Genomic DNA, 86,013 nt, shown 5'->3' on the forward strand with positions numbered 1-86,013 from the left:
ACTTGGGGAAGTTTAGGTTCACTTTGGGGAATCAATAAAGCTATGGCACAAATACAAGCGCTTCTTTTTATATCTACCAAACCATTATCAATGGAAGAGATTATGGAAGATCTTAAAATATCTAGAGGTAATACTAGCATGAATTTAAGACAACTAATGGATTGGGGAATTGTAACCAAAACATTAGTGGCTGGAGAACGTAAAGAGTTTTTTACAACTGAAAAAGATGTACAAGAATTAGCTAGAATTGTTGCTGTGGAACGTAGCAGAAGGGAAATTAAACCTGTAGTCAAAGTTTTAGATGAAGTTTCAAGTATTAAAGATGATGGTACAGCAAAAACAAAAGAACTAATCAAACAGACCAAAGCATTACACGAGTTAACAGAAACTATGGACGTGATGATAAATAAACTAGTAAATCAAAAACAAAACTGGATTACCAAATCTTTACTTAAACTTTTTAAATAAAAAAATTTAAAATTAACTTTCAATAATTATTGAAAGTTTAAAACACTTAATAATTATGAAAACAGTATTTAACATCAACAAATTTCTAGTCATTGCTACTACCATTTTATACTTAACTTTTTATCTAGGATTATACGCTCAAATATTACTTGGTGCTGTTCAATTACTAAGCGCTTTAGGCATCCTTTTTCTGTGGAAACAGTATAATAATAAACAACAAAAGCATATTATACTGTATTGGATTTTAACACTGTGTTATGGCTTAGGTTGGTTAATCGTTAAAGATTTAAATGGATTATTCCTAGTTGTTTTACTTATAATCATAATGCCAATGAGTCTTGCGTATTACTTTACCTGGATTTTAAACAATCTTAAAAATACTCAACTATGAAATATCAAATTCCAAATTGGTTAATAATACTTGGAGGATGTGGTCAAATATTTACTGCATTAATTTATCCTTATATAAGACATCAAGTATTTGATTGGTATAATGATGTTAAACAACTTAAACCATTAAATCAAGAAATAGCAAAAACTTATGGTCGTTATATACAGGGATTAAATTTTTGTTTTGGATTGATATCTATACTAATACCTACAGATTTAAAAAACGGAAGTCACTTAGCATTATCACTAACAGCTTTAATAGGCATGTATTGGGTAGGTAAAGTGGCCACTCAAATTGCATATTACCCTATGTATCAAATTCCTCAGAAAATAATTTTTAAAATAGGAAGTTATTTCATGAATACACTATTTGTAAGCTTTGCATTAATTTACACGTGGTTAGTTATCTTAAACCTACAGACAATTATAAACTAATTACAATGACAAATCTATATGCAATTAATAGTTGGGCGTTTATAATTTGTGTATTGATTAGCTTTACTATTTATGGAGCCATAATAGCATTACCCATATTAGGCATTATTCAAATTATTATAAGTGTAAAAGTTATATTTAATTTTAATCAACTACCTAAGTCAATTAAGACTTTAGGCGCTATCTATTTGTTTAGCGTTGTAATTGCATTAATTGTCGTCAAAATAATAGTATTAAATCAATTACTAATCTTTTTTATATGGTCATTAATGGCTATCATATTGGCTGGATTTCATTTAGCAATAACACGTTTAATTATAAATTACAATACAAAACTTAGCCAAATTATAGAGTAATAGTGAGTCATTATACAAATACAACCCTAAGTACTACTTAAAAAGTTTATTTAAATACTATATAAATGGTTAATTTTTATGATTAAGCTACACAAGAGTATGGGTTTTTGGATATTCCATACCTTTAAAACAAACTATTAAAAAGGCTATTTTTGAGCTTTTGTTATAGGTTTAGACATTTATAAGTTTTGGTTATAACATTATTTGTATGTAAAAAAACGTAATTACTTAATTGTATTTTTAGTATTTTTAGCCCGAAAAAGAAATCTTAAACATGTCAGATCACAAAATTAATCCTAACAAATGGATAGATTTATACAGCGACTACCTCTTTAATTACACCATTACACGTGTAAATGACAGAGCAATAGCACAAGACTTAGTGTCTGACACTTTTCTTGCTGGTTTAAAAAGTATGAAAAATTTTAAAGGTGAAGCTAGTGAGCGTACATGGCTGGTTTCCATCTTAAAAAGAAAAGTCATTGATCATTATCGTAAGATAAATTCTAATAAAGGTAAAGCAGAAGTTAGAATGTCTTATAATGCAGATAGCGAAACCGAAGGCGACTGGTTAGAAGAACGCGTTGCAGACCCTTTTGACAAAACTGCAGAAGACCAAATTGAAAACACCGAATTAGCTAACGCAATCGATGATTGTCTATCAAAATTACCAAAAAAGCAAGCTCAGATATTTGAAATGAAAACCATTTTAAATTATGAAACCGAAACAATCTGTAATGAATTAGAAATAACTGCGTCTAATCTGTGGGTAATCATCCATAGAGCAAGAACTGCTATGGCAGGTTGTTTAGAAAAAAATTGGTTTTAATTATGTTTATGAAAAAATTTATGATTTCTTGTGAGGAATCAGGTCACATCTGCGATAAAGCTCAATATAAAGAGGCTTCTATTATTGAGAAAGTGAAATTTAAATTTCACACATTTATGTGTGCAGTGTGCAGACAACACTCTAAAAACAATACCAAGTTAACACAATTAATAGATTCCATAAAAGGAAACCAATTATCTATATCCGAAAAAAAAGAGCTTAAAACTTCTTTTGAGAAAGAATTACAGAAGCATCAATAGCATCCATATTACAGGCAATGCTTCAACCCAAAACGACGTATAATATGCATTTCTATCTTCATTAGCAAAATAGATAAATACACACAAAATTATACTTATCACACACTGAAACAACAATCCAGTTGCATCAATATTATCTTTAAAATATTCTACAAAATAAAACAGTAGTACTAATATATAACCTAACCGTTTAGTGTTTTTTACACCAATTTTTTGTGGTATAGTCGCTAATTTTAAGCTATCATAGTTTAAATCTCTAATCTCAAAAGGCAACATTAATGCAATAACTAGAATAAAATTTTGGATTATTGTAATAATAGCATCTTGACTAAACATACCATTATTATTAAAAACAGGTAAAATAACGGTCACTCCACACCAAACTAAAGCAATAACATACACCTTTAAACCACTAATATCCCTTAAGTTTTGTTGCGTGTCTAAATACCACTTTTTGGGTAAAAAAGGGATGGCGTATAAAAAGGTAACCATACCAAAACCAGTAATTAGCATTAAGCTGTTATTTTGTAATTGCAAAGCATAATAACACATCAAGCCAAAACAAACTAATGAAAACACTTGGATAACCTTTAACCAATTAGCTAAACTCCTGTGATGCCATTTGGCAATACCAAAATACTTCACAAAATTGTAACCTGTAATTGTTGCAAAAAAATTAAAATAAAGGATGGTCTCGTCACCATTTATGTTCAACTTTTTTAAAGTAATCCAACTTAAGGCATACACTGCTAAAGCAACATGTATGCTACTATTTATGTAAAAATCTAAAAGCTGTTTTAAAACCTTCATTAGACAAAAATAATTAATCTGTTAATAAAGCAGCCGATTAGTTGAAAACTTTCAATTTTTAACAAAATATTACTATTAGTTTTCGTTAATTTTGCAATCATTAAAAAACAACTATATTTTTTCTCAAACCTTGTAAAAAAGGTTAATAACAACACAACATAAATGAACACAAACGCTTTCGCATTACGTCACATTGGTCCAAGAGAAAATGATCAAAAACTAATGCTTCAAACAGTAAACGCAGATACTATTGAACAATTAATATCTGAGACTGTTCCTGCTAACATTCGTCTTAAAAAAGACTTAGATTTAGATGAAGCTATGACAGAATATGAGTATTCAAATCATATTAATAACCTGTCTAAACTTAACAAAACTTACAAAACTTATATTGGTTTAGGATACCATCCAACTATTTTACCAGCTGTTATACAACGTAACATTCTAGAAAATCCAGGTTGGTACACAGCTTATACACCTTATCAAGCCGAGATTGCTCAAGGTCGTTTAGAAGCTTTACTTAACTTCCAAACCATGATTACTGACCTAACAGGAATGGAGTTAGCAAATGCGTCTTTATTAGACGAAAGTACTGCTGCTGCAGAAGCAATGAGCTTACTATTTGCTGTTAGAGAACGTGATCAAAAAAAAGCTGGTGTTTCTAAATTTTTTGTAAGTGATGCCATATTACCTCAAACCCTATCTTTATTACAGACTCGTGCTACTCCAATTGGTGTAGAACTTGTCATTGGAAAAGAAACCGAGTTTGATTTTAGTACAGACTTTTTTGGAGCAATACTGCAGTATCCAGGTAAAGATGGTCAAATTACAGATATCAAAACCTTTATTGAAAAAGCTAACGCAAATAATATTAAAGTAGCTGTTGCTGCAGACATTTTAAGCTTAGTAAAATTAGAAGCTCCTGGTAAATTTGGTGCAGATGTTGTCGTTGGTACTACACAACGCTTTGGTATTCCAATGGGTTATGGTGGACCACATGCAGCTTATTTTGCAACTAAAGAGGCGTACAAACGTGATATTCCTGGACGTATAATTGGTGTAACCAAAGATGCAAATGGTAACAGAGCCTTACGTATGGCTTTACAAACTAGAGAGCAACATATAAAACGTGATAAAGCAACTTCTAACATTTGTACAGCACAAGTATTATTAGCGGTTATGGCTGGTATGTATGCAGTATATCATGGACCAAAAGGGTTAACTTTTATCGCAAATAAAGTACATAATGCAACCACTACTCTAGCTAATGCTTTAACTACAATGGGAATCGAACAGTTAAATACTGAGTTTTTTGATACCATTCAACTTAAAGCAAACGCTTCAAAAGTAAAAACAATTGCCGAAAATAACGAAGTCAACTTCTACTATCCTAATGACAACACAGTGACAATCTCTATCAACGAGACGACTTCTGTAAAGGATATAAACGAGATTATTTCAATTTTCGCTGAAGCGGAAGGAAAGCCTGCTATCACAATAGACAGTTTTACTGAAGCAAACAATATTCAAGACACATTACAACGTCAATCGGCATTTTTAACACTAGACGTATTTAACACGCATCATTCTGAAACCGAATTAATGCGTTACATCAAAGGATTAGAACGTAAAGATTTAGCCTTAAACCACTCCATGATATCTCTTGGATCTTGCACAATGAAGCTAAATGCAGCTTCAGAAATGCTACCATTAAGTTCTCCTAATTGGGGAAGCATTCACCCATTTGTCCCAGTAGATCAAGCTGAAGGTTACCAAAAAATGCTTAAAGCATTAGAAGATCAATTAACTGAAATCACTGGTTTTGCAGGAACCTCTTTACAACCTAACTCTGGAGCTCAAGGTGAGTATGCTGGATTAATGGTTATTAGAGCGTATCACGAATCTAGAAACGATCATCACAGAAATATCTGCTTAATACCAAGTTCTGCACACGGAACCAATCCTGCAAGTGCAGTAATGGCTGGAATGAAAGTTGTTGTTACTAAAGCTGACGAGGATGGTAATATTGATGTAGAGGACTTACGTGAAAAAGCCGAATTACACAAAGATAATTTAGCTGCCTTAATGGTAACCTACCCATCAACACATGGTGTTTATGAGTCTGGGATTAAAGTTATCACACAATTAATACATGATAATGGTGGTCAAGTCTACATGGATGGAGCCAATATGAATGCACAAGTTGGATTAACTAATCCTGGAAATATTGGTGCAGACGTTTGTCACTTAAACTTACACAAAACATTTGCCATACCTCATGGTGGTGGTGGACCAGGTGTTGGACCAATTTGTGTCGCTAAACAATTAGTACCATTTTTACCTGGTAATCCTGTGGTAAAAACTGGTGGAGACCAAGCTATAACTGCTATTTCTGCTGCACCTTTTGGATCTGCTTTAGCGTGTTTAATATCTTATGGTTACATAAAAATGTTAGGAGCTGAAGGATTGAAAAAATCAACCGAAATAGCTATACTTAATGCTAATTATATCAAACACAGACTACAAGGTGCTTTTGAAACTTTATATTCTGGAGAACAAGGTCGTGCTGCACATGAGATGATTATAGATTGTCGTCCATTTAAAGAGCATGGTATTGAAGTTGTTGATATTGCAAAACGTTTAATGGACTATGGTTTCCATGCTCCAACAGTATCTTTTCCGGTTGCAGGAACCATGATGATTGAGCCAACAGAAAGTGAAAGTAAAGCTGAAATGGATCGTTTTTGTGACGCTATGATTTCTATTAGAAAAGAAATTGATGCTGCAACTAAGGATGACGATAATAATCCGTTAAAAAATGCACCACATACATTAGCTATGTTAACAAGTGACGAATGGTTATTACCATACACTCGTGAGAAAGCAGCTTATCCTTTGGACTACGTGATAGACAACAAGTTCTGGCCATCAGTACGTCGTGTGGACGATGCTTATGGAGACCGTAATTTAATCTGTACTTGCGCTCCAATTGAAGCATATATGGAAGCTAACTAAGCGTTGGACATCGTAAATAATTAACCAATAAAATTGCCTTTAGTTTTTAACTGCTTATCTTAGCAGTTAAACAATTAAAGGCAATCCTTTTTTTATGAATATTAAAATTATTGGAACAGGAAGTTACATTCCAAGTACTATTGAAAAAAATGAAGATTTTTATAATCATGAGTTTTTAAATGCAGATGGATCAAAAATAAATAGCCCAAATGAGGTAATTGTTGATAAATTTAAAGCCATTACTGGTATTGAAGAAAGACGTTACATAAAACCAGAATTATTAAATTCTGATATTGCATTTTATGCAGCTGAAAAAGCAATTGCTGATGCTAAAATTGACAAAGAGACTTTAGATTATATTATCGTTGCACATAATTATGGTGACATTAAACATAATACAGAACAAAGTGATACTGTCCCAAGCATAGCTTCACGTGTTAAACATTTATTACAAATTAAAAACCCAAAATGTGTGGGTTACGACCTACTATTTGGATGTCCAGGTTGGATTGAAGGTGTCATACAAGCCAATGCTTTTATTAAATCAGGCCTAGCTAAACGCTGTCTAGTTATTGGTACAGAAACACTATCTAGAGTTGTTGACAAACATGATAGAGACTCCATGATTTATAGTGATGGTGCAGGTGCTGTAATTATTGAAGAGACTAATGATGATAGCGGAATTATTGCGCATGAGTCTGCTACTTATGCATTAGATGAAGCTCATTTTATCTTTTTTGGAGAAACCAACAATTTAGACTCCACTAGTCAACGTAGATACATTAAAATGTATGGTCGTAAAATTTACGAATTTGCATTAACCAATGTACCATTAGCGCTTAAATCATGTTTAGAAAAAAGTGGCTACAATATAAATGATGTCAAAAAAATATTGATCCATCAAGCTAACGAAAAAATGGACGAAGCTATTGTAAAACGTTTTTATAAGCTACACGATATGAAAATGCCAGAAGGCATTATGCCAATGAGTATAAATACGCTTGGTAATTCTAGCGTAGCAACTGTACCTACATTATATGATTTAATCCTAAAAGGCAAACTAAAAAACCAAGAGATTAATAAAGGTGATGTAATACTTTTTGCCAGTGTTGGTGCAGGTATGAATATTAATGCTATAGTATATAAACAATAAAGATTCAGTATTAATTTCTGAACAAAAAAAAACATTTTTGTGTACGAACAAACATTTCCGCATAAACGCTTTAAACTAACCTATCAATTTTTAGAAAAACACATTTCTAAATCTGAAACAATTTTAGACTTAGGAGTAGAAAACCCATTTACTAAAATTTTAAAAGACAATAATTTTATAGTTGAAAACACAACAGGTGAAGATCTAGATTTTGATACAGCTACTATTAAAAAGTCTAAAGCGACAGTAGTCACTGCTTTTGAGATTTTTGAACATTTATTAAACCCTTTTACTGTTTTACAAAGTATAAAGGCAGACAAATTAGTAATTAGCGTACCACTTAAATTATGGTTTTCTTCGGCTTACCGAAGCAAAACAGATTCTTGGGATAGGCATTATCACGAGTTTGAAGATTGGCAATTAGATTGGTTATTAGAAAAAACAGGTTGGAAAATTATTGATAAACAAAAATGGACTAATCCTACTAAAAAGATTGGAATCAGACCTATTTTAAGATGGTTTACACCGAGATATTATATTATTTATGCTGAAAGAGCTTAAATAAAGCTAACTTTAAATTCTAATATTTTCTATTGTGAATTTCAGTATAATCATTCCTGCGCATAACGAAGCTTCGTCCATTGGACTAACATTACAATCACTAGTCAATCAAACGTTGCCTCCTAAACAAATTGTGGTGGTTAATGACAACTCTACTGATAACACCAAAACTATTGTAGAAGACTTTCAAAAACAGTACAATTTTATTGATTTAGTCAATGTGACTTCATCTGACAAGCACTTACCAGGAACTAAAATAATTAACGCCTTTTATAAAGGCTATCAGGTTACAAACAAAAGTTATGATGTGATTTGCAAATTTGATGCCGATTTAATTTTTCCTTCAAATTATTTAGAAACCTTAGCCTTTCATTTTAATAAAAACGCATCCATTGGTATGGTTGCTGGCTATTGTTATATCGAAAAGAATAACGACTGGGTTTTAGAATCTATTACTGGTAAAGATCACATAAGAGGAGCGCTTAAAGCCTACCGAAAAGATTGTTTTGAAGCCATTGGACAATTAAAAAAATCTATGGGTTGGGATACCATTGACGAGCTTTTAGCAAAGTATAACAACTGGTCCATTGTCTTAGACGAAAGTTTACATGTTAAGCATTTAAAACCTACAGGAGCTAGCTACAATAAAGGTGCAAAACACCTGCAAGGCGAAGCCATGTATAAAATGCGTTATGGTTTTACACTGACGTTAATTACTGCTTTAAAAATGAGTGTAAAAAAGAAAAGCTTTAGATACTTTAAAGATTATATTGTTGGGTATTTGAAAGCCACAAGTAACAAACCTGAGCGCTTAATTACTAAGGCAGAAGGACGGTTTATTAGAGATCTAAGATGGAAAGGTGTAAAGCAAAAATTATTTTAAAAGCTCCATCCTTTATAACTACTTGAAGCTTCTAGCCGATCTTCAATAGTATCATCTAATTCTGAAAAGAAATCAATACCTGTTAATTGTTCTATATGATCAACAGACGTTACAAATTTATATAAAGGCTGATCAGACTCGATATGTGGCAACAAAAAAGCAATCACTTTGGTATTACCGTTATTATTATCTATTAATACTTTATAAAACTGATTAGGAATAGATACCTCTTCCTCTCCTATTGTTTTTAATCCATTCTCCAAAACACCTCCAGAAACGACAAAAACACCATCATACTTGCTAGCCCAATACCGTGTTTTTTGTTCTAACCTGTTCCAAACACCTGCGTTAAAATCGTGATTTTGAGGCGAGATGTTACTAGTTAAAAAAGTTTCGTCGTGCGCTTCTTTACTATATTTTCTATCTCCTGCTGGACAAAGATGCCCACGATCATAATCCGAATTTTTATAATTACGCCAATGTGCAGCACCAGTTTTTACAGCATTGTCAACTTCAAAATAAGGACGTTTATAATCTGCATTACTTAAATGAGATTTTTTAAGCTCATAAGCCACCCATTCTGCTTGCTCGTGTGGCTCGCTATAACTTAAACTATAACCACTATGATGTACAATTTGTCCTGTTGTACTTGTTGGTAAAAAGTATTGGTTTGTATTAGTTTTTACTGTTGCTCCATTTGTAACAGTTTCAACTTTTTCTTGAGTATCTAAATAGTTATTTACTCCATAGGAAGCAATAAGTACTAATGCGGTTAATATAGAATACTTAGTTTTATTGGACATTAACGTTTAATAAATTTAAGATTAACCAACTGTCCATTAGCCTTTGTGATTTTAGCAATATATACTCCTGAGTTTATGTTTGACAAATCAACTTCCTGAGATTCAAGAGTATTTATTGTTTTAACATTTTGACCTAATAGGTTAAATACATTTATATTTTTAATACTATTCAGGTTTTCATAATCTTTAAATACTAAAGCATTTTTAGAACTATCAAAATAAACAAAGGATTGTGTGGATACAAAATCTTCAGTAGATAGGGTTTCTGATGATTGATATACAATAGAAAATCTAGACACGTCAACTCCTGACGCTAAATTTAATGTTACAGGATTAGATTTAATATCGTATAACGTATTTGTTTGATTGTCCTTTAAATAAATAGTTTGGTTTTCAGGAAAATTTAAGGTCTCACTAATTTGGAAAGTAAAATTACCTGAGTTTGAAATATCAATTCCTAAAGGAATTTCGTCTGAAACATCAAAACTATTTAGACCTTGAATACTTAATCTTTGATCAGGAATTACCCAATAAAGATCATTAGGTAAATCATTAAACATTTCGCTATCGTAACCTCTATCAAATGCTGTACTTGCATTAGCATCATAACCTAAAGCAATAGTAGACTCGTTATCATTATTATCCTTAAACTTAAGCCAGAATTTAATACGATTATCAGTTAAAGCTTGTTGAGCAGATCTAAAAAAAGTAGTTTCACCTAAAGATTCTTTTGCAAATACACGTTGATTATTATTAAAAGTAATCGTTCCAGAATTATCAATTTTCACAAAAAAGCCTTGTGCTACTGCTACATTACTTGTTGGAGCCCCTTTAGTTGTTGTTCCTCCATTTGTTGGTGGTGCAGGAGAACCAATGGATGTTAATAAATTATAAGTTGCATAACCACCTTTATAATTAGCTAAAATATGCGAATTATTAGATTCAAAATGCTCATAGAAATAAAGCGTACCATCTATTACAGATAAATTATCATTAATAAACTGGTCAGCATCCATTGCAGATGGATATGGGTTTCCTATTAAAATTTGATTTCCTCCTATTGCTGGCACATTGTAATCGCCATCATTAGCTGTCCCTCTAAACACATAATTTTGATCAACAGATGGGAATGGAGAAGGTGACACATTACCAGAACCTTTCATGATATAACCTGTTGTTGGGCTAAGTGGTGTTGTAGTAGAAATTTGATTCCATCCATAATAATTATCAATTAAATTATTAAAAGTATGTAACCAATAACTGCTAATTTCTCCTGGAGAAGCTAATGGATTAGCATCATAACCTGATGTAAAACCTACTGGACCTGTTTCGGTTTCTAAAAAGCTTACTTGCCAACTACCACCTCTATTAACAGGAGCACTCCAATAATTGTAATTATACAAATTATAAGTACCTTGTTGTCTAATTTTTAATTCACCAGAACCAGAGTTTAAGCTTGTACCTGTATGATTTTGTATTAGCTGAGCATCACCAATCAACTCAATTGTTCCTTGATTAACAATACCGTTTTCAACTTCTAATAAAATACCATCTTCAACTTGTAATGTAGCTCCTGATTGCACCTCAACCTCTTTTACAAAAGCGTCTGCTGTCAAAAAGGCTGTGCTACCTGACTTTACAATTAACTTAAAACATGAATCTGTATTATTTGGTGCATTAGATGCTCCTGAACCATTATAGTAAGTTGAGCCATCCCATACAATTTCATCTACATATTTAATAGTAAAGTAATCTCCATCCGTAAAAGACACGCCTGTTGCTGTTGCAGCGTTACCGGAAACTGATAAATTATAAGTTGTAGGACTTCCAAAATTACTATCATTATCCACCACTAATTGTAATGTATTACATGTTATAGCACTTGCTATACTTGAAATATCAAATGACACTGAAACTGAACCTAAGTCACCTACCTTACTAACACGCCATTTAGAGTTTAATTGTTTTGTATAGGTAGTCGTTTCTGTTACTAGAGCGTAAGTTTGATCTTTAGTCTCTTCTCCCCAAAATAAATATTCGTTATTTGACAAAGCTGAAGGCGTATTAATTCTAACTATCCCTGTTCCTCTAGAATCCGCATGGTTACTACCATCGCCAGCCTGTCCTATTCCTGCTACATTAAAATCAAAGTTTCCATTTACAGCATTATCTTGAATATAAAAATCCACAGCACTATTTAAAGTTAAACCATATTTTGCTGTTAGGTAGTTTTGAATAATAATTCTTTCAGCAGAATTAATAACTTGATTAAAAATAATAACTTCTGTAAAATCACCTTGATGAGATTGATTTTCTGCATAATTAGCATCTACTGCATCTTGCTCACCAGCTAATGATAAACTACCACCAGGAGTTATACTTGTACCGTTTCTATGACTGGTCGTTCTTTTTAAAACCCCATCTAAATATGAAGTTAATCCTAAACCGGTATTAATCCAACTCATGTCCACCATATGCCAAGCACCATCGTTAGCATCAATGTTTAAACCTGTGTTATTTGCACGATAGTACTGTAAATCATTACTATTAAACAATAAATAATCATTATCACGTCCTGCTGAATTATAGGACAAAATCCCATCACTTGAATCTGTGGTTTTATTAATATAGAACGTAGTAATTTGTGTTGAGGGAAAGTCTGTGAAGTTAGTTTTTCTTAAACGTCTATTTCCTGTTTCGAATCTAACAACATCATAACCATTTACAACATTAGTTTTTACAATTGGTCTAAAAGCTGGATCAGGTTGTGACAATGAGTTTGCATTTCCTGAGGCGTCATCCCAAGTTTCTAAAACTGTTCCATCTGATACTGAAAAACTGTCAGGCTTTAACCATAAAACTTGTGTTGACGAATTACCAACACCTCCTGGACCTGTTTGAGAAAATAAATAAATAGGTAAGAATAATGCTAAAAGCATTACTACTTTTAAGGGACTTTGAAACATGCTATTAATATTTAGGGACTGCTAAAGTATAAAAACAAGAAAACCGTTAAAAGCATTTAAGACTATGTTTAACACACATTTCGATAAAGCGTCTATTACATCGATGACTGAGGTTTTAACCACACTTCCAATATGTTAAAAGAAAAAAGCCACGTTAAAACGTAGCTTTTTATTTACAAAAAAAATAGACTAAATTTATTTATCGTCAGCGACTTTATTTAGCTTTTTTATTTCTTCATTATACTCTTCTCTAGCATCATCTAAATCACCATCATCCATAATCTCTTCTTTATATTCTTCATTAGCTTTACGATTAATTTTGACATATTTATCAAAGGTTTCATTAATCTCTTCAACTAAATCATCATAAGCTTCATTTAACTCTTCTAAATTTCTGACATTACGTTTTTCCTTTCCGTTTTGTTCCTTAATATATTCGTTATATTCCTTTTGAACGTCTTCAATATCTTCGGTGATTTCTTCTGTTTTCATCCAATCTGGTCGTGTACTTTGAAGTGACGCAATTATTGGTCCCATATTAGGTATTTCAGCTGATTTAGTTTTAAAGTCTGCGCCTTCTATTTTTTTCATTTCAATGGAAAGCTTATTAAAGCCATCCCATCCACTAATTTGCATAGCGTTTACTTTAGTGTTTACAGATCTAGTGACAACATTACCTGTCTTGATTGTTGCTGTATTACCATCAGACCTATTTTTATTTTTAGCTACCAATTTATCTGAATTTGAATACATTGCATTTGAATTAGCTTCTAATTTTACTTCTTGATTAGTTTCTGAATCCGTAATATCTGATTGCTTATTTTTTTTATCATCCATACAAGACGTGATTAGAAGTCCTGTTATTATAGTTATTCCGATTGCATTTTTTAAATTTTTCATAATAATATTTTTGGTTTAATTCAAAGATATTAGACTTTCTATACACTAAATCACAAAAAATTATAAAATAAACATAAAAATGAAGATTAAATTAACATTAACTTAAATAAATTAACAAAACAAGACCTTTTAATAAAACAAAATGTTAAAATTTATGTTTTAATTGTGAATTATTCAAAAAATTAACAAACAATAATAAACAAAAAAGCCTTCCCAAACGGAAAGGCTTTTTACATATAAATATAATTTTAAACTACTACTTTAAACTAGCCAAGCTACTTTTTAATGTTTCTATTTTAGCTAAAGCATCTGCTTCTTTGTTACGCTCATTAGCAATTACTTGCTCTGGTGCACCAGCTACAAAACGCTCGTTAGACAGCTTTTTTTGTACAGACTTAAGGAAACCTTCTGTGTACTTTAATTCTTCGGTTAACTTAACAATCTCAGCTTCCACATCTATTGCTCCATCCATTGGAATAAAATACTCGTTAGATTTTACTCTAAAGGTTAAAGCCCCTTCTACAGGTTCATTTACATATTCAATAGTTTCTAAATTACCTAGCTTTACAATAACTGAATCAAAATCTGAATTAGAATTTTCATTGTTTATAACTGAAAAACCAATAGCATCTTTAAAAGCAATATTCTTTTCTTTTCTAACGGTTCTTATTCCCGAAATCACTTCCGAAGCAAATTCAAATTGAGAAATCAACTCCTGGTTTACTGGTTTTGCTTCTGGCCATTTTGCAACAATTAAAGCTTCCTCTGGAGAACGCTCTGCTATATATTGCCAGATTTCTTCAGTTAAAAAAGGCATAAATGGATGTAATATTTTTAAGTTATCCTCAAAAATAGTCATCACCTGTTTATACGTTGTCGCATCAATTGGTTGTTGATATGCTGGCTTTACTATTTCTAATAACCAACCACAAAAATCATCGTAAACTAATTTATAAATAGACATTAAAGCACCGCTTAAACGGTATTTACTAAAGTGATCTTCAATTTCTACTAATACTTCGCTAAATTTAGATTCGTACCACTCAAGAGCAATTTTACTTGATTCTGGTTGTGGTATAGTTTCGCTTACTTCCCATAAATTAGTCAAGTTAAAGGCGTTCCACACTTTGTTTCCAAACCCTTTCCCTTGTTGGCACAATGTTTCGTCAAACATTAAATCGTTTCCTGCTGCACTACTTAATAGTAATCCAACACGAACACCATCTGCACTATAATCTTCAATTAATTTTAAAGCGTCTGGTGAGTTCCCTAAAGATTTAGACATTTTACGACGTTGCTTATCACGTACCAAACCTGTTAAGTACACATTGTTAAATGGCTTTTGATCTTTATACTCATAACCTGCAATAATCATACGTGCTACCCAAAAGAATAAAATATCTGGTCCAGTTACTAAATCGTTTGTAGGATAATAGTATTTAATGTCTTCGTTTTCTGGATTACGTATACCATCAAAAACAGACATTGGCCATAACCAAGAACTAAACCAAGTGTCTAATGCATCAGTATCTTGTTTTAAATCTGTTGCTTTTAAATTTGCTTTTCCTGTGACTTTTTGTGCTTTTAAAACAGCATCTTCTATAGTTTCGGCAACTACAAAGTCTTCTTTTCCATCTCCATAGAAATACGCAGGAATTTGTTGTCCCCAAAGTAATTGACGTGAAATATTCCAATCACGAATATTCTCCATCCAATGACGATAGGTGTTTTCAAATTTCTTAGGAAATAATTTAATTTCAGCATCATCACCAAGTACAGCTTCAATTGCTGGCTTAACCAACTCTTCCATTTTTAAGAACCATTGGTCGCTTAATCGTGGTTCGATGACTGCTTTAGTACGCTCACTAGTTCCTACTTTATTCATGTGCGTTTCAGTCTTTACTAAAACACCTGTTTCTTCTAATACTTTTGCTACATTCTTTCTCGCAACAAAACGATCTTGACCTTCAAATTGCAATCCAAAACTATTTAATGTTGCGTCTTCATGAAAGATATCAATCACTTCTAATTTGTGTTTATCTCCAAGATTTTTATCGTTTTCATCGTGAGCAGGTGTTACTTTTAAACACCCTGTTCCAAACTCGATGTCAACATAGTCGTCTTCAATTATAGGAATCACACGATTACAAATTGGCACTATGGCTTTTTTTCCACGTAAGTGTGCAAAACGTTCATCTTCTGGATTAATACAAATTGCTGTATCTCCAAAAATAGTTTCAGGACGTGTTGTAGCGATAGTTAATGTATCGTCGCTTCCCTCAATTTTATAATTTATGTAGTAAAGGTTTCCTTGACGCTCTTCGTGGATAACCTCCTCATCAGACAAGGTTGTTTTTGCTTCAGGATCCCAGTTTACCATACGGTAACCTCTGTATATTAATCCTTTTTCATGTAAGTCCACAAACACTTTAATTACAGCTTCAGACATATCATCATCCATTGTAAATTTAGTGCGTTCCCAATCGCAAGAACATCCTAATTTTTTAAGTTGCTCAAGGATTACGCCTCCATATTCTTCTGTCCATTCCCAAGCGTGAGCCAAAAACTGGTCACGTGTCAGGTCATTTTTGTCAATACCTTGTTCTTTTAATTTAGCAACAACCTTTGCTTCTGTAGCAATTGACGCGTGATCTGTACCAGGAACCCAACATGCATTTTTACCTTGTAAACGTGCACGACGTATTAAAACATCTTGTATGGTATTATTAAGCATGTGTCCCATATGCAAGACTCCTGTTACGTTTGGAGGAGGAATTACAATTGTGTAAGGCTCTCTGTCGTCTGGTTCTGAATGAAAATAATTATTTTTCATCCAGTAGTCATACCACTTATTTTCTGCTTCAATAGCATTATATTTTGATGGAATTTGCATACTTTGGAATAGTTTTTGAAATATATCTTACAAAAGTACTTATATTTCTGTTTTTGTGAAATTATAACGATGAATAATGTATAGTTAAATATGTTATAAGTATTTGCAAGTATGCATTACATCTAATAACTTTGTAAAATGGATTAAAAGTAATTAGATTTACAAACCAATAAAAATCAAAATACAATGAAAAAATTATTTACAATATTATTTATCGGATTGATTAGTTTATCGATGAATGCTCAGGACAAAGTAGCAAAAATAGAGTTTAAAGACACTACTATTGACTATGGAACAATTAATAAAGGTGATAATGGTATTAGAACTTTTGAGTTTACAAACACAGGAGATGCACCTTTAATTATAACTAAAGTTAGCTCAAGTTGTGGTTGTACTGTGCCTAAAAAACCAGAAAACCCTATCATGCCAGGAGACTCTGGAGAAATTGAAGTAAAATACGATACACAAAGAGTGATGCCAATTAGAAAAACAATTACTGTTTTATCTAACGCTGAAACACCTACAGTATCTCTTAAAATTAAAGGGGAAGTAATTGACCCATCTAAAACTAGTGTTTTAGAGAAAAAAGGTAAAAGTGTAATGGAGCAATAAACCGTTATAAATTATATTATTCTAAGCCGAAACAATAGTTTCGGCTTTTTTATGCTTAATATTTATTCTACAGGAGATTTTAATCTAAATTCAAACGCTTTTTCATAACCATGTCTTACTAATAACAATTTAATTTTAGTACCTGATTTTTTATAAAAATGATTAACAATTTGATTTAACTTTAAATCAAAAGCGTTTTTACTATTAATAGATAAAATCACATCTCCTTTTTGAACACCAGCCCAATAGGCTGGAGAGTTTTTAACTACATTATGGATTACAAAAGTGGGTTTTAATGAAAAATCACGATTAGTCTTAACAATGCTATTAACAGACAATGTGTTTGATTTTTCGCTTCTAAAGTGCGCATTATTTTCTTCTACATTAATCTCCATTACTACCCTTACGCCATCATGTTCTACTTGTAAGCCACTTTTATTATAGCTAAAAGCATTATTAAAACTACTGTTTTTCTTGAAAGTAATTTTAGCGTTTGAATAATCAACTATTAAGTTGAAGCGTTTTAAAATTTCGCCACCAATAGTCCCATCTCTATCTTTAAATTTTTTAACAGCATTTACCATAACCGAGTCTGGAAAAGCAACCTTAGGTTTATTGATAATAAATTGATTTATATTAAGCGCTTCTATTTTAGTTCTTTTACCATAAACATCTCCACTAAGTCCAGAACCTAAAAAATCTTCAAAATACTTGTCATTAAGCACTAAACCTTTGGTTTTGTCTTCAAACAACCACAAGGCATCACTACCACCAGAATCCATCAATAATTTTACAGGTATTAACTTGTCTTGTATAGTAACATTTGCATTTAGATAAGGTCTATTGTCTTTAAACTCTAAGTCTAAAACCTCACACCTGTTACATTTTTTATATTTATATCTGGTTGGATTGTATAATTTAATATACCTACTAGCGTAATTTATTTCTACAATAAAATCTTTAAATATATCATAGCCAATTATACCATCAATAGGTGTTCCTAGCTTAGGTGCTAAGTTAATTCTAGAATCAAATACAGCAAAAAGTGTTTGATCTGTATTGATTGCTTCTCCAATTTTAAAGGTATTATGACTTGATCTTAAAGCGTCAATATAGTCTCCATCACCAAGACCTTTAATCTTTATTTTTTCTGAATTTAAAATTTTCAAAGAATCTGAACCTTTTATAAAATTAAAAATAATAGGTTTACTAACGCCTGTATCTAGCAAAAACTTTAAAGCAACACCATTAACCTCGATAGGAATAAGAATGACATTGTTAATAAGCTCAAATTTTATTTTTTGAGATTTCACATTATCGTTTAACTTATAGTTACTCTGAGCTTTAGCATAAAAACTAAGTGTAATCAAAATATAAATAAATATTTTAGGTATGCGCATCCATGATATTGTAAATTATGTCTTTAATAAAATTACAAATCTTTTAACTATAATCTGTTTTAAAAGGTCTTTTTTTAAAGAAACTTTACAATTATTTTTCGCAAATTTGTAGCCTAAACGATATGTAATGCCAAAAATTTCTCAAAAAGGGCAATCAATGCCACAGTCACCAATAAGAAAGTTAGTTCCTTTTGCTGAAAAAGCATATAAAATGGGAAAAACTGTTTACCATTTAAATATTGGACAACCAGATATTAAAACACCACAAGCTGCACTTGATGCAGTAAAAATGCATGGATTAGATATATTAGCCTATACAAGATCAGAAGGGTCTGAAGAGTATCGTAAAAAAATTGCCAACTATTACGAAAAAAATGATATCCATGTAAAACATGACGATATTATTGTAACAACAGGTGGTAGTGAAGCGTTACTTTTTGCTTTTGGTAGTATTATGGATGTTGATGATGAAGTCATTATTCCAGAACCTTTTTATGCTAATTACAATGGTTTTTCAACCGCATCAGGTGTTAAGGTTGTACCTGTTATTTCTAAAATAGAAGACAATTTTGCCTTACCTCCTATTGAGGAGTTTGAAAAACTTATCACACCTAGAACTAAAGCAATATTAATCTGTAATCCAGGAAACCCTACAGGTTATCTATATTCTAAAGACGAAATAAAAAAATTAGCCTCAATTGTTAAAAAACATGATTTGTTTTTAATAGCAGACGAGGTATATCGTGAGTTTGCTTATGATGGAGCAACACACTACTCTATCTTACAAGAGCCAGATTTAGACAACCACGCAATAGTTATAGACTCTGTATCAAAACGTTACAGTATGTGTGGTGCAAGGATTGGATGTTTAGTATCTAAAAGCAAAGACGTTATTGCTACAGCTTTAAAATTTGCACAAGCAAGATTAAGTCCACCAACATTAGCACAAATAGCTAGTGAAGCTGCTTTAGAAACACCACAAAGTTATTTTGATGATGTAATTGAAGAATATGTAGAAAGACGCAACGTCCTTATTGAAGAATTACAACAAATAGAAGGCGTACAAGTTGCCAACCCAAAAGGTGCTTTTTATTGTATAGCACAATTACCTATTAAAAACAGTGATGCTTTTGCACAATGGCTTTTAGAAGATTTTGATGTTGATGGCGAAACCGTTATGGTTGCACCAGCTGCAGGTTTTTACAGTACTCCTGGAGTTGGGTTAAATCAAATCCGTATTGCATATGTACTAAATCAAGATAGCTTAAAAAAGGCTGTAAACATTATTAAACAAGCTTTAAAAGTATACAAAGACTAGTGCAAATTTTAGACAACATATCTTTAAAACCATACAACACATTTGGTATAGATGTTAACGCTAGACAATTTGTAGCAGTTAATACAATCCAAGATTTAAAATTTATTTATTCAAATTATAAGAATACTAATAAATTTATACTTGGTGGTGGTAGCAATATGCTACTTACTAAACCTGTTGATGCGTTAGTAATTCAACTAAATTTAAAAGGTAAATCTATTATTAACACGAGTGAAAATCATGTTTTAATAGAATGTCAAGCTGGCGAAAACTGGCATGAATTTGTTTTATGGACTTTAAAACAAGATTTTGGAGGTTTAGAAAACCTGTCTTTAATTCCTGGTAATGTAGGTACTAGCCCAATACAAAATATTGGCGCTTATGGAGTGGAATTAAAAGATCATTTTTATTCTTGCAACGCTTTAAATCTTGACACTTTACAAATTGAAACGTTCTCAAAAGCGGACTGTGATTTTGGATACAGACATTCAATTTTTAAACAAGAAGCAAAAGGAAAATATATTATTACAAGTGTGGTTTTTAAATTAAGCATTAAAAACCACACTTTACATACTAATTATGGCGCAATAACTAATGAGTTAGAAGCCATGAATGTAAAGCAACCAACAATACAAGACATCTCTAATGCTGTTATTGCTATTCGCGAAAGCAAATTACCTAATCCAAAAATTATTGGTAATTCCGGAAGTTTTTTTAAAAACCCAGTAATTTCAAAATCTCAGTTTTTACAATTACAGGACAATTTTAAAGATGTACCACACTATATTGTAACTGAAAACGAGATTAAAGTTCCTGCTGGATGGTTAATTGAAACTGCAGGCTTTAAAGGGAAGACCTTTGGAAACTATGGTGTGCACAAAAAACAAGCTTTAGTATTGGTAAATTACAACGATGCTAAGGGAGAAGATATATTAAATCTTTCAAAATTAATACAAAATACTATTTATCGTATCTTTAATATTTCAATTGAAGCTGAAGTAAACATTTTTTAAAACAATATAAAATAACTTCATTTTAAATTAGTTAAACTAACAACCACAATATTATAGCTTGGAATTTTCTTTAGAAAAACATATAATTACACATCTAAAAAATGGCGACAAACAAGCCATTAACTTGTTATACGAAAACTATGCTGATGCATTATTTGGAGTCATAAAAAAAGTGATTTCTGATGATGACTTAGCACAAGATGTGCTTCAAGAGACTTTAATTAAAGTTTGGAAAAAAGGTAAAAGTTACAATCCAGATAAAGCCAAATTATTTACTTGGTTATATCGTATTGCATACAATTCTGCAATTGACAAAATTAGATCAGTAAATAATAAATCTAATAAAGAAGTCCAAATTGAAGATTCAAACGTATATAAACTGACAACTAATAGTTTAAACGAGGATGTTTTAGATATCAAGAAACATTTAAACACCTTAGACGAAAAGTATCAGATTGTTATTAATGCGCTCTTTTTTGAAGGCATGACGCAACAAGAAGCGAGCGAAGAATTAGATATACCATTAGGTACAATAAAATCAAGATTAAAAATTGCGTTACGTGAATTGAAAAAAATTTACAACCCTTAATTGTAAAAAGTGATGAATCAAAAAGTAAAAACATTTTTAGCCACAGACTTATTAGACAAGTATCTAATAGGTCTAACTACAGCTTCAGAAACTTTAGAGGTAGAGCATTATATATCAGAATACCCACAAGTAAAAAAAGCATATCAAAAGCTTGAAGAAAAGCTTGAGTTTACTGCGCAATTAAACGCAGTTAAAGCACCTAAATCTATCCTAAACAATGTTTTAGATAGCTTAGACGATAAACCAGTAATAACATTAAAACCTGCTAAATCAAAAAAATGGTATAGCCTAGCAATTGCTGCCAGTGTCGCTGCACTTTTATTTGCAGGAACCTCTGCTTATTTACTTAATCAAAACAACAATTTAGTAGATGAAAATCAAACTATTGCAGATGAAATTTTTGACTTAAGAAGTGACATTTCTAATAACAATAGTACATTAAATCAATTATTAGAACAGTTTAAACAACTTAATAATCCTGAAACAGAAAAATATGTCTTAACAGGAAACACTAGAGCAAAAAATCTTAAAACGGTTGCTTACATTAATCCAGAAGAAAAAAAATCTATGATTGATGTTGTATCCTTACCGCAATTACCTGATGATAAGGTTTATCAAATTTGGGCTAACCTACAAGATAAAATGGTTAGTTTAGGTGTATTAAGCGAAGCAGATAGACGCTTACAAGAAATTCCTTATACAGAGGACGCTTTAGGATTAAGCATCTCAATAGAACCTAAAGGAGGAAGTCAAATAAGATCAAACGACACTCCTGTAGCAGAGATCTCATTAAAATTGAATGACTAGTATATTTAAAAACACAAAAAAGCCTCATAAATTATTATGAGGCTTTTTTGTATAGCTATAAATTAGCGTATTAGTCCTTACTAAATAAAGCTTTATGTATCAATCCTGCTACTATAGCTCCTGCAATTGGAGCTAACCAAAACAACCATAATTGTCCCATATAATCTCCTCCTTCAGCAAACAAAGCTTGACTAGTAGATCTTGCTGGATTAACTGACGTGTTAGTAATTGGTATACTTATTAGATGTATTAAAGTCAAAGCAAGACCTATTGCAATACCAGCAAATCCTTTAGGTGCTTTTGGATAAGTACTTCCTAAAATTATTAACAGAAAAAACATAGTCAATATAAACTCAGTCAGTAAAGCAGACATCATAGAGTATCCATCAGGTGACAATGCATCATAACCATTAGCAGCAAAACTACCTGCTCCAGTAAATCCTGCCTTACCAGAAACAATATACAGCAATGCTGCAGCTGCTAAAACTGCACCAACTAATTGCGCGATAATATAACCTGGTAATTCCTTTGCTGGAAATTTACCTCCAGCCCATAAACCAATAGATACTGCTGGATTAAAATGCGCACCAGATACATGACCAACAGCATAAGCCATAGTTAAAACGGATAATCCAAAAGCCAAAGCTACACCAACAAATCCTATACCTAAATCTGGATAGCCAGCTGCAAAAATTGCACTACCACAACCACCAAAAACTAACCAAAAGGTTCCAAAACATTCTGCTAATAATTTTTTCATAATTTAATTGATTAAAAGTTAAGGGTTTAAGGTATTTAAAAAAATCTAATCTTTAACACTAACTATTACCTTGAATAAAAAAATCGATTAAACAACAACTTTATTAGACCTAAAAATGATAATCCCTTATATAGGTTTGTTAAAACCTTAATTTTATTCTTTAAAATTAGTATCTTTGTAGCCACAATAAAAAGCAACATAATTTGAAACTTTTACTACTTACATTAGGTCTTCTAGCATTAGGTTTTGCTGGAATAGCAATCAAAATTTGGGCAAAAAAAGATGGTAAATTTGCTGGTACTTGCGCAAGTCAAAATCCAATGTTAAATACCACTGGAGAGTCTTGTGGATTTTGCGGTAAAACACCAGACCAATTTGATAATTGCAACGAAACGCAACACTCTTAATACATGCTAATACTTGAGGTTTTATTCTACAGTTTTGTAGCTGTAGTTGTTGTTCAAGTGTTATACTATGCTGTATTATTTGGTAGTTTTGCATTTTCAAAAAGCATATCAACATCTGCAAACAGCAATCATCCTATTTCTGTAATTATCTGTGCAAAAAATGAAGCAGAAAACATCAAACATTTTCTACCTAGCATATTAAATCAGACTTACCCGAATTTTGAAGTCGTATTAATCAATGACTCCTCTCATGATGATACTTTAGATATTTTCGAGGATTTTAAATCTAAGCATAGCAATATTAAAATTGTTAATGTTAAAAATATTGAAGCCTTTTGGGGCAATAAAAAATATGCGCTTTCTTTAGGTATAAAAGCAGCAACACACAATCATCTATTATTTACAGATGCAGACTGTCAACCAGTATCTAACCAATGGATTGCTGAAATGAGTAAAAATTTTACTAATGAAGACACCATTGTTTTAGGTTATGGTGCCTACAATAAAATTAAAAAATCATTTTTAAATAAATTAATCAGATTTGAAACGCTTTTAACAGCAACACAATATTTTTCTTTTGCTAAAGTTGGTATTCCATTTATGGGTGTTGGTCGCAATTTAGCTTACCACAGAGATGAGTTTTTTAAAACCAACGGTTTTATCAATCACATGAAAATCAGATCAGGAGATGATGATTTGTTTATAAATGAAGCTGCTAATGCAAAAAACACAGCCATTTGTTATAGCAAAGACAGCTTTACGACTTCAATCCCAAAGTCATCATTAAAAGATTGGTTTAAGCAAAAACGAAGACATGTCTCCACTGCAAAACACTATAAATTTAAACACCAATTTTTACTTGCTACCTTTTACATATCGCAAATACTATTTTGGTTTTTAGCAATAACACTTGCCATAACCACTTATTTATGGCCATTTGTATTGGGTTTAATCCTTTTAAGATTCATCATTCAGTTTTTAACCTTAGGGTTTTCTGCAAATAAATTAGACGAAAAAGACACTATAATACTATTACCTATCTTAGAAATAACCTTGATTGTATTGCAATTTAGTATCTTTATAGCCAATAAAATTTCAAAACCAAATTATTGGAAATAGAAGAAGCAATAAAAAGAGCCAAACAAAACGACCAAAAAGCGTTTAATTATTTACTACACAATTATTGGGATAAAGTTTATGGTTTTCAACTTAAACGCATCCAAAATGAAAACGATGCAGAAGACATCACTATTCAGACCTTTTCAAAAGCTTTTGATAAAATAGAGTCTTATGATAGTAAATACGCTTTTAATACATGGCTAATTACTATTTCAAAAAACATCCATATTGATATCATTAGAAAACAAAAAAACAGCATAAAACAAGCAATTACAAGCTCAGATGATAATGCTGTTTACCAAGTTGTAGATGAAACCCCTTCTGTTGAAGACAAACTAATAACAGAGCAAAATTTAGCAAAATTACTACGTGACATAAAAAAGCTAAAGCCACATTATCAAGAAGTAATAAATCTTAGATATTTTCAGGAATTAAGTTATAAAGAAATTTCAGACGAACTTAAAGAGCCTATAAATAACATAAAAGTAAAATTACTTCGTGCTAAAAAATTACTAGCAGAAATTATTCAGAAAAAGTAACATTTAACTAAGCTTACTTTACTCCTACTCCTTAAATTTTAACCAAAATACTTCGTATCTTTGCATCTACAAAATTGCAACTATGAACACAGAAACTGCATCTAATATATTACCCGAAAGACAACCTAAACCAAAATGGTTACGCGTTAAACTACCAACAGGTAAAAAATATACCGAATTAAGAGGATTAGTAGACAAATACAAATTAAATACTATTTGTGCTTCTGGAAGCTGTCCTAATATGGGAGAATGTTGGGGAGAAGGAACAGCAACTTTTATGATTTTAGGAAATGTTTGTACCAGATCTTGTGGTTTTTGCGGTGTAAAAACTGGTCGTCCAGAGGATGTAGATTGGGACGAACCGGAAAAAGTAGCACGTTCTATAAAGATTATGGGAATTAAACACGCTGTATTAACCAGTGTGGACAGAGATGACCTTAAAGATATGGGAAGCATCATGTGGGCAGAAACTGTAGATGCTGTTAGAAGAATGAATCCTCAAACAACTTTAGAAACATTAATCCCTGATTTTCAAGGTGTAGAGATGCATATTGACAGAATTATTGATGTAGCTCCAGAAGTCGTTTCTCATAACATTGAGACTGTAAAAAGACTAACCAGAGAAGTCCGTATACAAGCTAAATACGAAAGAAGTTTAGGTGTATTAAAATACTTAAAACAACAAGGTCAACGCAGAACAAAATCTGGTATTATGCTAGGTCTTGGAGAAGAGCGCGAGGAAGTTATCCAAACCCTACACGACTTGCGTGATAACGACGTAGATGTTGTAACCATAGGTCAATACTTACAACCAAGTAAAAAACACTTACCTGTTAAGCGTTTTATCTTACCTGATGAGTTTAAAGAATATGAAGAAATTGGGCTTAAATTAGGATTTAGACATGTTGAAAGTAGTGCATTAGTGCGCTCTTCATACAAAGCACAAAAACACATAAATTAAATATGATTACAGTAGCTATAAATGGTTTTGGACGTATTGGAAGACGCGTTTTTAGACTACTACACAATAATACAAACATTAAAGTTGTTGCAATTAACGATTTAACAGACGCAAAAACTTTAAGTCATTTATTAAAATACGACAGTATACATGGTGTGTTTCCTGCTGAAATTTCTTCAACAGAAAATACTATTCTTGTAAATAACGTCCCAGTATCACTTTTAAACCAAGCACACCCAAAGGACATTGATTGGTCTAAATTTACTCCTGATTTTGTAATAGAAGCAACCGGAAAGTTTAAAACAACAAAAGAGTTACAACATCACCTTAATAATGGTGCAAAACGCGTAATTTTAAGTGTACCTCCAACTGAAGATGATATTAAAACTATTGTCTTGGGTGTTAATCAAAATGATTTAGATGGTACAGAAAAAATAATATCAAACGCATCTTGCACCACAAATAATGCTGCACCAATGATTGATGTGATTAATGAGCTTTGCGGAATTAACCAAGCTTATATAACCACAATACACTCTTACACAACAGATCAAAGCTTACACGACCAACCACATAGGGATTTACGTCGTGCTAGAGCTGCTGGACAAAGCATTGTACCTACAACAACAGGAGCAGCTAAAGCCTTAACAAAAATTTTTCCAGAGTTATCAAATGTTATAGGAGGATGCGGAATCAGAGTACCTGTAGCCAATGGATCTTTGACAGATATTACCTTTAATGTCAAAAAAACAGTAACCATTGAAACTATAAATGAAGCTTTTAAAAAAGCATCAAAAGGTAAATTTAAAGGCATCCTAGAATATACTGAAGACCCAATAGTATCCATAGATATTGTAGGTAACCCACACTCGTGTATTTTTGATGCTCAAATGACCTCAGTAATAGGTAATATGGTAAAAATTATTGGATGGTATGATAACGAGACTGGCTACTCAAGCCGAATAATAGATTTGATTTCCAATTTATCCGAATAAAAATAACTTTTAAGGGATAAATATTTATATTTGTTTATATATACCCAACAAATGAAATCCCATTTTATAAAATTTTTCACTTGCTTAACACTTTGTTTTATAGGCTTAAACCTTCAAGCACAGACCTTAACAGAAAAAGAAAAGGAAGTCATTAAAAACAAAATAAATTTTAACATAAGTCAAGCTCAAAAAAATATTGATAACAATCAATATTACAAGGCGCAAAGTGATTTAAACGAAGCGTTAACACTAGCTAATCAAATTAATGACAATAAAAACATTGGTTTAATTTACTCTAAAATTGGAAAAATTCAGTTTATAACGGAAGAATCCAATGAAGCCCTTCAAACACTTATTAAGGCAATTGAAAAACAACGATTTGCAGAAGACAATATTAACATTGCAGAAACCTACAAAACTATAGGTATCGTTTACATGAGTAAAAATAATTATACTCGTGCGTTAGATTATTTTACTTCTGCAGAAGGCCTTTTTGAAAATGAAGATTTACATGATTTTGAAGCAGAGTCTATGTTGTACAAAGGCGATGCGTATTATAATCTAGAAAATTATGAAGAGGCTGAACTAGAGTATGAAAACGCAGTAAGCCTATCTAAACGCTATTTAAACAACAAATTACTTAGTAGTGCTTATATCCATCTTGGCAAAAACAAAATTAAATTAGGTAAGCTTGATGAAGCTGAAAGCTACACTCTACAAGGACTTAACATTTCAAAAAAACATAATTTTCCGGCTATTACTAATATAGCCTATGCAACATTAAGTGATATTTATAGTGAAACTGAAGAATATAAAAAAGCTAACGAGTTTTTAAAAAAACACATCAAACTAAACGACTCGTTATTATTGGTTAAACGCAGCTATCTGTCTCCAGAAAAAAGATTAGATAAACTTTACAGCAATCCTGTAGAATACCAAAAAGAAAAAGAAGCAGATTTAGAGAAAGAAGCAAGTTCTACTTGGTTAGAAAAATTAACCACCATATTAAGTATAGCGTTAATTACAATTTTATCATTACTAACGCTTTCGTTATACAAAAACAATAATATTAGATTAAAATCTAACAATATATTGCATAAAAAAAATGCAGAACTAACAATAGCTATGGAAAAAGCAGAGTTAGCAACTAAAACAAAAGCTAACTTCTTGTCAACCGTTACCCATGAGCTAAGAACGCCTTTATATGCTGTGACTGGTTTGACTAATATGTTATTAGAAGAAGACCCAAAACCTGCACAAGTCCAACATTTAAAATCATTAAAATTTTCTGGAGATTACCTATTGACTTTTATTAACGATATCCTTCAGATTAATAAAATTGAAGCCAATAAAGTAGATATTGAACCTGAAGTTTTTAACCTTAAAAAGAAAGCTGAAAACGTAATGTCTGCCTTAAACAATTCAGCTTTAGACAACAATATTACTTTACATTTAGAATACGACAAGAATTTGCCAACCAATTTTAATGCAGATCAATTAAAAATCTCTCAAATATTAATTAATCTAATAGGTAACTCTATCAAATTTACAAAAGATGGAGATATTTGGATTAGAATAATTAAACAAAACCAAAATGGCGAAAATTTTGAAGTTAGATTTGAAGTAGAAGATAACGGAATTGGAATTAGTGAAGAAAAGCAACAAAACATGTTTGAAAGCTTTTCTCAAGGCTCCATTCAAATTAACCGAAAATACGGAGGAACAGGACTTGGTCTTTCCATTGTAAAAGGGTTAATAGATATTTTAAAAGGAAAAATTTACATGAAAAGTCAGTTAGGAAAAGGAACCACCTTTTTCTTTGAAATACCAATGAAAAAAAGTAATGAAATTATTGTCGAGAAAAAAGCAAATTACTTTAATGAAATTGACGAAATTGAATTAAGCAACATTAAAATATTAGTTGTCGAGGATAATAAGATCAACCAAATGATCACTAAAAAAATCCTTAACAAAATGAAACTATATTGTGACGTTGTTGACAATGGTGAAGAAGCTGTAGATATGGTTAAAACAACTAAATATGACGTTGTGTTAATGGATATACACATGCCAGGAATTAGTGGTATGGAGGCTACAAAAATTATCAGAACCTTTGATAAAGAGCTTACTATTTTTGCTCTTACAGCAGTTACTATTGAGGATAAAATGCAAGAATTTGAAGAAGCTGGTTTTACGGATATTATCCCTAAACCATTTAAACAAGAAGATTTCGAGAAAAAACTATTTAATGCCTTAATGCTTACTGAAAAAAGATAAAACACTAATTTAAAGCATAGGTCTTTATAATAGCATCAAATTTTGAACTGTTGTCTATTACCATTTTAATAGGTAAATAAAACAACTTACCTTTTAATGACACTTCTGTTTTTAAACGCATATAATCTTTCTCAGTAGTAATTATGCACTTATATTTTGATAAATATTCTACTTCTGAAGATAAAAAATCATGATGATCTTTAAAATTCAAATGTTCAAATTTTAAATTCTTTAGTTTCAAAAAAGACACTAATGGTTTTGCATTTGCAATTCCTGTGACCAACTTAAAATCATCTCCTAATTGATCCAATGCAATAGTTTTATTTTCAGAGTAAACCTTATCACTATAACTTATCCAACTAAAAAACACCTGCTGATTTGCAAAAGGTTTAATTTCTGCAATTATTTTTTGTTTATCCGCTTCTGCTAAATTTTCTGGACATTTAGTTATTATTATTAAGTTAGCTCGTTTAGCACCTGACTTAGGCTCACGTAAATTACCTGTAGGCAAAACAAAATCTTTCGTATATCTATTATCATAAGTAGATAATAATATATTAAATCCTGCTTTTACTTTTCTATGCTGAAAAGCATCATCTAACAATATAACCTCAGGTTTATTAGTTAGCTGTAATAAATTAGCTATACCTTCTTGCCTATTTGCATCAACTGCAACAGTAATATCCTCTGAAAAGCTATTATAAAACTGAAATGGCTCATCCCCTAAAATACTAGCATTTGTATTAGCACCTCCTAACTGAAATCCTTTACTCTGTCGTCCATAACCTCTGCTTAATGTAGCTAACTTAACATCGTCTTTTAATAAACGTATTAAATACTCAACCATTGGTGTTTTTCCTGTTCCTCCAGTGCTTAAGTTACCAATACAAATAATTGGAAAATCATAAGATTTAGAAGCCAACCAACCCATATCAAACAAGACATTTCTAAACCATGTTATTACATAATAAAATGGTACAATTGGAAATAAAATAAATCTTAAAAACTTCATTTAGCACATTTATAGCCCATTTAAATTTTAAAAAAAATGAAATGAGTAAACAATAATAGTAACGAAAGTAAATATTTTATATTTGTTTTAAATATTTAAGACCAAAAAGTATGTTGATAAAAGACCTTATTAATCACCTAGAGGACATTGCACCTTTAAAATACGCTGAAGATTTTGACAATGTAGGATTATTAATTGGCGACAAAAACACAACCGTAACCAATGTTTTAGTAACATTAGACACTTTAGAAGATGTGGTTGATGAGGCAATTGCTAAAAATTGTAACTTCATATTAAGCTTTCACCCAATAATTTTTAAAGGTCTTAAAAGTTTGACAGGAAAAAATTATGTGGAACGTACCGTTTTAAAAGCTATCCAAAACAATATTGCAATCTACGCCATACATACCGCTTTAGACAATGATAAAAATGGCGTAAATGCTATGATATGCAACCAACTAGAATTGTATAACCAACGCATACTAATCCCTCAAAAACAAACCATAAAAAAACTAACCACTTATGCACCAATAACAGAGGTAGAAACTATTAAAAATGCTTTATTTAAAGTTGGTGCAGGACAAATAGGTAATTATTCTAATTGTAGTTTTACAACAAATGGCATGGGATCTTTTAATCCTAATCAAGATGCCAATCCGACAACTGGTAAAATAGGAGAAAACCATATAGAATCGGAAACACAAATAAATATAACTTTTCACAAACATTTAGAGGCTGCTATTTTAAAAACTTTATTTGAAACACATTCTTACGAAGAAATAGCTTTTGAGGTTACCACTTTGGAAAACACCAATCAAAATATTGGAATGGGAATGGTTGCTGAGCTAAAAAAACCTATGACTGAGACAGAATTTTTAAACTATTTAAAAGAAAAAATGGACGTTTCAATGATCAGACACAGTAAACTAACAAATAAAACCATAAAAAAAGTTGCAGTATTAGGAGGGTCTGGAAGCTTTGCAATAAACGCAGCAAAAGCAGCAGGAGCTGACGTTTTTGTAACATCAGACCTTAAATATCATGAATTTTTTCAAGCTGAAAACAACATTTTACTAGCAGATATTGGACATTATGAAAGCGAACAATACACAAAAAGTGGTTTAGTAGCAATACTTACGAAAAAAATTCCTAATTTTGCATTCATTTTATCGAACACAAATACCAATCCTGTTAAGTATTTTTAAAATATGGCAAAGACAAAAGAAGCAACAGTAGAAGATCGCCTAAGAGCGTTATATGATCTACAATTAATAGACTCTAGAATTGACGAAATAAGAAGCGTACGTGGAGAATTACCTTTAGAGGTTAGCGATTTAGAAGACGAAGTTGCAGGATTAAAAACTAGATTAGAGAAGTTAGAAGATAGCTTAAGCTCTGTAGATGCTGAAATTATTGCTAAGAAAAATTTAATTGAAGAATCTAAGACATTAATTAAAAAATACTCTGAGCAACAAAAAAATGTTAGAAATAACAGAGAATTTAATTCTTTAACCAAAGAGGTTGAATACCAAGAGTTAGAAATTGAATTAGCTGAAAAGCATATCAGAGAATTTAAAGCTCAAATTGAGCAGAAAAAAGAAGTTATTGCTAAAACTAAAGAGCATAACAAAGAGCGTGAAAACCACTTAAAACATAAAAAAAGTGAGTTAGATGCTATCTTAAAAGAAACTGAAAAAGAAGAAAAAGCGCTTATAGAAAAATCTGAAGATTATAAGAAAAAAATCGAAGAGCGCTTAGTTAAAGCTTACAACCGTATTAGAACTAATGTAAAAAACGGTTTAGCTGTTGTACCAATTGAAAGAGGTGCGTCTGGAGGATCTTATTTTACAATTCCACCACAAGTACAAATGGAGATTGCTGGACGTAAAAAAATTATTACGGATGAGCACAGTGGACGTATACTTGTTGATGCTGCTTTAGCTGACGAACAAAGAGAAAAAATGGAGAAAATGTTTTCTAAATTATAGAAACTAATTTCATTATATTAAAAAAGCCTTTACTTAGTGTAAAGGCTTTTTTATTGCTATATGTTTATTTTTTTAAGAAATAATTATAATTAAATAAGCAAGGATGTTATAATTTATACGTCCAATTGAAAAAGAAAAGAAAAATGAAAAAATTTTTATCAGTATTATTTTTAGCCCTATTATTTAATTGCAACAATCAAGCACAAACCAATCCTAAACAGGAAGCGATTAAGACAGCAACTCCAGTAACCGTCGCATTAGAAAACGGAAAAGCCAAAGCTTATTTTGCTAGTGGTTGTTTTTGGTGTGTCGAAGCTGTATATGAAAGCGTTAAAGGTGTAGATGAAGTTATTAATGGATACGCAGGAGGTCATACACAAAACCCCACTTACGAAAAAAGCAATACAGGTCAAACAGGTCACGCTGAAGCTGTAGAAGTTATTTATGACCCAAATATTGTTAGTTTTGAAACATTGGTAGACGTCTATTTTGCTTCACAAAATCCAACACAAGTAAATGGACAAGGTCCAGATAGAGGTAGTCAATACAGATCTATTATCTTTTACCAAAATCAGGAACAAAAGGAAATTATAGAATCTAAGAAAAAAGCTTTAGCCAAAAAACTTAATAATAAAATTGCTGCCGAAGTATATCCTTTTCTTAAATTCTGGATTGCAGAAGACTATCACCAAGATTATGAAAAATTACATCCTGAAAATCCATACATCCAAAATGTATCTATTCCTAGGTTAAATAAATTTAAGTCAAAGATGCCAGAAGTGTTAAAATAAAGCAATAAAAAAACTGTTTATCGGATAAATAGGTTATTTTAGCGATTAAAAATAAGCGGTTTACGTTTTTTAGGCTTGCTAACTCCTGTACTAATTACATTTACCACCAAACCATACTTAACCTATTTATTGTCATGAAACACACTTTACTTATTGCGATAACTATTCTATTTAGATTATCTATTTTTGCTCAAACACCACCAGCTGCTGTACCTGAAGCATCACAATATCATAATAGTAGTAAAAAATATATCGAATATATTCCTGGTAACTTACCAATTGTAATATCAGCTCCTCATGGAGGGAAAATTGTAGCAAACGATTTAGCAACAAGATCTGGTTGTGGTACAAATGAAGAAGATAACAACACAGACATTTTAATTAGAGAGATACAAAAGCAATGTTATGCTCAAACAGGTGGATATCCTCATATTATAATTAACAATCTAAGTCGCTCAAAGTTAGACCCTAACAGGATAGAGTCTGTTGCAACCTGTAACAACTCTGGGACTGTACAGTATTTTACAGCTTACCACAATTTTATTGATATAGCTACTGCACAAGTAACTATGGACTACGGTAAAGGCTTATACATTGACTTACATGGACAAAGTCATAATCCAGAAAGAATAGATGTTGGATATAATATTCAATATACCGTTTTAGGTAGTAGTGTTAGTAATACTATAAATTATTCAACCATTCAAAATTTAAAAAACAATAACCTTCAAAACCTATCTTTAGAACAGTTATTAAGAGGTGACCATAGTTTAGGTCAATTATTTCAAACAACAGGAGGTGCATACTACAACAGCACACGTACGCCTTGTAGTAGCGATAACACACGTACAATAGGTTACAGAGCGACACCAAGTAGTTATAATACTGGCTGTGATGACAGATTTCCTGGGACCGAATATTTTGAAGGAGATTATTACAGTAATGTTAGACATGGTTCTGGTGACCCAAGCATATCTACTAATTTAGTTGGAGGTGGCTCTTTAAATGGTGGTGGTGGTACTATTGACGGAATTATGACAGAAGTCAATAGACGAGTACGAGATTTAGGAACTGTATATAGCGGAACCTCTAGTTATAATAGGACAGACTCACAATTGCCAAGATTATATTATTTTGCACAAGATTATGCAACAGTAATTACAGAGTATATTGCTGCGCATTATGACGATTTTACAGGATTTAATTATGACAATTCTGTTTATGATATTACAACAGACACCAATCCTACTCCAACATTAACTACAGGTGTTACTGGTGGAATATACACTAGTACTCCATCTGGTTTATCTATAAATCAAAATACTGGAGAAATAGATTTAGCGTCATCTACAATTGGTGATTACGTTGTTACCTACTCTGTAGGACCTACCTCTTTAACCAATGCACCAACTAGATTTTATAACAGTACTCAAAACATTGAAATTACAACTAGCACATTAGGGTTAGAAACGTTTGATAGTCTTACTTTCAAAATCTTTCCTAATCCAACAAAAAACATTGTAAACATTAAGTCTAACACTGTAATTTCCAATATTAAACTATATAATTTACTTGGTCAAGAAATGCTGGCTCAGGACATAAATAATAGACAATCTTCTGTTGATTTATCTAATCTTTCAAGTGGCTCTTATTTAATGTCTATTTATGTTGAAGGCAAAAAAGTTAGCACAAAGTACGTTATCAAAAACTAAAGCTTAGTAGCTTTAATTTCAAACACAAGAGGATACAGTTTTTCTTTTAACTCATAATTGCCAGATTTGGTTTCGACTAAATCTGGCAATACATTATACGGACTTTCATCATATTCATTTAGATAGTCAATGTGTAATCCAGCTTCGGTTAAGGCATTTATAACTTCGCCTAAACCATGATTCCATGAATAGGTCTTAGACAGTAGATCTGCAGTTTCATCTGCATATGTACCTTGTTCTTCTTCATATATAACCTCTTCCCTACTGTAGGCATAACGCATTACAGGTGTTTTGTCTAAATAGTCATACATCCAAACTATTGGATGAAACTCTGCAATATAAAAGACACCTCCTTTATTTAAACGCTCTGCTATCATTTTTCCCCATGGTTTTAAATCAGGTAACCAACCAATCACACCATAGCTAGTAAAGACAATATCAAAAGTTTCTTTAATATATTTAGAAGTATCCAAAACATTGCAACACACAAATTTTGCATCTAAAGACAACTCATTGTTTAATGTTTGTGCTAATTTGACTCCTTCATCACTAATATCAACACCAACACATTCAGCACCTAATCTACTCCAACTAAGGGTATCTTGACCAAAATGACATTGTAAATGCAATAAAGACTTCCCTTTTACATCTGGTAACGCATTTAATTCATACTGCTTTAATGATGTTGTTCCTTTTTTAAACGCATCCATATCATAAAAATCACTTGTAGCGTGTATTTTTACTTTTTGATTCCAAGTGGATTTATTAGTATTAAAATATTCAGTCCTCATAATGTTAGTATTTGCTCACAATTTAATATTTCTATTTTAAATAAAAGGCTTCCTTATCTTTGCACAAAAAATTTATCATGAAAAAAGTACTTTTAATACTAATTACACTAGTTAGTTTTTCTTGTAAAAAAGAAGTAAAAACTACCAAAAAACAATTAACTACTGCCCAAAAAATAGCTAATGCAAACGGAATTTCAAACTGGAAAAAAGTATCGCAAATTGATTTTACTTTCAATGTAGATAAAGACAGTACGCATTTTGAACGCTCATGGTCATGGCAACCAAAGACTAATCAAGTCACTTTAATTGCTAACAACGACACGTTAACTTATAACAGAAACAAAATGGATAGCACAGCAATAATGGCTGATCGTGGTTTTATAAATGATAAATACTGGTTGCTGGCACCTTTTCAAATACTTTGGGATAAAGGCACTACAATAACAGATACAATCGCAGAAATTGCTCCTATTAGCCAGACTAAACTTAACAAACTGACTTTAACCTATAGTAATGATGGTGGTTACACACCTGGTGATGCTTACGATTTTTACTACGATAAAAACTACATTATTAAAGAATGGATTTTTAGAAAAAGTAACGCGACAGAACCATCGATGATAACATCTTTTGAAAATTACCAAGATTACAATGGTATTAAAATCGCTAAAGACCATAAAAAATTAGAGGATACTTGGAACTTAAATTTTACTAACATTGCAATAAAAATGGAGTAATAAAAATCCAAATCTAATGTTGAAACGTATATAAATTAATTCCGCTTTACGCGTCAACATATATCTCAAAGGGTTTCATAATTTAAATTTATGAAACCCTTTTTTTGTCTTGGACAACCACTTCCTTTCTAAACTAATTATTCTTATTTTTGTAGGACACCTAAAAAACAAACCATTTTGACCAACTATAAATTAGGTTTAGATTTTGCTAAACAATTAGATGACCAAGACCAATTGTCTGACTTTCGTCAACAATTCCACATTCCAAAAGATAAAAACGGAAAGGATTTAATTTATTTCTGCGGAAATTCATTAGGTCTTCAACCTAAAATCACAAAAACATATATAGATCAAGAGCTTCAAGATTGGGCTAATTTAGGAGTTGAAGGTCATACCGAAGGTAAAAACCCTTGGCTACATTACCACGAGTTTTTAACAGACACTATGGCTAATATCGTTGGTGCAAAGCCAATTGAAGTGGTAGTAATGAATTCTTTAACTGCTAACCTTCATTTTATGATGGTTAGTTTTTATCAACCTACACCTAAACGTTATAAAATTTTAATAGAGGCTGATGCCTTCCCTAGTGATAAATACGCAGTTGAGTCACAATTACGTCATCATGGTTATGATGACAAAGACGGTTTAATACTATGGAAAGCTAGAAAGGGAGAAGAATTAGCTAATTATGACGATTTAGAAGCCATTTTAAAAGAACATGGTGAGGAAATAGCGTTAGTCATGATAGGTGGTGTAAACTACTATACAGGACAGTTTTTTGATTTAAAACGAATTACCGATTTAGGTCACAAACATGGCTGTGTTGTTGGTTTTGATTGTGCTCATGGAGCAGGAAACGTACAATTAAATTTGCATGATTCTGGTGCAGACTTTGCGGTTTGGTGCACATACAAATATCTAAATTCTGGACCAGGAAGTTTATCTGGTGCGTTTGTGCACGAGCGTCATGCTAACAGTAAAGACTTAAATAGATTTACAGGATGGTGGAGTCATAACAAAAAGACACGATTTAGAATGCGTGACGAATTTGATCAACTTCCAGGTGCAGAAGGTTGGCAACTTTCTAATCCTCCAATACTATCTATGGCTGCAATCAGAGCCTCTTTAGATGTAATCAAAGAGGCTGGTTTTGATAAACTTTGTGAAAAATCTAAAGTATTAACTGGTTATTTTGAGTTTTTAATTAACCAATTAAACAATAAGGACATTAAAATAATTACACCTAGTGATCCAAACCAAAGAGGTTGCCAGCTATCTATACAAGTTAAAAACGCAGATAAATCTTTGTATGACAAATTAACTAATGCAGGAGTTATAACAGACTGGAGAGAGCCTGATGTTATTAGATGTGCTCCTATACCACTATACAACAGTTTTCAGGACGTTTACAATATGGTAGAGCGTTTAAAACAATTATTATAATTATATTTTGAATGCCTTTTATAAAATTATTAAGGAAGAAACAATACTACTAAAACTCAAGAAAAAAAGTGATATTGGGTTTTGGCACTATCATATACTTGGTTTACTAAGTTTTTTCACCAATAATCAATTGGATTATTTATTTATAACCAATAAAAGGATATTAATATTAATTAAAGATAACATAGTAACTAACATAGCATATACTGGTTTTGAAAAGTTAAAATTTAATAGCATTAACAACACTTTAAGTTTTATTGACACAAATAACCAACAACAGCAATTATCTTTAAATAAGTTAAGATTAACTTACGAAGAGATACAACAAATAAAGAAAAAACTACATGCCTAATAAACAAAACATATTAATCATTGGTGCAGGACTTTGCGGAAGCCTACTAGCACTAAGACTTGGACAAAGAGGCTATAATGTTAACGTGTACGAGATGCGTCCAGACTTACGCAAAACAGACATATCTGCAGGTCGTTCCATTAATTTAGCATTCTCAGACAGAGGCAACAAGGCAATGAAACTAGTTGGTATTGAAAAACAAGTAGAAGCGCTTTGTATTCCTATGAATGGTCGTATGATACATGACAAAGAAGGCAATACCTTTTTATCAAATTATAGTGGTCGTGATCATGAGTATATAAACTCAATATCAAGAGGTGGCTTAAATGCTTTACTTTTAGATGAAGCCGAAAAACATAAAAATGTTACTATTCATTTTAATAAAAAATGTAAATCTGTAGATTTTGAAAATACGACTGCTCTTTTTGAAGATTATATTACAAAAGATAAATTTATTGAAGATGCAGATTGCATAATAGCAACAGATGGAGCTGGATCTGCCTTGCGTAAAAGTTATTATTTAGAACGTAAATTTTTATTTAGCTTTTCTCAAAATTATTTAACACATGGTTATAAGGAGTTAAGCATTTTACCAACAAAAACAGGAGATTACAAAACTTATAAAAACGCATTACATATTTGGCCTAGAGGCGACTTTATGGTAATAGCACTTCCAAATTTAGATGGTAGTTTTACCGTAACACTATTTTTAAGTTATGACCAAGGTGAATATAATTTTAATAACTTAACCACTCCTGAGATTGTAACAGAATTTTTTCAGAAAGAATTTCCGGATGCTTTAGCCTTGATGCCAAATCTAGTAGAAGACTTTTTTGAAAATCCAACAGCACCTTTAGGTACAGTAAAATGTTCTCCTTGGCACTATAAAGGTAACACCTTGTTAATGGGAGATTCAGCACACGCAATAGTCCCTTTTTATGGTCAAGGTATGAATGCTTCTTTTGAAGATGTTGTCGAGTTTGATGCTGTATTGGATAAGTTTGAAGGTAATTGGGATACTGTTTTTTCAGAATACGAAAAAACTAGAAAAAAAGACACAGACGCTATTGCAGATTTAGCAATAGATAATTTTCATGAAATGAAAGACCACGTTGGTCAAGCTATATTTCAAGAAAAACGAAAAATTGAACAAGCATTAGAAAAAGAATTCCCTAATGAGTATTCATCAAAATACAGCTTAGTCACTTTTAATGAACACATTGGCTATCGCGAAGCAATGTTAAGAGGAAGAGCTCAAGATAAAGCAATTTTAAATATGTTAGCTGATAAAATAATTACAGTTGATAGTGATTTAAAAGTCATTTTAGATAAAGTAAAAAAAGAAACTGAAGCTATTTTGGAAGATGACAAAATTGCTGGACTGAAATAATTGATAAGCAGCAATCAGTCAGTAATAAAAAGAAAGAATAATGAAATCCTGAAACAAATTCAGGATGACGCAAAAATATAAAATCAATGAACGAAGGAACTAAAGTAACACCAAGAGGAGCCTATCCACACGTAAAACAAGTTGGCGATTTCATTTTTGTTTCAGGAACCAGTTCTCGTAGAGCAGATAATAGTATTGCTGGAGTTGATATTATTGACGAAATGGGAACTAAAAAACTAAACGCCTACACACAAACGCAAGAAGTTTTAAAAAACATAGATACTAATCTTAAAAAGGTTGGCGCCAGTTTAAAAGACGTTGTAGATGTTACTTCTTTTTTAGTAAATATGAATGATTTTGCAGATTATAATAAAGCTTACGCTGAGTTTTTTGATAAAGAAACTGGACCAACCAGAACCACTGTTGCTGTGCACCAATTACCACATCCCGATTTGGTTGTTGAAATTAAAGTAATGGCTTATAAAAAACAGTAAATGAACATTCAAAACTACATAAACGGAAATTTCCACAATCCAATTCAAAACCAATGGATAGATAACTACAATCCAAGTAATGGAGAAGTTTACGGACAAATACCAAACTCGTCAAAAGAAGATGTAGAAAACGCCTATCAAAGTGCCAAAACTGCTTTTACTAGTTGGTCACAAACGAGTATAGAAGAACGTAGTAGAATATTAATAAAAATTTCAGAGTTACTAGAAGCTAACTTACAACGCTTTGCTGAAGCAGAAAGCAAAGACAACGGAAAACCGATTAGCTTAGCAAAAGCTGTAGATATACCAAGAGCTGCAAGTAACTTTCGTTTTTTCGGAAATGCCATAACACAGTTTGCTAGTGAAAGTCACGAAAGCATTGGGCAAGCCATAAATTACACCTTACGCCAACCCATTGGTGTTGTAGGTTGTATTTCCCCTTGGAACCTTCCACTCTATTTATTTACTTGGAAGATTGCTCCAGCAATTGCAGCAGGAAACTGCGTCGTTGCTAAACCAAGCGAAGTCACACCAATTACAGCTTATTTATTAGGCGAAATTTGTAACGAAGCAGGTTTACCTAAAGGCGTTTTAAATATTGTACATGGCTTAGGAGGTTCAACTGGACAAGCCATTATAGAACATGAAGACATAAAAGCCATCAGTTTTACAGGAGGAACAGCAACTGGAGCACATATTGCAAAAGTAGCAGCTCCAATGTTTAAAAAACTATCGTTAGAGTTAGGCGGAAAAAACCCAAATATCATTTTTGAAGATTGCGATTATGATGATATGCTAGACACAACAGTGCGTTCATCTTTTGCCAATCAAGGTCAGATTTGTCTATGTGGAAGCAGAATCTTTGTAGAAGCATCTATCTATGAAAAATTCAAGAAAGATTTTGTTGCAAAAGTGAAGGCCTTAAAAGTTGGACATCCATCAGAAGCCTCAACAAATATTGGAGCATTAGTATCCAAACCACATTTAGAAAAAGTAAAAGAATATATAAATATCGCTAAAGCGGAAAACGGAACAATCCTTTGTGGAGGAAATGAAGTAACTGTAAAAGGTTATGAAAATGGTTACTATTTAGAACCAACAGTTATTGAAGTTCCAAACGATGAATGCAGAGTAAATCAAGAAGAAATTTTTGGACCTGTAGTTACTATTATGCCTTTTAATACGGAAGACGAAGTATTACTAATGGCAAACAAAGTAAAGTATGGTTTGTCTGCAACATTGTGGACCAACAACTTAAAACGTACCATGCGAATGAGCAACCAACTACAAGCTGGAATAGTTTGGGTTAACACTTGGATGATGCGCGATTTACGTACACCTTTTGGTGGTGTAAAAGCCTCAGGAGTTGGTCGTGAAGGTGGCTTTGAAGCGTTACGCTTTTTTACTGAAGCTAAAAATGTTTGTATTAAATACTAGTAATGAGTGAGGTCGCGACAGAGTCTATCTTAGGCCTAAACCACAGGCTAGACCAGACATAAAATTAAAATATAAATTAAAACGAAATGTCTCCTCGAGCGCAGTCGAGAGGTTTATTATGAAAACTTATTTTGTTTATATATTACAATGTTTAGATAACTTAACCTATACAGGAGTTACAAATAACATTTCCAGAAGATTTGAAGAGCACCAAAATGGATTAAACAAAAATTGTTTTACTTTTAAAAGAAGACCATTAAAGTTAATTTTTCATCAAGAATTTAACGATATTGAACAAGCAATATTTTTTGAAAAGAAAATAAAAAAGTGGAGTTCAAAAAAGAAATATGCATTAGCTAATGGTGAATTTGATTTATTACAAATTTTATCTGAATGTAGAAATGCTAGTCATGCTAAATATAATACAGAAAGTGATTAAGGTCTCTACTGCGCTCGACCAGACATAAAACACAAAATATAAACTGAAACAAGATTGTCTCCTCGAGCGCAGTCGAGAGGTTTCTAAATAAAAAATAATTATCAATTGAGAGCAATGTCTCGACTGAACTCGATCAGACTAAGATTATGGATTTACAACTAAACAATAAATACGCATTAGTGTGCGGAAGCACAGCAGGAATAGGAAGAGCAACAGCAATAGCTTTAGCAGAAGAAGGTGTACAAGTAACCCTTATTGCTAGAAATGAAGACAAGCTAAAAGCAACATTAACAGAGTTACCTCAGCATAGAAACCACGATTACATTGTTGCCGATTTTTCTAACCCGAAAGCGTTAAAAGAAAAGGTAGAAGCTTACGTAAAAGAGAATCATGGGTTTCATGTATTAGTAAATAATACAGGAGGACCAAAAGGAGGACCAGTATTTTCGGCAGCTATTGATGAATTTGAAGCTGCTTTTACTCAGCATTTAAAATGTAATCACGTGTTAGCACAAGCAGTGGTTCCGTTTATGAAAAATGAAGGCTTTGGTCGCATTATAAATGTAATTTCTACATCAGTAAAACAACCTTTAGATGGTCTTGGTGTGAGTAATACCATTCGTGGTGCTGTTGCCAATTGGAGTAAAACCTTGGCAAACGAACTTGGCCAATTTGGTATTACTGTAAACAATGTTTTACCAGGAGCTACAGGAACAGATCGTTTGGCTGAAATTATTAAAAATAAATCGGTTAAATCTGGAAACACCGAAGAAGAATCTGCAAATGCTATGAAAAGCGCTGTGCCTGCAAAACGTTTTGCAAAGCCAGAAGAATTGGCTGATGCCATTACCTTTTTAGCAAGCGAACGTGCGAGTTACATTAACGGAATTAATCTTCCTGTAGATGGAGGAAGAACAAAGAGTTTATAATTCTTTATTTCGTTTTTTATCACTAATTTTATTGAATTGATGAATCTGCGTTAAGGATTACTCACAGATTAATATTTTAAAATATTGATTTCGTGAACCTAAAGGTTTGAAAGGTTTGTTTGAGCTCCTCGCAGAGAGCGAGCCTTGAAAGCCTGACCCTTTTTAGGGTAACGCCCAAAATATTATACCATGAGTAAATTATATCCACCTGTAAATTTTAAAGCTTGGATTGAAGAAAATAGACATCTTTTAAAACCACCTGTTGGCAATAAAGTAGTGTGGAAAGATGGTGATTTTATTGTTATGGTTGTTGGTGGACCAAATAATAGAAAGGACTACCATTACAACGAAACACCTGAATTTTTCCATCAAATTGAAGGAGATATTGTCTTAAAAGTAATAGAAGACGGTGTCCCAAAAGATATACATATTAAGGAAGGAGAAATATTTTTATTACCTCCAAAAGTACCACATTCGCCACAACGTGGTGCAAATACTGTTGGCTTAGTGATTGAATATCCAAGAGAAAAAGGTGTACAAGATGCTTTACTTTGGTTCTGTGAAAATTGTACAACAAAACTTTACGAAGAAGATTTTACAGTCAAAAATATTGAAACTGATATGCCTAAAATATTTGATAAATATTATGGCGATAAAGACAAACGCACTTGCCCTAATTGTGGTGAAATTATGGAACCACCAAAAAAGGTTAAGTTAGAAGACTAGTTAGCAAAAGCAACAAAGTTGGGATTAAAAATAACATTAGCTTAATTGAAAGTCCCAAATCAATTTGTAAAATTGAATGCCAAGGCGAAGAATAGATAAAGAAAAGCTTCGAGAGCAGGAGAACTTTGTTCGACGCGAAGTTTTCGTATCGGTTTTCAGTTTAAAACTGAAAAATTCCTTGGCTTGGATGTCTTTTTTTGGTTCGTTTTTTGGACAAGCAAAAAATGAATAGAGAAACAATATAACCAAAGAAGTTCAAAAACAACTTGAACTCCGATTAACAAGATTCCCACTTTCGTGGGAAGTGAATATGGAAACACGTAAACTTAGAATTAACGGTCACTCACACTTATTGCCATATCCAGAGGAAATCCCTCAGTTTATGCAAGACAAAGAAATTTTTTGGGTGGATAAAGACCGAAAATTTATGCTTCAAAAAGATTGGAACAGACCAATTACAGATTCTAGTTTCTTTTTAGATGAAAAACTAGCTTGGATGGAACGTTTTAAAATTGACCATGCAGTTGTTTTAAATTTATCGCAATTATATGGTAATGGTTTGCGTGTGGAAGAAATGAAGCAAGCGCTTAAATTTCAAAACGATTTTAATGCTAAAGTACAACGCGAAAACCCAAGTAAATTTACTTGTGGTTTTGTAGTACATCCTGGTTTTGTTAGAGGAGCCTGTTGGGAAATTGAGCGTTGTGTGGAAGAATTAGGTATGCAATTACTTTGCTTACCAACCCATTATATGGATACTATTGGAACTTGGCGTTGTATTTTTGACGAAGAAAACGAGCCTATTTTTGAAATGGCTAACAAGTATAATCTAGCTGTAGAAATACACCCTTACGATGGTGAAAAATTTATAAAACTAGAAAACACGTCTTGGCGTTTTCACTTAATATGGATGCTAGCACAATGTGCAGATGCCTACCACTTTTTAACTTTAAACGGTTACCAAGATAAGTACCCAAATATGAGAACTTGTTTTGCGCATGGTGGACAATTAGCACAAATAAACTTAGGAAGACGTATTCAAGGTTTTGATGGTAGACCAGATTTATTTGAAGGTAAAAGTCACCCAAGAAAAGCGGTTGGACATAAAAACATATTTTTCGATACCTTAGTACATGATACTGGTGGATTAGATTTATTATTAAAAAACCAAGGTTCTAAACAGGTATTAATGGGACTTGACGATCCTTATCCTTTAGGGGAAATGGAAAGCGAGAAACAAAGCTCGTATCCTGGAAAAATTTTAGATTTAGCTATAGAACGAAAAATTATTACAGAAACAGAACGAGATGCTATTTGGGAAGATAACGTGATCCAATGGTTATGTGGAGATGACCAAGCTGCTAAAGACAAACTTGTAAAACGAATATTGGGTTAATGAAAAAAGAATCTTTTTGGGATAGCGTAGCAAACTACATTAAATTTAAAACCATTATTCCATTAATAGTCATGGCAGTAGTACTCCTTGCGCTTCTAGTAAAAGCACTTTACAACACTATAATAGGTTAAACATTATTTATGTACTTTTTACCAGAAAAATTAGACGACTATGTTGTTGCTCACAGTCAAGATGAGCCAGAATTATTACAACAATTAACTAGAGAAACTTATCAAAAAATATTACAGCCAATTATGTTGTCTGGACCTTACCAAGGTCGCGTGCTAAGCATGATTTCTAAATTAATTAGACCAAAATCTATTTTAGAACTTGGTACTTTTACTGGTTATGCAACGCTTTGTTTAGCAGAAGGCTTGCATCCAGAAGGCGAAATACATACTATTGATGTTAATGAAGAATTAGAAGATTTTCAGCGTAAATATTTTGACAAATCTGGTTACGGAACACAAATACATCAACACTTAGGGAGTGCAATAGATATATTACCAACATTAGATAAAACCTTTGATTTGGTTTTTATTGATGCTGACAAACCTAACTACGTTAATTACTTTCATTTAATTATTGACAAACTAAATCCAGGAGGCATCATACTTTCTGATAATGTATTATGGCATGGAAAAGTGATTGAACCTGTTGATGCTAAAGACGTTTCTACTAATGTTGTTTTAGAGTTTAATACACTTTTAAAAGAAGATCCAAGAATCGAAACCGTTTTATTACCTATTAGAGATGGTTTAACTATTAGCCGCAAAATATAATATTACTAATGAGTAAATTAGATATAAGAACCGTTGATGTCACACAATACGTCACACCTTTAAGAGAAGGTGGTTCTTTACCTGCTATTGTAAAAGCTAGCGACGATTTTTTATATGTCTTAAAATTTAGAGGAGCTGGACAAGGCAAAAAGGCTTTGATAGCCGAATTTATTGGAGGCGAATTAGCACGAGCTATAGGTTTAAAAGTACCGGAATTGGTGTTTATGAATTTAGACGATTCGTTTAGTAAAATGGAACCTGACGAAGAAATACAAGACTTACTTAAATTTAGCGTTGGCTTAAACTTAGGGTTGCATTATTTAAGTGGCTCTATAACTTTTGACCCTTTAGCATCTGTTGCAGATGCTAAAACAGCCTCTAAAGTGGTATTATTGGATAGTATTATTAGTAATATAGATAGGACTTCTAAAAATCCAAATATCCTAAATTGGAATAAAGAATTATGGGTTATAGATAATGGAGCAAGCTTTTATTTTCATCATAATTGGGACACATGGAGCACTCATTTAACAAGAACTTTTCCGTTAATAAAAGACCATGTACTACTAAGTCGTGCAACGGATTTAGACAATGCTTCAAAAGAAATAATTAAAGCTTTAGATAAAGATACTATTCAAAACATTATAAATACAATACCTGAAGATTGGTTATTAAACGAGTCTGACACCTTAACACCAACACAAATAAGAGCAGCTTATATAGACTATTTAGAAGCTAAACTCACCATGATAGATTCACTAGTTAAAGAAGCGAAAGATGCAAGATAAAGTTACTTTTGAATACGCAATTATTAGGCTTGTACCTAAAGTGGAACGTGAAGAGTTTTTTAATATTGGAGTTATATTGTACTCCAAACGCAAAAAATTTGTTGGAGTTAAATACAAAATTAATGAATCTAAATTAAATGCATTTGGATGTGATTTAGATTTAGATACTTTAAATAACTACCTGAAATCGTGGGAATTAATTTGTAAAGGCGATGCATCTGCAGGAACAATTAGTCAATTTGAAATATCTGATAGATTTAGATGGTTAGCAGCTACAAGAAGTACAATAATACAAAGTTCTAAAACTCATTCTGGATTAACAAATGATCCTGAAAAAGAACTAGAAGACATTTTTAAGTCTTATGTTTTGTGTGATAAAACTGAATATTAATTTTTTTTGATTACTCTTTATTAAACATTCTATTAGCTAAATAACTAGCATCTTTAGACACTCCTCCTAACGTTGCAGAACCACGAGTAAACATCCATGGTAAACCTATAAAGTATAAGCCATCTATATTGCTAACACCTCTATAATTTTTTGGATACCCATTAGCATCTAGCTCTAAACCCTGAATCCATTTAAAATTAGGACGATAACCTGTTGCCCAAATCACATTTTTTATTGTTGAAACTTTTTGCCTTTCAAAAAAAACATCATTGTTTAAAGCATCTTTTGTACGTCCTACAGCTATTACGTTTTTTTTAGACAAAATCTCTTTAACATCTGTACCAATGACAGGCTGTGTAGATGAGTTTATTTTTTTCCCAATCCAACTATACTTACTATAACTTAAAAAACCAACTACAGTAAACCACCACCACAACGTTTTACCCAAAAAATTTTGTGGTAAAGACTTTACTGTTGTATCGCCAGAAAAGTAAACCGTTCTAGATGCATCCTTAGAGATTTCATTTAGTATTTGATAACCAGAATCTCCTCCTCCTACAACCAATGCATCTCCTTGTTGTAATTGCTTAACACCTTTGTAGTAATTACTATGCATTTGCAAAGTGCTTTTGGAAATTTTAGTATGACAAGGTGGTGTGTATGGTATATGGAATGGACCTGTTGCGACAACTACATTTTTAGCTTCTATTTGACCATTTTTATGCTGAACATAAAAACCTCTTTCAGTTTTTGAAACAGACGTTACTAAAGTATTTAACTGCACAGGAATATCAAATTCTGTAACATAATTCTTAAAATAATTAGCAACATCAACCTTAGTTGGGTAATAACCTTTTGGTGCATCAAATTTTAAACCTGGTAAATGGTTATATTCTGTTGGTGTAAATAACTTTAAAGAATCCCATCGATTTAGCCATGATGCTCCAATTTCGGCTTCGCCATCAATAACTAAAAAATCTACATTCATTTGTTTTAAATGATAAGCCATAGCTAAACCAGCTTGTGCGCCTCCAATTACTACATAATCCAACATCTAAGTTCCTTTTTAAATTAGGTGTAAAAGTACCCACAATTTGTCAATCTAAGCAATAAAGACAAGCTCAAGATTAATTCATGGTTGTTAAACCTATTGATAATACTCATTAAAAAAAGACTTAACTCGACCAAACGCCTTTTTCACTAATTACTAATTATTTAATAAGCTAAATAGTATACTTTTATTAAATGAAGTATAAATTAATAATATTCTTTATAATAATAATTGGGCAAACAATTAGTGCTCAAAATACTATTAAGGATAGCACATTAACATTGTATGACAATATTGAATGGCTTAATAATTTTGAAAGTCAAGTATTAAAAAGTAATAAAATTGAATTAATAAAACATAAAATCAACGCAGATACATTATTTACAGCTAAAACTGCAAATTCTAGAATTCAATTTAAAAACAAAAGCAACCCTATTTTACCCAAAGAAAAAATAGAGTGCGATTGCAAAATTCAGTTTTTAATAAATTTAAACGAACCTAATTATTATTTACTTGATCCTATAGCGTATCCTAAAACGACAATGGTTCTAAAATTAATAAACTTAAATAATATTGAAGATTTTTATATTATAAAACAGGCTGAAGCTGCTGCTTTATTTGGAGAGCAAGCCAAATGTGGTGTCCTTATCCTTAAAACCAAAAACAAGCAACTTATAAAAAAAGTAAAACAAATATTATAATTGCAGGTAGCAACTAGCAATTTAACAACATTTAACTAAAGTTTCCTATTGCCATATATTTTCACGAAATTTAGGCTATAACGTAAAATATTAATCACTAAATCGTAAATATGGATTGGATATATTCTTTAAATGACCCTTTATGGGAGACAATTGTAGGTAGCCTTATATTATTTGTAGTCATTATTTTATTAACTAGAATAATAGGATTACGCTCGTTTGCTAAATTTACAGCTTATGACTTTGCTTTTACTATTGCTATAGGTAGTATTATTTCTTCAACTTTAACATCAAGTACGTCAATAACACATGGTAGTGTTGCAATTGCAGCCTTACTATTTTTAACTTATATCTTCTCTACTTTACAAAAAAAGTTTCCTAGTATAAACACTTTAATATCAAATAAGCCTTTATTATTAATGAAAGGCCAAACCATTTTACATGACAATTTAAAACATGCTAGAATTGAAAAGTCTCAATTAATAGCTAAGTTAAGAGAAGCAAATGTGTTAGACTTTAAACAAATTGAAGCTGTGGTTTTAGAATCTACAGGAGATATATCTGTATTACATAAATCCTCTGAATCTGACGACACAAATTTAAGTGCTGAACTCTTAAAAGGTGTTAGAGAAACACCTTAATCAAAAGTATTATAAAATAAAAAAGCCTCTCAAAATATTGAGAGGCTTTTTAAATTAACACTAAAAACTTTACTGAACTGCTTGTAAGGCGTCAATGTTACCATAACCAAAACTACTGTTCTTGTTAGGATAAAACTGGGCAGATTGCTTTAATTTATTTAACACTTGTGTTCTAGACCAAGATGGATGTCTTGACCAAACTAATGCTGCAATACCTGCTGTAGTTGCTGTTGCTACAGATGATCCACCTGTGTAACGTCTATCTCCATTATAAAAACCTAAAACTGGAGGTGCTTTACTAGTATTATTATCACCTTCCATAATAATTGTAAAATCTATTTTATCTCCACTGTGACACACTTCGCATCTGTCGTAATTAGGACCATCATCAACTCCAGTTACAGCAACAGTCTCAGACATAGTTGCAGGAAAAATTACACCATAACCATTTGTAAAACTAGTTGACGTCCCACCTGCTGCAAAAATTAATTTACCTTTACTATATGCATATTTAACAGCATCTTTAATATTACCAATAGACCATACATAACCAATTGACATAGATATAATCTTTACGTCACTTCTGTTTCCTAATTGTGTTAATGCTGCAGACACACCTTTACGCTCATGATAGTCGTTAAGTAAAACATCTTCTGTTGCTCTGTAAGCTACTAAGTTTGCATTATATGCTACACCAACTGGCATACCATTATCATTACGTGGTGCTGCCATAGTTGATGCCATAGCTGTACCGTGTCCACATTTATCATGAGGTCCATCATAATTATTAGACCACCACCATGACGAGTCAATAAAGGTTCCATATTTTTGAACAAAACGACCGTTAGAATATCCATCATTAATTCCTGAGGTGTTTAATAAGCTTTGAGATGCTGACACACCTGTATCAATTAACCCAATAGTAATACCTGATCCAGTACTATAGTTCCAAGCTTGCGGAATATTATGTTTGTTAAAATGCCAAGACACTTGTGCATTGTTTGGTGCTATTGTTGTGTAATGCGATGCGTTTATTGCATCTGCATTTTTATCACATCCTGAGCTTGAGCGTGCATTATTTACGGTTTCGTAGTGGTTATAACCGTTAGGCTCTAAATATCTAACACCATCTGCTTCCAACAATTGTTTAATGGTTATAAAGTTTTCTACTTTAACGTCTACAACATTTATTATTTCATGTTCAAACATGGTCTTTTCGCTTTTTTTATAAGCTTCATTAGCTTCTACTAATTGTTCAATAGTAGCTAAGGTTGACTTTAAACGTTCTGACTTAACCTCTGCAAAACTTTCTCCTTCTTCTCCATATCCTATCGTTAGGATATTATTACCTCTAACTACTGCACTCCATAAGGTATGAGGCGTTACATCTTTCCAGTCAAAGCTTCCGGTTTCAGTAAGACTTGTATTAATTATAGCATTAATTTCTGGGATAGTCAATGCTGCTTTTTGGTCGTCGTTAATTGTGGTTTCTTCTGGATTGTCTAGATAGGCCTCGTCCTGACAAGCATTAAAAAAAGCAAATGTCACTAAAAGCAATGACAATTTAATTACATGTTTTTTCATTTTATATAGTTTAAGGTTGATGCTTAAATATATAAATTATTCTTAAAAAAAAGTTAACAAATTTGACAAATTAACAATTAGACAACACATAAAGTAGTAAATCAATACCTTTTTAAGAGTACTACATTGCGTTAGCGGTAGCAATGACATCCTTTTTTTGCTGCCATATATGGCAAAAAAAGATATAATGGATGACGCGACCCTTGTGGTAACGCCCTAATAGTTAAAATAATTTTGGGTTTATAGTTTACGACGTACAGATCCTGTAAACTCTTCTAGATCGTCTTTAACTTTTTTAAGCTCTTCGTTTACATCATTGGTGATGCTTGTGTCCAAACCGTTACGTTCTGCAGATTTAGTGATTTCGGTTTTAATATCGTTAGTTGCGTCTTTAAGTTGGCGCATACCTTTACCTAAACCTTTGGCAATTTCTGGTACATTTTTAGCACCAAATACCATAACAACGATAAGTAGGATGAAAAATATTTCTCCTCCGCTTATAAATAAAAATGTTGCTAATTTAATCATGGTACAAATATACTAAGTTGTTTTGATTGTTTGAATAAACTACTGTTTTTTTTAAGAGTCTTTTAGTACGATTTTTGTATTTTTACATCAAGTGAAACACAATACTATGGCGTTTAAAAATATTGAATCTAATCCAATTTTAGATCGTTTACCTAAGCATTTAAGACAATTTATTAAACCTCAGGATTATGAGGATTACTCTGCTATTGATCAAGCAGTTTGGCGTTATGCTATGCGTAAAAATGTAGATTACCTTAGTCAGGTAGCGCATAGTACATACCTAGAAGGCTTGCAACAGACAGGTATAAGTGTGGATGCTATACCAAACATGTATGGTATGAACCGTATTTTAAAAGCTATTGGTTGGGCTGCTGTTGCTGTGGATGGTTTTATACCTCCTAATGCTTTTATGGAGTTTCAGGCGTATAATGTCCTAGTTATTGCTAGTGATATTAGACAATTGGAACATATTGAGTATACACCTGCTCCTGATATTATCCATGAAGGTGCTGGTCATGCACCAATTATTGCTAACCCTGAGTATGCTGAGTATTTAAGACGTTTTGGTGAGATTGGTTGTAAAGCAATCAGTTCTGCCAAAGATTACGAGTTATATGAAGCTGTGCGACACTTATCAATTATTAAGGAAGCACCTAATACACCACAGGATCAAATTGATTTAGCCGAAAAAGCGGTTGAAGATTTACAGAATAATATGGGTGAACCAAGTGAAATGGCTTTGATTAGAAATTTACATTGGTGGACGGTTGAGTATGGTTTAATTGGTACAATAGATAATCCTAAAATTTATGGTGCAGGTTTACTATCGTCTATTGGTGAGAGTGCTTGGTGTATGACTGATAAGGTAAAAAAACTGCCTTACACTATCGATGCAACTTTCCAGAATTTTGATATTACAAAACCACAACCACAATTATATGTCACTCCGGATTTTGCACATCTAAGTTTAGTTTTAGAAGAATTTGCAAATACTATGGCATTGCGTACTGGTGGACCAAGTGCTATTAAAAAACTGATACAAAGCGAAGCTTTAGGAACTATAGAGCTGAGTACTGGTTTACAAATATCTGGTGTATTTACTAATATGATAGAACATAATGGTAAAGTAAGCTACATCCAAACGACCGGAAAAACAGCCTTAGCTAACAGAGATAAAGAATTAGTTGGACATAGTACTTTAGAGCATCCTGATGGTTTTGGTTCGCCAATTGGTAAATTAAAAGGTATTAATTTGGCTATTGAAGACATGTCGCCTAGAGATTTACGCGCTTACGATATTTATGAAGGTGAAACAGTTACTTTAGAGTTTGAAGGTGGTATTGTGGTAAAAGGTGAAATTATTACTGGAACTAGAAATCTGCAAGGTAAAATTATATTAATTAGCTTTAAAAACTGTACAGTAACCCATAACGATACTATTTTATTTGAACCAGAATGGGGACAATATGATATGGCTGTTGGTAAAGAAGTCGTATCAGGATATTCTGGTACTGCGGATTTACAAAGTTTTGATTTAATTACTCATACCATTAGTAGCACAACTATACATGAGGAAAAATCACCTGAAAAACTAGAACTTATAGCGCTATACAAACAAGTACGTGATTACAGAGAAGGTACTAACTTTACTATTTCTAGAACTAAAGTGTTAGAGCAATTAATTAACCGTTTTCCGACGGATTGGTTATTACCAGTTGAGTTGTTTGAATTAGCTAAAAAAGGAAATGAAAATGAACTATGTAATACTATTTTGGATCATTTAGAAACAATTAAACAAAACAGACCTGAAGTAGGACATTTAATTGACGATGGTATTAAGATTGCTAGTCAGGAGATTGTGGTTTAAGATTTTGCAATACTAAATTGCACGGTCGCTTTAATTGTATTTTCTTCATTAAATGAAGACATAACAATAGATGCTTTTTTAACCTGTTGTTCCTGTAAAGGCGTAAACTGTATATTGGTATATGCTACATTTTCAATCACAATTTCTGACACACCAATTAGCTTTTTAGATTGTATATCAACAGGAATAAAACTATAGAAATCTTCTCTTTTAAGAATGTCATTTTCGAAATAAGCATTAAAAGTCAACGTTTTAAATAAGTGTTTTGATAGTAATATGTCTTTAATTACCAAAGTCAGCAATATAACTTGTGCATTTACACCAACTGATAATTGACCAATAGTTATTGCTAAATGAAAGTGTAAAAATTGAGACAAATCAAAAATATCATTTTGATATGCTACGTAAGGGATTTGAGATACTATCCATAGTATAGCTAAATAGTAGAAATTAAACTTTTTAGCAAAAAACAAAATTGAAGCTACAATACCTAATACACTAACTATAGCACTTAAATTTAACACTATAAATCCATTATTAAATAACGTTAAAATACTAGATACAATAACATACGTGTAGAAGATTTTTAATTTTTGCATTTATATGTTTTATAAATTAGATATAATTAAAAAACCTACTTATAACTCTTCAATTTCTCTTTGGTAAAATCACTTAAAACTAGTTTTCCACTAATTTCGGCACGCTCTAAAAGAGAAACACACCACTCATTGGTGTCTTCCCAAAGCACTCTTTTAAGTTCTAACAAAGCTTCAGGGTTGTAACTTGCTAATTTAGCTGCTAAACTATCTACAGCATCATCTAAGGCTTCTACAGTGTCAAATACATTTGCGTATAAGCCTTTTTCTTTTGCATATTCTGCAGTAAAAAATGATTCGGCATCTATTGTCATTTGAGAGAATGCAGTTTGACCCATTTTTCTAGTAACAGCTGGCTCGATAACAAAAGGTCCTATACCAATACTAATTTCGCTAAGTTTTATGGCAGCAAACTTAGTAGCTAAACAGTAATCTGTAACACTTGCCAATCCTACGCCTCCACCAACAGCTTTACCTTGGACACGACCAATAATTAACTTTGGACATTTACGCATTGCATTAATCACATTAGCAAAACCAGAAAAAAAGCGTTTACCTTCTTCTAAATTATTAATAGCTACTAGCTCTGTAAAACTAGCTCCAGCACAAAAGGTACGTTCGCCTCCACTTTTTAAAACAATGACTTTAATGTCATCATTTTTACCAGCATCTTTAATTGCTAATTCCAATTGTTTTAAAATTGGGCTTGGCATTGCATTATGTTCTGGTGTAAAAAAAGTGATGTAACCTATGTTATTTTCAATGGATTGATTAACGTATGCTTGAGACATATACTGCTTTTTTTTAAGTTGAAGTTACACAAATTTAAGGATTTTTAAGTTTCAAATTAGTAGCTTTGTAATAAACAATTATACTATGGGACTTTTTAGTTTTCTATTTGGAAATAAAGCCAATAAAATAAAAGAATTTACAGACAAAGGTGCAATTATTTTGGACGTACGCTCCAAAGCAGAATATGATTCTGGCGCTATTCCTGGCTCAAAACACATTCCGTTACAACAAATACAATCCAAAGTCGCTGACATTAAAAAATGGAACAAGCCAGTAATTACTTGTTGTGCAAGTGGAATGCGCTCTGGTAGTGCTGCAGCAATTTTACGCAGCAATGGTATAGAGGTTATGAATGGTGGTGGATGGCAAAGCTTGTATGGCAAGCTATAGTTTTAATATTTCTAGCCTGTCTGGATTATCTATTTTACTGTCGTTGTACTGCAAGGTCCAACCTAAGCTATTGGTTAAAATATAAAATTTAGACAGCTCGCTAACCAATCTATTTTTTGCATTAATACGTAAATTGGATGCCTCTATTTTTTTTGTAATTCGGGTTGTAACAATTTCTTTTATTTTGTTATAATCGTCATGGTTAAAAGCGTTAAGGTATCCACTTTCTACATCATAATATTCTAAATTTGGATAGACTTTTAATTCTTCTTTAGGAATAGATTTTATTTTTAAAACCTTATTAATACTATCTATTTCATATTCAATTTTACTTAAATCATAAGCCACAGTAACCTCAGCATTTACAATAACTAATGCTTGTTTATCTGAGGTTAAATTAGCAAACAAAGCTTTAGAGTTTTTATAACTGTAAGCATCACTAAAATATCCTTCGGTAACAATTAATTTACCAACATTATTTATTTGTTTTTGGATTAAAGCAGAATGTTCTCTAATAACTGTTTTATCTGTACTACCTTCTGTACACTTCTTTATTACAAAAGAAACTACAAACGCTATAACTATACCTATTACTATTTTTCGCATACCATAAAAGTACATAAAAAAAGTATTTAAGAATTTAATAATTATTGAAAAAAAACAGAGGATTTAATGAGGGTAATTTTAATAAAGTCGAAGCATTAACACGACCAATAAAAAAACACCAACATAAAAACTAGATTGGTAGTTAATTGGTTGGTGTTTTGAAAATATAATGATTAATAGCTTTATAAAAATAAGTCTACTTTTCGGTTTAATTTCTTTTTTTCGACAAACAGATAAATAATTAGTTGTAAGCATCGTTTGTACAAAAACACCTACATATCAACACCTTACAATTATTAAAACTTAATATTTGGATACTGATGTGTTAGTGTAATTTGTCTTTCTACTAATTGCTGTACAAATTTAAGATGTGCAGTCGAGTTAGGATTAAATGGTTTGTGTTGTAGTCCTTTTTGAATAGTATCTACTTCCGTCATAATAGTAATTGCAGAATCTGCCATCCAAACTGTTTTAAATCTATCCCAAATATAGTCCACAGCTAAAGGACTAGGATGTAATAAGTCTTGATTATAAAAACGATAGTCGCGCAACTCATCCATCATGATTTCATAAGATGGAAAATAATATGATTGGTCACCTAAGACCTTATGAAGCGCAGCAATTAAATGCGATTTACTTTGTGTGTTTTCTACAAATCCATCTTTGATATGTCTAACTGGAGATACTGTAAATATAAAATTAACCTTAGGGTTTACCTTTTTAACCTGCTCTATTATAGACTGTAATGCTGCAACAATAACATCTACACTTAATATTTGTTTTTGAAATTGCTGCTGCGGAATTTTGTGACAGTTAGCTACAATTTTATTGGTCTTGATATAGCGATAGACCCAAGCTGTACCTAATGTTATTACAACATGTGTACTTTGTTTTAAGTAGTGACTAGTCTTTTGCGAGGCAGCATTAAGCTGATGTAACAATAAGCTTTTGGTATGCTGACTTAATTTTGAATGTGCATCAAAACTATGAAACTGCTCATTATTAATAAACACGTCATCCTCTGTATACTTTTTGCCTTGTAATGCATTAGACACCAAATTATGAATAGCTATTGGATGAAACAAAATACCAAACGGATTAACATACTGCTGAAACTTAAAATAGTCAAATTTTTCGCCAATATTTTCCGCAAAGCATGAGCCTAACAAAAACACTTTAGAGTTATAATCTATCAGATTATACTCTTGTTTTTTTAATGGTATTTTAGTCTGTAGATTCACAATTAAACAACTAGTCTTTATATATCACATTTAAGAGATATAATCCTTAGCTGCCTGTAAAGCATTTGCAATACCTGCTGGATTTTTACCTCCTGCTGTTGCAAAAAATGGTTGTCCACCACCTCCACCATGGATGTGTTTTCCTAACTCTCTAACAATAGTTCCAGCGTTAAGCCCTTTAGCGTCCACTAAATTTTTAGACACATAACATGATAGTATAGCTTTACCATCATTTTCTGCTCCAAATAATAAGTATAAGTTATCAAATTGGCTACCTAACTCAAAACATAAATCTTTAATACCAGAAGGATCTAAATCTAATTGCTTAGCTAAAAAGTTTACTCCGTTAATCTCTGTGATTTCATTTTTAAGCTCGCCTTTTATATTCTTAGCTTTGTCTTTAAGTAATTGTTCTATTTGCTTTTTAAGATTAGCATTTTCTTCTTGAAGACTTTGTAATGCTTTAACAGGTTCTTGCGCGTTATTAAGCATATCTTTCATTTCATAAAATGATCTATTATTTTCGTGGTAATACGACTTAACAGCATCATTGGTAATTGCTTCAATACGACGTATTCCGGAAGCAACTGCTCCTTCAGACACTATTTTAAAATGCCAAATATCTGCTGTATTGTCCACGTGTGTACCTCCACACAATTCTATAGACTGACCAAAACGCACTGTACGTACTGCGTCTCCATACTTTTCGCCAAATAAAGCCATAGCACCTTCTTCAATAGCTTTTTCCATAGGTACGTTACGACCTTCTTGTAAAGGTAACTTGCTTTCTATTCTAGAATTCACAAAGTTTTCTACATCACGTAATTCTTCAACAGTTAATTTAGAAAAGTGAGAGAAATCAAAACGCAAATATTTAGAGTGTACTGCACTTCCTTTTTGCTCTACATGCTCTCCTAAAACCTCTCTTAATGCTTGATGTAATAAGTGTGTTGCAGTATGGTTACATTCTGTCCTGTAACGTTGTTTTTCGTCAACTTTTGCTACAAACACTTGATTTACATCATTAGGCAACTCTTTAGTGATATGAATAATTATATTATTCTCTTTTTTAGTATCAACAATGTAAGACACATCTCCATTGCTAGCTTGTATATACCCTTTATCTCCAACTTGTCCACCTCCTTCAGCATAAAATGGTGTTAGATTAAATACTAGTTGGTACATTTCGCCATCCTTTTTAGAAACGACTTTACGGTATTTTGTAATTTTAACTTTAGCTTCTAATTGATCGTAACCTATAAACTCTTGGTCTTCATCTTGGATAAGCACAGTCCAATCGTCAGATTTTAATTCTGATGCTTCACGACCTCTACCTTGTTGTTCTTTTAAGCGCTTATTAAATTCGCCTTTATTATAAGAGAACCCTTTTTCGCGTAAAATTAAATCCGTTAAATCTTCAGGAAAACCGTAGGTATCTTTAAGCTCAAACACTTTAGATCCTGACACTTGTTTGTCTGTAGCATTGTCTACAATTCGATCTAGAATCGCTAAACCTTGGTCTAATGTGCGTAAAAAAGAGGCTTCTTCTTCTTTAATTACGTTTTCTATTAATTGCTTTTGTGCTTTTAATTCTGGAAAAGCTGACCCCATTTTTTCGGTTAAAACATTAACCAAACGGTAAATAAATGGTTCTTTTTTATCTAAAAAGGTAAAACCGTAACGAACAGCACGACGCAAAATACGACGGATTACATAACCAGCTCCTGTATTACTTGGCAATTGCCCATCTGCTATAGAGAAAGCGACTGCACGAACATGATCAGAGATAACACGAATAGCTACATCTACTTTTTCATCTTTATTATAATCTTTACCTGTAATGGTTTCAATCTCTCTAATTATTGGCGTAAATACGTCTGTGTCGTAATTAGATTGTACATTTTGCAATACCATGCATAAACGCTCAAATCCCATTCCTGTATCAATATGTTTGTTAGGCAAACCTTCTAAGGTTCCGTTTGCCTTACGGTTGTACTGCATGAAAACTAGATTCCATATTTCCACTACTTGTGGATGGTCTTCATTTATTAAAGTTTTACCATCTACTTTAGCTTTTTCTTCTGCAGATCTAATATCCACATGGATTTCGCTACAAGGTCCACAAGGTCCTTGCTCTCCCATTTCCCAGAAGTTATCCTTTTTATTTCCTTTTAAAATACGGTCTTCACTAATATATTGTTTCCAAATATCAAAAGCTTCGGTATCCATTTTAAGGTTATCCTCATCATCACTTCCTTCAAAAACAGTAACGTATAGTATATCCTTATCAATTTTATACACTTCGGTTAACAATTCCCAAGCCCAAGCAATTGCTTCTTTTTTAAAATAATCACCAAAAGACCAGTTACCCAACATTTCAAATAATGTGTGGTGGTAGGTGTCATAACCAACTTCTTCTAAATCGTTATGTTTTCCAGAGACACGTAAACATTTTTGACTATCCGTTAAACGATTATTTTTTGGTTGACCGTTACCTAAAAAGTATTCTTTAAAAGGAGCCATTCCAGAATTAACAAACATTAATGTTGGATCATCCTTTAACACCATTGGTGCAGAAGGCACGATACTATGTTTTTTATCTTCAAAAAATTTAAGAAAAGTTGCGCGTATGTCTTGAGAGTTCATAATACTATGTTGATAATCTTGTTAGCATAAGCTTAACGCTTATTAAAACAATTTATATATTTGTTATTCGTTACTATTTTGATAAACTAAAATATTCAAGTTTAGTAATTGCAAAAATAGTATAAATTAGATAATGAGTAAGGTAAAATATTATTATGATTCTGAAACGCTCTCTTATAAAAAAATAGAGCGCAAAAAAAGACGCACATTTAAGTTTGTAACACTATTCTTAGTTGCTGCTGCTTTGTTTGGTTTTTTATTTGTTTTTATTGGTGGTCATTATTTTGAATCTCCAAAAGAAAAAGCATTAAAGCGTGAGTTAACCAATCTAGAACTACAGTTTGACTTACTTAACAAAAAAATGGAAGAGGCTGAAACGGTCTTAGCCAATATTGAAGATCGTGACAATGCTATTTATAGATTATATTTTGAAGCAAATCCAATCCCAGAAGAACAAAGAAAAGCAGGATTTGGAGGTGTAAACAGATACAAAAAGCTTGATGGTTATGACAATTCAGAACTTATTATTAGCAGCACAAAACGTATAGATAAACTATTAAAACGCATTGTCGTACAGTCCAAATCTTTAGATGAAATTGCGGTTTTAGCTGAAGAAAAAGAAAAACTATTACGAGCAATACCTGCAATACAACCTGTTAGCAACGAAGACTTAACACGAATGGCTTCCGGATATGGTATGCGATCAGACCCTTTTACTAAACTAAGAAAAATGCATTGGGGAATGGATTTTACCTCACCAAGAGGTACACCTGTCTATGCATCTGGTGACGGAATTGTGGAGCGTGCAGACAGTAATTCTGCTGGATACGGAAACCACATTAGAATAGATCATGGTTATGGTTATGTATCCTTATACGCACACTTGTTTAAATATAATGTCCAAAAAAACCAGCGTGTAAAACGTGGTGATTTAATAGGTTTTGTAGGTAGTACAGGACGCTCTGAAGCACCACACCTACATTACGAAATATTTAAAGATGGAGAACGCATTAACCCAATTAACTTTTACTATGGTAGTTTAACACCAGAAGAGTTTAATAAGTTATTAGAACGTGCTTCACTTGAAAACCAATCTTTAGATTAATGATTATAGACCTTCCAGAAAAACGGTATTACACCATAGGTGAAGTTGCTAAAGCATTTGATGTAAATACATCCTTAATCCGATTTTGGGAAAAAGAATTTGACGAGCTAAAGCCAAAAAAAACAGCAAAAGGCAATCGAAAATTCACACCTGAAGATATTAAAAACCTTCAACTAATTTTTCATTTAGTTAAGGAACGTGGGTTTACTTTAGAAGGTGCAAAAATTCACTTAAAAGAAGAAAGAAAAAAAACACTGGATAATTTTGAAATTATAGCTAAATTAGAAGGTGTTAGAAATCAACTAATCAAACTAAAAGAACAACTTTAAAACCAACAATTATGAAAAAATGGCTTGTACCTGTAATTATTATTGCAATAATTGCTTTTAGCTTATACAAATGGGCAGTAGGAATAAACAATACAGCAGTAACCCTAGAGGCTAATGCTAAAACTGCTTGGTCTAATGTAGAAAGCACCTACCAAAGACGTAATGATTTATATAGCAGTGTTATTAAAACGGTTCAAGGATCTGCTGACTTTGAAAGAAAAACGTTAAACGAAGTTATTGCTGCACGTGCTAAAGCTACGTCTGTAAATATTGATGCAAACAACCTAACTCCTGAAAAAATGGAGGCTTTTCAAAAAGCACAAAGTGAGTTAAGTGGGTCTTTTAGCAGACTTATTGCGTCTTTTGAACGTTACCCAGAATTAAAAACTACCGAGCAGTTTAAAGAGTTTATCTCTCAACAAGAAGGTACTGAAAACCGAATAAATGTTGCTAGAGATAGATATAATGAAGAAGTAAATAAATATGATATTTACACGTCTAAATTCCCTAACAGCTTGCTAACAGGATGGTTTGGATTTAAAGAAATGGCTAGATACAAAGCTGATCCAGGATCTGAAAACGTACCTGATGTAGAATTTAAATTTGACTAAAAACATGATACCTGAAGACGTAGAATCTTTTCTATCCACTACCGAAGAGCAAGAAATTGTTGAGGCTATACGTATAGCAGAAGACCATACGTCTGGAGAAATCCGTGTGCATATTGAAAACACTTGTAATGACAACCTTGAGGGTCGTGCATTACAGGTGTTTTCTGTTTTAAAAATGCATAATACCAAAGACAGAAATGGTGTTTTAATTTATGTTGCTGTTAACGACCACAAATTTGGAATTTATGGCGATAAAGGCATTAATAATCTTGTAGCAAAAGACTTTTGGGATAACACTAAATCAATTATCCAAAACCATTTTAAAAATGGTCATTTTAAACAAGGGTTAGTAGACGGTATATTACATGCTGGACAACAACTAAAAAAACACTTTCCGGTCCAAGACAATGATACTAATCAGTTGACTAACACAATTTCTAAAGGATGAAATTAAATAAGCAACGAAAAGTAGCCTTCAAGCAAACGGTAAAACAATTTACAATGCCAATCATTGTAATGTTATTGTTATTATCGTTTACCACCAGTTTTGCACAATTTAAAATACCAGAAAAGCCAGACCAAACCAATGGAGGACAAACTAGTGTTTATGATTATGCAAATTTATTATCTGCAAGTGAAAAAAGCACTTTAGAAAACAAATTAATAAAATACTCTGATACAACCTCAACACAAATTGTAGTTGCCATAATAGCATCCACAGATGGAGAATACATTAATTATTTAGGCACACAATGGGCACATGCTTGGGGAATTGGTCAAGAAAAAGAAGATAATGGTGTATTTATTTTATTAGCTAGAAATGATCGTAAAATAAATATTAGTACTGGTTATGGAGTAGAGCATTTATTAACCGACGCTATGTCGCGTCGTATTATAGAAAGAGATATAATCCCATACTTTAAGCAAAATGATTATTATGGAGGCTTAAATCGTGGTGCTGATGCTATTTTTGAAGTCTTATCTGGAGCATATCAAGGCTCTAGACAAAACACCAATGCAGGAGACTTCCCTGTTGGATTTATTTTCTTTTTGTTTATTATTTTTATCATCATCCTAATTTCTATATCTAAAAACCAAAAAGGTGGCAACGGAACAGATAATTTTGGAGGAGGAAGCAACACAACACGAAGTATTTTAGAAGCTATCATTTTAAGCAACTCTGGACGTGGAGGTTACAGAAGCGGTTCCGGTGGATTTGGAGGTGGTTTTGGAGGCTCTTCTGGAGGAGGCGGATTTGGTGGAGGCTTCGGTGGAGGTGGCTTTGGAGGTGGAGGCGCTTCTGGAGGTTGGTAATGTTTTTTTTGGAAGAAAAAGTATTTTATATCTGTGCCTAGCGAAATATGAGAAAAACAATAATATTGGTATTTGGAGTTATAATTTTACAATTGAATTTATCTTGTAAATCTCAATATTCTACTACTGAACTTAATAAAAATTTTACGTCAGAACAGGTAGCGGATTTGTACAAAATTACCGAATTCTTCAAGTCGGAAATGTGTTTGCATTTGGATTCTGATTTTAAAACTTGTTTTGAACGTACACCACACGAATATTTGGAAGCGACAGGAAATCCCTTTTGGATGAATATTGACTTTGAAAAACAAAAGAAACTATACAGTCAAATTTCGCAAACAACTTTTAATGAAATTTGGAATTTTGGAAAAGCCTCTTATCCTGACAGCGGATTAGAATTAAAAAGCATTGGAGCTGTTTATAATGGAAAATATCAAAAATTCTTAAGTGATTTTGGAAATCATAACAAGGCTATAAAAAAATATGCAGAACGAATTGCTGAAGCAGGCGATTTTGTTTCGTTGTATTTAACATATTGGCAAATTTTAAAATACAAAAAAGATTTTAACTTAAATGACCCAAATATTCAACTAATTATAGCAATCCATTACTTATCACTTAATGACCAAGAAAAAAGAAAAGACAAATGGGAATTGGAATAAAAATAAGAACTTATGAAAGCAAGAGATGTTTTAAATGATTGTAAATTAACTTGCTGGGAATTAAAGGATGCTCTAGAGAAAAACGATCAAAAGTTAATTCGTGTTCGTTGGATTACTTGTCTAACTTTCCTCAGAATGGTTGGCCATGTTCTGCATAAAATCGACCAACCAAATTATCCTAATAAGCAGAATGCATTTGATCTACTTTATTCAGCTAAAAAAAATGATTCGTTGTTCAAAGATTTCATTGAAAAAGAACGAAATAATGCATTGAAAAGTTATCAAATAGATTTAATTGAAACTAAAAATCTTGTGGAAGCTGAAGTGGGATTACTTCTTGAAGATGGAGGAAGGTTTTTAACTGAATCTGGTGAGCGTTTTATCCTTGAGGGATCTGAGAAAGCTATTCATTTTGCCAAGAAAACTGGTGATTCGAATAACGAAGAAAGACCTGATTATTGGATTGACAAAGCGATTTCTTGGTGGGAAACATATTTGCACGAGCTAAATAAAAAAATAAACGCCACCTAACAACACACATAATTTATTGCTAGTTTTAGCCTACTCACTAACATTCCTGACGAATATTCTATTTGTATTTTATTTAGTAACTTCATTGCTTATATAATTCAACTAATCTTATCCAAACTTGTTGTAACATAGTTTAATAGACATACAAAACCAACAGTTATGAAGTCACATAAAATATCCGTCTATTTAGTAATAACTATATCATTACTATTTTCTTCAAACTTATATTCCCAATTTGCAAATCCAATTTTGGTGGAATCCAACACAGGATTAATTACTAATATTATAACAGCAGATATTCATAATGATAATTTAAAGGATATTATAATTACAAAAAAGTTTTCTACCAATAGTCTTATTTCTTATTACTTAAACCAAGGTAATCTCAACTTTAGCTCAGAGGTTTCAATAGCAACAGGAAGTAGTCAAGTGACCAATATTGCTGTAGGAGATTTTGATAATAATAATTGGCTTGATATTGTAAGCATTGGAGATGCTACAAATTCTGTGACGCTACATATGAATAACTCCATGTCATTTTCGTCACAAATTCTTGATTCATTTGCTTTTTTTGAAAGTGATATTGATGTGGTTGATTTAGACAATGACAACAATTTAGATATTGTAGCCATAGGTGGTACCACTTTAAAAGTATACCATAATAATGGGATGGCTAATTTTACATCTCAAACCATTACAGGACCAATTGAGGATTTTTTTGATATAACTATTAGTGATATTGACGCTGATGGCTTTGAAGACGTTATTACTGGTGGAAGTAACATTTCGGTTTATAAAAACAATAATGGAACCTTAAGTTACGATGCTGTTAGAAGCAATCAAATACCTAGTACATTTAATCTTTTTGTTAGGTTAGTAGATATTGATAATGATGGTGATGTAGATTTATTTAGCGAAAATGACAATTCAACTGGTATTAGATGGATGAAAAATGACGGTAATGGCAATTTTACTAATCTGCAAATTATAGACCCAACTGCAATAAACGTAAGATCAGGAACATTAAAGGATTTTAACAATGACAACGATTTAGACTTTATTATAATTAAAGATTTTAATCTGTACTTATATACAAATGATGGTTTTGGTAATTTTAGTGCTCCAATTCTTATTCATGATGCGCCAACTATCATAAGTGTTATTGCGTCAGAAGACCTAAATAATAATGGCTTAGAAGACCTTATATGGTCAGCAGATTTATCCATTCAAGAAAATAATTTATTATTATCTAATGAGGAATTTTTAGCCAGTAATACTTTAGTAAAGATCTATCAACAGCCTTCCTCTGAAAACTTGTATTTAGATAGTCCTGAAAATGGAGTTTTGAATATATTAAACGTAAAAGGTCAAATAATTTATAAAAATCTACCAATAAAAAAAGGGAGAAACTTTTTAAATAAAGAATTAGCACCACACTTATACTTTTTCAAAATAGACATAAATACCAATACAACTATAACAAAAAAGGTAGTCATAAACTAAATATTATTAATCATACAAAAGTGGACTAACAACCCTTTATTTAATCTTTTAAAATCCGCGAGATTTTTCCTCTTGGGTTTGTATGTGTTAAATTAAATGATTGAGACGCGGAACTTACCAATTACAACAATCCAAACAATTAAAAATTGAAGTATATAGACAAATTCAAACAAAAAAAGTAACTTTACAAAATCGTTAGGGGTGCCCAAATATGGCTGAGATTATACCCTATGAACCTGATATGTTTAACAACAGCGGAGGGAAACGAGCCTTGTACATAATTGCATATATAATTATACAAGCCACTTTCGCAGCTACGAAAGTGGCTTTTTTTATTATAAAAATTGACAATAAATACTATGTCTAAAAAACAACAATTCAACAAAATTTTAAATGAATTAAAAGTACAGGCACCTTTAGTTCATAACATCACCAATTATGTAGTAATGAATACTACTGCCAATGCATTACTAGCTATTGGCGCATCACCAGTTATGGCGCATGCAATTGAAGAGGTCGAAGAGATTACTTCCATTGCTTCAGCTTTGGTAATTAACATGGGAACGCTAAGCCCAAAATGGGTTGAAGCAATGGAATTAGCCATTAAAAAAGCAAATCAACTTAATATACCAGTTGTTTTTGACCCTGTAGGTGTAGGTGCTTCTTCCTACAGAACTGAAACTGCTTTAAGCATTATAGAAAAATACAAACCTTCGGTTATTAGAGGGAATGCATCAGAAATTTTAGCATTAACTCAATTAAGCAACAAGACTAAAGGTGTTGATAGTACAATAAGTTCAGAAAATGCATTAAATGCAGCTCAAGAGCTTTCCAAAAAATTAAATAGTACCATTGTTATAAGTGGTGCTGTAGATTATATTATTACAGGAAACCTTATTGATAAAGTAACCAAAGGAAAACCTATTATGGCCAAAGTTACTGGAATGGGTTGTACTGCGACTAGCATTATTGGATCTTGCATAGCAGTAAACCAAAACTACCATGTTGCTTCATATATGGCAATGGAATTAATGGGTAAAGCTGGTAATATGGCTGAAAAAATATCAAAAGGAACTGGGAGTTTTCAAGTAAATTTCCTTGATGCTTTATATCAAATTGCTAATAAAGAATGAAACATGTTGATTATTCTTTAATGTATGTTACTGATGAACGAATAACTGACGATTCACAGTTTTTACAAATTTTAGAATCTAGTTTAAAAGGTGGTGTTAGTATAGTTCAACTAAGAGAAAAAAAACTAAATACAAAAGCATTTTATAATCGAGCATTAGCTGTTAATAAGCTTTGTTTAAAATATAATATTCCACTTATTATTAATGACAGAATAGATATTGCTTTAGCCATAGATGCTGATGGTATTCATATTGGTCAAAAAGATTTGCCTGCTCCTATTGCTAGGAAGCTATTAGGAAAAAATAAAATTATAGGTTGGTCTGTAAGTAATGTAAAACAAGCTTTAGAAGCTAACAATTTAGACGTGAATTATATTGGTATATCTCCAATTTTTATTACTAATACAAAAACTAAAGATTTAGACTTGCCTTTAGGTATTGAAGGCTTAAAAGAAATAAAAAAAATATGCAATAAACCCATTATTTGTATTGGAGGCATCAACAACAAAAATACCGCAAGTATAATACAAAATGGATCTGATGGCATAGCAATAGTTTCGGCTATTTCTCAAGCTAATAATCCAGAACAAGCAACAACACAATTAAAAAAAATTATATGTCAAACTGGTACGAAAAAATAAATTTAAAAACAGCACACATTTTAGAACAAATAAAAGCACATAGTTTTATACAAGAGCTTATGGCTGGAACGCTTCCAAAAGACATATTTTATTTTTATATAAATCAAGACGCTATTTATTTATCAGAATACAAAAAGATTCTAGCACAAATAGGTATAAAATGTTTAGATGAAAATGATACACAGTTTTTTTTGAATGCAGCCACAGGGATCATAAATGTAGAAAATGCCTTGCATCAAAATTTTCTTAATCAAAAAACTATTACAAACGAAGCTTCAATAACATGCGAACTATATATAAGTTACTTATCGCGTATGGTACATACTAAATCTTTAGAAGAAGGTCTTGCTGCTGTGCTTCCATGTTTTACTATTTACCAACAAATAGGAGATTATATTTTAGCCAATCAGACAAATAAAAATAATAATCCTTACCAAGATTGGATAAACACTTATGGAGGTGAAGCGTTTGCAAATTCAGTAAAAAAAGCTATTGAAATAACTAATAATCATACAGTTAAAGCATCACCAGAGCAAATAAATAATATGAATAAAGCCTTTGAAAAAGCTTCAAAATTAGAATGGATGTTTTGGGATAGTGCTTATAATAAAGAATCATGGAAAATATAAAAACACCCTACAAAAGTGTATTAACAATTGCAGGAAGCGATTCTGGTGGTTGTGCAGGAATACAGGCTGATATTAAAAGTATTTCGGCATGTGGTGTATTTGCAGCAAGTGTTATTACTGCATCTACTGCGCAAAACACAAAAGGGGTCTTTGATATACATCCTATGCCTATTTTGCATATTGAAAAACAACTGGATGCTGTGTTTTCTGATATTAATTTTGATGCCATAAAAATAGGCATGCTCCATTCTTGTGAAGTTATTGAGTTAGTTGGTATAAAATTATCTCAATACAATGCTAAAAACGTTGTAATAGATCCTGTTATGATAGCCACATCAGGCGACAAGTTAATTACAGACCAAGCTATAGATTGCTTAAAAAAATTATTACCAAAAGCATTACTTATTACTCCAAACAGCAAGGAGGCAGAAACATTAATTGGATATGCAATTAATACAAATAATGCTAAAACTGCTGCAAAAGATATAGGATTAACGTTTAAAACATCTGTTTTATTAAAAGGTGGTCATTTAGAAGATTCAACAGACGATATGTTTGATGTATTATATAACTATTCTACTAATAAAATTTCTGTATATAGAAACCCAAGAATAAACACAAATAACACACATGGTACAGGTTGTAGTTTATCATCAAGCATAGCTGCATTTTTAAGCAAAGACGATGACTTAGAGTATGCTGTTAAGCAAGCTTGTGAATATATAAACGTGGCAATTGCTAATGGGAAAAACAAAATTTTAGGACATGGAAATGGTCCTATAAATCACTTTGGATTAAAATAACTGCATGAATTAAAAATACTAAACCATTAATAATCCACATAAATTAATCACATATTATACAACACAAAAGCAGCTTACGTTTTAAGGTAAGCTGCTTTTTTATCTTAGACTTTGGATAGGTTACGGACTAATTAATCCATATAATACATACCATTGTCCCTAGTTTCTCCTTTAGACCCTAAACTGTTAAACTTCCAACTAAAATTAAGCATAAAGTATTGACGTAAAACAGTACTTTGTGTATCCTGTATATAGTCGTTAGTTGCTGTACGTCTTGCATTAGTATTTTGATTTAGTAAGTCATAAACTTTTAAAGTAACTAAACCCTTGTCTTTTAATACTGAATACGCTACACTAGCATTCCAGAACCAAGCATCTTTTTGAAATCCATCTGCTATATTTGGATTATAATTATAGGTGACATCATTTCGCCATTCTAAACCTTTTGGAAGAAAAAATGCAGTATTTAAATCTAAATTATGAGACGTAAAGTTTCTGTCTTCAAAAGCATCTATATCGTATTTGTTATTAGTAAACGATATTCGGTAACGTGGTTTAAACTCAAAAATAGTATTATAAACATAATCAATCCCAAAGTTTGGATTAAACACCAATACATTACTTGCGTATTGCACGTCATTATTATAGTTAATGTTTTTTGAAAAATTTGACCAGTTACCAATTTTAAATCTTACAGACTGTAAAGAGTCTATTTTAAACTTTTTACTATAATCCACTCCAAAATATCCACTTTGGTTTCCGTCTACATTGTCATAAGTAGTAATACGTTTTAATGTTGCTGGATCAATTGTTGTTCTGGACACTACTGCATTTTGGCTTCTAGAAATATTAGCATACATATAAAAACCAGAACGTTCTTGCCAATTATAAGCATTAAAGCCCATGTAAAAACTATGCTCATTAGTTGGCTCTAAATTAGGATTACCAACAACTGTATTTAATGGATTGGACACGTCTTCAAACGCTTGTAATTGTCTTAAAGATGGTGGTCTGTTAGACAGCCTATAATTAGCATAAATAGAAGCCTTTTTACTAAATCTATAGTTAAAATTAGAGTTCAGCTCGACTGCCTTAAAATCTCTTTCAACATTAAATTGCGGTCTTAATCCATCATTATTTTTTAATGTTCTAGACACATAATCTGCTCCTAGTCTTGCAGACCATTTTTCTTTACGATAACTTAAACTTACTCCAGGAGCACTCTTAATATCTGTATATTCAAAATCTGTACTTAACAACTCATTAAATGTATCAAATCCATCTGTAGTTGTGTTGTAGTCAAAGGTACTTTGTTTGTTTTCGTCTTTATTATGTTGGTACTCATAATCAAAACTTACAAAAAATTCTTTTTCAATAATTGGTAATCTATAGCTTATATCTGTTTGTAAATTGTTGCTAGAGTTATCACCATCTGTAAATTGGTTTCGGTTAATAGTTTCTGGACTTGATCCAAACACTTCGGTATTAGAATTAATAAAGTCTTCGCTTTCGCTGTTATTAAAACTGTTATCCAATCCAAATCTTAAAAAGGCACCTTTACTACCAAACTTTTTAGTAACGCTAATTTCATTTGAAAAGTTTTTAACGCGATTATCTACAAAGGATGATAATGTAGATTGGTTAGTTAATGTTCTATCCTCATCTAAAGTTTCGTCTTGGCTAGTATAATCTGTTGTACTTTTTGAGTATGCAAAAGATGGTTTGATATTTATAAAAAATGTGGTATCGATTTTTATTTCAAAATCCGAATTTACAGTATGACTTTGTGTGTCGTTGTTTGAGCGCGAGTTTGAATTAGAAAAAAACCTAGAATCTGATAAAATAGTTTCTCGTTGTGAAGACGTTTCGTTTTCAGAGTTACTGTTTGAGAAAAAATAATCTGCAGCAACTTCAGTTTTTTCGCTTAAAGCATCTGCATAATTGGCTCCTGCTAATTTAGAGGTTGTAATCCCTTGACCACCTCCAAATTGTCTTCCGTTAATACTAAAAGAACCATTGGCACTCCAACTTCTGCTTCCTCCACTACCAAACATTTTTTCGATTTCACCAAAACTAAATCCTGGCGAGTTTATGTTATTTCCACCAACCAAAACGCTAATACGTTGGTCGTTGTCAAACCTATTAAACATTCCGGCAAACTCATACCTTTTATCTGTACCAACTCCAGCTGCTACGCGTCCAAAAACACCTTTATTATTTTCTTCTTTTATGGTTAAGTTTATGGTTTTGTTTTCTTTATCACCTTCTTCTCCAGTAAATGCTTCACTTTTAGTTTTAGTATCTACCACTTGAATTTTTTCAATAATCTCTTTAGTTAGGTTTTTTATTGTAATAGAAGGATCGTTTCCAAAAAAGGGTTTACCGTTTACTAAAATTTTATTAACCTCTTTACCGTTAACCTTTATCTTACCTTCTTCGTCAATTTCGACACCTGGTAATTGTTTTAGTAAATCCTCTACGGTTGCGTCTTTTTTGGTTTTAAATGAATTTACATTAAACTCTAAAGTATCTTTTTTAATAGTTACAGGAGCTGAAGACTTGATAACTACCTCATCTAAGGCATTACTAATTTGCAAATTAATTTTACCTAAATCAATAGTTCCGCCTTTAGTAATATCTATTTTTTTCTTGTAAGATTGGTAACCTACATAAGACACCAGTAGGTTTAAACTTTCTAAAGCGCTAGCATCTTCTAAGCTAAAAGACCCATCTTTATCTGTAATAGTATAAGTTACTAGACTACTATCCTTGACACGCTCTAGATATACAGTTGCGGCTTCTAAAGGTGTTTGATCTAAGTCATCAAACACCTGACCTTTAATATTAAATTCTTTGGATTGACTAAATGAAAAAATGGTACACAAAAGTGCACTGATGATGAACAGGTTACGCATTGGTTTTTGGTTGATGTTATAAAGCCTGATTAGCAGCTTTTTATTTTTTTACAAAAACGAAAGTAACCTTGTAAAATTATCTTTAGTCTTAAAAGAAACTTAAATTTTACTTAAAATTATTTTTTACGCATGTAAACGCTAATTGGCACACCTTTAAAGTCATACAACTCACGTAATTTATTTTCTAAATAACGCTTGTATCCTTCACGCACATATTGTGGTAAGTTACAGAAAAAAGCAAATTGCGGTTGTGGTGTTGGCAATTGCATCACGTATTTAATTTTAACAAATTTACCTTTGTAAGCTGGTGGTGGATAATTATCTATGATAGGTAATAAGGTCTCATTAAGCTCGCTAGTTTTGATACGTTTAGATCGGTTTTGGTAAACCTCAACAGCGGTTTCAATAGCTTTATAAATACGTTGCTTAGTTAATACCGAAATAAATACAATTGGCACATCTGTAAAAGGCTCTAATTGCGTTTTAATATATTTTTCAAATTCAATAGTTGACTTGTGGTCTTTTTCTACTAAATCCCATTTATTAATTAACACTACTATACCTTTTCTATTACGTTGTGCTAACCAAAATATATTTTGTACTTGTCCATCAAATCCTCTGGTAGCATCGACTACTAAAAGACAAACGTCAGAATGCTCAATAGCACGTACACTTCGCATTACAGAGTAAAACTCTAAGTCTTCTTTTACCTTAGATTTTTTTCTAATACCTGCAGTATCTACTAGATTAAATTCAAATCCAAAACGGTTATATTTTGTATCAATAGAGTCTCTGGTTGTACCAGCTATATCTGTAACAATATATCTATCTTCACCAATTAAGGCGTTTATAAAAGATGATTTTCCTGCATTAGGACGACCAACTACTGCAAAACGTGGTATAGCATCTACTTCCTCTTCCTCCTCTTCTACTTCTGGTAAAGCTTCAACTAAAGCATCTAATAAATCTCCAGTACCACTTCCGTTAATACTAGCAATGGTATGGTATTCTCCAAGTCCTAAGTTATAAAACTCGACAGCGTCTTCTTCACGCTTACCATTATCTACTTTATTAACTACTAAAAATACAGGTTTTGTAACTTTACGCAGTAATCTTGCAACATCCTCATCCATTCCTGTTACACCATCTTCCACATTTACCATAAAAATAATGGCATCTGCTTCTTCAATAGCTAAAACAACTTGTTTATCGATTTCTGCTTCAAAAACATCATCACTTCCTTTTACATATCCTCCTGTATCGATTAACGAAAATTCTTTTCCGTTCCAATCGCTTTTACCATAATGTCTATCTCTTGTAACACCACTAACAGCATCTACAATTGCCTCACGACGTTGAATTAAACGATTAAAAAAAGTTGATTTACCAACATTTGGTCTTCCTACAATAGCTACTATATTACCCATATCTTTGTTTTTTTATGCATTACATATCCTGTAAGCGAGTGCAAAGGTAGTGTTTAGTTTGAGAAAAAATAGTATTTTACTTTCATTATGAGATAATTATGAACGAAAATTTAAATGAAGTCGTGCTGCGACCACGATTTAAGATAGAATTAAATAAATCACATACGTCTGTTTTAGAAGCTTTTGAAGCTAAACGACTGGACCAGAAGCAATTTATTGTGTCTAGAGTGGATGACCATGTGTTTATTAAATTACCAAAAGCGCAGCAACAATTTTGGTCTCCACAATTACATTTAGAGATAAATGCACTAGAAAACAACAAAAGTCAGCTGTATGGGCTTTTTGGTCCTAATCCTACGGTTTGGACATTATTTATGTTTTTACATTTTTTAGTCGCTGGATTATTTATCGCATTTTGTATTTGGGCTTATTCCAATTATGCTTTAAAAGTAGATTATCAATTACAAGTTTGGGGAATTGTAGGTATGATTATACTATGGTTTTTGTTATATTTTTCTGGTCGTTTAAGCAAAACGTCCAACCAAAAAGAAATGACAGCACTTTACACGTTTATGAGTAGTGTTTTAGATGAATAAAAAAAGCTTCAGTACACACTGAAGCTTTTTTTAAAAATTCGATTATATCTTATATTTCTTATTGTTGATTTTCGTAAAAGGTTACTGTACCACTATCCTCGTTAGACACAACTAGCAAGTCTTTTCCTGTTGGGCTATCTACTGCAGAAATAACTAACAGACCTTCTGGAGCCTCGTCACCAGCATGTGATAAAATGGATAAAAACACAGGTGCATTTGGATTGGAAATATCATACACCATAATTTGGTCTGTACGCTCTAAACCAACAAATAAAATATAACGTTGGTTACCAATATTTAAAACTTCAACACTTTCTGGTTCTGCTCCTTTATCATCGCTTCGTTTATCTTCATCATTAAAAGTTTCTGGTGTAGCTGCTAAGGTTTGCGTTGCAATACTATTACCACTATCATACACTAAAGCTCCATTTGCACTCCAGATAGAAAACGAACGCGCACCATAACTATACAAATAGTCATAATCACCATCGTTATCAATATCGCCTTCTGTCAACATAACATTTAGACGACCTAAATTAGCTTCGTTTTGATAATCCTCTGACACAGGAAACATAGTAGCATCTAAAGTCAAATCTTTAACTCTGTCAATGTCTATAAATCCAGGAGTACCTTCATATTCTCTTGCATCACCTTCATTAGCAGAAATTACATAATCTGTTCCGTTTATTCTAACAGATACAATAGCATCTGGTTGGTACAAACCTCTAACTGGCCAATTTTTTAGTTGGGTTACGCCATCCTCATTACTAGCATCCAAACTATTTTGAGGTAACATGTGGTCTTTATAACCTAAAGGAAAAATAGCTTCAATGGTTTTTGTTAGCAGGTTAATTTTTGCAATTCCGTTATTTTCTTGAAGCGATACCCAAGCTGTCTGCGAGTCTTCTGACACTGTAATATATTCTGGCTCGACGTCTTTTGCTAGATCTGCATTTAATCCTGTTACTCTAAAATGATTGGCCTCCAAAGCAGCCTCTTGGCTATTAAAACTTGTAAAATCTAATGTTGTAACTGTGTTATTATTTAAATCGATAATACTTACCGTTCCCATGGGATCGTTGGTATAATCTGCATTTGGCTCACCTTCATTAGCTGATAAAATAAAATTACCATCTTTAGAAAATGTAACCATATCTGGTAACGCACCAACTGTATAGGTATTATTTAAAGAGGCATCAGCGGTATTATACACTCTTATTTGTCCTGGATTTTGTTTAATTGAAGCCTCAACAGCTACTGCTAACTTACCATCAAAAACTGCTACACTATTTGGTGCACCAAAACCACTTAAGCTAATGGATGCTTCTTGAGTTGGCAATTCTAAATCTGTAAGGTTGTAAATAGAAATCTCATTACTTTCGGCATTAGTAACAAACAACTTTTTGGTTGTTTTATCATATGCAGAAATTTCGGCAGCAGCCTCTCCTCCAACATTAATTGTGGATTTATACGTAAAGTTAACATTAGTATTTACTGTTGGTAAATCTACTGAAGCGTCATCATCGTTTGCACAATTAAATAATGTTAAGGCTGAAAATAATAGTACTGACTTTTTTAAATGTTTCATTTTTTAGTTGGTTTTTTTATAAACCATAAAAGTGAAACATCAAGTTTAACCTAAAGTTAAGTCAACGCAACGATTACATTAAAATATGCTATTGATTGTAACCAAAACGTTTTAACTGACGTTGGTTGCTTCTCCAGTTTTTATTAACTTTTACGTAAAGCTCTAAGTGAATTTGCTTACCAAAGAATTTTTCTAGATCCTTTCTAGCCTCTACACCTACACGTTTTAAAGCGCTTCCTTTATGTCCAATTATAATCCCTTTTTGGGTTTCGCGCTCTACCATAATTACAGATCTTACTCTAATAATTTGGTCTTCTTCAAAAAACTCTTCTGTATCAATCTCTACTGCATAAGGGATTTCCTTTTTATAATGCATTAAGATTTTTTCACGAATGGTTTCGTTTATAAAAAAGCGTTCTGGTTTGTCTGTTAATTGATCCTTTGGATAAAAAGCTGGTGATTCTGGCAATAATTCGATAATACGGTCAAAAACTTCTTTTACATTAAACCCTTCTAAAGCCGAAATAGCAATAATCTCTGCATTTGGAACTTTAGTAGCCCAAGATTGTACTTGCTCTTCTAACTGCTCTTGATTAGATTTATCTATTTTGTTTAGTAACAGTAACACCGGAATTTTAGCATTGGTAATTTTATTAAAAAACGCTTCATCTTTTAATTCTTTTTCACCAATCTCGACCATATAAATAAGGATGTCTGCATCATCAAAAGCGGACTTAACAAAATCCATCATAGAGGCTTGCAGCTCGTAAGCTGGTTTTATAATTCCTGGTGTATCACTTAGTATCACCTGAAAATCTTCACCATTAACAATCCCTAAAATCCTGTGTCTTGTGGTTTGTGCCTTAGAGGTAATAATGGACAATTTTTCGCCTACAAAGGCATTCATAAGTGTTGACTTACCTACGTTTGGATTACCAATAATATTTACAAAACCTGCTTTATGTGTCATCTTAATCTTATTTAATAGACCGCAAAGTTACGACCTTGGTTTGTTTATTCCTCTATCATACATCACAATACTTCCTGCAACAGATACATTTAAGCTTAATTGCGACTTAAATTTAACCAAAAAATGGCTTTTTTCTATCGCTTGTTTAGATAATCCATGATCCTCTGCACCTAATAAATAGACACAACGTCTAGGATGATGGAAGGTTTCTAGATCTACTGCTGTATCATCCAGCTCTACACCTACTAATCGCGCACCTTTAGGGATGTTGTCATAAAAATCCTGAAAGGTATCATAATGAAAATATGGCATTGACTTGACTGCATTATGCGTATCGCAAGCTTGTTTAGCATACCTATTACCAATTGTAAAAATATAGCTTGCGCCTAAATTTTGTGCAGTACGCCAAAGGACACCTAAGTTTTCTGGTGTTTTTCCGTTTTGGATACCTATACCAAAATATTCGTTTTCAAAATTATCTACCATGTTACAAAAGTAAAATTTTTAAGTACATTTTAAACACTTCGTCATACATATCCATGATGGAAGCTATCATAAAATTTTACTAATTAACTGAAAGGTCTTGTTTTTAAAACGACAAAAATTGTAATTTCATCTAAAAATTAACCAATGACCATTTTAAGACCTGTTATTATACTACTATTACTAGCCTTAAACACGTCCTGTAAAGAGCGTAACACTAGTAATACTGCAACAGTCATAGATAGTACAACAGTAACAACGACTACCCTTAGTAAAGCGCAGCAAATTATAAATAAAACTATTTTGGCTCATGGTGGCGACTTATACCAAACTGCACATTATGCGTTTACTTTTAGAGATAAGCAGTATCAATTTAAAAATGAAGGTTCTAATTATAAGTACACTAAAACGTATATAAAGGACAACGATACGATCCAAGATATATTGACTAATACTACATTTTCAAGACTTTTAAATAATAAAGCAGTTACACTAACGGAAAAGGAAATTGTGGATGGCTCAGGAGCGATAAACTCGGTTATTTATTTTGCTATGTTACCTTACAAATTAAATGATCCTGCTGTTAATGCTAGTTATGTTGAAGCTACTACTATAAAAAACAAAGACTATGCAGTCATACAAATTACTTTTAATGAAGCAGGTGGTGGACAAGACTTTGACGACCAATTTTATTATTGGATAAATAAGGACACTAATAAAATTGACTATTTAGCCTACAGTTATCATGTCAATGAAGGTGGTGTAAGATTTAGAAGCGCTTATAACAGTCGTGTTATTGATGGCATAACGTTTCAGGATTATATAAATTATAAAGCAGATGTTGGTACTGCATTACAAACGCTACCTAGATTATATGAAGCTGATGTGCTTGAAAAACTTTCAGAAATAAAAACCGAGAACATAATTAATTTAAACAAAAACTAAAATGAAAAAATTACTATTTATTATCGCAGTTGTATTAACAGGAACCTCTGTCAATGCACAAGAGTTTGCAAAAATGGATAAAAGCCCAATGGATCGTGCCTACTATCCAGAAAATGCACCAAAACGAGCGTTTGAAAAAGATGCAACTAAACAAGCCGCAATGGAGCCACAAATTAGAGTAACTTACTCTAGACCTGCAAAAAAAGGCAGAGATATTTTTGGAGGTTTATTAAAATTTGGAGAAGCATGGCGAGTTGGTGCTAATGAGTCTACTGAGATATTATTTTTAAACGATGTTACTGTTGGTGGAAAACAAATTAAAGCTGGAAGATATTCTATTATAATTATTCCTACAGCTAACGAGTGGACACTTAAACTAAATACAGGTTTAGATGGTTGGGGAAATTATGGTTACGATGATAGTAAAGATGTTGCTAGCATAAGCGTACCAGTTGCTAAAAGTGAAACAGAAATTGAAAACCTGTCTATCGCGTTATATAAAGCATCAGAAGACACAGTACACTTAAAAATTGGTTGGGACTTAACATTTGCCGAGTTTCCTATTACTTTAAAATAAAAATTACTTGCTAAAAAAAGCCTTGCTATTTGCGAGGCTTTTTTTTTGTTTAAACGCTATTTATATACTATATAATTTTATACTACAATTGCTTTTTAAACATATAATCTTGCCATTTTACCAATACATACTTCTCTATTCCGCTCTCCTTTTTTTTCATAAAACCAAACTCGTAAACAAACAAATACACCTCATCTTTATTGTTTTTCCAGTAATGCGTAAAAAAATTAGGATCAAACCCTAAATCTAATACTACGTTAGATCTAACCGTTACTTTCCCTGCTTTATTGTAAATTTTTAAAATACGTCTATTTAGCTTTAATTGCTTATCCACACGACTATAAAACTTAGGTGTATCCTCTATCATTTTTTGATAATGAAAGGAGCTTTTACAATAAGAATCGCAAAACTTTTTATCTGAACGACCCGAAATCACCTTATTACAAGCCTGACAAACTCTGTTTTGTTCCATAGAAAAAAAAATCTAATAGTTATTTATACGTTTAATAAACGCTTAATATACAACTATATACATAAATATAACTAATATTGACCATGGAGCTAAAAAAACACATCACACTTAAGCATTTGCTAATAGATAACAAAAAATATATTGGACTACAATTTTACTCAGATAAGGTATTAAATTCATTAATAAAAGAATTACCAGGTTTACAATGGACAGATGAGTTTAATATGCATCATATTGAAAACACATCAAATAACTTAAGTGCAATTTTTGATTTATTTAGAGGCGTTGCCTGGATTAATGGAAAATACTTTTTTCAGACTACTAAATCCAAACAATTGGATGAAGATTTTAATGTTGAATGGTACAGAAAACGAGATTTACCCACAAACTTGAAGTCGTGTCCAGAATCCTATTTTCAGAAATTAGAATTAAAAAGATACGCTAATAACACAGTAAAATCCTACGTGTCTTGCTTTGAAAGATTTATAAATTACCATAAAAACAAAAATATAGATAGTTTAAATGAGGTAGACATACGCAACTACATACAAATGCTAGTACAAAGCAAACACTCCAACTCTTACATTAATCAAGCTATAAATAGCATAAAGTTTTATTACGAAGTTGTTTTAGGCATGCCAAACCGGTTTTATGCAATTGAAAGACCTAGGAAAGAAGCTAAACTACCAATTGTATTATCCAAAATAGAAGTTTTAAAACTTATTGAATCCACCAACAACATAAAACATAAATGTATTGTTAGCCTACTCTATTCGGCTGGATTACGTCGAAGCGAATTATTAAGTTTAAAACCACAAGACATTGATAGCAAACGTATGGTAATAAAAGTATTAGGATCCAAAGGAAACAAAGATCGTTACACGTTATTATCACATAATATTCTTAAAGATTTAAGACTGTATTTTAAGCAATACCAACCAAAAGATTATTTATTTGAAGGCGTAAGAGGTAAAAAATACAATGCCAATAGTGTTTATAAAATTGTAAGTAATGCAGGAGCAAAAGCTGGACTAAAAGTTAAAGTTTCACCACATGTGTTAAGACATAGTTTTGCGACTCACCTCCTAGAATCTGGTACAGATTTAAGGTATATACAGATACTACTTGGTCATAACTCGTCAAAAACAACAGAAATATACACTCATGTTGCCACAAATACTTTTAACTTAATAAAAAATCCATTAGATTTGTAGGTATATATAATAGGAATAAACTCCCTTGGGAGTTTATTCAATTGTTGGCAATAATACCAAAAACAATTTGATAAATTTCATACTCAATCAATTCTTATTTATATATTTGCAAAATAAAAGCAAATTTTAATTTAAGATGAAAATTCAAGAATTTAGTTTTGGGAACTTTAAATCATTCAAGGATATTCAAACCTTGAATCTTTCAGCAGCCAAAGTAAAGTCAAAAAAAGAAAGCATTGACAGAAATAATGTGATTGAAGGAAAAAACAATGAAGATATTTCTTTTCTAAAATCTAAAGCTATTTATGGAGCAAATGCTAGTGGAAAAAGTAACATCATCAAAGCTTTCGTTTCATTCATTAGAATTGTGAGGACATCTGTTAAAGATGAAAAAGTCTTAAATTTTACTGAACCATTTAAACTATCTACAGAGACTGAAAACGAGCCTACTTTTTTTCAAATCATTTTTTGGTATAAAAACACAAAATATCGTTACGGTTTTGAGGCAGATGATGAAAACATTACAGCAGAATGGCTATACGGAAAACCAAAAGATAGAGAGCTTCCATTTTTTATTAGAGATAATCAAGAAATAATTGAACTTGATAAAACAAATTACAGCGAAGGAAATAAATTGTTAAGTTTATTAGATGATGATACAGATGAAAATGAAATTTTCAGAAATAATTCTCTATTTCTTTCTACACTAGCAACGTTTGGATTTGGTAAATTATCAAAACAACTAATTGATAGTTTTGCTTCAATTTTTGTAATTAGTGGTTTAGGTCATCAAGGAATGTATAGATATGCTGGAGACTCTCTAAATGATAATAAAAAAAAGGAATACATTCTTGACTTTCTTAAATATGGAGATATTGGTATTGAAGACGTAAATGCAATCGAAATTTCATCTGATGACTTACCAAAAGATGTTGATGAAGAAATCCGCAAAGATTTTGACAATAAGAAAAAAAGAAAATTGCTTATTTCAACTAGGAAAAAATATGATAAAAATCTAGTTTCTAATGAAACAGAATCGTTTGCTTTTGGTGACCACGAATCAGAAGGAACTCAAAAACTGTTTGAGTTAAGTCCATTTATTTATGATGCCCTAAAAAGTAAAAGACCTATTATTATAGATGAATTTGATGCTAGATTTCACCCTTTATTGACTAGGAGAATTCTAGAATTATTTAACTCAGTTGAAAATACAGGTTCTCAACTTATTTTTACTACTCACGACACCAACCTTTTATCTTCGGACTTGTTAAGACGAGACCAAATTGAGTTTGTAGAGAAAGACAAATATGGTGCAAGTCATTTATATTCATTGATTCAATTTAAAGGAATTAGAAATACCGCATCATTTGAAAAAGACTATATTCAAGGAAAGTATGGTGCCATTCCATTTTTGGGAGATTTCAGTAAACTAATTAATACTGAGGACGATGCCTAAAAAAACTAAAGCCATTAAGAAAACAGATGTAAAAGCTCAAAAAGCTTGGCTCAAAAAAGTAGATGCGTCCTTATATCAAATCGAAATAAAAGAAACAAATAAAACAATTTTAATAGTTGGAGAGGGACAAACTGAAAAACTATATTTTGAATCATTCCCAGTTTTAACTCTCACAGTAGAAGCAATAGATTTAAAAGGTCAAAGCAAATTAAAGCTAATAGAATCGACAACTTCAATAATTGAAAATAGTGACACAAAATATGATGAAGTTTGGTGTGTTTTTGATATGGACTTTAAACAAGGAGAAAAAGAATTTTCTGATTTTGATAACGCAATTACTAAAGGTCAATCTTTAGGATATAATATAGCATACTCAAATGATTCTTTTGAATTATGGTTTTATTTACATTTTAATTATACCGAACAGAAACATCACAGAACTTTCTATTATAAGTTTCTAGGAGAGCAATGGAATTTAAACTATGAAAAGGATGGTAAAACTTATAAATTTTGTCAAGCAATTTATTCCAAATTAGAAAATGATGAAAATGCCTCACAAAAGGATGCTATAGAACGTGCTGAAAAACTTTTTAAAAAGCAATCTGATTTACCATTTCATAAACAAAACCCTGTTTCATTAGTTTATGAACTAGTAAATTACCTTAATAAAAGCAAAAGAAAATAAGTACTATTGCCAACAATGTATAAAAATAATAGCGGTTTAATTGCTAAAACGAAAGTTAGTAAATATAATAAAATCTGTGTTTAACCGAAAAGTTAGTGCTTAAAAAACCGCTACTATTCTTATACGAGACGTTGTGCAACATTTGACCAAAAAATGAGAAATCGAATTTTAACAATATTATTTTTAGCTATAAATCTGACTTTATTTGGACAAAAATCTAAAGACTGTTATGAAATAAAGTATCTCGACTTTTTTGGGTTAGACAAAATGGAAACTATAAAATGGCCAGAATCTGAACTTGATGGACTATCGAAAATGGATTTTGCTAAAGACAGAGGACAATCTGAAATTAAAACTAATTTCATTATTCCAATGATTGTCTATCAATTAAAGGAATATCATCCGAGTTGCAATAAAAATATTGATACAAGTTATTTTAATAAAATTTCCGAAATCTATTTGAAAATTAGAGAAATTGACTCGACCGAATTTCTACAAAAATCAATCGCTGAAAAAATTGATTTCTTACGAACTGACTTCTATTCTCAAGTAGAAAACATTGATTATTTGCCGAAAATGACCACAACTTTTGATGATGGGCCTTTTTACGGAGTTGATTATAAAAAAGAATCGGAATTAAAGCCAAGTAAAACGCAGGAAACTGAATTTGGAACTTTAGTTATTTCAAAGGCTGATGATAAAACAATACTTACAAGTAAAGACAAAAACGAAAATATAATTTGGCGAAAGGCAATTACAGGATTATTGGACAGAAATTTGACCGAATTACATTTTACCGAAAACCCAATGGAATATAATTCTGTTGCGACAGTTGCTCATATGTATTCGGAAGGAGAAAGATTTACGCTATATTTAAAAAACGATGGAAGTTTTATGTATTACTTTCATTCGTGGTAAAGAAAATAAAAAACGTTGCACAACAAAATGTATAAAACATAGCTAGTAAGTGCTAAATCGAAAGTTTGTGTGTATTTGAAAGTCCGCCAAATCTGCGATTTGGCATTAGAAAAAAGAAAAATGTAAATGCCAAATCGCAGATTTGGCTCAGTGATAATTCGAAAGTTTTGTGTATATTTATACGCTACGTTCCATACACAAACCGTTGGGCACAATTTGAAAACCAAACTATATGAGTAAAAAGATAGGTTTAAAAGAAGCTATTTCTATCGGAATTGGAGGAATGGTTGGTGGAGGAATATTTGCAGTCCTAGGACTTGCGGTATCTCTCGCAAAAGGCGGAACACCAATTGCCTTTTTATTCGCCGGTATTTTAGCATTAATCACTTCGTACAGTTACGTTAAACTATCACAAAAATATCCTGACAGAGGTGGAACAGTTAAATTTATTAACCAAGGCTTCGGAAGAACAATCTTTAGTGGCGGAATTAATAATCTGTTGTGGATAAGCTATATAATTATGCTTTCACTTTATGCTTCAGCATTTGGGTCATACGCACCAAACCTTTTAGAATTAACTCATAACAAAACGATTGATTTCCACATTTATGCAAGTGCAATTATTATTTTAGCTTCTGTTATTAACTATTATAGCATTGCTGTAGTTGGTAAAATAGAATCTTATGCGGTAATTATCAAATTGGTAATTCTGATTTCCTTTATTTTTATAGGTGCATATGGCTTGATTGGCAATCCAAATGTAGCGCAATTAGCAGTTTCTCAATGGGAAGCACCTATTAAATTATTTGCTGGCGGAATGGTTATTTTTGTTGCTTATGAAGGGTTTGAACTTATTGCAAACGCAGCACCTGATATAATAAATCCTGAAAAAAATATACCAAGAGCCTATTACTATTCTGTGATTTTCGTTATTGTGCTTTATATCATTATTGCTTCAGTCACTGTAGGCTCGCTCCCATTCGCGAAAATAGCAACAGCACAAGATTATGTTTTAGCCGAAGCGGCTAAACCGATGTTAGGAAAAATTGGTTTTTCTATTATTACAGTTGCTGCGTTAATTTCAACGTTTTCTGCAATTAACGCATCTCTTTATGGAGGGAGTAAAGTCAATTACGAAATCGCTGAGGACGATGAACTACCGCATCACTTTTTAGCAAAACTTTGGAACCAACCAATTGGTTTATTAATTACTGCTGTTGCTACATTAATTTTAGTGAACGTACTAAAACTAGAAAGTATATCGACAGCAGGTAGTGTTGGCTTTTTACTCATTTTCGGCATTGTTAATCTTGTTGGATATCGATTATCTAAAGAAACAGGTAGTCGTAAAACAATCCCGTTGATAGGTTTTGTTTTATGTATTATTGCTACAATCATTTTGATTAATCAACAATACGCTTCAAACACTATTGGTGTCATAATTTCAATAGTAATTATTGGATTTTGTTTTTTAATGGAGTGGATTTATAAAAAGACGGAAAAAAAGAAAACTGTGCCCAACAATGTATAAAAATAATAGCGGTTTAATCGCTAAAATCAAAGAAAGTAAATATAAAAAAGGTCTGTGTTTAATCGAAAAGTAAGCGTTTCAAAATCCGCTACTATTCTTATACGAGACCGTTGCCATTCATTGGCAGAACGCACTCAAAAAATGAATAAAATGATTTTAAAAATATTAGTCGGAATTATATCTATAGTGTTTAGCTTCGGTTTAACATTAATGATTAAACCACATATTGGTGTTTATGTAAAATCTGAAATTATTCTTAATATTCTGCAATTCATATTTACAATTGTTGGCTTCGGAGCAATTTATGGCGTAATAGACAAAAATCTATTGAAAAAATAATTAAAAACAGAAATTCTTGACTGAATGAAAATCATAACAAACTTTTAGTCTTATTTACGGAATCGAAACCAAAACCGAATTATGCGGAATTTAGCAAGCTCTATAATTACTCACTCAATCGGAATTGAAAAAATTTGCGAAATAAATCGCTGACCGAATTCACTCAAAATCTAGAAAATCTCAAAACGGAATAAAGTCAAACAATTACAATTCTGAATAAAAACAACGAAATGGCAACACCGTATATAATTTATTGCTAGTTCTAGCCTACTTACGAAAATCCTCGCGGATTTTCTATTCGGTTTTTTTTTGCTAAATTAGGTGCTTAAACACGCAACAAACCATATACAATCACGTTGTATACAATAGTCCAAAACTCATCGGATATTTTAAAGCGTGTAAAGGTAGCCATATAGGGTATTGCCAGATCCCAGCGTGTTTAAACAAAAAATAAATCGGAATTGACAATTGGAGATTTATCCAAGCACTAGATGCAGGCATCATAGAGAGTTACACTATCTGAATGTTGTCACATTAACGTGCTTGATAAAGTTCGTGAAAAATTTTGACAAAGTCAAGTGTTCAGGAACGGATTAGTTTAAACACGCTGGGATCCTTCCTATAAATAGGCGCTCCTTTATCTTCAATCCATAGTCGGTTGACTATAAATAAAAGACCGAAAAGCCTCTTTAAAATAGTGGTGTTTGATTTGCCAAGTTTCGGCTACTGGACTCAGTATATTAAATTTTTGATGGTTAAAATAAAAAAATTAATATACTGATATACAACAACGTGTAAATTTAAGTTTGTTAACCATGGCTGTTTACATTACATTTACCGTAAGGATTTAACAAACCTAAACTTACACCTAACGTT

The 86,013-nt window shown here is 31.9% G+C and carries 85 protein-coding genes and 1 riboswitch (1 of these 86 running past the window's edge); of the genes, 62 read left to right on the forward strand and 23 right to left on the reverse strand.

Features of this window, described 5'->3' with window-relative positions; translation table 11 throughout:
• The 6 genes from M890_RS0111650 to M890_RS0111675 all read left to right on the forward strand — a co-directional run.
• On the forward strand, positions 1–468 hold the 3' portion of the coding sequence (locus tag M890_RS0111650; protein ID WP_028283705.1) for a GbsR/MarR family transcriptional regulator. Its footprint begins 36 nt before the window's first position; the window shows 468 of its 504 coding nt (coding positions 37–504); its start codon lies beyond the left edge, outside the window; it ends in the stop codon at positions 466–468.
• Between the two features lie 55 nt (positions 469–523).
• Positions 524–859, forward strand: a complete 336-nt coding sequence (locus M890_RS0111655) for a hypothetical protein (protein WP_028283706.1) — start codon at positions 524–526, stop codon at positions 857–859.
• Complete coding sequence (locus tag M890_RS0111660) at positions 856–1,293, forward strand: hypothetical protein (protein ID WP_028283707.1); 438 nt, start codon at positions 856–858, stop codon at positions 1,291–1,293. Before M890_RS0111655 ends, M890_RS0111660 begins: the two co-directional genes overlap by 4 nt.
• Before the next feature lie 5 nt (positions 1,294–1,298).
• The gene (locus M890_RS0111665) at positions 1,299–1,649 is read left to right on the forward strand and encodes a hypothetical protein (RefSeq protein WP_157243286.1); all 351 of its coding nucleotides are present in this window, start codon (positions 1,299–1,301) and stop codon (positions 1,647–1,649) included.
• A 274-nt stretch (positions 1,650–1,923) separates the two neighbouring features.
• Positions 1,924–2,478: a sigma-70 family RNA polymerase sigma factor gene (locus M890_RS0111670; RefSeq protein WP_028283709.1), complete on the forward strand. Its 555-nt coding sequence runs from the start codon at positions 1,924–1,926 to the stop codon at positions 2,476–2,478.
• 20 nt (positions 2,479–2,498) lie between these two features.
• Entirely contained in the window at positions 2,499–2,738 is a 240-nt protein-coding gene (locus M890_RS0111675) for a hypothetical protein (protein ID WP_028283710.1), read from the forward strand.
• On the opposite strand, the gene M890_RS0111680 is transcribed toward M890_RS0111675, so the two are convergent.
• Entirely contained in the window at positions 2,721–3,548 is an 828-nt protein-coding gene (locus M890_RS0111680) for a UbiA prenyltransferase family protein (RefSeq protein WP_028283711.1), read from the reverse strand. The genes M890_RS0111675 and M890_RS0111680 overlap by 18 nt on opposite strands.
• 162 nt (positions 3,549–3,710) lie before the next feature.
• Between M890_RS0111680 and gcvP the strand changes: the two genes are divergently transcribed.
• The 4 genes from gcvP (at position 3,711) to M890_RS0111700 (ending at position 9,160) form a co-directional block, all read left to right on the forward strand.
• Positions 3,711–6,563 carry an aminomethyl-transferring glycine dehydrogenase gene (gene gcvP / locus M890_RS0111685; RefSeq protein WP_028283712.1) on the forward strand — a complete coding sequence of 951 codons (2,853 nt, stop codon included), beginning with the start codon at positions 3,711–3,713 and terminating at the stop codon, positions 6,561–6,563.
• 94 nt (positions 6,564–6,657) lie between these two features.
• Positions 6,658–7,716, forward strand: coding sequence for a 3-oxoacyl-ACP synthase III family protein (locus tag M890_RS0111690; protein WP_028283713.1), 1,059 nt, complete (start codon positions 6,658–6,660; stop codon positions 7,714–7,716).
• Positions 7,717–7,755: 39 nt separating this feature from the next.
• On the forward strand, positions 7,756–8,277 hold the full coding sequence (locus M890_RS0111695; RefSeq protein ID WP_028283714.1) for a class I SAM-dependent methyltransferase: 522 nt from the start codon (positions 7,756–7,758) through the stop codon (positions 8,275–8,277).
• 34 nt (positions 8,278–8,311) lie between these two features.
• Entirely contained in the window at positions 8,312–9,160 is an 849-nt protein-coding gene (locus tag M890_RS0111700; protein ID WP_028283715.1) for a glycosyltransferase family 2 protein, read from the forward strand.
• Here M890_RS0111700 and M890_RS0111705 read toward each other — a convergent pair.
• The 4 genes from M890_RS0111705 to M890_RS0111720 all read right to left on the reverse strand — a co-directional run bounded on the left by M890_RS0111705 (position 9,157) and on the right by M890_RS0111720 (position 16,722).
• Positions 9,157–9,963, reverse strand: a complete 807-nt coding sequence (locus tag M890_RS0111705; protein WP_028283716.1) for a DNA/RNA non-specific endonuclease — start codon at positions 9,961–9,963, stop codon at positions 9,157–9,159. The genes M890_RS0111700 and M890_RS0111705 overlap by 4 nt on opposite strands.
• Positions 9,963–12,929 (reverse strand): RemA C-terminal-like gliding motility protein, encoded by a 2,967-nt coding sequence (locus M890_RS0111710; protein ID WP_028283717.1) that lies wholly within the window; start codon positions 12,927–12,929, stop codon positions 9,963–9,965. The genes M890_RS0111705 and M890_RS0111710 overlap by 1 nt, the downstream gene beginning before the upstream one ends.
• Positions 12,930–13,124: 195 nt before the next feature.
• On the reverse strand, positions 13,125–13,829 hold the full coding sequence (locus tag M890_RS0111715) for a hypothetical protein (RefSeq protein WP_028283718.1): 705 nt from the start codon (positions 13,827–13,829) through the stop codon (positions 13,125–13,127).
• Positions 13,830–14,085: 256 nt separating this feature from the next.
• Positions 14,086–16,722 (reverse strand): valine--tRNA ligase, encoded by a 2,637-nt coding sequence (locus M890_RS0111720; RefSeq protein ID WP_028283719.1) that lies wholly within the window; start codon positions 16,720–16,722, stop codon positions 14,086–14,088.
• A gap of 186 nt (positions 16,723–16,908) precedes the next feature.
• On the opposite strand from M890_RS0111720, the gene M890_RS0111725 reads away from it, so the two are divergent.
• On the forward strand, positions 16,909–17,334 hold the full coding sequence (locus tag M890_RS0111725; protein WP_028283720.1) for a DUF1573 domain-containing protein: 426 nt from the start codon (positions 16,909–16,911) through the stop codon (positions 17,332–17,334).
• Between the two features lie 62 nt (positions 17,335–17,396).
• Here M890_RS0111725 and M890_RS0111730 read toward each other — a convergent pair whose 3' ends face one another.
• Complete coding sequence (locus M890_RS0111730) at positions 17,397–18,647, reverse strand: retropepsin-like aspartic protease (protein WP_232219151.1); 1,251 nt, start codon at positions 18,645–18,647, stop codon at positions 17,397–17,399.
• A gap of 214 nt (positions 18,648–18,861) precedes the next feature.
• Here M890_RS0111730 and M890_RS0111735 point away from each other — a divergent pair, with 214 nt between their 5' ends.
• Genes M890_RS0111735 through M890_RS0111750 form a run of 4 tightly spaced genes read left to right on the forward strand, consistent with a single transcriptional unit; the run spans position 18,862 to position 22,461 of the window.
• The gene (locus M890_RS0111735) at positions 18,862–20,052 is read left to right on the forward strand and encodes a pyridoxal phosphate-dependent aminotransferase (RefSeq protein WP_028283722.1); all 1,191 of its coding nucleotides are present in this window, start codon (positions 18,862–18,864) and stop codon (positions 20,050–20,052) included.
• Positions 20,052–21,065: a UDP-N-acetylmuramate dehydrogenase gene (gene murB, locus M890_RS0111740; RefSeq protein WP_028283723.1), complete on the forward strand. Its 1,014-nt coding sequence runs from the start codon at positions 20,052–20,054 to the stop codon at positions 21,063–21,065. Before M890_RS0111735 ends, murB begins: the two co-directional genes overlap by 1 nt.
• A gap of 58 nt (positions 21,066–21,123) precedes the next feature.
• Positions 21,124–21,654, forward strand: a complete 531-nt coding sequence (locus tag M890_RS0111745) for an RNA polymerase sigma factor (protein ID WP_028283724.1) — start codon at positions 21,124–21,126, stop codon at positions 21,652–21,654.
• A 12-nt stretch (positions 21,655–21,666) separates the two neighbouring features.
• The gene (locus M890_RS0111750; protein WP_028283725.1) at positions 21,667–22,461 is read left to right on the forward strand and encodes an anti-sigma factor; all 795 of its coding nucleotides are present in this window, start codon (positions 21,667–21,669) and stop codon (positions 22,459–22,461) included.
• A 70-nt stretch (positions 22,462–22,531) separates the two neighbouring features.
• On the opposite strand, the gene aqpZ is transcribed toward M890_RS0111750, so the two are convergent.
• Entirely contained in the window at positions 22,532–23,221 is a 690-nt protein-coding gene (gene aqpZ / locus M890_RS0111755; protein ID WP_157243287.1) for an aquaporin Z, read from the reverse strand.
• Positions 23,222–23,424: 203 nt separating this feature from the next.
• Here aqpZ and M890_RS0111760 point away from each other — a divergent pair, with 203 nt between their 5' ends.
• The 6 genes from M890_RS0111760 (at position 23,425) to M890_RS0111785 (ending at position 29,519) form a co-directional block, all read left to right on the forward strand.
• Complete coding sequence (locus M890_RS0111760) at positions 23,425–23,628, forward strand: hypothetical protein (protein WP_028283727.1); 204 nt, start codon at positions 23,425–23,427, stop codon at positions 23,626–23,628.
• Between the two features lie 3 nt (positions 23,629–23,631).
• Positions 23,632–24,747 carry a glycosyltransferase gene (locus M890_RS0111765; protein WP_028283728.1) on the forward strand — a complete coding sequence of 372 codons (1,116 nt, stop codon included), beginning with the start codon at positions 23,632–23,634 and terminating at the stop codon, positions 24,745–24,747.
• Positions 24,738–25,286: an RNA polymerase sigma factor gene (locus M890_RS0111770; RefSeq protein ID WP_028283729.1), complete on the forward strand. Its 549-nt coding sequence runs from the start codon at positions 24,738–24,740 to the stop codon at positions 25,284–25,286. Before M890_RS0111765 ends, M890_RS0111770 begins: the two co-directional genes overlap by 10 nt.
• An 82-nt stretch (positions 25,287–25,368) precedes the next feature.
• The gene (lipA, locus tag M890_RS0111775; protein WP_028283730.1) at positions 25,369–26,247 is read left to right on the forward strand and encodes a lipoyl synthase; all 879 of its coding nucleotides are present in this window, start codon (positions 25,369–25,371) and stop codon (positions 26,245–26,247) included.
• A 2-nt stretch (positions 26,248–26,249) separates the two neighbouring features.
• Positions 26,250–27,242 (forward strand): type I glyceraldehyde-3-phosphate dehydrogenase, encoded by a 993-nt coding sequence (gene gap / locus M890_RS0111780; RefSeq protein WP_028283731.1) that lies wholly within the window; start codon positions 26,250–26,252, stop codon positions 27,240–27,242.
• A 51-nt stretch (positions 27,243–27,293) separates the two neighbouring features.
• The gene (locus M890_RS0111785) at positions 27,294–29,519 is read left to right on the forward strand and encodes a tetratricopeptide repeat-containing hybrid sensor histidine kinase/response regulator (protein ID WP_028283732.1); all 2,226 of its coding nucleotides are present in this window, start codon (positions 27,294–27,296) and stop codon (positions 29,517–29,519) included.
• A 4-nt stretch (positions 29,520–29,523) separates the two neighbouring features.
• On the opposite strand, the gene lpxK is transcribed toward M890_RS0111785, so the two are convergent.
• Positions 29,524–30,531, reverse strand: a complete 1,008-nt coding sequence (lpxK, locus tag M890_RS0111790) for a tetraacyldisaccharide 4'-kinase (protein ID WP_028283733.1) — start codon at positions 30,529–30,531, stop codon at positions 29,524–29,526.
• 110 nt (positions 30,532–30,641) lie between these two features.
• Here lpxK and M890_RS0111795 point away from each other — a divergent pair, with 110 nt between their 5' ends.
• The 4 genes from M890_RS0111795 (at position 30,642) to M890_RS16115 (ending at position 35,022) form a co-directional block, all read left to right on the forward strand.
• Entirely contained in the window at positions 30,642–31,736 is a 1,095-nt protein-coding gene (locus M890_RS0111795; RefSeq protein ID WP_028283734.1) for a Nif3-like dinuclear metal center hexameric protein, read from the forward strand.
• Positions 31,737–31,739: 3 nt separating this feature from the next.
• A complete protein-coding gene (locus M890_RS0111800; protein ID WP_028283735.1) occupies positions 31,740–32,519 on the forward strand; it encodes a zinc ribbon domain-containing protein in 780 nt (259 codons plus the stop codon).
• A gap of 143 nt (positions 32,520–32,662) precedes the next feature.
• Entirely contained in the window at positions 32,663–33,310 is a 648-nt protein-coding gene (gene msrA, locus M890_RS0111805; protein WP_028283736.1) for a peptide-methionine (S)-S-oxide reductase MsrA, read from the forward strand.
• A 134-nt stretch (positions 33,311–33,444) separates the two neighbouring features.
• Positions 33,445–35,022 (forward strand): T9SS type A sorting domain-containing protein, encoded by a 1,578-nt coding sequence (locus M890_RS16115; protein ID WP_051437519.1) that lies wholly within the window; start codon positions 33,445–33,447, stop codon positions 35,020–35,022.
• Here M890_RS16115 and M890_RS0111815 read toward each other — a convergent pair.
• Positions 35,019–35,813, reverse strand: coding sequence for a class I SAM-dependent methyltransferase (locus M890_RS0111815; RefSeq protein ID WP_028283737.1), 795 nt, complete (start codon positions 35,811–35,813; stop codon positions 35,019–35,021). The two genes, M890_RS16115 and M890_RS0111815, sit on opposite strands and share 4 nt — an antisense overlap.
• Before the next feature lie 77 nt (positions 35,814–35,890).
• Between M890_RS0111815 and M890_RS0111820 the strand changes: the two genes are divergently transcribed.
• The 13 genes from M890_RS0111820 (at position 35,891) to M890_RS0111890 (ending at position 47,117) form a co-directional block, all read left to right on the forward strand.
• Positions 35,891–36,550 (forward strand): hypothetical protein, encoded by a 660-nt coding sequence (locus M890_RS0111820; RefSeq protein WP_028283738.1) that lies wholly within the window; start codon positions 35,891–35,893, stop codon positions 36,548–36,550.
• Between the two features lie 177 nt (positions 36,551–36,727).
• Complete coding sequence (gene kynU, locus M890_RS0111825) at positions 36,728–37,993, forward strand: kynureninase (RefSeq protein WP_028283739.1); 1,266 nt, start codon at positions 36,728–36,730, stop codon at positions 37,991–37,993.
• A 344-nt stretch (positions 37,994–38,337) separates the two neighbouring features.
• Positions 38,338–39,735 carry an FAD-dependent oxidoreductase gene (locus M890_RS0111835; RefSeq protein ID WP_028283741.1) on the forward strand — a complete coding sequence of 466 codons (1,398 nt, stop codon included), beginning with the start codon at positions 38,338–38,340 and terminating at the stop codon, positions 39,733–39,735.
• Positions 39,736–39,821: 86 nt separating this feature from the next.
• Complete coding sequence (locus M890_RS0111840; protein WP_028283742.1) at positions 39,822–40,229, forward strand: RidA family protein; 408 nt, start codon at positions 39,822–39,824, stop codon at positions 40,227–40,229.
• Positions 40,230–41,666, forward strand: coding sequence for an aldehyde dehydrogenase (locus M890_RS0111845; RefSeq protein WP_028283743.1), 1,437 nt, complete (start codon positions 40,230–40,232; stop codon positions 41,664–41,666). It abuts the gene before it with no gap.
• Positions 41,667–41,784: 118 nt separating this feature from the next.
• On the forward strand, positions 41,785–42,105 hold the full coding sequence (locus M890_RS0111850; protein ID WP_028283744.1) for a GIY-YIG nuclease family protein: 321 nt from the start codon (positions 41,785–41,787) through the stop codon (positions 42,103–42,105).
• A gap of 146 nt (positions 42,106–42,251) precedes the next feature.
• Positions 42,252–43,034 carry an SDR family oxidoreductase gene (locus tag M890_RS0111855; RefSeq protein ID WP_028283745.1) on the forward strand — a complete coding sequence of 261 codons (783 nt, stop codon included), beginning with the start codon at positions 42,252–42,254 and terminating at the stop codon, positions 43,032–43,034.
• A 189-nt stretch (positions 43,035–43,223) separates the two neighbouring features.
• Positions 43,224–43,760 (forward strand): 3-hydroxyanthranilate 3,4-dioxygenase, encoded by a 537-nt coding sequence (locus M890_RS0111860; RefSeq protein WP_028283746.1) that lies wholly within the window; start codon positions 43,224–43,226, stop codon positions 43,758–43,760.
• Positions 43,761–44,070: 310 nt separating this feature from the next.
• Entirely contained in the window at positions 44,071–45,156 is a 1,086-nt protein-coding gene (locus M890_RS0111870) for an amidohydrolase family protein (RefSeq protein WP_028283747.1), read from the forward strand.
• Entirely contained in the window at positions 45,156–45,287 is a 132-nt protein-coding gene (locus M890_RS16985) for a hypothetical protein (RefSeq protein WP_262496333.1), read from the forward strand. The genes M890_RS0111870 and M890_RS16985 overlap by 1 nt, the downstream gene beginning before the upstream one ends.
• Before the next feature lie 9 nt (positions 45,288–45,296).
• A complete protein-coding gene (locus M890_RS0111880; RefSeq protein WP_028283748.1) occupies positions 45,297–45,938 on the forward strand; it encodes an O-methyltransferase in 642 nt (213 codons plus the stop codon).
• An 8-nt stretch (positions 45,939–45,946) separates the two neighbouring features.
• Positions 45,947–46,726 (forward strand): HipA family kinase, encoded by a 780-nt coding sequence (locus M890_RS0111885; RefSeq protein ID WP_028283749.1) that lies wholly within the window; start codon positions 45,947–45,949, stop codon positions 46,724–46,726.
• On the forward strand, positions 46,716–47,117 hold the full coding sequence (locus M890_RS0111890; RefSeq protein WP_028283750.1) for a DUF3037 domain-containing protein: 402 nt from the start codon (positions 46,716–46,718) through the stop codon (positions 47,115–47,117). The genes M890_RS0111885 and M890_RS0111890 overlap by 11 nt, the downstream gene beginning before the upstream one ends.
• A 10-nt stretch (positions 47,118–47,127) precedes the next feature.
• Here the strand turns inward: M890_RS0111890 and M890_RS0111895 are convergent, their stop codons facing one another.
• Complete coding sequence (locus M890_RS0111895; protein WP_028283751.1) at positions 47,128–48,171, reverse strand: flavin-containing monooxygenase; 1,044 nt, start codon at positions 48,169–48,171, stop codon at positions 47,128–47,130.
• A 191-nt stretch (positions 48,172–48,362) separates the two neighbouring features.
• Between M890_RS0111895 and M890_RS0111900 the strand changes: the two genes are divergently transcribed.
• Both M890_RS0111900 and M890_RS0111905 read left to right on the forward strand, forming a co-directional pair.
• Positions 48,363–48,869, forward strand: a complete 507-nt coding sequence (locus tag M890_RS0111900) for a hypothetical protein (RefSeq protein ID WP_028283752.1) — start codon at positions 48,363–48,365, stop codon at positions 48,867–48,869.
• A 110-nt stretch (positions 48,870–48,979) separates the two neighbouring features.
• On the forward strand, positions 48,980–49,510 hold the full coding sequence (locus tag M890_RS0111905; RefSeq protein ID WP_028283753.1) for a DUF421 domain-containing protein: 531 nt from the start codon (positions 48,980–48,982) through the stop codon (positions 49,508–49,510).
• A 69-nt stretch (positions 49,511–49,579) separates the two neighbouring features.
• Here the strand turns inward: M890_RS0111905 and M890_RS0111910 are convergent, their stop codons facing one another.
• The gene (locus M890_RS0111910) at positions 49,580–51,094 is read right to left on the reverse strand and encodes a S8 family peptidase (RefSeq protein ID WP_028283754.1); all 1,515 of its coding nucleotides are present in this window, start codon (positions 51,092–51,094) and stop codon (positions 49,580–49,582) included.
• Between the two features lie 240 nt (positions 51,095–51,334).
• Positions 51,335–51,622, reverse strand: a complete 288-nt coding sequence (locus M890_RS0111915; protein ID WP_028283755.1) for a Sec-independent protein translocase subunit TatA/TatB — start codon at positions 51,620–51,622, stop codon at positions 51,335–51,337.
• 106 nt (positions 51,623–51,728) lie between these two features.
• Here M890_RS0111915 and M890_RS0111920 point away from each other — a divergent pair, with 106 nt between their 5' ends.
• Positions 51,729–53,489, forward strand: a complete 1,761-nt coding sequence (locus tag M890_RS0111920; protein WP_028283756.1) for an aromatic amino acid hydroxylase — start codon at positions 51,729–51,731, stop codon at positions 53,487–53,489.
• On the opposite strand, the gene M890_RS0111925 is transcribed toward M890_RS0111920, so the two are convergent.
• On the reverse strand, positions 53,486–54,088 hold the full coding sequence (locus tag M890_RS0111925) for a hypothetical protein (protein ID WP_028283757.1): 603 nt from the start codon (positions 54,086–54,088) through the stop codon (positions 53,486–53,488). The two genes, M890_RS0111920 and M890_RS0111925, sit on opposite strands and share 4 nt — an antisense overlap.
• A 35-nt stretch (positions 54,089–54,123) precedes the next feature.
• Positions 54,124–54,876 carry an enoyl-CoA hydratase/isomerase family protein gene (locus M890_RS0111930; protein WP_028283758.1) on the reverse strand — a complete coding sequence of 251 codons (753 nt, stop codon included), beginning with the start codon at positions 54,874–54,876 and terminating at the stop codon, positions 54,124–54,126.
• An 85-nt stretch (positions 54,877–54,961) separates the two neighbouring features.
• On the opposite strand from M890_RS0111930, the gene M890_RS0111935 reads away from it, so the two are divergent.
• Positions 54,962–55,267, forward strand: coding sequence for a rhodanese-like domain-containing protein (locus M890_RS0111935; protein ID WP_028283759.1), 306 nt, complete (start codon positions 54,962–54,964; stop codon positions 55,265–55,267).
• Here the strand turns inward: M890_RS0111935 and M890_RS0111940 are convergent.
• From M890_RS0111940 to alaS, 3 genes are all read right to left on the reverse strand, one after another.
• Positions 55,262–55,873 carry a DUF4230 domain-containing protein gene (locus M890_RS0111940; RefSeq protein ID WP_028283760.1) on the reverse strand — a complete coding sequence of 204 codons (612 nt, stop codon included), beginning with the start codon at positions 55,871–55,873 and terminating at the stop codon, positions 55,262–55,264. The genes M890_RS0111935 and M890_RS0111940 overlap by 6 nt on opposite strands.
• Positions 55,874–56,169: 296 nt before the next feature.
• Positions 56,170–57,114: a GSCFA domain-containing protein gene (locus tag M890_RS0111945; RefSeq protein ID WP_028283761.1), complete on the reverse strand. Its 945-nt coding sequence runs from the start codon at positions 57,112–57,114 to the stop codon at positions 56,170–56,172.
• Positions 57,115–57,144: 30 nt separating this feature from the next.
• Positions 57,145–59,760 carry an alanine--tRNA ligase gene (gene alaS / locus M890_RS0111950; RefSeq protein ID WP_028283762.1) on the reverse strand — a complete coding sequence of 872 codons (2,616 nt, stop codon included), beginning with the start codon at positions 59,758–59,760 and terminating at the stop codon, positions 57,145–57,147.
• A gap of 133 nt (positions 59,761–59,893) precedes the next feature.
• Between alaS and M890_RS0111955 the strand changes: the two genes are divergently transcribed.
• The 12 genes from M890_RS0111955 to thiD all read left to right on the forward strand — a co-directional run bounded on the left by M890_RS0111955 (position 59,894) and on the right by thiD (position 69,021).
• Complete coding sequence (locus M890_RS0111955) at positions 59,894–60,865, forward strand: M23 family metallopeptidase (protein ID WP_028283763.1); 972 nt, start codon at positions 59,894–59,896, stop codon at positions 60,863–60,865.
• Positions 60,865–61,194, forward strand: coding sequence for a MerR family transcriptional regulator (locus M890_RS0111960; protein ID WP_028283764.1), 330 nt, complete (start codon positions 60,865–60,867; stop codon positions 61,192–61,194). The genes M890_RS0111955 and M890_RS0111960 overlap by 1 nt, the downstream gene beginning before the upstream one ends.
• Positions 61,195–61,205: 11 nt before the next feature.
• Positions 61,206–61,805 (forward strand): LemA family protein, encoded by a 600-nt coding sequence (locus tag M890_RS0111965; protein WP_028283765.1) that lies wholly within the window; start codon positions 61,206–61,208, stop codon positions 61,803–61,805.
• 4 nt (positions 61,806–61,809) lie between these two features.
• Positions 61,810–62,253 (forward strand): TPM domain-containing protein, encoded by a 444-nt coding sequence (locus M890_RS0111970; RefSeq protein WP_028283766.1) that lies wholly within the window; start codon positions 61,810–61,812, stop codon positions 62,251–62,253.
• A gap of 53 nt (positions 62,254–62,306) precedes the next feature.
• Positions 62,307–63,119, forward strand: a complete 813-nt coding sequence (locus M890_RS0111975) for a TPM domain-containing protein (protein WP_051437523.1) — start codon at positions 62,307–62,309, stop codon at positions 63,117–63,119.
• A gap of 47 nt (positions 63,120–63,166) precedes the next feature.
• The gene (locus M890_RS16120) at positions 63,167–63,781 is read left to right on the forward strand and encodes a hypothetical protein (protein WP_051437520.1); all 615 of its coding nucleotides are present in this window, start codon (positions 63,167–63,169) and stop codon (positions 63,779–63,781) included.
• 12 nt (positions 63,782–63,793) lie between these two features.
• Positions 63,794–64,312, forward strand: coding sequence for a hypothetical protein (locus M890_RS0111985; protein ID WP_028283768.1), 519 nt, complete (start codon positions 63,794–63,796; stop codon positions 64,310–64,312).
• Positions 64,313–64,471: 159 nt separating this feature from the next.
• Complete coding sequence (locus M890_RS0111990; RefSeq protein WP_084553672.1) at positions 64,472–65,815, forward strand: FG-GAP repeat domain-containing protein; 1,344 nt, start codon at positions 64,472–64,474, stop codon at positions 65,813–65,815.
• A 187-nt stretch (positions 65,816–66,002) separates the two neighbouring features.
• Positions 66,003–66,095: riboswitch (TPP riboswitch) on the forward strand.
• A gap of 79 nt (positions 66,096–66,174) precedes the next feature.
• A complete protein-coding gene (gene thiM / locus M890_RS0112005) occupies positions 66,175–66,948 on the forward strand; it encodes a hydroxyethylthiazole kinase (RefSeq protein WP_028283770.1) in 774 nt (257 codons plus the stop codon).
• Complete coding sequence (gene thiE / locus M890_RS0112010) at positions 66,945–67,589, forward strand: thiamine phosphate synthase (protein WP_028283771.1); 645 nt, start codon at positions 66,945–66,947, stop codon at positions 67,587–67,589. The genes thiM and thiE overlap by 4 nt, the downstream gene beginning before the upstream one ends.
• On the forward strand, positions 67,565–68,218 hold the full coding sequence (gene tenA, locus M890_RS0112015) for a thiaminase II (protein ID WP_028283772.1): 654 nt from the start codon (positions 67,565–67,567) through the stop codon (positions 68,216–68,218). The genes thiE and tenA overlap by 25 nt, the downstream gene beginning before the upstream one ends.
• On the forward strand, positions 68,206–69,021 hold the full coding sequence (gene thiD, locus M890_RS0112020; protein ID WP_028283773.1) for a bifunctional hydroxymethylpyrimidine kinase/phosphomethylpyrimidine kinase: 816 nt from the start codon (positions 68,206–68,208) through the stop codon (positions 69,019–69,021). Before tenA ends, thiD begins: the two co-directional genes overlap by 13 nt.
• Before the next feature lie 131 nt (positions 69,022–69,152).
• Here the strand turns inward: thiD and M890_RS0112025 are convergent, their stop codons facing one another.
• Positions 69,153–71,936: a TonB-dependent receptor gene (locus M890_RS0112025; RefSeq protein WP_028283774.1), complete on the reverse strand. Its 2,784-nt coding sequence runs from the start codon at positions 71,934–71,936 to the stop codon at positions 69,153–69,155.
• 116 nt (positions 71,937–72,052) lie between these two features.
• Positions 72,053–73,363, reverse strand: coding sequence for a ribosome biogenesis GTPase Der (gene der, locus M890_RS0112030; protein ID WP_028283775.1), 1,311 nt, complete (start codon positions 73,361–73,363; stop codon positions 72,053–72,055).
• 98 nt (positions 73,364–73,461) lie between these two features.
• Here der and M890_RS0112035 point away from each other — a divergent pair, with 98 nt between their 5' ends.
• Positions 73,462–73,959, forward strand: a complete 498-nt coding sequence (locus M890_RS0112035) for a hypothetical protein (RefSeq protein WP_028283776.1) — start codon at positions 73,462–73,464, stop codon at positions 73,957–73,959.
• A gap of 58 nt (positions 73,960–74,017) precedes the next feature.
• Here the strand turns inward: M890_RS0112035 and M890_RS0112040 are convergent, their stop codons facing one another.
• From M890_RS0112040 to M890_RS0112050, 3 genes are all read right to left on the reverse strand, one after another.
• A complete protein-coding gene (locus tag M890_RS0112040; protein ID WP_028283777.1) occupies positions 74,018–75,547 on the reverse strand; it encodes a choice-of-anchor I family protein in 1,530 nt (509 codons plus the stop codon).
• An 88-nt stretch (positions 75,548–75,635) separates the two neighbouring features.
• Positions 75,636–76,517: a GTPase Era gene (gene era / locus M890_RS0112045; protein ID WP_028283778.1), complete on the reverse strand. Its 882-nt coding sequence runs from the start codon at positions 76,515–76,517 to the stop codon at positions 75,636–75,638.
• Positions 76,518–76,544: 27 nt separating this feature from the next.
• Positions 76,545–77,003: an RNA methyltransferase gene (locus tag M890_RS0112050; protein ID WP_028283779.1), complete on the reverse strand. Its 459-nt coding sequence runs from the start codon at positions 77,001–77,003 to the stop codon at positions 76,545–76,547.
• A gap of 144 nt (positions 77,004–77,147) precedes the next feature.
• On the opposite strand from M890_RS0112050, the gene M890_RS0112055 reads away from it, so the two are divergent.
• Together M890_RS0112055 and M890_RS0112060 are read left to right on the forward strand one after the other, a co-directional pair.
• A complete protein-coding gene (locus M890_RS0112055; protein WP_028283780.1) occupies positions 77,148–77,945 on the forward strand; it encodes a DUF6503 family protein in 798 nt (265 codons plus the stop codon).
• A 1-nt stretch (position 77,946) separates the two neighbouring features.
• Positions 77,947–78,522: a DUF2911 domain-containing protein gene (locus tag M890_RS0112060; RefSeq protein ID WP_028283781.1), complete on the forward strand. Its 576-nt coding sequence runs from the start codon at positions 77,947–77,949 to the stop codon at positions 78,520–78,522.
• 82 nt (positions 78,523–78,604) lie between these two features.
• On the opposite strand, the gene M890_RS0112065 is transcribed toward M890_RS0112060, so the two are convergent.
• Positions 78,605–78,889 carry a hypothetical protein gene (locus M890_RS0112065; RefSeq protein ID WP_316929350.1) on the reverse strand — a complete coding sequence of 95 codons (285 nt, stop codon included), beginning with the start codon at positions 78,887–78,889 and terminating at the stop codon, positions 78,605–78,607.
• A gap of 188 nt (positions 78,890–79,077) precedes the next feature.
• Here M890_RS0112065 and xerA point away from each other — a divergent pair, with 188 nt between their 5' ends.
• The 5 genes from xerA (at position 79,078) to M890_RS0112090 (ending at position 84,798) form a co-directional block, all read left to right on the forward strand.
• Positions 79,078–80,208: a site-specific tyrosine recombinase/integron integrase gene (gene xerA / locus M890_RS0112070; protein ID WP_028283783.1), complete on the forward strand. Its 1,131-nt coding sequence runs from the start codon at positions 79,078–79,080 to the stop codon at positions 80,206–80,208.
• 193 nt (positions 80,209–80,401) lie between these two features.
• On the forward strand, positions 80,402–81,664 hold the full coding sequence (locus M890_RS0112075; RefSeq protein WP_232219152.1) for an AAA family ATPase: 1,263 nt from the start codon (positions 80,402–80,404) through the stop codon (positions 81,662–81,664).
• A complete protein-coding gene (locus tag M890_RS0112080) occupies positions 81,657–82,349 on the forward strand; it encodes an RloB family protein (protein WP_028283785.1) in 693 nt (230 codons plus the stop codon). Before M890_RS0112075 ends, M890_RS0112080 begins: the two co-directional genes overlap by 8 nt.
• A 153-nt stretch (positions 82,350–82,502) precedes the next feature.
• Positions 82,503–83,267 (forward strand): hypothetical protein, encoded by a 765-nt coding sequence (locus tag M890_RS0112085; protein ID WP_028283786.1) that lies wholly within the window; start codon positions 82,503–82,505, stop codon positions 83,265–83,267.
• 232 nt (positions 83,268–83,499) lie between these two features.
• On the forward strand, positions 83,500–84,798 hold the full coding sequence (locus tag M890_RS0112090) for an APC family permease (protein WP_028283787.1): 1,299 nt from the start codon (positions 83,500–83,502) through the stop codon (positions 84,796–84,798).
• Positions 84,799–86,013 lie beyond the last annotated feature (1,215 nt).

The organism is Olleya marilimosa CAM030 (genome assembly GCF_000518485.1).
In the GTDB taxonomy this organism is placed as follows: domain Bacteria; phylum Bacteroidota; class Bacteroidia; order Flavobacteriales; family Flavobacteriaceae; genus Olleya; species Olleya marilimosa.

What these genes read in the sequence shown, in the direction of transcription:
- M890_RS0111960 (WP_028283764.1), top strand. Translation starts at nt 60,865, where the DNA reads ATGATTATAGACCTTCCAGAAAAACGGTATTACACCATAGGTGAAGTT.
- M890_RS0111930 (WP_028283758.1), bottom strand. Translation starts at nt 54,876, where the DNA reads ATGTCTCAAGCATACGTTAATCAATCCATTGAAAATAACATAGGTTAC.
- M890_RS0111955 (WP_028283763.1), top strand. Translation starts at nt 59,894, where the DNA reads ATGAGTAAGGTAAAATATTATTATGATTCTGAAACGCTCTCTTATAAA.
- M890_RS0111785 (WP_028283732.1), top strand. Translation starts at nt 27,294, where the DNA reads ATGAAATCCCATTTTATAAAATTTTTCACTTGCTTAACACTTTGTTTT.
- M890_RS0111720 (WP_028283719.1), bottom strand. Translation starts at nt 16,722, where the DNA reads ATGCAAATTCCATCAAAATATAATGCTATTGAAGCAGAAAATAAGTGG.
- M890_RS0111890 (WP_028283750.1), top strand. Translation starts at nt 46,716, where the DNA reads ATGCAAGATAAAGTTACTTTTGAATACGCAATTATTAGGCTTGTACCT.
- M890_RS0111870 (WP_028283747.1), top strand. Translation starts at nt 44,071, where the DNA reads ATGGAAACACGTAAACTTAGAATTAACGGTCACTCACACTTATTGCCA.
- msrA (WP_028283736.1), top strand. Translation starts at nt 32,663, where the DNA reads ATGAAAAAATTTTTATCAGTATTATTTTTAGCCCTATTATTTAATTGC.
- M890_RS0112065 (WP_316929350.1), bottom strand. Translation starts at nt 78,889, where the DNA reads ATGATAGAGGATACACCTAAGTTTTATAGTCGTGTGGATAAGCAATTA.
- M890_RS0111920 (WP_028283756.1), top strand. Translation starts at nt 51,729, where the DNA reads ATGGCGTTTAAAAATATTGAATCTAATCCAATTTTAGATCGTTTACCT.
- M890_RS0111965 (WP_028283765.1), top strand. Translation starts at nt 61,206, where the DNA reads ATGAAAAAATGGCTTGTACCTGTAATTATTATTGCAATAATTGCTTTT.
- M890_RS0111840 (WP_028283742.1), top strand. Translation starts at nt 39,822, where the DNA reads ATGAACGAAGGAACTAAAGTAACACCAAGAGGAGCCTATCCACACGTA.
- M890_RS0111795 (WP_028283734.1), top strand. Translation starts at nt 30,642, where the DNA reads ATGTTGATAAAAGACCTTATTAATCACCTAGAGGACATTGCACCTTTA.
- M890_RS0111660 (WP_028283707.1), top strand. Translation starts at nt 856, where the DNA reads ATGAAATATCAAATTCCAAATTGGTTAATAATACTTGGAGGATGTGGT.
- M890_RS0111765 (WP_028283728.1), top strand. Translation starts at nt 23,632, where the DNA reads ATGCTAATACTTGAGGTTTTATTCTACAGTTTTGTAGCTGTAGTTGTT.
- M890_RS0111750 (WP_028283725.1), top strand. Translation starts at nt 21,667, where the DNA reads ATGAATCAAAAAGTAAAAACATTTTTAGCCACAGACTTATTAGACAAG.
- M890_RS0111925 (WP_028283757.1), bottom strand. Translation starts at nt 54,088, where the DNA reads ATGCAAAAATTAAAAATCTTCTACACGTATGTTATTGTATCTAGTATT.
- M890_RS0111715 (WP_028283718.1), bottom strand. Translation starts at nt 13,829, where the DNA reads ATGAAAAATTTAAAAAATGCAATCGGAATAACTATAATAACAGGACTT.
- thiD (WP_028283773.1), top strand. Translation starts at nt 68,206, where the DNA reads ATGGAAAATATAAAAACACCCTACAAAAGTGTATTAACAATTGCAGGA.
- M890_RS0111735 (WP_028283722.1), top strand. Translation starts at nt 18,862, where the DNA reads ATGCCAAAAATTTCTCAAAAAGGGCAATCAATGCCACAGTCACCAATA.
- gap (WP_028283731.1), top strand. Translation starts at nt 26,250, where the DNA reads ATGATTACAGTAGCTATAAATGGTTTTGGACGTATTGGAAGACGCGTT.
- M890_RS16115 (WP_051437519.1), top strand. Translation starts at nt 33,445, where the DNA reads ATGAAACACACTTTACTTATTGCGATAACTATTCTATTTAGATTATCT.
- M890_RS0111855 (WP_028283745.1), top strand. Translation starts at nt 42,252, where the DNA reads ATGGATTTACAACTAAACAATAAATACGCATTAGTGTGCGGAAGCACA.
- M890_RS0111970 (WP_028283766.1), top strand. Translation starts at nt 61,810, where the DNA reads ATGATACCTGAAGACGTAGAATCTTTTCTATCCACTACCGAAGAGCAA.
- thiE (WP_028283771.1), top strand. Translation starts at nt 66,945, where the DNA reads ATGAAACATGTTGATTATTCTTTAATGTATGTTACTGATGAACGAATA.
- M890_RS0111975 (WP_051437523.1), top strand. Translation starts at nt 62,307, where the DNA reads ATGCCAATCATTGTAATGTTATTGTTATTATCGTTTACCACCAGTTTT.
- M890_RS0111705 (WP_028283716.1), bottom strand. Translation starts at nt 9,963, where the DNA reads ATGTCCAATAAAACTAAGTATTCTATATTAACCGCATTAGTACTTATT.
- M890_RS0111800 (WP_028283735.1), top strand. Translation starts at nt 31,740, where the DNA reads ATGGCAAAGACAAAAGAAGCAACAGTAGAAGATCGCCTAAGAGCGTTA.
- M890_RS0112085 (WP_028283786.1), top strand. Translation starts at nt 82,503, where the DNA reads ATGAGAAATCGAATTTTAACAATATTATTTTTAGCTATAAATCTGACT.
- M890_RS16120 (WP_051437520.1), top strand. Translation starts at nt 63,167, where the DNA reads ATGAGAAAAACAATAATATTGGTATTTGGAGTTATAATTTTACAATTG.
- M890_RS0111985 (WP_028283768.1), top strand. Translation starts at nt 63,794, where the DNA reads ATGAAAGCAAGAGATGTTTTAAATGATTGTAAATTAACTTGCTGGGAA.
- M890_RS0112060 (WP_028283781.1), top strand. Translation starts at nt 77,947, where the DNA reads ATGAAAAAATTACTATTTATTATCGCAGTTGTATTAACAGGAACCTCT.
- M890_RS0112035 (WP_028283776.1), top strand. Translation starts at nt 73,462, where the DNA reads ATGAACGAAAATTTAAATGAAGTCGTGCTGCGACCACGATTTAAGATA.
- M890_RS0112055 (WP_028283780.1), top strand. Translation starts at nt 77,148, where the DNA reads ATGACCATTTTAAGACCTGTTATTATACTACTATTACTAGCCTTAAAC.
- M890_RS0111680 (WP_028283711.1), bottom strand. Translation starts at nt 3,548, where the DNA reads ATGAAGGTTTTAAAACAGCTTTTAGATTTTTACATAAATAGTAGCATA.
- M890_RS0111900 (WP_028283752.1), top strand. Translation starts at nt 48,363, where the DNA reads ATGAAGTATAAATTAATAATATTCTTTATAATAATAATTGGGCAAACA.
- M890_RS0111860 (WP_028283746.1), top strand. Translation starts at nt 43,224, where the DNA reads ATGAGTAAATTATATCCACCTGTAAATTTTAAAGCTTGGATTGAAGAA.
- alaS (WP_028283762.1), bottom strand. Translation starts at nt 59,760, where the DNA reads ATGAACTCTCAAGACATACGCGCAACTTTTCTTAAATTTTTTGAAGAT.
- M890_RS0111835 (WP_028283741.1), top strand. Translation starts at nt 38,338, where the DNA reads ATGCCTAATAAACAAAACATATTAATCATTGGTGCAGGACTTTGCGGA.
- M890_RS16985 (WP_262496333.1), top strand. Translation starts at nt 45,156, where the DNA reads ATGAAAAAAGAATCTTTTTGGGATAGCGTAGCAAACTACATTAAATTT.
- M890_RS0111905 (WP_028283753.1), top strand. Translation starts at nt 48,980, where the DNA reads ATGGATTGGATATATTCTTTAAATGACCCTTTATGGGAGACAATTGTA.
- M890_RS0111910 (WP_028283754.1), bottom strand. Translation starts at nt 51,094, where the DNA reads ATGAAAAAACATGTAATTAAATTGTCATTGCTTTTAGTGACATTTGCT.
- M890_RS0111915 (WP_028283755.1), bottom strand. Translation starts at nt 51,622, where the DNA reads ATGATTAAATTAGCAACATTTTTATTTATAAGCGGAGGAGAAATATTT.
- M890_RS0111990 (WP_084553672.1), top strand. Translation starts at nt 64,472, where the DNA reads ATGAAGTCACATAAAATATCCGTCTATTTAGTAATAACTATATCATTA.
- der (WP_028283775.1), bottom strand. Translation starts at nt 73,363, where the DNA reads ATGGGTAATATAGTAGCTATTGTAGGAAGACCAAATGTTGGTAAATCA.
- M890_RS0111690 (WP_028283713.1), top strand. Translation starts at nt 6,658, where the DNA reads ATGAATATTAAAATTATTGGAACAGGAAGTTACATTCCAAGTACTATT.
- aqpZ (WP_157243287.1), bottom strand. Translation starts at nt 23,221, where the DNA reads ATGAAAAAATTATTAGCAGAATGTTTTGGAACCTTTTGGTTAGTTTTT.
- M890_RS0111940 (WP_028283760.1), bottom strand. Translation starts at nt 55,873, where the DNA reads ATGCGAAAAATAGTAATAGGTATAGTTATAGCGTTTGTAGTTTCTTTT.
- M890_RS0112080 (WP_028283785.1), top strand. Translation starts at nt 81,657, where the DNA reads ATGCCTAAAAAAACTAAAGCCATTAAGAAAACAGATGTAAAAGCTCAA.
- xerA (WP_028283783.1), top strand. Translation starts at nt 79,078, where the DNA reads ATGGAGCTAAAAAAACACATCACACTTAAGCATTTGCTAATAGATAAC.
- lpxK (WP_028283733.1), bottom strand. Translation starts at nt 30,531, where the DNA reads ATGAAGTTTTTAAGATTTATTTTATTTCCAATTGTACCATTTTATTAT.
- M890_RS0111815 (WP_028283737.1), bottom strand. Translation starts at nt 35,813, where the DNA reads ATGAGGACTGAATATTTTAATACTAATAAATCCACTTGGAATCAAAAA.
- M890_RS0111675 (WP_028283710.1), top strand. Translation starts at nt 2,499, where the DNA reads ATGATTTCTTGTGAGGAATCAGGTCACATCTGCGATAAAGCTCAATAT.
- gcvP (WP_028283712.1), top strand. Translation starts at nt 3,711, where the DNA reads ATGAACACAAACGCTTTCGCATTACGTCACATTGGTCCAAGAGAAAAT.
- lipA (WP_028283730.1), top strand. Translation starts at nt 25,369, where the DNA reads ATGAACACAGAAACTGCATCTAATATATTACCCGAAAGACAACCTAAA.
- M890_RS0111725 (WP_028283720.1), top strand. Translation starts at nt 16,909, where the DNA reads ATGAAAAAATTATTTACAATATTATTTATCGGATTGATTAGTTTATCG.
- M890_RS0112090 (WP_028283787.1), top strand. Translation starts at nt 83,500, where the DNA reads ATGAGTAAAAAGATAGGTTTAAAAGAAGCTATTTCTATCGGAATTGGA.
- M890_RS0111895 (WP_028283751.1), bottom strand. Translation starts at nt 48,171, where the DNA reads ATGTTGGATTATGTAGTAATTGGAGGCGCACAAGCTGGTTTAGCTATG.
- M890_RS0111850 (WP_028283744.1), top strand. Translation starts at nt 41,785, where the DNA reads ATGAAAACTTATTTTGTTTATATATTACAATGTTTAGATAACTTAACC.
- M890_RS0112025 (WP_028283774.1), bottom strand. Translation starts at nt 71,936, where the DNA reads ATGCGTAACCTGTTCATCATCAGTGCACTTTTGTGTACCATTTTTTCA.
- M890_RS0111655 (WP_028283706.1), top strand. Translation starts at nt 524, where the DNA reads ATGAAAACAGTATTTAACATCAACAAATTTCTAGTCATTGCTACTACC.
- M890_RS0111665 (WP_157243286.1), top strand. Translation starts at nt 1,299, where the DNA reads ATGACAAATCTATATGCAATTAATAGTTGGGCGTTTATAATTTGTGTA.
- M890_RS0111935 (WP_028283759.1), top strand. Translation starts at nt 54,962, where the DNA reads ATGGGACTTTTTAGTTTTCTATTTGGAAATAAAGCCAATAAAATAAAA.
- M890_RS0111885 (WP_028283749.1), top strand. Translation starts at nt 45,947, where the DNA reads ATGAGTAAATTAGATATAAGAACCGTTGATGTCACACAATACGTCACA.
- M890_RS0111820 (WP_028283738.1), top strand. Translation starts at nt 35,891, where the DNA reads ATGAAAAAAGTACTTTTAATACTAATTACACTAGTTAGTTTTTCTTGT.
- M890_RS0111845 (WP_028283743.1), top strand. Translation starts at nt 40,230, where the DNA reads ATGAACATTCAAAACTACATAAACGGAAATTTCCACAATCCAATTCAA.
- thiM (WP_028283770.1), top strand. Translation starts at nt 66,175, where the DNA reads ATGTCTAAAAAACAACAATTCAACAAAATTTTAAATGAATTAAAAGTA.
- M890_RS0111880 (WP_028283748.1), top strand. Translation starts at nt 45,297, where the DNA reads ATGTACTTTTTACCAGAAAAATTAGACGACTATGTTGTTGCTCACAGT.
- M890_RS0112040 (WP_028283777.1), bottom strand. Translation starts at nt 75,547, where the DNA reads ATGAAACATTTAAAAAAGTCAGTACTATTATTTTCAGCCTTAACATTA.
- tenA (WP_028283772.1), top strand. Translation starts at nt 67,565, where the DNA reads ATGTCAAACTGGTACGAAAAAATAAATTTAAAAACAGCACACATTTTA.
- M890_RS0112050 (WP_028283779.1), bottom strand. Translation starts at nt 77,003, where the DNA reads ATGGTAGATAATTTTGAAAACGAATATTTTGGTATAGGTATCCAAAAC.
- M890_RS0111670 (WP_028283709.1), top strand. Translation starts at nt 1,924, where the DNA reads ATGTCAGATCACAAAATTAATCCTAACAAATGGATAGATTTATACAGC.
- M890_RS0111710 (WP_028283717.1), bottom strand. Translation starts at nt 12,929, where the DNA reads ATGTTTCAAAGTCCCTTAAAAGTAGTAATGCTTTTAGCATTATTCTTA.
- era (WP_028283778.1), bottom strand. Translation starts at nt 76,517, where the DNA reads ATGACACATAAAGCAGGTTTTGTAAATATTATTGGTAATCCAAACGTA.